General features: G+C 65.8%; 99 protein-coding genes, 2 tRNA genes and 5 pseudogenes (1 of these 106 running past the window's edge). 56 read left to right on the top strand and 50 right to left on the bottom strand.

The genetic code is table 11. The features are described from left to right. From H7K34_RS19035 to H7K34_RS19070, 8 genes and pseudogenes are all read left to right on the top strand, one after another. A pseudogene (locus H7K34_RS19035) lies at window positions 1-141 on the top strand (type VII secretion protein EsxI); the annotation flags it as partial. Between the two features lie 245 nt (window positions 142-386). Then, window positions 387-1,160 carry a response regulator transcription factor gene (locus H7K34_RS19040; RefSeq protein ID WP_264063627.1) on the top strand — a complete coding sequence of 258 codons (774 nt, stop codon included), beginning with the start codon at window positions 387-389 and terminating at the stop codon, window positions 1,158-1,160. Further along, window positions 1,157-2,665 carry a sensor histidine kinase gene (locus tag H7K34_RS19045; RefSeq protein WP_264063628.1) on the top strand — a complete coding sequence of 503 codons (1,509 nt, stop codon included), beginning with the start codon at window positions 1,157-1,159 and terminating at the stop codon, window positions 2,663-2,665. The genes H7K34_RS19040 and H7K34_RS19045 overlap by 4 nt, the downstream gene beginning before the upstream one ends. A gap of 383 nt (window positions 2,666-3,048) precedes the next feature. Then, on the top strand, window positions 3,049-4,719 hold the full coding sequence (gene kdpA / locus H7K34_RS19050; RefSeq protein ID WP_108924425.1) for a potassium-transporting ATPase subunit KdpA: 1,671 nt from the start codon (window positions 3,049-3,051) through the stop codon (window positions 4,717-4,719). Between the two features lie 14 nt (window positions 4,720-4,733). Continuing rightward, complete coding sequence (kdpB, locus tag H7K34_RS19055; protein ID WP_276059865.1) at window positions 4,734-6,866, top strand: potassium-transporting ATPase subunit KdpB; 2,133 nt, start codon at window positions 4,734-4,736, stop codon at window positions 6,864-6,866. A gap of 1 nt (window position 6,867) precedes the next feature. Then, window positions 6,868-7,794, top strand: a complete 927-nt coding sequence (locus tag H7K34_RS19060; RefSeq protein WP_264063629.1) for a potassium-transporting ATPase subunit C — start codon at window positions 6,868-6,870, stop codon at window positions 7,792-7,794. A gap of 12 nt (window positions 7,795-7,806) precedes the next feature. Further along, window positions 7,807-10,386 (top strand): sensor histidine kinase, encoded by a 2,580-nt coding sequence (locus H7K34_RS19065; RefSeq protein ID WP_264063630.1) that lies wholly within the window; start codon window positions 7,807-7,809, stop codon window positions 10,384-10,386. Continuing rightward, entirely contained in the window at window positions 10,383-11,063 is a 681-nt protein-coding gene (locus tag H7K34_RS19070) for a response regulator (RefSeq protein ID WP_264063632.1), read from the top strand. Before H7K34_RS19065 ends, H7K34_RS19070 begins: the two co-directional genes overlap by 4 nt. Before the next feature lie 101 nt (window positions 11,064-11,164). On the opposite strand, the gene H7K34_RS19075 is transcribed toward H7K34_RS19070, so the two are convergent. The 7 genes from H7K34_RS19075 to mfd all read right to left on the bottom strand — a co-directional run bounded on the left by H7K34_RS19075 (window position 11,165) and on the right by mfd (window position 20,524). Then, window positions 11,165-12,109: a Ppx/GppA phosphatase family protein gene (locus tag H7K34_RS19075; RefSeq protein WP_264063633.1), complete on the bottom strand. Its 945-nt coding sequence runs from the start codon at window positions 12,107-12,109 to the stop codon at window positions 11,165-11,167. Next, window positions 12,100-12,591 carry a DUF501 domain-containing protein gene (locus tag H7K34_RS19080; RefSeq protein ID WP_264063634.1) on the bottom strand — a complete coding sequence of 164 codons (492 nt, stop codon included), beginning with the start codon at window positions 12,589-12,591 and terminating at the stop codon, window positions 12,100-12,102. The genes H7K34_RS19075 and H7K34_RS19080 overlap by 10 nt, the downstream gene beginning before the upstream one ends. After that, on the bottom strand, window positions 12,584-13,288 hold the full coding sequence (locus H7K34_RS19085) for an FtsB family cell division protein (protein ID WP_264063635.1): 705 nt from the start codon (window positions 13,286-13,288) through the stop codon (window positions 12,584-12,586). Before H7K34_RS19085 ends, H7K34_RS19080 begins: the two co-directional genes overlap by 8 nt. A gap of 35 nt (window positions 13,289-13,323) precedes the next feature. Beyond that, window positions 13,324-14,613 carry a phosphopyruvate hydratase gene (gene eno, locus H7K34_RS19090; RefSeq protein ID WP_264063636.1) on the bottom strand — a complete coding sequence of 430 codons (1,290 nt, stop codon included), beginning with the start codon at window positions 14,611-14,613 and terminating at the stop codon, window positions 13,324-13,326. A 78-nt stretch (window positions 14,614-14,691) separates the two neighbouring features. Beyond that, window positions 14,692-15,423, bottom strand: a complete 732-nt coding sequence (locus H7K34_RS19095; RefSeq protein WP_108924578.1) for a lytic transglycosylase domain-containing protein — start codon at window positions 15,421-15,423, stop codon at window positions 14,692-14,694. A 269-nt stretch (window positions 15,424-15,692) separates the two neighbouring features. After that, window positions 15,693-16,829: a nucleoside triphosphate pyrophosphohydrolase gene (locus H7K34_RS19100; RefSeq protein WP_264063794.1), complete on the bottom strand. Its 1,137-nt coding sequence runs from the start codon at window positions 16,827-16,829 to the stop codon at window positions 15,693-15,695. A 38-nt stretch (window positions 16,830-16,867) separates the two neighbouring features. Next, on the bottom strand, window positions 16,868-20,524 hold the full coding sequence (mfd, locus tag H7K34_RS19105) for a transcription-repair coupling factor (RefSeq protein ID WP_264063795.1): 3,657 nt from the start codon (window positions 20,522-20,524) through the stop codon (window positions 16,868-16,870). 107 nt (window positions 20,525-20,631) lie between these two features. On the opposite strand from mfd, the gene lysA reads away from it, so the two are divergent. Further along, window positions 20,632-21,972 carry a diaminopimelate decarboxylase gene (lysA, locus tag H7K34_RS19110; RefSeq protein WP_264063639.1) on the top strand — a complete coding sequence of 447 codons (1,341 nt, stop codon included), beginning with the start codon at window positions 20,632-20,634 and terminating at the stop codon, window positions 21,970-21,972. A gap of 64 nt (window positions 21,973-22,036) precedes the next feature. Here the strand turns inward: lysA and H7K34_RS19115 are convergent, their stop codons facing one another. Continuing rightward, window positions 22,037-22,630: a TetR/AcrR family transcriptional regulator gene (locus H7K34_RS19115; RefSeq protein ID WP_133251027.1), complete on the bottom strand. Its 594-nt coding sequence runs from the start codon at window positions 22,628-22,630 to the stop codon at window positions 22,037-22,039. Between the two features lie 170 nt (window positions 22,631-22,800). On the opposite strand from H7K34_RS19115, the gene H7K34_RS19120 reads away from it, so the two are divergent. From H7K34_RS19120 to pth, 8 genes are all read left to right on the top strand, one after another. Next, window positions 22,801-22,872 (top strand) — tRNA-Gln (locus H7K34_RS19120). 107 nt (window positions 22,873-22,979) lie between these two features. Continuing rightward, window positions 22,980-24,455 (top strand): bifunctional UDP-N-acetylglucosamine diphosphorylase/glucosamine-1-phosphate N-acetyltransferase GlmU, encoded by a 1,476-nt coding sequence (glmU, locus tag H7K34_RS19125; RefSeq protein WP_264063640.1) that lies wholly within the window; start codon window positions 22,980-22,982, stop codon window positions 24,453-24,455. 100 nt (window positions 24,456-24,555) lie between these two features. After that, window positions 24,556-25,536 carry a ribose-phosphate diphosphokinase gene (locus H7K34_RS19130; protein ID WP_108924413.1) on the top strand — a complete coding sequence of 327 codons (981 nt, stop codon included), beginning with the start codon at window positions 24,556-24,558 and terminating at the stop codon, window positions 25,534-25,536. Next, on the top strand, window positions 25,537-25,902 hold the full coding sequence (gene arsC, locus H7K34_RS19135; protein WP_264063641.1) for an arsenate reductase (glutaredoxin): 366 nt from the start codon (window positions 25,537-25,539) through the stop codon (window positions 25,900-25,902). It abuts the gene before it with no gap. After that, window positions 25,899-26,552 (top strand): LpqN/LpqT family lipoprotein, encoded by a 654-nt coding sequence (locus tag H7K34_RS19140; RefSeq protein WP_264063642.1) that lies wholly within the window; start codon window positions 25,899-25,901, stop codon window positions 26,550-26,552. Before arsC ends, H7K34_RS19140 begins: the two co-directional genes overlap by 4 nt. A 43-nt stretch (window positions 26,553-26,595) precedes the next feature. Next, the gene (locus H7K34_RS19145) at window positions 26,596-27,465 is read left to right on the top strand and encodes an oxidoreductase (RefSeq protein ID WP_264063643.1); all 870 of its coding nucleotides are present in this window, start codon (window positions 26,596-26,598) and stop codon (window positions 27,463-27,465) included. Between the two features lie 142 nt (window positions 27,466-27,607). Beyond that, on the top strand, window positions 27,608-28,273 hold the full coding sequence (locus tag H7K34_RS19150; protein ID WP_264063644.1) for a 50S ribosomal protein L25/general stress protein Ctc: 666 nt from the start codon (window positions 27,608-27,610) through the stop codon (window positions 28,271-28,273). Between the two features lie 12 nt (window positions 28,274-28,285). Then, a complete protein-coding gene (pth, locus tag H7K34_RS19155) occupies window positions 28,286-28,861 on the top strand; it encodes an aminoacyl-tRNA hydrolase (RefSeq protein WP_264063645.1) in 576 nt (191 codons plus the stop codon). Between the two features lie 113 nt (window positions 28,862-28,974). On the opposite strand, the gene H7K34_RS19160 is transcribed toward pth, so the two are convergent. The 5 genes from H7K34_RS19160 to H7K34_RS19180 form a co-directional block, all read right to left on the bottom strand. Next, window positions 28,975-30,612 carry a fatty acyl-AMP ligase gene (locus H7K34_RS19160; RefSeq protein WP_264063646.1) on the bottom strand — a complete coding sequence of 546 codons (1,638 nt, stop codon included), beginning with the start codon at window positions 30,610-30,612 and terminating at the stop codon, window positions 28,975-28,977. Between the two features lie 321 nt (window positions 30,613-30,933). Next, a complete protein-coding gene (locus tag H7K34_RS19165; RefSeq protein ID WP_264063647.1) occupies window positions 30,934-31,887 on the bottom strand; it encodes a 4-(cytidine 5'-diphospho)-2-C-methyl-D-erythritol kinase in 954 nt (317 codons plus the stop codon). A 98-nt stretch (window positions 31,888-31,985) separates the two neighbouring features. Beyond that, entirely contained in the window at window positions 31,986-32,906 is a 921-nt protein-coding gene (gene rsmA / locus H7K34_RS19170) for a 16S rRNA (adenine(1518)-N(6)/adenine(1519)-N(6))-dimethyltransferase RsmA (protein ID WP_264063648.1), read from the bottom strand. Beyond that, window positions 32,870-33,997 carry a resuscitation-promoting factor gene (locus tag H7K34_RS19175; RefSeq protein WP_264063649.1) on the bottom strand — a complete coding sequence of 376 codons (1,128 nt, stop codon included), beginning with the start codon at window positions 33,995-33,997 and terminating at the stop codon, window positions 32,870-32,872. The genes rsmA and H7K34_RS19175 overlap by 37 nt, the downstream gene beginning before the upstream one ends. 144 nt (window positions 33,998-34,141) lie before the next feature. Further along, window positions 34,142-35,002 carry a TatD family hydrolase gene (locus tag H7K34_RS19180; RefSeq protein ID WP_264063650.1) on the bottom strand — a complete coding sequence of 287 codons (861 nt, stop codon included), beginning with the start codon at window positions 35,000-35,002 and terminating at the stop codon, window positions 34,142-34,144. 18 nt (window positions 35,003-35,020) lie between these two features. Between H7K34_RS19180 and metG the strand changes: the two genes are divergently transcribed. Together metG and H7K34_RS19190 are read left to right on the top strand one after the other, a co-directional pair. Next, the gene (metG, locus tag H7K34_RS19185) at window positions 35,021-36,577 is read left to right on the top strand and encodes a methionine--tRNA ligase (RefSeq protein WP_264063651.1); all 1,557 of its coding nucleotides are present in this window, start codon (window positions 35,021-35,023) and stop codon (window positions 36,575-36,577) included. 133 nt (window positions 36,578-36,710) lie between these two features. Then, entirely contained in the window at window positions 36,711-37,073 is a 363-nt protein-coding gene (locus tag H7K34_RS19190; protein WP_264063652.1) for a PAS domain-containing protein, read from the top strand. A 31-nt stretch (window positions 37,074-37,104) separates the two neighbouring features. Here the strand turns inward: H7K34_RS19190 and H7K34_RS19195 are convergent, their stop codons facing one another. The 3 genes from H7K34_RS19195 to H7K34_RS19205 all read right to left on the bottom strand — a co-directional run bounded on the left by H7K34_RS19195 (window position 37,105) and on the right by H7K34_RS19205 (window position 40,660). After that, window positions 37,105-39,084, bottom strand: a complete 1,980-nt coding sequence (locus H7K34_RS19195) for a hypothetical protein (RefSeq protein WP_264063653.1) — start codon at window positions 39,082-39,084, stop codon at window positions 37,105-37,107. Between the two features lie 74 nt (window positions 39,085-39,158). Continuing rightward, window positions 39,159-39,869, bottom strand: coding sequence for a TetR/AcrR family transcriptional regulator (locus H7K34_RS19200; protein WP_264063654.1), 711 nt, complete (start codon window positions 39,867-39,869; stop codon window positions 39,159-39,161). 113 nt (window positions 39,870-39,982) lie between these two features. Next, window positions 39,983-40,660, bottom strand: a complete 678-nt coding sequence (locus H7K34_RS19205) for a TetR/AcrR family transcriptional regulator (protein WP_264063655.1) — start codon at window positions 40,658-40,660, stop codon at window positions 39,983-39,985. Window positions 40,661-41,141: 481 nt separating this feature from the next. Between H7K34_RS19205 and H7K34_RS19210 the strand changes: the two are divergent. From H7K34_RS19210 to H7K34_RS19230, 5 genes and pseudogenes are all read left to right on the top strand, one after another. Beyond that, window positions 41,142-41,681 (top strand): annotated as a pseudogene (locus H7K34_RS19210) (PPE family protein); the annotation flags it as partial. A gap of 52 nt (window positions 41,682-41,733) precedes the next feature. Continuing rightward, entirely contained in the window at window positions 41,734-42,297 is a 564-nt protein-coding gene (locus H7K34_RS19215; RefSeq protein WP_308205454.1) for a dTDP-4-dehydrorhamnose 3,5-epimerase family protein, read from the top strand. 149 nt (window positions 42,298-42,446) lie between these two features. After that, complete coding sequence (locus tag H7K34_RS19220; RefSeq protein WP_264063796.1) at window positions 42,447-43,949, top strand: sugar transferase; 1,503 nt, start codon at window positions 42,447-42,449, stop codon at window positions 43,947-43,949. Window positions 43,950-43,955: 6 nt separating this feature from the next. Continuing rightward, on the top strand, window positions 43,956-45,419 hold the full coding sequence (locus tag H7K34_RS19225; protein ID WP_264063658.1) for a flippase: 1,464 nt from the start codon (window positions 43,956-43,958) through the stop codon (window positions 45,417-45,419). Then, window positions 45,416-47,359 (top strand): glycosyltransferase, encoded by a 1,944-nt coding sequence (locus H7K34_RS19230; RefSeq protein WP_264063661.1) that lies wholly within the window; start codon window positions 45,416-45,418, stop codon window positions 47,357-47,359. The genes H7K34_RS19225 and H7K34_RS19230 overlap by 4 nt, the downstream gene beginning before the upstream one ends. A gap of 36 nt (window positions 47,360-47,395) precedes the next feature. Here H7K34_RS19230 and H7K34_RS19235 read toward each other — a convergent pair whose 3' ends face one another. Beyond that, window positions 47,396-48,250, bottom strand: a complete 855-nt coding sequence (locus tag H7K34_RS19235) for a hypothetical protein (RefSeq protein WP_108925624.1) — start codon at window positions 48,248-48,250, stop codon at window positions 47,396-47,398. A 231-nt stretch (window positions 48,251-48,481) separates the two neighbouring features. Between H7K34_RS19235 and H7K34_RS19240 the strand changes: the two genes are divergently transcribed. Continuing rightward, on the top strand, window positions 48,482-49,303 hold the full coding sequence (locus tag H7K34_RS19240) for a class I SAM-dependent methyltransferase (protein ID WP_264063663.1): 822 nt from the start codon (window positions 48,482-48,484) through the stop codon (window positions 49,301-49,303). A gap of 11 nt (window positions 49,304-49,314) precedes the next feature. Then, entirely contained in the window at window positions 49,315-50,358 is a 1,044-nt protein-coding gene (locus H7K34_RS19245; RefSeq protein ID WP_264063797.1) for a glycosyltransferase family 4 protein, read from the top strand. A 13-nt stretch (window positions 50,359-50,371) separates the two neighbouring features. Here H7K34_RS19245 and H7K34_RS19250 read toward each other — a convergent pair whose 3' ends face one another. The 8 genes from H7K34_RS19250 to H7K34_RS19285 form a co-directional block, all read right to left on the bottom strand. After that, complete coding sequence (locus H7K34_RS19250) at window positions 50,372-52,075, bottom strand: GMC family oxidoreductase (RefSeq protein WP_264063666.1); 1,704 nt, start codon at window positions 52,073-52,075, stop codon at window positions 50,372-50,374. After that, window positions 52,072-53,028 (bottom strand): aldo/keto reductase, encoded by a 957-nt coding sequence (locus tag H7K34_RS19255; RefSeq protein WP_264063668.1) that lies wholly within the window; start codon window positions 53,026-53,028, stop codon window positions 52,072-52,074. The genes H7K34_RS19250 and H7K34_RS19255 overlap by 4 nt, the downstream gene beginning before the upstream one ends. Beyond that, window positions 53,025-54,029 (bottom strand): glycosyltransferase family 4 protein, encoded by a 1,005-nt coding sequence (locus H7K34_RS19260; RefSeq protein ID WP_264063670.1) that lies wholly within the window; start codon window positions 54,027-54,029, stop codon window positions 53,025-53,027. Before H7K34_RS19260 ends, H7K34_RS19255 begins: the two co-directional genes overlap by 4 nt. Window positions 54,030-54,109: 80 nt before the next feature. Beyond that, window positions 54,110-55,585 carry an O-antigen ligase family protein gene (locus H7K34_RS19265; protein WP_264063672.1) on the bottom strand — a complete coding sequence of 492 codons (1,476 nt, stop codon included), beginning with the start codon at window positions 55,583-55,585 and terminating at the stop codon, window positions 54,110-54,112. Beyond that, window positions 55,582-57,027, bottom strand: coding sequence for a tyrosine-protein kinase domain-containing protein (locus H7K34_RS19270; RefSeq protein WP_264063674.1), 1,446 nt, complete (start codon window positions 57,025-57,027; stop codon window positions 55,582-55,584). The genes H7K34_RS19265 and H7K34_RS19270 overlap by 4 nt, the downstream gene beginning before the upstream one ends. 164 nt (window positions 57,028-57,191) lie before the next feature. Next, entirely contained in the window at window positions 57,192-58,865 is a 1,674-nt protein-coding gene (locus H7K34_RS19275) for a hypothetical protein (RefSeq protein ID WP_372510813.1), read from the bottom strand. Between the two features lie 9 nt (window positions 58,866-58,874). Then, complete coding sequence (locus H7K34_RS19280; RefSeq protein WP_264063799.1) at window positions 58,875-60,746, bottom strand: putative bifunctional diguanylate cyclase/phosphodiesterase; 1,872 nt, start codon at window positions 60,744-60,746, stop codon at window positions 58,875-58,877. Between the two features lie 146 nt (window positions 60,747-60,892). Continuing rightward, on the bottom strand, window positions 60,893-62,449 hold the full coding sequence (locus H7K34_RS19285; RefSeq protein ID WP_264063676.1) for a copper resistance CopC family protein: 1,557 nt from the start codon (window positions 62,447-62,449) through the stop codon (window positions 60,893-60,895). Between the two features lie 159 nt (window positions 62,450-62,608). On the opposite strand from H7K34_RS19285, the gene H7K34_RS19290 reads away from it, so the two are divergent. From H7K34_RS19290 to H7K34_RS19300, 3 genes are read left to right on the top strand one after another with little or no spacing between them, the layout of a single operon-like run. Further along, a complete protein-coding gene (locus H7K34_RS19290) occupies window positions 62,609-63,790 on the top strand; it encodes an NAD(P)/FAD-dependent oxidoreductase (RefSeq protein WP_264063677.1) in 1,182 nt (393 codons plus the stop codon). Then, entirely contained in the window at window positions 63,787-64,683 is an 897-nt protein-coding gene (locus H7K34_RS19295; protein ID WP_264063678.1) for an RNA polymerase sigma-70 factor, read from the top strand. Before H7K34_RS19290 ends, H7K34_RS19295 begins: the two co-directional genes overlap by 4 nt. Before the next feature lie 27 nt (window positions 64,684-64,710). Further along, window positions 64,711-65,964, top strand: a complete 1,254-nt coding sequence (locus H7K34_RS19300; RefSeq protein ID WP_264063680.1) for an aminodeoxychorismate synthase component I — start codon at window positions 64,711-64,713, stop codon at window positions 65,962-65,964. On the opposite strand, the gene rsmI is transcribed toward H7K34_RS19300, so the two are convergent. Next, window positions 65,961-66,800: a 16S rRNA (cytidine(1402)-2'-O)-methyltransferase gene (rsmI, locus tag H7K34_RS19305; protein WP_264063682.1), complete on the bottom strand. Its 840-nt coding sequence runs from the start codon at window positions 66,798-66,800 to the stop codon at window positions 65,961-65,963. The two genes, H7K34_RS19300 and rsmI, sit on opposite strands and share 4 nt — an antisense overlap. A gap of 25 nt (window positions 66,801-66,825) precedes the next feature. Between rsmI and H7K34_RS19310 the strand changes: the two genes are divergently transcribed. Together H7K34_RS19310 and H7K34_RS19315 are read left to right on the top strand one after the other, a co-directional pair. Further along, entirely contained in the window at window positions 66,826-68,394 is a 1,569-nt protein-coding gene (locus H7K34_RS19310) for a dolichyl-phosphate-mannose--protein mannosyltransferase (protein WP_264063684.1), read from the top strand. A gap of 108 nt (window positions 68,395-68,502) precedes the next feature. After that, window positions 68,503-69,350, top strand: a pseudogene (locus H7K34_RS19315) (DUF559 domain-containing protein). Between the two features lie 51 nt (window positions 69,351-69,401). On the opposite strand, the gene arcA reads toward H7K34_RS19315, so the two are convergent. After that, window positions 69,402-70,613 (bottom strand): arginine deiminase, encoded by a 1,212-nt coding sequence (arcA, locus tag H7K34_RS19320; RefSeq protein WP_264063685.1) that lies wholly within the window; start codon window positions 70,611-70,613, stop codon window positions 69,402-69,404. A 109-nt stretch (window positions 70,614-70,722) separates the two neighbouring features. Here arcA and H7K34_RS19325 point away from each other — a divergent pair, with 109 nt between their 5' ends. Beyond that, complete coding sequence (locus H7K34_RS19325) at window positions 70,723-71,307, top strand: alpha-ketoglutarate-dependent dioxygenase AlkB (protein WP_264063687.1); 585 nt, start codon at window positions 70,723-70,725, stop codon at window positions 71,305-71,307. A gap of 27 nt (window positions 71,308-71,334) precedes the next feature. Here the strand turns inward: H7K34_RS19325 and H7K34_RS19330 are convergent, their stop codons facing one another. Further along, a complete protein-coding gene (locus H7K34_RS19330) occupies window positions 71,335-71,988 on the bottom strand; it encodes a DUF5642 family protein (protein WP_264063688.1) in 654 nt (217 codons plus the stop codon). Between the two features lie 28 nt (window positions 71,989-72,016). After that, window positions 72,017-72,691, bottom strand: a complete 675-nt coding sequence (locus H7K34_RS19335) for a DUF5642 family protein (protein WP_264063690.1) — start codon at window positions 72,689-72,691, stop codon at window positions 72,017-72,019. Between the two features lie 128 nt (window positions 72,692-72,819). On the opposite strand from H7K34_RS19335, the gene H7K34_RS19340 reads away from it, so the two are divergent. Together H7K34_RS19340 and H7K34_RS19345 are read left to right on the top strand one after the other, a co-directional pair. Further along, window positions 72,820-73,428: a linear amide C-N hydrolase gene (locus tag H7K34_RS19340; protein WP_264063692.1), complete on the top strand. Its 609-nt coding sequence runs from the start codon at window positions 72,820-72,822 to the stop codon at window positions 73,426-73,428. After that, the gene (locus H7K34_RS19345; protein ID WP_264063694.1) at window positions 73,329-73,700 is read left to right on the top strand and encodes a linear amide C-N hydrolase; all 372 of its coding nucleotides are present in this window, start codon (window positions 73,329-73,331) and stop codon (window positions 73,698-73,700) included. The genes H7K34_RS19340 and H7K34_RS19345 overlap by 100 nt, the downstream gene beginning before the upstream one ends. A gap of 10 nt (window positions 73,701-73,710) precedes the next feature. Here H7K34_RS19345 and H7K34_RS19350 read toward each other — a convergent pair whose 3' ends face one another. Next, entirely contained in the window at window positions 73,711-74,661 is a 951-nt protein-coding gene (locus tag H7K34_RS19350) for a GNAT family N-acetyltransferase (protein WP_264063800.1), read from the bottom strand. Window positions 74,662-74,829: 168 nt separating this feature from the next. On the opposite strand from H7K34_RS19350, the gene H7K34_RS19355 reads away from it, so the two are divergent. After that, window positions 74,830-75,597, top strand: a complete 768-nt coding sequence (locus H7K34_RS19355) for a WecB/TagA/CpsF family glycosyltransferase (RefSeq protein WP_264063696.1) — start codon at window positions 74,830-74,832, stop codon at window positions 75,595-75,597. Here H7K34_RS19355 and H7K34_RS19360 read toward each other — a convergent pair. The 5 genes from H7K34_RS19360 to H7K34_RS19380 all read right to left on the bottom strand — a co-directional run bounded on the left by H7K34_RS19360 (window position 75,584) and on the right by H7K34_RS19380 (window position 79,521). After that, window positions 75,584-76,108 carry a D-glycero-alpha-D-manno-heptose-1,7-bisphosphate 7-phosphatase gene (locus tag H7K34_RS19360; protein ID WP_264063698.1) on the bottom strand — a complete coding sequence of 175 codons (525 nt, stop codon included), beginning with the start codon at window positions 76,106-76,108 and terminating at the stop codon, window positions 75,584-75,586. The two genes, H7K34_RS19355 and H7K34_RS19360, sit on opposite strands and share 14 nt — an antisense overlap. Before the next feature lie 2 nt (window positions 76,109-76,110). After that, window positions 76,111-76,728: a D-sedoheptulose-7-phosphate isomerase gene (locus tag H7K34_RS19365; RefSeq protein WP_264063700.1), complete on the bottom strand. Its 618-nt coding sequence runs from the start codon at window positions 76,726-76,728 to the stop codon at window positions 76,111-76,113. Continuing rightward, window positions 76,716-77,732, bottom strand: a complete 1,017-nt coding sequence (locus H7K34_RS19370; protein WP_264063702.1) for a GHMP family kinase ATP-binding protein — start codon at window positions 77,730-77,732, stop codon at window positions 76,716-76,718. The genes H7K34_RS19365 and H7K34_RS19370 overlap by 13 nt, the downstream gene beginning before the upstream one ends. An 83-nt stretch (window positions 77,733-77,815) precedes the next feature. Continuing rightward, entirely contained in the window at window positions 77,816-78,529 is a 714-nt protein-coding gene (locus H7K34_RS19375) for a TIGR03943 family putative permease subunit (protein WP_264063704.1), read from the bottom strand. Further along, window positions 78,526-79,521 carry a permease gene (locus H7K34_RS19380; protein ID WP_108925601.1) on the bottom strand — a complete coding sequence of 332 codons (996 nt, stop codon included), beginning with the start codon at window positions 79,519-79,521 and terminating at the stop codon, window positions 78,526-78,528. The genes H7K34_RS19375 and H7K34_RS19380 overlap by 4 nt, the downstream gene beginning before the upstream one ends. A 118-nt stretch (window positions 79,522-79,639) precedes the next feature. On the opposite strand from H7K34_RS19380, the gene H7K34_RS19385 reads away from it, so the two are divergent. Further along, window positions 79,640-80,389 carry a class I SAM-dependent methyltransferase gene (locus tag H7K34_RS19385; protein ID WP_264063706.1) on the top strand — a complete coding sequence of 250 codons (750 nt, stop codon included), beginning with the start codon at window positions 79,640-79,642 and terminating at the stop codon, window positions 80,387-80,389. Here the strand turns inward: H7K34_RS19385 and H7K34_RS19390 are convergent. Then, window positions 80,386-80,638 (bottom strand): annotated as a pseudogene (locus H7K34_RS19390) (hypothetical protein). The gene H7K34_RS19385 and the pseudogene H7K34_RS19390 sit on opposite strands and share 4 nt — an antisense overlap. A gap of 180 nt (window positions 80,639-80,818) precedes the next feature. Here H7K34_RS19390 and H7K34_RS19395 point away from each other — a divergent pair. Next, the gene (locus tag H7K34_RS19395) at window positions 80,819-81,961 is read left to right on the top strand and encodes a GTP-binding protein (protein ID WP_264063708.1); all 1,143 of its coding nucleotides are present in this window, start codon (window positions 80,819-80,821) and stop codon (window positions 81,959-81,961) included. Between the two features lie 103 nt (window positions 81,962-82,064). Here H7K34_RS19395 and H7K34_RS19400 read toward each other — a convergent pair whose 3' ends face one another. Together H7K34_RS19400 and H7K34_RS19405 are read right to left on the bottom strand one after the other, a co-directional pair. Then, window positions 82,065-82,322, bottom strand: a complete 258-nt coding sequence (locus H7K34_RS19400; RefSeq protein WP_264063709.1) for a type B 50S ribosomal protein L31 — start codon at window positions 82,320-82,322, stop codon at window positions 82,065-82,067. A gap of 178 nt (window positions 82,323-82,500) precedes the next feature. Next, window positions 82,501-82,854: an ArsR/SmtB family transcription factor gene (locus tag H7K34_RS19405; protein ID WP_264063711.1), complete on the bottom strand. Its 354-nt coding sequence runs from the start codon at window positions 82,852-82,854 to the stop codon at window positions 82,501-82,503. A 104-nt stretch (window positions 82,855-82,958) separates the two neighbouring features. Here H7K34_RS19405 and H7K34_RS19410 point away from each other — a divergent pair, with 104 nt between their 5' ends. From H7K34_RS19410 to H7K34_RS19430, 5 genes are all read left to right on the top strand, one after another. Then, window positions 82,959-84,890, top strand: a complete 1,932-nt coding sequence (locus tag H7K34_RS19410; RefSeq protein WP_264063713.1) for a heavy metal translocating P-type ATPase — start codon at window positions 82,959-82,961, stop codon at window positions 84,888-84,890. A 5-nt stretch (window positions 84,891-84,895) separates the two neighbouring features. Then, window positions 84,896-85,735, top strand: coding sequence for a mycofactocin-coupled SDR family oxidoreductase (locus tag H7K34_RS19415; RefSeq protein WP_264063801.1), 840 nt, complete (start codon window positions 84,896-84,898; stop codon window positions 85,733-85,735). Between the two features lie 87 nt (window positions 85,736-85,822). Beyond that, a complete protein-coding gene (locus tag H7K34_RS19420) occupies window positions 85,823-86,221 on the top strand; it encodes an ArsR/SmtB family transcription factor (RefSeq protein WP_264063715.1) in 399 nt (132 codons plus the stop codon). Beyond that, a complete protein-coding gene (locus H7K34_RS19425) occupies window positions 86,218-87,255 on the top strand; it encodes a cation diffusion facilitator family transporter (protein ID WP_264063717.1) in 1,038 nt (345 codons plus the stop codon). Before H7K34_RS19420 ends, H7K34_RS19425 begins: the two co-directional genes overlap by 4 nt. Window positions 87,256-87,283: 28 nt before the next feature. Continuing rightward, complete coding sequence (locus H7K34_RS19430; RefSeq protein ID WP_264063718.1) at window positions 87,284-88,522, top strand: thiolase family protein; 1,239 nt, start codon at window positions 87,284-87,286, stop codon at window positions 88,520-88,522. Between the two features lie 40 nt (window positions 88,523-88,562). On the opposite strand, the gene H7K34_RS19435 is transcribed toward H7K34_RS19430, so the two are convergent. Next, on the bottom strand, window positions 88,563-90,374 hold the full coding sequence (locus tag H7K34_RS19435; RefSeq protein ID WP_264063720.1) for a molybdopterin-dependent oxidoreductase: 1,812 nt from the start codon (window positions 90,372-90,374) through the stop codon (window positions 88,563-88,565). A gap of 414 nt (window positions 90,375-90,788) precedes the next feature. Next, the gene (locus H7K34_RS19440; protein ID WP_264063721.1) at window positions 90,789-91,517 is read right to left on the bottom strand and encodes a VC0807 family protein; all 729 of its coding nucleotides are present in this window, start codon (window positions 91,515-91,517) and stop codon (window positions 90,789-90,791) included. 128 nt (window positions 91,518-91,645) lie between these two features. Between H7K34_RS19440 and H7K34_RS19445 the strand changes: the two genes are divergently transcribed. Beyond that, complete coding sequence (locus H7K34_RS19445) at window positions 91,646-93,121, top strand: cytochrome P450 (RefSeq protein ID WP_264063723.1); 1,476 nt, start codon at window positions 91,646-91,648, stop codon at window positions 93,119-93,121. 125 nt (window positions 93,122-93,246) lie between these two features. After that, complete coding sequence (locus H7K34_RS19450) at window positions 93,247-94,782, top strand: molybdopterin-dependent oxidoreductase (protein ID WP_264063724.1); 1,536 nt, start codon at window positions 93,247-93,249, stop codon at window positions 94,780-94,782. Window positions 94,783-94,786: 4 nt separating this feature from the next. Here the strand turns inward: H7K34_RS19450 and H7K34_RS19455 are convergent, their stop codons facing one another. Further along, window positions 94,787-94,987, bottom strand: coding sequence for a hypothetical protein (locus tag H7K34_RS19455; RefSeq protein WP_108925646.1), 201 nt, complete (start codon window positions 94,985-94,987; stop codon window positions 94,787-94,789). A 139-nt stretch (window positions 94,988-95,126) separates the two neighbouring features. On the opposite strand from H7K34_RS19455, the gene H7K34_RS19460 reads away from it, so the two are divergent. The 8 genes and pseudogenes from H7K34_RS19460 (at window position 95,127) to H7K34_RS19495 (ending at window position 104,197) form a co-directional block, all read left to right on the top strand. Beyond that, window positions 95,127-96,011, top strand: coding sequence for a PaaX family transcriptional regulator (locus H7K34_RS19460; RefSeq protein WP_264063725.1), 885 nt, complete (start codon window positions 95,127-95,129; stop codon window positions 96,009-96,011). A 94-nt stretch (window positions 96,012-96,105) separates the two neighbouring features. Then, the gene (gene boxC, locus H7K34_RS19465; RefSeq protein ID WP_264063726.1) at window positions 96,106-97,824 is read left to right on the top strand and encodes a 2,3-epoxybenzoyl-CoA dihydrolase; all 1,719 of its coding nucleotides are present in this window, start codon (window positions 96,106-96,108) and stop codon (window positions 97,822-97,824) included. 4 nt (window positions 97,825-97,828) lie between these two features. Beyond that, window positions 97,829-99,250, top strand: a complete 1,422-nt coding sequence (boxB, locus tag H7K34_RS19470) for a benzoyl-CoA 2,3-epoxidase subunit BoxB (protein WP_264063727.1) — start codon at window positions 97,829-97,831, stop codon at window positions 99,248-99,250. Further along, window positions 99,234-99,713: an AMP-binding protein gene (locus H7K34_RS19475; protein ID WP_264063728.1), complete on the top strand. Its 480-nt coding sequence runs from the start codon at window positions 99,234-99,236 to the stop codon at window positions 99,711-99,713. The genes boxB and H7K34_RS19475 overlap by 17 nt, the downstream gene beginning before the upstream one ends. Continuing rightward, on the top strand, window positions 99,623-100,831 hold the full coding sequence (locus H7K34_RS19480) for a benzoate-CoA ligase family protein (protein ID WP_264063729.1): 1,209 nt from the start codon (window positions 99,623-99,625) through the stop codon (window positions 100,829-100,831). The genes H7K34_RS19475 and H7K34_RS19480 overlap by 91 nt, the downstream gene beginning before the upstream one ends. A gap of 138 nt (window positions 100,832-100,969) precedes the next feature. Further along, complete coding sequence (locus H7K34_RS19485; RefSeq protein ID WP_264063730.1) at window positions 100,970-101,452, top strand: ester cyclase; 483 nt, start codon at window positions 100,970-100,972, stop codon at window positions 101,450-101,452. Between the two features lie 6 nt (window positions 101,453-101,458). Further along, window positions 101,459-102,982 (top strand): AMP-binding protein, encoded by a 1,524-nt coding sequence (locus H7K34_RS19490; protein ID WP_264063731.1) that lies wholly within the window; start codon window positions 101,459-101,461, stop codon window positions 102,980-102,982. Between the two features lie 187 nt (window positions 102,983-103,169). Next, a pseudogene (locus H7K34_RS19495) lies at window positions 103,170-104,197 on the top strand (dihydrodipicolinate reductase). Between the two features lie 15 nt (window positions 104,198-104,212). Here H7K34_RS19495 and H7K34_RS19500 read toward each other — a convergent pair. The 5 genes from H7K34_RS19500 to H7K34_RS19520 form a co-directional block, all read right to left on the bottom strand. Continuing rightward, window positions 104,213-104,285, bottom strand: a tRNA-Ala gene (locus tag H7K34_RS19500). A 50-nt stretch (window positions 104,286-104,335) separates the two neighbouring features. Then, window positions 104,336-105,391: a divisome protein SepX/GlpR gene (sepX, locus tag H7K34_RS19505; RefSeq protein WP_264063732.1), complete on the bottom strand. Its 1,056-nt coding sequence runs from the start codon at window positions 105,389-105,391 to the stop codon at window positions 104,336-104,338. 246 nt (window positions 105,392-105,637) lie between these two features. Next, complete coding sequence (locus H7K34_RS19510; RefSeq protein ID WP_201263579.1) at window positions 105,638-106,291, bottom strand: GNAT family N-acetyltransferase; 654 nt, start codon at window positions 106,289-106,291, stop codon at window positions 105,638-105,640. 21 nt (window positions 106,292-106,312) lie between these two features. After that, window positions 106,313-107,605: a molybdotransferase-like divisome protein Glp gene (glp, locus tag H7K34_RS19515; RefSeq protein WP_108925644.1), complete on the bottom strand. Its 1,293-nt coding sequence runs from the start codon at window positions 107,603-107,605 to the stop codon at window positions 106,313-106,315. A 105-nt stretch (window positions 107,606-107,710) separates the two neighbouring features. Further along, a complete protein-coding gene (locus tag H7K34_RS19520; protein WP_264063733.1) occupies window positions 107,711-108,622 on the bottom strand; it encodes a UTP--glucose-1-phosphate uridylyltransferase in 912 nt (303 codons plus the stop codon). 76 nt (window positions 108,623-108,698) lie between these two features. On the opposite strand from H7K34_RS19520, the gene H7K34_RS19525 reads away from it, so the two are divergent. From H7K34_RS19525 to mscL, 4 genes are all read left to right on the top strand, one after another. Beyond that, the gene (locus tag H7K34_RS19525; RefSeq protein WP_264063734.1) at window positions 108,699-109,280 is read left to right on the top strand and encodes a 5-formyltetrahydrofolate cyclo-ligase; all 582 of its coding nucleotides are present in this window, start codon (window positions 108,699-108,701) and stop codon (window positions 109,278-109,280) included. Window positions 109,281-109,378: 98 nt separating this feature from the next. Then, entirely contained in the window at window positions 109,379-109,735 is a 357-nt protein-coding gene (locus tag H7K34_RS19530; protein ID WP_264063735.1) for an FmdB family zinc ribbon protein, read from the top strand. Window positions 109,736-109,925: 190 nt separating this feature from the next. After that, the gene (locus H7K34_RS19535; RefSeq protein WP_264063736.1) at window positions 109,926-110,606 is read left to right on the top strand and encodes an SAF domain-containing protein; all 681 of its coding nucleotides are present in this window, start codon (window positions 109,926-109,928) and stop codon (window positions 110,604-110,606) included. 65 nt (window positions 110,607-110,671) lie between these two features. After that, complete coding sequence (mscL, locus tag H7K34_RS19540; RefSeq protein WP_264063737.1) at window positions 110,672-111,133, top strand: large-conductance mechanosensitive channel protein MscL; 462 nt, start codon at window positions 110,672-110,674, stop codon at window positions 111,131-111,133. Between the two features lie 43 nt (window positions 111,134-111,176). Here the strand turns inward: mscL and H7K34_RS19545 are convergent, their stop codons facing one another. The 4 genes from H7K34_RS19545 to H7K34_RS19560 all read right to left on the bottom strand — a co-directional run. Further along, complete coding sequence (locus H7K34_RS19545) at window positions 111,177-111,725, bottom strand: MogA/MoaB family molybdenum cofactor biosynthesis protein (RefSeq protein WP_108925577.1); 549 nt, start codon at window positions 111,723-111,725, stop codon at window positions 111,177-111,179. Then, window positions 111,725-113,257, bottom strand: coding sequence for a S1C family serine protease (locus H7K34_RS19550; RefSeq protein ID WP_264063738.1), 1,533 nt, complete (start codon window positions 113,255-113,257; stop codon window positions 111,725-111,727). Before H7K34_RS19550 ends, H7K34_RS19545 begins: the two co-directional genes overlap by 1 nt. 75 nt (window positions 113,258-113,332) lie before the next feature. Continuing rightward, window positions 113,333-114,892: a HAMP domain-containing sensor histidine kinase gene (locus H7K34_RS19555; RefSeq protein ID WP_264063739.1), complete on the bottom strand. Its 1,560-nt coding sequence runs from the start codon at window positions 114,890-114,892 to the stop codon at window positions 113,333-113,335. Beyond that, on the bottom strand, window positions 114,892-115,343 hold the 3' portion of the coding sequence (locus tag H7K34_RS19560) for a response regulator transcription factor (protein WP_108925643.1). Its footprint extends 235 nt past the window's final position; only the last 452 of its 687 coding nucleotides appear in the window; the start codon falls outside the window, past its right edge; the stop codon is at window positions 114,892-114,894. Before H7K34_RS19560 ends, H7K34_RS19555 begins: the two co-directional genes overlap by 1 nt.

Genomic DNA, 115,343 nt, shown 5'->3' on the forward strand with positions numbered 1-115,343 from the left:
TCTTGCCAGGAGTTCATCACCCAGTTGGGTCGTAACTTCCAGGTGATCTACGAGCAGGCCAACCAGCACGGCCAGAAGGTGCAGTCCGCGGGCAACAACATGGCCAGCACCGACAGCGCCGTTGGGTCCAGCTGGGCCTAGCACCTCGTCTCTAACCGGGGCCGCGCACCGACAGGTGTGCGGCCCCGTTTTTTGTGGCACGAGGGTGGTAGTGATTTGAACTAAAGGTCGTTCATTTCAGTGCTTTTCGCGAATCGCCACGTCCCAATGCGGCGGACGCGACACAGAGAACTCCGCGCAGCCGGGCCCGATCCGATCACCTAAACATTTGAGAAATCTATGAACGAGGTGACAAGCGCATATGTGCTTTGCGAGAATTCAAGAACATGACCGTAATGTCGGGTTACGCAGGAAGCCAGCGTCCACGCCAAGCCATTCTTGGGCAGCTACCCAGGATCTATCGTGCTGACGGATCACCGATCCGAGTATTGCTGGTGGACGATGAGCCAGCGCTGACCAACCTGGTCAAGATGGCACTGCATTACGAGGGCTGGGTGGTGGAGATCGCCCACAACGGCCGCGAAGCACTGGCCAGATTCGAGCGGGCGGCCCCCGATGTGCTGGTCCTCGACATCATGCTTCCCGACATGGATGGCCTGCGCATTCTGCAGCGAATCCGCGAATCCGAGGTTTACACCCCCACGCTGTTTTTGACCGCACGCGATTCGGTCATGGACCGTGTCACCGGTCTCACCGCGGGCGCCGACGACTACATGACCAAACCGTTCAGCCTCGAAGAATTGGTCGCCCGGCTTCGCGGGCTGCTGCGGCGCTCCAGCCAGCAGTCCCCACCGGCGGCCGAAGCGCTCAAGGTCGGCGATCTCCGGCTCGACACCGCCAGCCGCGAAGTCAGCCGCGACGGCACGCCGATATCGCTGTCGTCGACCGAATTTGAATTACTGCGCTTCCTGATGCGCAATCCGCGCCGTGCATTGAGCCGCACCGAGATCCTCGATCGGGTCTGGAACTACGACTTCGCCGGGCGTACCAGCATCGTCGATCTGTACATCTCATACTTGAGAAAGAAGATCGACTCCGGCCGGGAGCCGATGATCCACACCGTCCGTGGTGTTGGATACATGCTGCGACCAGCGGAATGACCCGGCAACGCAACACCCCTTCGTGGCTACCACGGTCTCTGCGCCGCCAACTGCTTATTGGCGTATTAGCAGTCGTCACAGTGGTATTGGTAACCGTCGGCATAGTCTCAGTGCTCAGCCTGCGCGGCTACGTCACCGCGATAGCCGACGCCGATGTCTCCGAATCCCTTGATGCATTCAGTAACTCGTACATCCGGTACCAGAACGGCGAACACACCTCGGCACACCGGCGCACTCCGCCGATAGCAGAGGCGCTGCTGGAGTTCACCGGGCAAACGCCGGGAAACCTGATTGCCGTGGTACACCACGGCAATGTCGTCGGCTCGGCGGTTTTCTCGGAGGACCAGCCAAAACCCGCCCCACCCGATGTCATCCGTGCGATCGAGGCGGAGTCCTGGGCCGACGCGCCGCCGCGCACCATACGGCTTGGCAGCCTCGGCGCCTATCGCGTCGACAGCCGCGTCGATGGATCCGACCTCCTGATCGTCGGGATGTCGGTGAAGCTCGCCGACGAGATCATGGCCCGCAAATACATCACCACCAGCCTGCTGGTCGCGGCCGCCCTGGTAGTCACCGCGGGACTCACCGTGTGGGTGGTGGGCTACACACTTCGCCCGCTGCGCCGGGTCGCCGCGACCGCCGCGGAAGTTGCGGTGATGCCGCTCACCGGCGACGAACACCGGATCGGCGTCAGGGTCCAGCAGGAAGACACCGACCCGGACAACGAAGTCGGGATCGTCGGGCACACGCTGAATCGCTTGCTGGACAACGTGGATAGCGCGCTGGCGCATCGCGTCGATTCCGACTTGCGGATGCGCCAATTCCTCACCGACGCCAGCCACGAGCTGAGAACCCCGTTGGCGGCGATTCAGGGCTACGCCGAGCTGACCCGCCAAGACAGTTCGGCCCTGCCGCCGACCACCGAGTACGCACTGGCGCGCATCGAGTCCGAAGCACGCCGCATGGCTCTGCTCGTCGAGGAGCTGCTGTTGTTGTCCCGCCTGGGCGAGGGTGAGGACCTGCAGAACGAAGACGTCGACCTGGCCGATCTGGTCAACAACGCGGTGAACGATGCCGCGGTCGCGGCGCCGACGCACCAGTGGGTCAAAGACCTTCCCGAGGAACCGGTCTGGGTCCGCGGGGATCATGCCCGGCTACATCAGCTGGTCAGCAATCTGCTCAGCAACGCCGCGTTGCACACACCGCCCGACGTCACGGTGACCACCGCGATCGCCTGCCACCGCGGCGACCCCGACGCGCCGCATGCCCAGCTCACCGTCACCGACGACGGGCCCGGCATCGACGCCGACCTGCTCCCCCGGTTGTTCGAGCGGTTCGTCCGCACAAACACCTCCCGGTCCGACGGTTCGGGCATCGGCCTGGGCCTGGCCATCGTCAGTTCGATCGTCAAAGCCCACCACGGCTCGGTCAGCGCCGAATCCAGCAAGGGCCGAACGGTCTTCCGGGTGAAGCTGCCGTTGATCGACAGTCCGGGCGCCAACTAGCGCGCCCACCGCGCGCGAGGTCAGTGAGACGCGCGGGACAAACGAGGCGGCAAAGGTCAGGAAGACCGCAAAAGTGGCGGTCAAGACGTAAAGAAAGCGTTAAGGGCAACGGTTTGCCCCGCGGGCGAGCCTAGATTCGATCGTGACCTCCTCACCGAGGTCAGGTCACTGTTGCCCGAAAACAATCTGGCATTAATCGGTCATTGAACGAAAGACAAACATGTCTGTGGTGATTTACCTGGTGCTGACTGTGGTGGTGTTCGCCGCACTCGGCTTGACGCTGAGGCTCGGATCGTGAGCACCGCCAATACGGTGGGCCTGATTCTGTCTGTCCTGATCGCACTGTTACTGGGGGCTGCCTTGATGTTTCCGGAGCGGTTCTAGTGAGCGGCACCGCCGCGGGTGTGGTCTTCCTCGCGCTGATGATTGTCGCGTTGGCGGTGGTCCACGTGCCGCTGGGCGACTACATGTATCGGGTGTACAGCGCTCAAAAACATTCGCGCACCGAGAAATTCATTTACCGATTGATTGGCGCCAACCCCGACTCTGAGCAGACGTGGAAAACGTATGCCCGTAGCGTGCTGGCGTTTTCGGCGGTCAGCGTCGTGTTCCTATTCGTCCTGCAACTAGTGCAGGGAAAGCTGCCGCTGCATCTGCACGATCCGGGAACGCCGATGACAGCGGCGCTGGCCTGGAACACCGCGATCAGCTTCGTCACAAACACCAACTGGCAGGCCTATTCCGGTGAGTCGACCATGGGCCATCTGGTCCAGATGTCCGGTCTGGCGGTACAGAACTTCGTATCCGCCGCGGTCGGGATGGCGGTCGCGGTCGCGCTGGTCCGCGGCTTCATCCGACACCGCACCAATGAACTGGGAAACTTCTGGGTGGACCTGACCCGCGGCACGCTGCGCATCCTGTTGCCGATCTCAATCATCGGCGCGCTCACCCTGCTGGCCGGCGGTGTCATCCAGAACTTCCACCTCAATGACCAGGTGGTGAACACCCTGGCCGGCTCCCCGCAGACCCTTCCCGGTGGTCCGGTTGCCAGCCAAGAGGCAATTAAGTTGTTGGGCACCAACGGCGGTGGCTTCTACAACGCCAACTCGGCGCATCCGTTCGAGAACGCGACCGCGTGGACCAACTGGGTCGAGATCTTCCTGATCCTGGTCATCGGCTTCTCGCTGCCGCGCACGTTTGGCCGCATGGTTAACAGCAAGAAGCAGGGCTACGCCATCGCCGCGATCGTCAGCGTCCTGGCCCTGCTCAGCGTCACCTTCATGATGCTGTTCCAGCTGCAGCACCACGGCACCGTCCCCTCGGCGGTGGGCGCCTCATCCGAAGGAGTCGAACAGCGCTTCGGCGTCGCCGACTCTGCGGTCTTCGCCGATGCGACCACGCTGACCTCAACGGGCGCAGTCGATTCCACCCATGACTCCTATACCAGCCTGGGCGGCATGATGACGATGTTCAACATGCAGCTCGGTGAGGTCGCGCCCGGTGGCACTGGCTCGGGGCTGTACGGCATCCTGATCCTCGCGGTCATCACGGTGTTCGTCGCGGGGTTGATGGTCGGCCGGACACCGGAGTACCTGGGCAAGAAGATCAATCCGCGCGAGATGAAGCTGGCCGCAGGGTATTTCCTGATCACCCCGCTGCTCGTGCTGCTCGGCACCTCGATCGCGATGGCGCTGCCGGGTGAGCGCGCCGCCATGGCCAACGGCGGGCCGCACGGCCTGTCCGAGGTGCTGTACGCCTTCACCTCGGCAGCCAACAACAACGGTTCGGCTTTCGCGGGTCTGTCGGCCAACACGGTCTGGTGGAACACCGCCTTGGGTCTGGCCATGGTCTTCGGCCGCTTCCTGCCGATGATTCTGGTTCTCGCGCTTGCCGGTTCACTGGCAAGCCAGGGCATGACGCCCGAGTCCAGTGGCACCCTGCCCACGCATAAGCCGCAGTTCGTGGGACTTGTGGTGGGCGTGACAGTCATCCTGGTTGCCCTCACCTTCCTGCCCGCGCTGGCGCTCGGGCCGCTTGCCGAAGGGATTCACTGAAAGTGACCACCACATTGAATTCAGGCACCCGCCGACGCACCGCGCAGGCGCCCGGCGAAAAGCTTCAGGGCGGCTCGCTGGACCCGGCCCTGCTGCTGAAGTCGCTGCCGGACGCACTGCGCAAACTCGATCCCCGCACGCTGTGGCGCAACCCGGTGATGTTCATCGTGGAGATCGGCGCCGTCTGGTCGACGGTGCTCGCGGTCGGCGACGGCACCTGGTTCAGCTGGCTAACAGTGTTCTGGCTATGGCTGACAGTGCTTTTCGCGAACCTGGCCGAGGCAGTCGCCGAGGGGCGCGGCAAGGCGCAGGCCGACTCGCTGCGCAAGACGAAGGCCGACACCATCGCGCACCGGCTCAAGGATTGGAAGCCCGGCGCGGCTGGCAACCCCGAAGAGATTGCGGCGCCGCTGCTGCAGCAAGGCGACTTCGTGGTGATCACCGCGGGCGAAGTCATTCCCGGCGACGGCGATGTCGTGGAAGGCATTGCCTCGGTTGACGAGTCGGCCATTACCGGCGAATCGGCACCGGTGATCCGGGAATCCGGCGGTGACCGCTCGGCGGTGACCGGCGGGACAACCGTGCTGTCGGACCGCATCGTCGTCAAGATCACCCAGAAGCCGGGCGAGAGCTTTGTGGACCGGATGATCGCGCTCGTCGAGGGCGCGAACCGGCAGAAGACGCCCAACGAGATCGCGCTGAACATCCTGCTGGCGGCACTGACCATCATCTTCGTGTTCGCGGTCGCCACACTGCAACCGCTGGCGATCTACTCCAAGGTGAACAACCCTGGAGTGCCTGATACCTCGGCGCTGAGCTCCGACGGCATCAGTGGCATCGTCCTGGTGGCACTGCTGGTGTGTTTGATTCCGACCACCATCGGTGCGCTGCTTTCCGCGATCGGTATCGCGGGTATGGACCGGCTGGTGCAACGCAACGTGCTGGCCATGTCGGGCCGCGCGGTCGAAGCGGCCGGTGACGTCAACACCTTGCTGTTGGACAAGACCGGAACGATCACGCTCGGCAATCGTCAAGCGTCGGAATTCATTCCGGTGACCGGCGTGACCAACGCCGACTTGGCGGACGCCGCACAGCTGTCGAGTCTCGCCGACGAGACTCCAGAAGGACGCTCCATCGTGGTGTACGCCAAAGAGGCCTACGGCCTGCGCGCGCGAACACCTGGCGAATTGACGAACGCTAACTGGGTGGAATTCACTGCGACCACCCGGATGTCGGGCGTCGACCTCGACGGCCGGCAGCTACGCAAGGGCGCGGCGAGCTCGGTCTCGGAATGGGTCCGCGGCCACGGCGGCAACGTCCCGACCGAACTCGGCGAGATCGTCGACGGCATCTCGGCGGCCGGCGGAACCCCGCTGGTCGTCGGGCAGGTCGATGACGGCAAGGCCGAAGTGCTCGGCGTCATCCACCTCAAGGACGTGGTGAAGCAGGGCATGCGCGAACGATTCGACGCGATGCGCCTGATGGGCATCCGTACGGTGATGATCACCGGTGATAATCCGTTGACCGCCAAGGCAATCGCCGACGAGGCCGGAGTGGACGACTTTCTCGCCGAGGCCACACCCGAAGACAAGATGATGCTGATCAAAAAGGAGCAGCAGGGTGGTCGCCTGGTGGCGATGACCGGCGACGGCACCAACGACGCGCCGGCGCTGGCTCAGGCCGACGTCGGAGTGGCGATGAACACCGGCACATCGGCCGCCAAAGAGGCCGGCAACATGGTGGACCTGGACTCCGATCCGACCAAACTCATCGAGATCGTGGAAATCGGTAAGCAACTGCTGATCACCCGCGGTGCGTTGACGACCTTCTCGATCGCCAACGACATCGCCAAATATTTCGCGATCATCCCGGCGATGTTCGTGGCGATCTTCCCCGGCCTGGACCTGATCAACGTGATGCGGCTACACAGCCCGCAATCGGCGATCCTGTCCGCGGTCATCTTCAACGCGGTCGTCATCGTCGCCCTGATTCCGTTGGCGTTGCGCGGTGTTCGGTACACGCCCAGCCGTGCATCGAAACTGCTCAGCCGAAACCTTTACGTCTACGGATTGGGCGGCATCGTCGCCCCATTCGTGGGGATCAAGCTCATCGACCTGCTGGTTCAACTGCTCCCTGGGATGGCCTGAGATGAACATCGCCAACACGATTCGCCAACACGTCGCCGCGCTGCGCGCGCTGCTCGTCCTCACGGTGATCCTCGGTTTTGGCTACCCGCTGCTGATTTGGCTGATTGCCTTCATCCCGGGACTGCACGACAAGGCGGAGGGCTCGATCATCACCATCGGCGGCAAGCCGGTGGGCAGTCGACTGATCGGCCAGTCGTTCACCGACGCTAGCGGCAACCCACTGCCGAAGTACTTCCAGAGCCGGCCTTCGGCGGCGGGCAGCAATGGATATGACCCGACGTCGAGTGGCGGCAGCAACCTTGGGCCCGAGAGCATTGTCGACACCCCGGGCGATCCGGCCAAGCTGGCGTCGGGCGCCAGTGCGTCCGACGCCGGGTTCAAGCCGAGCCTGCTGACGCAGGTGTGCACGCGAAGCGTATCGATCGGACAACTCGAAGGTGTCAATGGCGCAAGGCCGTTCTGCACCGGCGGCGGTGTCGGAGCGGTGCTGTCGGTGATTGGCCCCCGCGATTCGCGCGGTTACGTCGTCCACCCGACTCGGGTGGCCAGCGTCAACGAGCCGTGCGCGACGACGAAGCAACCCTTCCTGGACTTCTACGAAGGTGTTCGGGTCGAGTGCGCAAAGTTCGGCGACGACTACTCGATCGGCCAGATCGTGCCGATTGTCGGAGCCGCCGCGGGTAGCCCGCAGGTGCCCGCCGACGCCGTCACCGCCAGCGGCAGCGGCCTGGATCCGAACATCTCACCGGCCTACGCCGCTATTCAGGTCACCCGGGTGGCCAACGCCCGCCACGTCAGCCCGGACCAGATACGCGCGGTCCTCGCGCAGTTCAGCGACGGCCGTGCCCTGGGATTCTTCGGCGAACCGACGGTCAATGTGCTGCAGCTGAACGCCGAACTCGACCACCGGTTCCCGGCCACGAGCTAGGGACGCGGGTGGATGATGGTTGACGTGAGCGACGTCAGCCTCGGGGACCACCATCCCAAGCGCGGGGAGCTACGCATCTACCTCGGTGCGGCCCCGGGTGTCGGCAAGACGTTCGCGATGCTCGGGGAGGCTCACCGGCGCTTGGAACGCGGCACCGATCTGGTGGCCGCCGTGGTGGAGACGCATGGCCGCCGCAAAACCGCGGAGATGCTGGAAGGCATCGAAATCATCGCGCCGCGTTTCATCGAGTACCGCGGCGGTAGCTTCGCCGAACTCGACGTGCCGGCCGTGCTGGAGCGGCATCCGCAGGTGGTTCTGGTCGACGAACTGGCCCACACCAATACACCGGGAAGCAAGAACCAGAAACGGTGGCAGGACGTCGAAGAGTTGCTCGACGCCGGGATCACCGTGATCACCACCGTCAACATCCAGCACCTGGAAAGCCTCAACGACGTCGTCGCCCAGATCACCGGGATCGAACAGAAGGAGACGATGCCGGACTCGATCGTGCGGGAAGCCGCGCAGGTTGAGCTGATCGACATCACACCGGAAGCGCTGCGGCGCAGGCTGTCTCACGGCAACGTCTACGCCCCGGCCCGAATCGATGCCGCACTGTCGAACTACTTCCGCCGCGGAAATCTCACCGCCCTACGGGAATTGGCGTTGCTGTGGCTGGCCGATCAGGTGGATACCGCGCTGGCCAAGTACCGCGCGGAGAACAAGATCACCGACATGTGGGAGGCGCGCGAGCGCGTCGTGGTGGCGGTCACCGGCGGCCCAGAATCGGAAACGTTAGTACGACGGGCATCCCGGATCGCGTCGAAGTCCAGCGCCGAGCTGATGGTCGTGCACGTGCTACGGGGCGACGGGCTGGCCGGCTTGTCGGAAACCCGGATGATCAAGATCCGCGGGCTGGCCGGCAGTCTGGACGCGTCGGTGCACACCGTCGTCGGCGACGACGTGCCCACAGCGCTACTGGATTTCGCGCGTGAGATCAACGGCACCCAGTTAGTGATCGGCAGCTCGCGCCGGTCGCGGTGGTCGCGGATTTTCGAGGAGGGCATCGGCCCGACCATTGTGCAGCGATCCGGCAAGATCGATGTGCACATCGTCACGCACGAAGAATCCAGGCGCGGCTTCCACATCGCGTCGCTGGCGCCCCGCGAGCGACGCATCGCCTCCTGGCTGGCGGCCTGCATCGTCCCGTCCGCGATCTGCGCGGTCACGGTGGGCGTGCTCGACCCATATCTGGACACCGGCGGGGAGAGCGCCCTGTTCTTTGTCGGGGTTCTGCTGGTGGGCCTGCTGGGAGGTGTTGCCCCGGCAGCTCTTTCGGCGGTGCTGTCCGGGCTGCTACTGAACTACTACCTGATCGCGCCGCGACACAGCTTCACGATCGCCGAACCCAACAGCGCCATTACCGAATTGGTGCTGCTGCTGATCGCGGTGGCGGTCGCGGTGCTGGTCGACTTCGCGGCGAAACTAGCCCGGGAAGCCCGGCTGGCTTCCCAAGAGGCCGAACTGCTGACGCTGTTCGCGGGATCGGTGCTGCGCGGCGCCGACCTCGACACACTGCTCGAACGCGTGCGCGAGACCTACTCGCAGCAGGCGGTCAGCGTGCTGCGAGAGCCCAGCGACGAGGACCGCGCCGTCGGCAAGAAGAGCTACATCGTGGCCTGTGTGGGCAAAGATCCTTGTGTCACGGTTGATTCCGCGGACACCGCGATCGAGGTCGGTGACGACGAGTTCTGGATGCTGTTGGCCGGCCGCAAGCTGTCCGCGCGCGATCGCCGGGTGCTGAGCGCGGTGGCCAGACAGGCCGCGGGTCTGATCAGGCAGCGTGAGCTGGTCGACGAAGCAAGTCGGACCGAGGCGATTGTGCGGGCCGACGAGCTGCGGCGCTCGCTGCTCTCGGCGGTCAGCCATGATCTACGCACACCGCTGGCCGCGGCCAAGGTCGCGGTATCCAGTTTGCGCGCCGAAGATGTTGCTTTCTCCGCGCAAGACACCGCGGAATTGCTGGCCACTATTGAGGAGTCGATCGATCAGTTGACCGCGTTGGTTGGAAACCTGCTTGATTCTTCGCGTCTGGCCGCCGGCGTGGTTCGCCCGGATCTGCGCTGGGTGTACCTGGAGGAAACGGTGCAACGCGCGCTGGTCAGTATCGGCAAGGGCGCCAACGGGTTCTACCGATCAGCGATCGATCGCGTCAAAGTCGACGTGGGTGACGCGGTGGCCATGGCCGACGCCGGGCTGCTCGAACGCGTGCTGGCCAACCTGATCGACAATGCGCTGCGCTACGCGCCCAACTCCGTGGTCCGGGTCAACGCGGGGCGCGTGGGCGATCGGGTCCTGATCAACGTCATCGACGAAGGACCGGGAGTCCCACCCGGGAACGAAGATCAGCTCTTCGAACCATTTCAGCGGCTCGGCGATCACGACAACACCACCGGTGTGGGGCTGGGGATGTCGGTGGCGCGTGGCTTTGTGGAAGCCATGGGCGGAACCATCCAGGCCAGCGACACGCCCGGGGGCGGACTCACCGTCGTCGTAGACTTGGCGGCACCGCCGCAACCGATTGGTGTCCGATGACCCGGGTATTGGTGATCGATGACGAGCCGCATATTCTGCGTGCGCTGCGCATCAACCTCTCGGTGCGCGGCTACGAAGTCGTCACGGCGGCGACCGGTGCCTGCGCCCTGCGCGCCGCTGCCGAACACAAACCCGACGTGGTGGTCCTCGACCTCGGCTTGCCCGACATCTCGGGTATCGAAGTGCTTGCCGGTCTGCGCGGGTGGCTGACGGCACCGGTGATCGTGTTGTCGGCGCGCACCGATTCGTCCGACAAGGTCGAAGCGCTGGACGCCGGGGCCGACGACTACGTCACGAAACCGTTTGGGATGGACGAGTTTCTAGCCCGGCTGCGGGCCGCGGTCCGCCGCAACGCCGCGGCATCGGAAACCGACGAGCCGGTGATCGAAACCGATGCTTTCACCGTCGACCTGGCCGCCAAGAAAGTGACGAAGAACGGCGCCGAGGTGCACCTCACCCCGACCGAGTGGGGCATGCTCGAGGTACTGGTGCGCAATCGCGGCAAGCTGGTCGGCCGCGAGGAGTTGCTCAAAGAGGTGTGGGGCCCGGCGTATGCCACCGAAACCCATTACCTGCGTGTGTATCTCGCACAGTTACGGCGCAAACTCGAAGACGACCCGTCGCATCCCAAACACCTGCTGACCGAATCCGGTATGGGCTACCGCTTCGAGGCATGAGCTTTCCGGCGCCCAGTGTGCGTCCACGGCGCCGGGTGTGCGCCCACGGCGACGACACGCCGGGAAAGGCCGCCGTCACCGCACACCGAAAGCCATGCTTGTTACCGCGCGATCGACAGCACGATGCCGTCGAGAATGTCGTGCTCGCTGACGGTGAGCTCGTCGATGCCGGCCCGGGCGCGTAGCTCGCGCACCAACTCCTGCACCACGATCGCGCCGCCGCCGATCACATCGGCCCGGCCCTCGTGCATCGGCGGCAGTGCCGCACGCTGGGACAGCGTCATGCCGACCAGCCCCTCACACACCGACCACAGTTCATCGCCGGCAACCCGCGAAAGATGAATGGCCGCAGCGTCATACGTCGTCATGCGGTGCGCCAACGCCGACAGGGTGGTCATCGTGCCGGCCAGCCCGACCCAGGTCCGGGCTCCCTCGACGGGCACGGCCCGCAGTGCGGACTCGAGCCGATCGCGCACAAACTGACGCGCCGCGTGCACTTCCGCACGCGTCGGCGGGTCGGAGTGCAAGCAGCGCTCGGTTAACCGGACGCAGCCGATGTCGGCCGAGTAGCTCGCCAACACCTGGTCTGTGCCCAGCACGATTTCGGTTGAGCCGCCACCGAGGTCGACGACGACGAAAGGTCCACGGGCGACGTCTAATTCGCCGACCGCTCCGCGGAATGACAACTCGGCCTCTTCGGCTCCGGTGATCACCTCGGCGACCGCACCGGGTAGCACACCGGCCAGCACGTCGGCGGTCATCGCAAAGAAGTCATCGCGGTTGGTGACGTCGCGAGCGGCCGAGGTGGCAACCATTCGGACCCGCTCGACGCCGTGGGCTCGCATCAGATCCGCATAGTCGACCAGCGCCGCTTTGGTCCGCTGGATCGCCTGCGGCGCAAACTGACCGGTGGCGTCGACACCCTGGCCCAGGCGCACGATCCGCGTCTCGCGATGCACGTCGCACAGCTGCCCGCCCGATACGTCGGCGATCAGCAACCGAATCGAGTTAGTGCCGCAATCGACGCCGGCCGCTCTCAACGCCACAGCTCACCATCCAGCACCGCGGCCATCGCCGGCTCGGCGGCAAGCAGCGCCAACGCGTGGTCTCCGAGCGGATTAACCCCGGGACCCTTGGCCAGCGAATGCGCGATCAGCACGTGCAGGCACTTGACCCGGTCCGGCATGCCGCCCCCCGAGAACGTCGTCCCGAGCGGCTCGATCGCGTCGCGCTCGGCCAGATAGGACTCGTGGGCGCGCCGGTAGGCGGCGGCCAAATCGGAGTCCGTCTGCAATCGCTCGGTCATCTCCCGCATCAGCCCCGTCGTCTCGAGCCTGCTCGCGGCCGCAGTGAGCGCCGGGTGCGTCAGGTAGTACAACGTCGGAAACGGAGTTCCGTCAGGAAGTTTCGGCGCGGTCTTCACCACGCCGGGCTCGCCACTGGGACACCGGTAGGCGATCTCCAGCACACCACGCGGCTCGCGACCGAGCTGGCGTGCCACCGCTTCCAGGTCGGCACGATCAACCACCGGGAGTCGTGGGCTTCGGTAATTCCGGCGGCGCGGGCGCCGAGGGGTCGGCCGGCGCGAGCGCCGGGGCGTTGGCCGGTGGGGCCGGTGGCAGGTGCGGGGCGTCGGCGATGGTGTGCCACAGCGACGAGTACCACGGGGCGTTGCTCGCCGGCTTGGCCGTCTCGCCGCCCGGCTGCGGGGAAGCCGCCGCACCCGCCGGAAGCTGGACTTGGAACGGCGTGTCGCCGGGCATCACAAACCCCAGGCGCTCCCGGGCCTGCGCCGCGATGTAGGCCGGATCGCCAAGCTTGACCTTCTTCTGCTCGAGGTCGGCGATCTGACGGCGCAGCGCGGCCTCACTGGCGGTCAACTGAGACATCTCGGTGCGCTGCGCGAAATAGGTACGCACCGGACCCGCGATGGTGAGCGTCAGCACGCATACGACCGCAGCCAGTACCGCCGCACGCCGGGCGGTGAAGCCCATCCGCTGCTCAGACCGCTGCTCGACGGACTCCGCGATCTGCCGCTTGATCGGTTCGACGATGTGCTCAGCCGTCGTCCGGGCATCGGCGGCGTTCTGCGCAAGTTTCGACGCGCGTGACGACGGCTTGGACGACGGTTTGGCGGCGCGACCGCGGCGAACCGAATCACCCGCTTTCCCCGGGCGCGATGCCGGGGAGCGCCGCTTCGGATCTGGCCGCTTCGCGTCGGGCATCTCAGATCTAGTCGCGTTTCTCGTTGGCTGTCAAGCTATTTCACATCCAATGCGAAGCGCGGGAAGGCCAGATCGCCAGCGTAGCGGGCCGCGTCGCCCAGCGCTTCCTCGATGCGCAACAGCTGGTTGTATTTAGCAACCCGCTCGCTGCGGGCGGGCGCGCCCGTTTTGATCTGCCCACTGCCGACGGCCACCGCCAGATCGGCGATCGTGGTGTCTTCGGTCTCGCCGCTGCGGTGGCTCATCATCGTGCGGTATCCGCTGTGGTGAGCCAGGGCGACCGCGTCGAGTGTCTCGGTGAGCGTGCCGATCTGGTTCACCTTGACGAGCAGCGCGTTGGCCACGCCCTTTTCGATGCCCTCCTCGAGCCGCTCGGGATTGGTGACGAAGATGTCGTCACCCACGATCTGCACCCGGTCGCCGATCGACGACGTCAGGTCCGCCCAGCCCTGCCAATCGTCTTCGGACAGCGGGTCTTCGATGGACACCAGCGGGTAGGAGTCGAGCAGCTTGGCGTAGAACTCCGTCATCTGCTCGGCGGTGCGGGTGGCGCCCTCGAAGCTGTAGCCGCTGCCGACGGTGTGGAACTCGGTGGCCGCGGCGTCGAGGGCCAACGCCACATCGGTGCCCAGCTTCAAACCGGTCGCCTCGATGGCCGAGCTGATCAGGTCCAGCGCCGCGGTGGTTCCGGCCACATCGGGGGCGAAGCCACCCTCGTCGCCCAGACCGGTGGAAAGCCCTTGCTTCTTCAAAACCGACTTCAGCGAGTGATACACCTCGGCACCCCAGCGCAGCGCCTCGACGAAGCTGGGCGCACCGATCGGCGCCACCATGAACTCCTGGACGTCCACCCCGGTGTCGGCGTGGGCGCCGCCGTTGACGATGTTCATCATCGGCACCGGCAGGATGTGCGCGTTCGGCCCGCCGAGGTAGCGGAACAGCGGCAGCTCGGCCGAATCGGCAGCCGCCTTGGCGACGGCCAGCGAGACGCCCAGGATCGCGTTGCCACCGAGCCGCGACTTGTCGGGGGTGCCGTCGAGGTCCACCAGCGCCTGGTCGACCAGCCGCTGATCGTCGGCATTGAGTCCGATCACAGCGGGGCCGATCTCGTCGAGCACGGCCTGCACAGCCTTTTGCACGCCCTTGCCGCCGTAGCGCTCGCCGCCGTCACGCAGCTCGACCGCCTCGTGCTCGCCGGTCGACGCGCCGGACGGCACCGCCGCGCGGGCGAAGGTTCCGTCGATCAGGGCAATCTCGACCTCGACAGTCGGGTTACCTCGGGAATCGAGGATCTCGCGGGCCCCGACCTGCTCGATAATCGGCACTAGGATCTCCTTGCGTCGTAGCTGATGCTGTCCCCGGGCCGGCCTTCAGCCTAAAGCCTGGGTCAGCGATTCATCCTTCTACAGCGGGTGACCCGCCGCGTAGGCGGTCGCCCAGTCCCGGACCGCGCGCGCATAGACGCCGGAGTTGTTGTAGGCCCGCAGCGCGGTAATCCATCCCCTGGCCGTCCCGAGATCCTTTCCCCGCCAACACAAGTAACCCGCCGCCGCAAGCGCCGAGTCGTCGATGTTGTCCGGGCTGAGGCGACCGTCGTTGTGGGCGTCGACGCCGTACAACCGCCATGTCTCCGGAATGAACTGCATGGGCCCCATCGCGCGCGCTACCGCGGGCTCGCTATCAGTGCTGTTCTGTTGGGCGTCGACAATGCGCAGGTTGCCGCCGCTACCGTCCAGCTGAACACCCCGGATGGGTGGACTGACATCACCGTTCGGCGACAGCGTCGCGCCCTTGTAGGTGCCGTGGTGGCTCTCGACCTGCCCGATGCCGGCCAGCGTGGTCCAGGCGATATGACACTTCGGGTTTTCGACCTCGGCGACCCGGGCCGCGTAGGCATAGGCCTCCAAAGCGATCAGCGGAATCTCCAATGCCGCCGAGCGTGGCAGCGCCCAGGCCCGCAACTGGTCGGCGGGCCGGCCGCTGGCATGAGTGTTCACCGCCGGCACCGGGTCTCCGAACGGCGGCGGAACGCCGGCGGGGATAAAGAGGCTGAGTTGCCAGGTACAGCTCGAGGCCAGCAGCATCGCAGTCGCGCCGATCACGGCGGCCGCCCGCAACCAACGCCTCGGCGACACCACGTACTCCTTAGCTTCCCCTATACCAACGTCACCCACTGATTATCGTCCCATGACCTTTCGCCGGAGCCGGTCGTCGCAAGCCGGCAACCCCGCCGTCAGCTAATTTTTCGATTAGCCGCCTGCTACCGTGGCCGGCAACGTGAGAACGATGCCGACCACCGGGATTCACCAACTCGCGAGCTACATTACCCGTCGGCACCACGAAAAATGGCAAACACCGCGGCGGTCGCTGATCGGTAAACCTGCGCGCCCGATCCAAACCGGCGTCAGCCTCGGTCCCGGCTCCGCTTGGAGCCCTTGCCGGATCTCTTCGACGCCTTGCCGGACTCCCCATCGGCGTCGCCGGCATCGTCGCGCTCGTCGTCGGCTGATGCTTCGTCGTCGGGCTCGGCGGTGTCCTCGTCGGCATCCTCGGCCGCCTCGTCAACCGCGCCCGTCTGGCCGGACTCGTCGGGCTCGACATCGTCGGCCGGGTCGGAGGGCCAGTGCTGGCGCCACTCCTCCTCGCTAACCTCGCCCATCGGGGCCACGTCGAATTCTTCCGGCACGCTGTCCCCGCGGCGCGTGGCGGCGATCGACCGCTCGACCGCTCGGACAGTGTCCACGAACTCCAAAACCGCTGCACGCAGGACGCTTTCCGCATCGACGTCGGCCAGCACCGAGATCGAGGTGATCTCGGCGGGAACCAGGTCGGCAGGCAGACCGGCCGCATGCGCGCGTTGAACCACCTTCTGCGCCAGCGCCAAGGCCGGCTGACCGGTATGGACGTCATCCATCACCGAATTGCGGGGTTTCTCGGCCGCTTTACGCTCTTCCCATTGAGCCAGTTGCTCTTCGAGCGAAATCGGTTGGCCCGCAAGCACTCCTGGCACCCGGTTAGCCAGTTTGCGCATCAGCGTGGCGGCGACTTCGTCGATGTCGAAGGGGGACTGGCGCGCTTCCTCAGCGATGCGGGCGTGAAAGAGCACCTGCAGCAACACGTCACCGAGTTCCTCGCGCAGCTGGTCGGCATTGCCGCTGCGGACCGCGTCCAACAGCTCGTAGGTCTCCTCGAGCAAGAATCTGCGCAGCGAATCGTGGGTCTGCTCGCTTTCCCACGGCCCGGCGGTGCGCAGTTTGTCCATCATCGCGACGGCATCGACAAGTCGTTCACCGCGCGGCGTGTCCGGCGCCGAGATCAGCCGGGCGCCCGCGGCCAATCGGGCGATCACGGCGGGGTGATCGCGGTCCGAGGACAGCAACACCGGCGCGTCGTCCCCGGTGTCGACCGGCCGCGCCGACGACAGCGTCCAGGGCACCGCGACGGGCATCTCCTCGGTGTACTGGATCTCACCGCTGAGGTGCTCGATCGCATCGAGGGGCACCAGCGACGGCCGGCGGGGGTCGAACAAGACGACGATCATGTTCGCTTGTTGCTCCTCCCTCGTCATCGCTGAAGCTGCTAGCCGGCCGATTTGCGGCCTTCATCTTCGTCGTGCGCCGTTGCCGAACTGGTTATACCAATTTCTTGCTGCGGTTTCCCCTGCAGGGCCGTCACCAAGTTCGCCACCATCTGCACCAACTCGACGTCGCGGAGCCGCGGTGCACCCACGCCGCCGGCCCGCGGGATCGGCACCTGCACCGTGGACGTCGTGGCGCGATAGTTGGCGGCCGAATACATCCGCTTGAGCCGCACCTGGGCAGAATCTAGCAGCGCAATCGGCGACAGCCGCACCGTCGCCCCAGATGGGGCCGACACTTCGGTGATGCCGGAGGCCCGGCACAGCAGCCGCAGCCGCGCCACGGCCACCAGCCGCAGGGCAGGTTCGGGCAGTGCGCCGTAGCGGTCGGTGAGCTCCTCGACGACGGCGTCGACGGCCGCGTCGTCGGGCGCGGCCGCCAGGCGCCGATAGCCCTCCAGCCGCAGGCGATCGCTGGCGATGTAATCCGGCGGCAGGTGCGCGTCCACCGGAAGGTCGATGCGCACATCCTTGGGCTCTTCGGGGGTGGTGACGGTTTGGCCGTCGGCGGCCGCCCGGTAGGCCTCCACGGCCTCGCCCACCAACCGCACATATAGGTCGAAGCCGACCCCGGCGACGTGCCCGGACTGTTCGACGCCCAGCACGTTGCCCGCGCCGCGAATCTCGAGGTCCTTCAGCGCGACCGCCATCCCCGCGCCCAGCTCGTTGTTCTGTGCGATGGTCGCCAACCGGTCGTAGGCCGTCTCGGTCAGCGGCACCTGCGGCGGATAGAGGAAGTAGGCATAGCCGCGTTCTCGACTGCGGCCGACCCGGCCCCGCAGCTGGTGCAACTGGGACAGCCCGAAGGTGTCGGAGCGCTCGACGATCAGCGTGTTCGCGTTGGAGATGTCCAGGCCGGTTTCCACGATCGTGGTGCACACCAAGATGTCGTATTCGCGGTTCCAGAAGCCCTGCACGGTGCGCTCCAGCAGGTCCTCGTTCATCTGCCCGTGCGCGACGACGACGCGGGCCTCGGGCACCAGACCCCGCACCCGGGCGGCAGCCGAGTCGATGGAGCTCACCCGGTTGTGCACGTAGAAGGCCTGCCCGTCGCGCAGCAGCTCGCGGCGCAACGCGGCGCCGACCTGCTTGTCGTCGTGCGGCCCGACGTAGGTCAGCACCGGGTAGCGCTCTTCGGGCGGCGTCAGGATCGTCGACATCTCGCGGATCCCGGCCAGGCTCATCTCCAGCGTGCGCGGGATCGGGGTAGCGCTCATGGTCAGCACGTCGACGTGGGTACGCAGCGACTTGATGTGTTCCTTGTGCTCGACGCCGAATCGCTGCTCCTCGTCGACCACGACCAGGCCCAGGTCCTTCCAGCGCACCCCGGTCTGCAGCAGCCGGTGGGTGCCGATCACGACGTCCACCGACCCGTCGGCCAGGCCGTCGACCACGGTGCGAGACTCGGTGGAATCGGTGAACCGGGACAACCCCTTGACGGTCACCGGGAAGCCGGTCATCCGGTCGGTAAAGGTCTGCAAATGCTGGTCGGCCAGCAGCGTGGTGGGCACCAGCACCGCGACCTGTTTGCCGTCCTGCACCGCCTTGAACGCCGCGCGCACCGCGATCTCGGTCTTGCCATAGCCGACGTCGCCGCAGATCACCCGATCCATCGGGACAGGCTTCTCCATATCCGACTTGACCTCGGTGATCGCGGTCAGCTGGTCGACGGTCTCGGTGAAACCGAACGCGTCTTCCATCTCGGCCTGCCAGGGCGTGTCCGGCGCGAACGCGTGTCCGGCGCTGGCCTGCCGCTTGGCGTACAACGCCACCAGCTCACCGGCGATCTCGCGCACCGCGCGGCGGGCCTTCGTCTTGGTGTTGGCCCAGTCGCTGCCGCCGAGCTTGCTCAGCGCCGGCGCCTGCCCACCGACATACCGCGAGAGCTGGTCCAGCGAGTCCATCGGGACGAACAGCTTGTCGGAACCCCCGCCCCTCTTGCTCGACGAATACTCGAGGACCAGGTACTCGCGCCGTGCGCCACCCACGGTCCGTTCGGTCATCTCCACGAACCGCCCGATGCCGTGCTGGTCGTGCACCACCAGGTCGCCAGCCGTCAGCGCCAGCGGGTCGACCGTGTTGCGCCGCTTGGCGGCCAGCCGCTTACCTTCGGGCGACGTCGCGCGGTTTCCGGTCAGGTCGGTCTCGGTGATCACCACCAGATTGGCGCCGGGTATCACGACGCCGTCGTGCAGCGGGCCCTTGAGCACCCCGACCACGCCCGCCTTCGGAACCCCGCCGCAATCCAGCATCGCGGCGGGGGTATCGGACTCTGCCAGCCGCTCCACCACGCGGTGGGCGGTACCGGTGCCGGGGGCGACGATCACGGCGTAGCCGCCAGTCGAGACGTGCGCCCGCAGCATCGCGAAGACGCTCTCGATGTCGTGTTGATGCCCGCGCGCCGACGGCGCCGCCCGGATGTCCAGTTCGATGGCCGACTCGTCGGACAGCTGACTCAGCGTCCACCACGGATGACCGGCTCGGGAAGCAGCGGCCCGCACGTCGTCCAGTTCGGCGAAGCCCGACCCACCCAGCTGTTCGACGTCGACGGGCGCATCCGTGCCCATGGCCGCGACCGACCAGGACGCCTCCAGGAATTCGCGGCCGGTCTTGATCAGGTCGGCGGCGCGGCTGCGCACCTTCTCCGGGTCGCACAGTAAGACCGGTGTGCCGGCGGCCAGCTGATCGGTCAGCAGCGCGTGGTCGTCGGGGCGAAGGACGGGGAGCAGCGCCTCCATTCCGTCGACCGGGATGCCTTCGGCCAGCTTGGCCAGCATGTCGGAGACGCTGCCGGTGATCGAGCCCTCGGCCGCGGGATGGCGTGCGGCCAAGTCGGCGGCCCGCGCCCGCACGTCGTCGGTCAGCAGCAGTTCGCGGCACGCGACCGCGACGAGCGTGTCGACCTCGATCTCCGGCAGGGATCGCTGATCGGCGACCGCGAACATCCGCATCTCGCTGACCTCGTCACCCCAGAACTCGATGCGCACCGGATGCTCGGCGGTGGGCGCGAAGATGTCGAGAATGCCACCGCGCACGGCGAATTCGCCGCGCTTGCCGACCATGTCGACGCGGGTGTAAGCCAACTCGACCAGCCGGGAGATCACACCCTCGAATTCGACTTCCAGACCGACGCTCAACGTCAGCGGTTCCACCAGGCCCAGCTGCGGCGTCATCGGCTGCAACAGCGAGCGTGCCGCGGTCACCACCACCTGTAGCGGCGGACCCAGCCTCCCGTCGGCGGGATGCGCCAGCCGGCGCAGCACCATCAACCGGGTACCGACGGTGTCAACGCCCGGTGACAGGCGTTCATGCGGCAGCGTTTCCCAGGACGGAAACACCGCGACGGCGTCGCCGAATACGCCGCGCAGTTCGGCGCTCAGGTCGTCGGCTTCGCGCCCGGTGGCGGTGACGACGAGCAGCGGACCCCGCCGCGCCAGCGCGCTGGCCACGAACAAGCGCGCGCTGGCCGGGCCGACCAGGTGCAATTCGGCCGCCGCAGCGGCATCCGCGGCGATCTGGGCGAAGGTGGGCGCTGTCAGCGCTAATTCAACAAGCCCCGCGATCGGGGTTTCTGGGCGAGCAAGCCCCGGTGCGGTGATGATGCACCCATTCTAGGTGCGCCGAACATCGTCAATATTGCCCCTGGGTGCGTCAAAGGATCGTAAGGATCTCGCCATCGACCCCGGGCCGGGCGCACTTTGAAGTCATGACATTGCTTGACATGCTGCCCTCCATTGGTCGGGCAGCGCCCCGACGGCTAGATCCCGCGATCTGGCCTGTCACTACACATTCCGACGAGGAGGGCCGCCTTTGCATCGGCGACCTACCCCTTTCGGACATCGCCGACGAGTTCCACACCCCCACCTACGTCATCGACGAAACCGACTTCCGTTTCCGCGCCCGTCGCTACCGCAAGGCGCTGCGCGGCGTCGAGGTGGTCTACGCCGGAAAGTCACTACTGACCACGGCGGTGGCACGCTGGGCACGCGAAGAAGGCCTGGGCGTTGACGTCTGCTCGGCCGGTGAGCTCGCCGTCGCCCTGGCTGGCGGCATGGACCCGGCCCGGATCATCATGCACGGCAACGCGAAATCACCCGACGAGTTGCAGGAGGCGGTGCGCGCCGGAGTGGGGCGCATCGTGCTGGACTCCTGCATCGAGATCGCCTACTTGGCGGGATGCGCCCGCAAGCGCCAGCCGGTGCTCATCCGGGTGAGCCCGGACATCGACATCCACGGGCACCGCGCGGTCACCACCGGTATCAGCGACCAGAAATTCGGATTCACCCTCGCCCACGACCAAGCCGCCGACGCGGTGAAGCGGGTGCTGGCGCACCCGATCCTCGACCTGGTCGGGCTGCACTGCCACATCGGCTCGCAGGTCACCGACCCTGCCCTGTACGGCGAGGCCATCCACCGAATGATCGCCGCGATGGCTGACATCCGCGCGCAGCATGGCGTCATCCTCACCGAGCTGAACATCGGCGGCGGCCACGCGATCCCCTACGTCTCGGGCGATCGCGAGTTCGAGATCGACGACCTGGCCGTCGTGATCGAAGACGCCCTGGACGAGGCCTGCGCGGCCGAACATTTCCCGCGGCCGACCATCGTGGTGGAACCCGGTCGCGCCATCAGCGGCCGTGCCGGCGTGACGCTGTACCGCGTGTGCTCGGTCAAGACGCAGCCAGGCGGACGCACCTTCGTCGCGGTCGACGGCGGCATGAGCGACAACCCGCGGGTGTCGTTGTACGGCGCCCAGTACACGGTCACGCTGGCCAATCGCCATTCGATGGGGCCCAAGCAGCGGGTCACGGTCGCCGGGCGGCACTGCGAGGCGGGCGACGAGATCGCCCGCGATATCGAGCTACCGGTAGACCTGCACCCCGGCGACCTGCTGGCCGTGGCCTGCACCGGCTCCTACCACCACAGCATGGCGTCGAACTACAACATGGTCTGCCGGCCGCCGCTGGTGGCCGTACGGGACGGTCGGACGCATCAGCTGATTCGCCGGGAGACGGTCGCCGACCTGATGTCACGCGACTGCGGTTGAATGTGGCCCCGCGAGCCGGGGCCAATGCTTCGCCGAGGGTACGGGTGGGGTCGCCCGGCGCAACTTACTCGTCTTGCAGGCGGGGATCGGATTCCAGATGCGTCAAGCCGTTCCACATCAGGTTGACCAGGTGCGCGGCGACGACTTCCTTCTTGGGTTCGCGGGTGTCGAGCCACCATTGCGCGGTCATCGACACCGAGCCGACCAACGCCTGGGCGTACAGCGGCGCCAGATCCGGATCCAGGCCGCGGCGGGCGAAGTCGCCGGCCAGGATGGAACTGACCTGACTGACAGCGTCGTTGAGCAGGCTGGAATAGGTGCCGGCGCTGATCGACGCGGGCGAGTCGCGGATCATGATCCGGAAGCCGTCGGTGCGTTCTTCGACATAGGTGAGCAATGCCAGCGCCACCCGCTCGACCCGCACCCGGGACCGGTTGTTGGTCAGCGACGAGGTGATCATGTCCAGCAGCGCCGACATCTCCCGGTCGACGACCACCGCATACAGGCCCTCCTTGCCGCCGAAATGCTCGTAGACGACCGGTTTGGAGACGTTGGCGCGCTGCGCGATCTCCTCGATCGAGGTGCCTTCATAACCGCGTTCGGCGAAAAGCGAGCGCGCGATGCCGATGAGTTGGTGTCGGCGCTCAGTACCGGTCATCCGCGCGCGGGGGGCGCGCACTTCTTTATCCGGGGCTGCCACGGCAACCAGCGTATCGGTTTGCCCAGGTGAAATTGCCGGAGTTTCCCTGGGGACCGCAAATGGCCCGGCACCGTCTAAAGTCTTGGTGGCGCAATCGGTGGTTCACCGCCGCCGGCCGTGATCTACAGTCCGTCGTGGTGTAATCGGCAGCACCTCTGATTTTGGTTCAGATAGTTCAGGTTCGAGTCCTGGCGACGGAGCTTCGGCTGCTTGTCTTAGAGGTCGCATCAGGGGTGAAATAACAGTCTTGACGGCGTGGCGGGGCTTCGGCTTCCCGCCTCGCGTGAGACAAGCCCGAGGAGAGTCGATGTCGTTTCGCGGTGACACTGCGGTCCTGGTTTTAGCGGCCGGGCCCGGCACCCGGATGCGCTCCGACACTCCGAAGGTGCTGCACACCATCGCCGGCCGCAGCATGCTGTCGCATTCACTGCACGCGATCACCAAGGTGGCGCCGCAACGACTGGTCGTGGTCCTGGGGCATGAGCACCAGCGCATCGCGCCGATCGTCGCCGAACTCGCCGATGTGCTCGGGCGTCCCATCGACGTCGCGCTGCAGGACAGTCCCCGCGGCACCGGCCACGCCGCACTCTGCGGCCTGTCCGCGCTGCCGGCGGACTACGCCGGCGTCGTCGTGATCACCTCCGGCGACACCCCGCTGCTGGACTCCGACACCCTGGCCGATCTGATCGCGAACCACAACGCGGTCTCGGCCGCCGCGACGGTGCTGACCACCACGCTGCGCGATCCGTTCGGCTACGGCCGCATCCTGCGCACCCAGGACGACGAAGTGATGGCGATCGTGGAGGAAGCCGACGCGACTGCCTCGCAGCGCAAGATCGGCGAGGTCAACGCCGGCGTCTACGCCTTCGACGCCGCGGCTTTGCGCTCGGCGCTGGGCCGGCTGAGTTCCAACAACGCCCAGCAAGAGCTCTACCTGACCGACGTCATCGCCATCCTGCGCGGCGACGGCCAGCCCGTGCGTGCCAGGCACGTGGACGACAGCGCAATGGTGGCCGGAGTGAACAACCGCGTCCAGCTGGCCCAGCTGGGAGCCGAGCTCAACCGCCGCATCGTCGCCGCACACCAAATGGCGGGCGTCACGGTGATCGATCCCGCCACCACCTGGATCGACGTCGACGTGGCGATCGGCCGCGACACCGTGGTGCACCCCGGAACCCAGCTGCTCGGCCGAACCCAGATCGGCGGCGGCTGTGTGGTCGGCCCGGACACCACGCTGACCGACGTGACCGTCGCCGATGGAGCCGCGGTGATCCGGACGCATGGCGAGTCGGCGGCGATCGGTCGCGATGCCACGGTCGGCCCGTATACCTACCTGCGGCCCGGCACCGTGCTGGGAGCCGACGGCAAGCTTGGCGCGTTCGTCGAGGTCAAGAACTCCAATATCGGGACCGCCACCAAGGTGCCGCACCTGACCTACGTCGGCGACGCCGACATCGGCGAGCACAGCAATATCGGCGCGTCCAGCGTGTTCGTCAATTACGACGGCACGACCAAGCGGCGCACCACCGTCGGCTCACACGTCCGCACCGGTTCGGACACCATGTTCGTGGCGCCGGTAACCGTCGGCGACGGCGCCTACACCGGCGCGGGCACGGTGTTGCGCGACGATGTGCCGCCGGGAGCACTGGCGGTTTCGGCTGGCCCGCAGCGCAATATCGAGAACTGGGTGCAACGGAAACGTCCAGGCAGCGCCGCCGCGGAAGCCGCGGACAAGGCCGCCCAGCAAGCGCCGACGGCGACTGCGCCGGCCGAAGCCGAATAGACACCATGAATTTGATGGCTGGCAACCCGGCGAACCTTCCGTACGATTCGCTACGTACGATGGGCACTTCCATTTCGATCCGAACGGCGAGGGCAGCACGGTGAGCCACGACTGGACCGATAACCGCAAAAATTTGATGCTGTTCTCCGGCCGGGCACACCCCGAGCTGGCGGAGCAGGTCGCCAAGGAACTCGACGTTCACGTCACCGCGCAGACGGCGCGCGAGTTCGCCAATGGCGAGATCTTCGTCCGCTTCGACGAGTCAGTACGCGGGTGCGACGCGTTCGTCCTGCAGTCCTGTCCAGATCCGGTGAACAACTGGCTGATGGAAGCACTGATCATGATCGACGCCCTCAAACGAGGCAGCGCCAAGCGGATCACCGCCGTCATGCCGTTCTATCCCTACGCGCGGCAGGACAAGAAACATCGCGGCCGCGAGCCGATCTCGGCGCGGCTGGTCGCCGACCTGCTCAAGACCGCGGGCGCCGACCGGATCGTGACCGTCGACCTGCACACCGATCAGATTCAGGGCTTCTTCGACGGACCGGTCGACCACATGCGCGGACAGACCCTGCTGACCACCTACATCAAGGAGAACTACCCCGACGGCAACATGGTCGTCGTCTCCCCCGACTCGGGCCGGGTGCGCATCGCCGAGAAGTGGGCCGACTCGCTGGGCGGCGTCCCGCTGGCCTTCATTCACAAGACCCGTGACCCGCGGGTACCCAATCAGGTGGTTTCCAACCGCGTGGTCGGTGAGGTCGACGGCCGCACCTGTGTGCTGATCGACGACATGATCGACACCGGTGGCACCATTGCCGGCGCCGTCAATCTTCTGCGCGAAGACGGCGCCAGTGACGTGATCGTCGCGGCGACCCACGGTGTGCTGTCGGAGCCCGCCGCGCAGCGGCTGGCCGCATGCGGTGCCCGCGAGGTCATCGTCACGAACACGCTGCCGATCGGCGACGACAAGCGCTTCGCGGCGCTCACGGTGTTGTCGATCGCGCCGCTGCTGGCCAGCACCATTCGCGCCGTATTCGAAAATGGCTCTGTCACAGGGTTATTCGATGGAGATGCCTAGATGGCTTCGGCCTTTGGGGGCTCCGACTCCACTGTCATCTACCACAACCCGAAGTGCAGTACCTCCCGCAAGACGCTGGATTTGTTGCGGGACAACGGTTTAGAACCAACCATTGTCCAATACCTGAAGACGCCGCCGTCTCGGAACGAGCTCGTCAAGCTGATCCGCGACGCCGGCATCGACGTGCGGACCGCGGTGCGTAAGCGTGAATCGTTGTATGCCGAACTCGGATTAGACGACGCGACGGACGATCAGCTGCTCGACGCGATGGCCGAACACCCGATTCTGATCGAGCGCCCGTTCGTCGTGACCGCGAAGGGCACTCGGCTGGCCCGTCCGATCGACGCGGTCCGCGAGATTCTGTGAGACGGCTCGTCGCCGCTGCCGCAATTGCGGCGCTGACGGTGCCCGCGGCGGCGTGTGGACCGAAAGCGCCTGACTACTCCTCGGTCTGGACGACGAGTTCAGCGACCGCGACGACCACCACCACGACGGACAAGCCGGTCCCCCTATCGCTGTACCTGGACAGCATCGGCGTGACCGGGCAGCAGGTGGCACCGAGTTCCCTGACCGACCTGAAGGTGTCGATTCCGACACCTTCAGGCTGGGCGCCGTTTACCAATCCGCACATCGCGCCTCAAACGCTGATCCTGGCTAAGGGCGGCAAGTATCCGACGGCGCGGCTCGTGGTGTTCAAGCTGATCGGGGACTTCGACCCGGCGCAGGTGATCAAGCACGGCAATGACGATGCCCAATTGTTCCAGAACTTCAAGCAATTGGACTCCTCGATGACACCCTTCAATGGGTTCCCGTCGTCGATGATCCAGGGCAGCTACAACAGTGATGACGGCACCCGGCTGCACAGCTGGAACCGGATCGTGCTGCCGACCGGGTCGCCCCCGGCCAAGCAGCGCTACTTCGTTCAGCTCACCATCACCGGTCTGGCCGACCAGGCCGCCGCGCAGTCGACAGACATCGACGCGATCATCCACGGGTTCGTCGTCGCCGCTAAATAGCTGTGCGGCGGGCCGCACCCCTCGAACACTAGGGTTGTCAGGCATGACTGACTGGACCGCGGCTGATCTGCCGTCATTCGCCGGACGCACCGTGATCGTCACCGGCGCCAACAGTGGACTGGGCGCGATCACGGCGCGCGAGTTGACCCGAACCGGCGCCAAAGTGATCCTGGCCGTGCGCACCCCGAGCAAGGGCGAGGCCGCCGCGACGCAGATGACCGGAGACGTCGAGGTGCGTCAACTGGATCTACAGGACCTGGCGTCGATACGCCGGTTCGCCGACGGGATCGACAAGGCCGACCTGCTGATCAACAACGCCGGCATCATGGCGGCCCCGTTCGGATTGACCGTCGACAGCTTCGAGAGCCAGATCGGCACCAACCACTTCGGCCATTTCGCGCTGACCAACCAGTTGCTCCCCAAGCTCACCGACCGGGTGGTAACGCTGACGTCGCTGGCGCACTGGCCGGGCCGCATCGACTTCGACGACATCAACTGGAAGAGCCGCCGCTATTCGGCCTGGCTGGCCTACAGCCAGTCGAAGCTGGCCAACCTGCTGTTCACCAGCGAGCTGCAGAGGCGCCTCAAATTGGCCGGTTCGCCGCTGCGCTCAGTGGCGGCCCATCCCGGCTACTCGCACACCAACCTGCAGGGCGCCTCGGGCCGCAAACTGGGCGACGCAGTGATATCGGCTGCCACCCGGGTGGTTGCCACCAGCGCCGATTTTGGCGCACAGCAAACGCTGTACGCCGCATCGCAGGACCTGCCGGGCGACACCTTCATCGGCCCCAAATTCGGCTGGATCGGCCGAACCCAACCCGTCAGCCGCAGCCGACGGGCACAAGACCCGACCACCGCCACCGCGCTCTGGGACCTGTCCGAGCAGCTCACCGGCGTCAAATTTCCGCTCTGAGGCGCCGATGCGCTACCCTGGCCGGGCGTCACGGCGAGGGTGGCAGGCGTCTAGCCAGCACCGTTATCGACGGAGACCGACATATGTCGCGACCCTAGCCGTGCCTTGACACTCAGGTACGTCAGCACACAGGAGCGACACGATGGCTAAGAAATCCGCAGTCAACCAACTCAGCGTCACGGTGCGAACCGAGACCGGTAAGGGCGCGTCCCGGCGGGCCCGCCGCGACGGCCGGATTCCCGCCGTCCTCTATGGCCACGGCAGCGACCCGCAGCACCTGGAATTGCCCGGGCATGAGTTCGCGGCGGTGCTGCGCCACTCGGGCACCAACGCGGTACTGACCCTGGACATCGCCGGCAAGGAACAGCTGGCGCTGACCAAGGCGCTCGACATCCACCCGATCCGCCGCAACATCCAGCACGCGGACCTGTTGGTCGTGCGCCGCGGCGAGAAGGTCGTCGTCGAGGTCAGGGTCCTCATCGAGGGCGAGGCCGCGTCCGGCACCCTGGTCACCCAGGACACCAACACCATCGAAATCGAGGCCGACGCCCTGTCGATCCCCGAGCAGCTGACGGTGTCCGTCGAGGAGGCCGAACCGGGCACCCAGTTCACCGCCGGACAAATCGCGCTGCCATCGGGCGTCAACCTGATTTCCGACCCGGAAATGCTGGTGGTAAACGTGGTGACCGCGCCGACCGCCGAGGACCTCGAGGAAGAGGGCGCGGGCGAGGCCGAGGGCGCCGAAGGTGTCGAAGCCGCGGAGGAGCCGGGCGACGAAGCCGAAGCCTCCGAAGAAGAGTCCGAGTAGGCGGCCGGCAACATGGCCGAACCGCTCCTGGTGGTCGGCCTGGGCAATCCCGGAGACAACTACGCCCGCACCCGGCACAACGTCGGGTTCATGGTTGCCGACGTGCTCGCTACACGACTGGGCTCAAAGTTCAAGGTGCACAAGCGCTCCGGCGCCGAAGTGGTCAGCGGCAGGCTCGCCGGACACTCGGTGCTGGTGGCCAAGCCGCGTTGCTACATGAACGAGTCCGGGCGACAGGTCGGCCCGCTGGCCAAGTTCTACTCAGTGGCGCCCGCCGACATCATCGTCATCCACGACGACCTTGACCTCGACTTCGGTCGCATCCGGCTCAAGATCGGCGGCGGCGAGGGCGGCCATAATGGGCTCCGTTCGGTCGCTTCGGCGTTGAGCACCAAAGACTTTCAGCGGGTGCGTATCGGGATCGGGCGTCCGCCCGGACGCAAAGACCCCGCGGCATTCGTGCTGGAGAATTTCACCGCCACCGAACGGCCCGAGATTCCTACCATCTGCGAGCAGGCCGCCGACGCCACCGAGACACTGATCGAATTGGGGCTAGAGCCCGCGCAAAACCGCGTCCACGCCTGGTAATTCGCGCCGAGCGTGCATCCAGGGCACCGAGTGTGCGTCCAGGGCTGCGCCGCGCGGCGTGTCGCCGCCGTCAGCGCACACTCGGTGGAAAAGACCGCCGGTGGAAAAGACCGCTACCCGGTGACCAGGGTGACGGAGTTGGACCGACGCAGCTTGCCCGACGGCGTCTTCGGGATGGTCCCGGGACCGAGGACCACGACGTTACGGGGCCGCATGTCGACCTCTTTGAGGACCTCGCGGGCGACCTCGTGTTCCATCCGGCGCACCTCGACCGGGTCCTGGAAGGCGTTGGACTCGACCGCGACGGCGAACGTCTCGCGGGAGTGGCCGGCGTCCAGGCGGACCGCCACGGCGCAGCCCGGCCGGACACCGTCGACGCGGCCGGCGGCCCGCTCGATGTCGGTCGGGTAGATGTTGCGGCCGGCCATGATGATGACGTCCTTGACACGGCCGCAGACCACGATGTGGCCGTCTTCGTTGATGTAGCCGAGGTCGCCGGTGTCGTACCAGCCGTGCTCGTCCTGGGCCGAGATGAAGCCGCCCATGGTCAGGTAGCCGGGTGTCAGCGATTCGCCGCGCAGCTCGATGACGCCGACGCCGCGCGGGGCCATCACGTTGCCCTGCTCGTCGATGATGCGGGCTTCGAGATCCTTGAGCAGCGGGCCCAGCGTGGCCAGCCGGCGGGTGTTGCCCTTGGTGGCGGGCACGGCCCGGCGCAGGGCGGCCAGCAGGTCGGTGTCCACCTCGTCGACGACCAGACCCGAGTTGCACTTGGAGAACGACACGGCCAGCGTCGTCTCGGCCATGCCGTAGGCCGGCAGGATCGCCGAGGACCGCAGGCCGAACGGCTTACCGGCGTCCAGTAGGTCCTCAACGTCGGCGGGCTCGACGGGCTCCGCGCCGGACAGCGCAAAGCGCAGGGTCGACAGATCGAAGTCACCGGGCTTGGCGTTGCGGCGCAGTCGCTTGGCCAGCAGCGCGTAGGCGAAGTTGGGCGCCGCGGTCATGGTGCCCTTGTACTTGTCGATCAGCTTGGCCCACAGCAGCGCGTCGCGCAGGAAGTCCATCGGCGTGACCTTGACGAGCTCCGCGCCGAAGTACATCGGAATGGTGAGGAAGCCGACCATGCCCATGTCGTGGAAGCAGGGCAGCCAGCTGACCATCACGTCTTTTTCGATGTCGTACTCGGCGCCGATGAACATCGCCTCGGCGTTGGAGTAGATGTTGCGATGGGTGATCTGGACGGCCTTCGGCGAGCCGGTCGAGCCGGACGTCAGCTGCATCAGCGCCAGATCATCCTCGCCCACCTCGACGGCGTCGATCGGCTCCGACGCCAGCAGGTCGGTGACGGTGAGGACCTTGATGCCCTTTTCCTCCAGCACCGGGATCGCGACCAGGAAGGGCTCGGAGACGATGACGACCTTGGCCTCGATCATGCCGATGACGTTCATGGTGTCCTCGGCCCACACAGCCAGGTCCGTGCGTGGGGTGGGCTGGTGCAGCATCGTGAGGCTGGCTCCGCGCATCCATAGACCTTGGGCGGTGGGGGCGATCTCTACCGGGAAGCCGGCGAGCACACCCACAGCGTCGCCGAGGCCGATGCCCGCGGCGGCCAGGCCGCCGGCGATGCAGCGAGCGCGCTCGTGGACCTCACCCCAGGTGTGGCGGACAGGTGCGTGAGGATCACCGGTGACCATGCCCTTCTTCGAAATCCGGGCATTGTGGATCATCTTCTCGGTAAACCTGCTCACGCAAACCTCCTTGGTTCCGGTGCTATCCCCAAGACCCGGGTTTTCATGTTCCGCTCGCCGGGCAACACTTTGTAGCAGCCACGCGAGCACAGTTGGGAAGCAGTTACGTCTCGGAATAGTGATGAGCCAGCAACCCCGTGTCTGGTTGCCCGATCAGCCGCAACCCTGCCCTGCAGGCGGAGAGCAATTGGCCGTCCACCGTGTCCCCCGGCGGGCGGCCAAGTCGAATGCTGATCGATAGTCGTCACCGCGAGTTATCTTAAACTCCTCTTAAGTAACAACCCACCATTTCAGCAATTTGAGTCGGATTTCACAGTGTGTTCAGGCGTCGGTCATCGGGGTCGGCACGACCCGGGCACCCGGCACCGGACCGCTCGCGACCCGCACCGTACGGCAGACACCGGCCCCCGACAGAGCAGTGCCGACATCGACCGCCGAGGGCGCTGACGTGCACAAAAACGCACAAGTCGGGCCCGATCCGGACACGATGCCGGCCAACGCACCCGCTTCCTCGCCGGCCCGCAGCGCACGTCGCAGCGTCGGATTCAGGCTGACCGCCGCGGCTTCCAATTCGTTACCCAAAAGTGGCGCCAGCGCTTCCGGGTCGCCCGCGGCCAGCGCGGCCAGCACCGGCCCGGCCTCGTCCAGCCGGTCGGGGTCCCCGGCTTCCCTGAGCCGGTCGAGCTCGCTGAATACCGCCGGGGTCAGCAATTCACCGTCAGCGAAGGCCAGCACCCAGTGGAAGGTGTTACGGGACAGCACCGTGGCCAGCTCCTCGCCGCGCCCGGTGCCCAGCGCGGTGCCACCGTGCAGCGCGAAGGGCACGTCGCTGCCCAGTCGCGCCGCGAGCATGCGCAGATCGCGGCGTGGCACGTTGAGCTCCCACAGCGCGTTGATCGCGACCAACACCGCCGCCGCGTCCGCGCTGCCACCCGCCATACCGCCGGCCACCGGGATGGATTTGTCGATCATGATCGAGACGTCGGGCGCCCGGCCGACGTGCTCGGCCATCAGCTCGGCGGCCTGCCAGGCCAGGTTGCGTTCGTCGGTAGGCAGCTTGTCGGACCCCTCGCCGACAACTTCGAGCGACAAAACGTCGGCATTGCGCACCGTCAGCTCGTCGAGCAGCGAGACGGCCTGAAACACCGTCGTCAGCTCGTGATAGCCGTCGTCGCGACGATCGCCGACGGCGAGGTACAGGTTGACCTTTCCGGGCACGCGAACGGTGACTGACCCGGTGGGCACCCACTGCGCAGCGGTGTTGCCGTCAGACATTCGCCCTCACCCAGCAAGCCACCGCCACCGCAGCAGACTATCGCTGCTACAAGCGAACTACACGCAACGACGCCGTGCGACGCTGCGAAAGGCCGGGGTCAGCTGCCGGAAGCCTGCGGCTGGGCGGGGTGGCCCGAGCGTCGCAGCAGCCGGACAAAGTCGTCGATGGACAGCGTCTCGCCGCGGCGGGCGGGATCAATGCTGGCCGCCAGCAAGCGATTTGCCGATTCATTGCCCGAGCCCGCCCACTGCAGGAATGCATTGCGGGACGTCTTGCGTCGTTGCGCGAAGGCGATATCGACCAGTTCGAAGACTTGCCGCCGAAACGCGTCGTCGGGCGGCCACGGCGCCGTGTCGTACCGGTCGATGCGGACCAGGCCGGAATAGACGCGCGGCACCGGCCAGAAGACGGTCGGCGAGACCATGCCGCACCGACGCACCCGTCCGAAGAATCGCGCCTTGACGCTGGGCACGCCGTACTCCTTGCCGCCCGGCTCGGCGGCAAGCCGCTCGGCGACTTCGGCCTGCACCATCACCGTGACAGTCGCAATGGTCGGAAACTCGGCGAGCAGATGCAGCAACGCCGGCACCGCGACGTTGTAGGGCAGATTGGCGACGACCGCGCTGGGCTGGGCGGCCAGCTCATTCCGTCTTAGGGTCAAGACGTCACGGTTGACCACCGTCAGTCGTTGGATCTCGCTATGCGAATGCTCGCTGACGGTCTGCGGCAGCCGCTCGGCCAGCATCGGGTCGATTTCGACGGCGGTGACCGTGGCACCGCGGTCGAGCAGCGCCAGGGTCAGCGAGCCGAGGCCGGGGCCGACCTCAAGCACGTGGTCAGCCCGGCCAATGCCGGAGGTCGAAACAATTCGCCGAACGGTGTTGGCGTCGTGGACGAAATTCTGGCCCAACGATTTTCGTGGCCGCAACTCAAGTTCTTTGGCCAGCCGCCTGATATCGGAACGCCCGAGCAGCTGAATCGTCAGCGGGCACCAGCTCTTCCGCTGCACACTGGCCATGCGCCCCATCCCTGGCGCTCCCTGGTTACCTCGGCGACGGTGATCTGCTCGTCCCGGCTGGCCAGGTCGGCACGGGCTGCAAATCGCAAGCCGCCGTTGCGCTCCCAGGTGCTTTGGTCGAATTGCACGCCACCGTAGTAGCCGTTACCGGTGTTGATCGCCCAGTTTCCGCCGGCCTCGCAGCTCGCGATGGCATCCCAGATGGAGCCGTCGGTCACCGGGGGCACCTCGGTCCCTGGCTTGGTGCCCACCCGCACCACGGAATCGCGGGCCGGTGCAATCACGATGTTGGCGATCGGCAGCCGACCGGTCTCGACGCCGTTGACCGTGGCCACCGCGTAGGTCACGTCCTGCGTGCCGGCGGTACCCGGGTCTTCGACAACCTGGCGGCTCATGTTCATGTCGGGGTCTTCGACCTTGCGAGCGTTGGGCGCCAACGGGATTCGCTCGGTGACCTTCTCGATGCGGTTACGCGTCACCTGGATCTGCATGCCGTCGACAATCGGCGTGGTCGCGGCGGGCGCCACCTGGTCGCTGTCTTGCAGCGGTACGCCGGCGGCACTGAGCAGCCCCGCGACGTTGGGGGCGGGTAGGTGCACCATGCGGATCGTGCCGCCGTCGTTGATCTGGACGGTCTTAGCGCTGACGACCGGCAGGGCCATTCCGGCCAGCGGAACCCGGCTGGCACGCGAGGCGGCGGCGGGGGCGGTGTCGGTCATCGCGAGCTGGGCCAGTGCTTCGTCGACGGTGGATGCCGTCGTCCACACCTGCTTGGCGTCACGGCCGTCCAGCGAGATCTCCAACGGCCGGCTGCGCCGCAGCACGATCTTGTCGGCGTTGTGAATCTGGACGTCGCCGGCGGGGTACAAGTCGTCACGCTGATCGACGATGTACCCGTTCTCTTCGACGATGTCGATCACTCGCGACTTCATGGTCGTCACCCGCATAGCGATGCCGTCCACGGTCAACGTCACCGTCTTGGACACCGAAACGGCGAAGCCACCGGCGAACGCCAGTACTACCAGCAGCCCCCCGACTACCAGCCGCAACATCGCTGATGGGGTCTGATGAAGCCTTCTCAATACAGTCAACGTGCGTCTACCCCGACCTCAGCAACCACTTAACGACCTATCCAGCGGCAATTTGACAGCAGTGCAATAAACCAACGATTCGATCACAAGACGGTAACGAACTGGTCAACCTGGAGCAACTCCGGCACGAATGTGTTGCGCAAATCACCGGTCCGATGTGGCGAGTCCGTAGACCCGCCCGGCGTTGCTCGTGGTGATTCGGGCCAGTTCTGCTGCCGGGCGATCGAGCAGTTCTGCGATCGCTCGAACAGTATAAGGAAGGCAATATGGCTCGTTGGGCGCGCCACGGTAAGGATGCGGTGTTAAAAAGGGCGCGTCCGTCTCCACCAGCAGCTGCTCGGCCGGTATCAACGGCACGGCTTCCCGCAGCGCGCGGGCATTGCGGAAGCTGACCGTCCCGGACAGGCTGACAAACCATCCGGCGTCGACGCAGCTGCGTGCCATGGCGCTGTCGGACGAAAAGCAGTGGAAGATCACCACATCGGGGGCACCCTCGGCCCTCAACACGTCGAGCACCTCGGCGTCGGCCTCCCGGTTGTGAATCATCAGCGGTTTACCGCACCGCTTGGCCAGGTCGATATGCCAGGCGAAGGCCTCGCGTTGGGTGTCGGGCGCGGCGCAGCCGTCCAGACGGCCGGGCCAGTACATGTCCACGCCGGTCTCGCCGACGGCCACCACGCGGGGATGGGCGACCAGCCGCTCGATCTCGGCTCGAGCCGCGTCGTCGAGGGCGTCCGCGCGGGTCGGGTGCAGTGCCACGGCGGCGTACACCCGCGGGTCCCAATCGGCGGCTTGAGTCACCCAGCGCGCCGAGTCCAGATCGTCGGCGATGGTGACGACCGTGCCCACTCCGACCGCCGCGGCACGGTCCACGATGGCCGCCACCCCGTCGGCGTCGTGGGCGCCGCATGCGTCGAGGTGAGTGTGGGCGTCGACCAGCGGCGCCAACGGCTCGGGTGCGGGCGGCGCTTCTCGTTTACCGGGTCGGCTGGAGCTCACGCGCACACAATAGGGTGAATCTCGATGAGGCCCTATTACGTCACCACTGCGATCGCGTATCCAAACGGTGCGCCGCACGTGGGTCACGCCTACGAATACATCGCCACCGACGCGATCGCCCGCTTCAAGCGGCTCGACGGTTTCGACGTGCGCTTCCTGACCGGAACCGACGAGCACGGCCAGAAGGTCGCCGAGACCGCGGCCGCCGCCGGGGTGCCGACCGCCGAGCTGGCCCGGCGCAACTCAGATGTGTTCCAGCGCATGCAGGAAGCGCTGAACATCTCCTTCGACCGTTTCATCCGGACCACCGATGCCGACCACCACGAGGCGTCCAAGGAGATCTGGCGGCGCATGGAAGCGGCCGGAGACATCTATCTGGCCAGCTATTCCGGGTGGTATTCGGTGCGCGACGAGCGCTACTTCTCCGACTCGGAGACCGAGGTGGTGGACGGCACCCGCATCGCCACCGAGACCGGCGCGCCGGTGACTTGGACCGAGAAGGAGCAGACCTACTTCTTCCGGCTCTCGGCGTACACCGACAAGCTGCTCGCCCACTACGAGGCCAACCCGGACTTCATCGGACCCGAGGTGCGCCGCAACGAAGTGGTCAGCTTCGTCTCCGGCGGGCTCACCGATTTCTCGATCTCGCGAACCACGTTCGACTGGGGCGTGCAGGTGCCCGGTCATCCGGAGCATGTGATGTACGTCTGGGTCGACGCGCTGACCAATTACCTGACCGGCGCGGGTTTCCCCGACACGGACTCGGAGTTGTTCCGCCGCTACTGGCCGGCCGATTTGCACATGATCGGCAAGGACATCATCCGATTCCACGCGGTCTACTGGCCGGCGTTCTTGATGTCGGCCGGAATCGAGCTGCCGCGAAGGGTTTTCGCGCACGGGTTCCTGCACAACCGCGGCGAGAAGATGAGCAAGTCGGTGGGCAACACCATCGACCCGGCGGCCCTGGCGGACGCGTTCGGCGTCGACCAGCTCCGCTACTTCCTGCTGCGCGAGGTGCCGTTCGGCCAGGACGGCAGCTACAGCGAAGAGGCCATCATCAATCGGATCAACACCGACCTGGCCAACGAGCTGGGGAACCTGGCGCAACGGTCGCTGTCGATGATCGCCAAGAACCTCGACGGGGTGATGCCCGAACCCGGCGAGCTCACCGCGGCCGACGCGGAGCTGCTCAAGACGGCCGACGCCCTGCTGGACCGGGTGCGGGCCAGTTTCGACGACCAGGCGATGCACTTGGCGCTCGAGGCGATCTGGCTGATGCTGGGCGAGGCGAACAAGTACTTCTCGGCCCAGCAGCCGTGGGTGCTGCGCAAGAGCGAGTCCGAGGCGGATCAGGTGCGGTTCCGCACCGTCCTGTACACGACGTGCGAGGCGGTCCGTATCGCGGCGCTGTTGGTCGCGCCCGTCATGCCGGAGTCAGCCGGCAAGCTACTGGATTTGCTTGGGCAAGCCGAGGAGCAAAGGACGTTTGACGCGATCGCTACCCGGCTAGTCCCCGGTTCGGTATTACCGCCGCCCGCCGGTGTCTTCCCCCGATACCAGCCAGCGGCGGAAAACCAGTGAGCGGAACCCGAAACGAGATGCGGCAAAATGCCGTCACCGCCTGCGTTAGGAAAAGTCCGACATGACCTCTGGCATAGACCATAATCGGCCTGTGGAGCGACGACAGAATCGGCATCAGCACGGCCAGTCACCGATGACCACCTTGAAGCAGTTACCCGCCCTTGTCGTGCTGGAGCGGATCCCGGTTCCGGTGCTGGCAATCGGAGATGACGGCACGATCTTGTTCACCAACACGGCATTTGCGGACATGGTGGGCTACGAGCCGGAAGAAGTTTTGGCACTGCGATTCCGCGAGATTTTCTACCAGGCCCCGGATTCGGACTCCCTGTTGTCGGTCGTACATGCCCTGGCGAACATGGTCGTCGAATTGGGACATAAGGACGGCTCGGTCGTGCGCGCGCTGATGAGCAAGTCGGTAGGAATGCGGGCCGACGACCAATTCGCCCTCGCGACATTCCAGGATCTGACCGAACAGTTGTGGGACGACGAGCACTAGCTTGCGCCCGCCGCTTCAGTGAGCCCGGCGATCAGCGCCGGCTGCGCAGCACGATCACGCCGGCGCCGACGATGGTCACCGCGAGCCATCCGCCGCCCAGCCACCAGAGCCACCCCAGGTCCGAGTGATCGTGTGGCGCGGCGACCGGTCCGGCCGTCGGCGAGTGGTCGACGGTCACCGGGTCTTGTCCGGCAACTGCCACCACCGCGACACCCTTGAGCCGCTGCCAGCGCTTGTTGTTGTCGCCGCCGAGCCATCTGATCAGCTCATCGAGCTGGGCCGAGGTGCCGTTGGATGTCGCGACCAGCAGTGACCGGCCATGGTTGAAAACCGTTTGCAGAGAGGCGAATTTCATCACCGGGTCCAGCGCGAGCGTGGTCGGCTTGCCGTCGGACGTGTTGGCGTTGACGGCGATCGGCCCGCTGGGCCCCGCCGACACCGGCAGCACGACATTGGAGTGGCTCCATCCGTCGGCGGCGATCAATATCGCGGGGTTCGACGAATCGATAGCCTGCTGCACGCTGGTCACGTGGGTGTAGATCGGCGTCGAGCTGATTCGCTGCAGTCCCACCACCAGGTTGATGGCGCGCACCGTGTCGGGCAGCGAGTGGGCCTCGATGCCGACCTGGAAACGCGGCATCAGAGCCTGCGGCATGGACTGGAAGCCGTCGGGCACCGGGGGTGCGGCGGGGCTGCTCTCGACGGTGGTGTCGCCGTTGACGTTCAAATTCAGCAGCTGGTTTCCGGGTCCGGCGGTGTAGAAGTCACCGCAGTGTCCGACGTTGCTCGCAACGTCGAGCACCAAATCAAGGCTGGTGTATCGCTGCAGCAGCCGGTCGGGCACGTCGACCCAGCGGTCGATGGTGCCATGGCCGTCGGTCGGGAAGTGATCGATGGTCTCCGGGCCGACCGTGACGGCAATCTGGCCGCCGATATTGGAAGGCGTCGGAGTACAGGAACCCTGCAGATGCACGCGGACGCCGCGGATGGACCTGCCGAATCGGGTCTGGTCCAGCGCCAGGGACACCCGCGGTTGCAGCGAGGTGGCGTTAGCGACGGGCTGTCCGAGGTCGCGCAGCGTGGTGGTGTTGCCCGGTTGTTGCAGGTTCGGTTTCAGTTGATCCACGACGGCCTTGGACGAAACCGCCAGCTGGGACAGGTCGCTGAAGAGCACGGCGGTGTCTGATTCGTCGTTTTCTCCGAGCGGTCCCGACATCAGCAGCCACGTCGCCGCGCCGGAGCCTTGCAAGGCGAGCCCGTTGTCCGATCCCTCTTTGACGACGATCTGGCGTTCCAGCGGTTGCGGCGGGGTCGGCGGCGCGAGCTGTCCTTCGGTCAATGGGACGACGGCGATCTCGGGGTTCTGCCTGCCGTAGCGCGACGCGGCGGAGGCGGCCAGTTGAATCGCCGTGTCGGATTCGGACGCCGACGGCGATTGCGGCATAAATATGCTCAGTTTCTTCAGCACCGGCGGCAGGAAGTGCGCCACCGTAGTGGGCGGCTGCTCGATCCCGGTGTAGCTGATCGACGGGCTGGAAAGGCGCAGCGGGCTTTCCGGGTACAGGCAGACGCCATCTTGCGGCAGCAGGTAGCTCCGCAGCGTCACCGTGAGCCAGTTGTCGACCACTTCCGCTCCGGCCAGCGGGATGACGATCGGCGTCTGGTCCGCGGTGGGCAGGTTCATCCGCGTGAGGGTGCGCTGGTCCTGTGAGACGGTGAGCGTCCCCGACCGCAGATTGATCGGCAGTTCAACGGTGGCGTTCATCGCGTTCGGTGTCAGTCCCCGTAGCACCGGCACGGTCAGCACCTGCGTGCTGGTCAAGCCCCAGAACTCCAGGTTGGGGGCAGACCCGAGGTCACCGAGCGACACGGTCAGCGTGTCTGTCGCGGTACCCGTATCCGGGGGTGCGGCCACCGAGGGCGGGGCGCTGATAACCAGGAACCCGATCACACCCGCCAAAGCGACAAGTCTGCCTACATACTTCTGGTACACCACCGGAACAGTATGCATTCTTTCGGTACGTTGTCGAAACGGCGCGCAGTTGAAGTGGCGGACCCTGGCCCACTTAGGCATGCTGCCCACGATTAGCCGAGTTCAGAGACCGCGGCGGGCTCGCCGCGCGTCACAGCAGGCCGGGCGTAACGCATGACTTCGCGAGCAAGAAACTGGCGGAAATAGGGCAGCGACGCTTCCGAGACGATGCCGGGAAGCAGCAGCTCCCATACCCGGGTCAAGCGTTCGAGGTCACCGGTGGCGCTCCCGCTCGCCTCCCCGAGGGCGGACATCGCGTCCGACAGTGCCCGCATTCCGAACATGGCGCCGACGATCGACTCGCTGACCGCTTCCGGATCGAGGCCCGGCCGCAGGTCGCCTTCCGCGATCGCTCGCCGGGCCTCGGCGGCCAGCAACTCGACCATGTCCTTGCAGAAGCGACCGGCCGCCTCGTTGAACCCGCGCAACGTGCAGGTCAGCTGTTCGGCTGCGCGGGCGGTTTCATCCGAGCTCAGCATCCCGACGATCGTGAACGTGCCGTGCAGCAGATTCTCGAGACCCGGCGACGCGGCCCCACACACATTCCGGAAACCATTGAGCAGTGTCTCGGCGCCCTCCTCGATGATGGCCGACGCCAGCGACTCTTTGGAATCAAAGTGGTGGTAGAGGGCGCCTTTGGTCATCCCGGTGCGCTCGATGATGGTGCCCCAGCCGGCGGCCGAATACCCGACACCGCCGAACACATCGATCGCGGCGTTGAGAATCTTCCGCCGGGTGACCTCAGACCGAACCTGGCGCGCCATTACCCCTGTTCCTCCGGAGTTTCATCGAGCGCGCAGATTCGGTGATCTCGTCTCACATTGCGCTGCAACAGAATCAAGATTAACAGCCGTGCCATTCCAGGCGTTCGACCTGGTTACGGGGAGTCGGCGGTCGCCGAGGCGGTGTTGACCGCCAGTGCCGCGCGTCGCCTCAGGAACTGGCGGAAGTAGTCATCGCGGTCCGGTTGCAAGATCCCGCCCAACAGCAGGCCCCAGCACCTTTCGAGGTCGAGCAGGAACCGTTCGGGTTCGTCCAGATTGCTGGTCTTGCGCAGCCCCATGTGCACGGAGACCATCATACGCCCCACATCTTGGGGGTTGCACCGTTCATGGATGTCGCCCTCGGCTACGGCCTGCTCAACCACGACACCGAGGGCCTTCACCCATCCGTCCAGCAGTTTCTCCTGCAACCCTTCCGAACGGCCGACGGACTCGATCAGGTTCAGTCCCGCCCTGACCTGGTCCGTCTTGATGTCCTGGATGGCGATCAGATATGAGAAATCGATCAGGGTCTCCAGACCCGAAAGGCCCCGCGTCACCAGCTCCTGCACGGCCACGGTGCCGGCGGCGGTCTGCCTGTCGATGATCGCGACCGCCAGGGCGTGCTTCGACCGGAAGTGGAAGTACATCGCGCCCTTGGTCAGTTCGGCTTCGGCGAGTATGTCGTCGAGGCCGACCTCGTGGTAAGCGCGCCGCGCGAACTGATGTGAGGCGGCGCGCAAGATGTGTCGGCGTGTCGCGTCGGCACGCCCATCGGTCGAGTGGCTCGTCATCGAAGCAGACAACTCGGCTCGCCGGCGACAACAGATCGTCGATCAACGCTGGTCGGCAGTGGCAACCAGGCGCGAGTGCGGAGTCCGTCGATACCGGTCGGGACCCCCATATCGAACGCAGCGCCCTGACCTGGGTTGATCGCCTTCACGTCGATGATGCCTTCCTCGAGCAGGGCGCACACCTCGGCTCATCAGCGGTTTCGCGCAAACACGCACCGCGTTTCTCGGGACGACATTGAACTGACTATGAGGTTAGCAGCAAGGTCTCCAAATTAACGCCCGCGTCGGGACACCTGCCGATACTTGTCGACAGGCGCGTCGCCAAATATGTTAACCATTAGTATGTTTTTTGGGCTATTATGAACTTGTCAGTTTGTAGCGTCGGCGTCCACGGGGATGGGAATCACATGTCGTTCGTCACCACGCAGCCAAGTGCCCGGGCCGCATCGGCCTGCGCGCTTCGCTGACCTCGGGGTTTCACGTGATCGACTTTGGCGCTCTGCCCCCGGAGGTCAACTCCGCACGGATGTACGCCGGCCCTGGGCCGGTTTCGCTGGCCATGGCTGCGGTCGCCTGGGACAACCTGGCCAGCGAGCTGCACTCAGCTGCGAGCGCTTACCGATCGCTGATCGCGGGATTGACCACCGGACGCTGGCTCGGTCCCTCGTCGCTGACGATGGCGTCCGCGTTCGGTCCTTATGTGGCGTGGATGTCGGGTGCAGCCGCGCGGGCCGCCGAGGCGTCCAGCCACGCCACGCTCGCCGTTGAGATCTATGAAGCCGCGTTCGCGATGACCGTTCCGCCGCCGGTGGTGACCGCCAACCGAGTCCAACTCGCGACGCTGACGTCCACCAACTTCTTCGGCCAGAACTCGGCCGCGATCGCCGCCAACGAGGCCGAATACGGCGAGATGTGGGCGCAGGACGCCGCGGCGATGTACCAATACGCCGGAAACTCGGTGCCCGTCTGCGATGTCACACCCTTCAACATTCCGCCGAAGGTCACCGAAGACAGTGGATTGACTGCTCGAAATCCGACCCGTCTATGCATGTCCTGTACAGAAGGAGCGGTGCGTGAAGTACACGCCAACGAAGGTTGCCGGCGTGACGATCGTCGACCTGGAACCGCGACGGGACCACCGCGGCTTCTCGTCACGTTCGTTCTGCGCCAATGAATTCGATCGCTACGGCCTGACTTTTCGGGTCACGCAGACCGATGTCTTCTTCAACTACACCCGGGGGACCGTGCGGGGTCTGCATCATCAGCGCCCGCCCGACGTCGAGTCCAGGCTGGTGCGCTGCACCCGCGGGGCCATTGCCGCCGCTGTCGTCGACATCCGGCCCGAGGCACAGACTTTCGGCGACCACGTGATGGTGGAGCTGAACGCCGACAACCACCGGGCGCTGTTCTTGCCGCCGTTCGTCGCTTACGGCTTTCAGACCCTGACCGCCAACACCGAGGTGAACTACCAGATCAGCGGTCAGCACGAGGTGGCCGAGGAGCACGGATTGCGCTGGAACGAAACGGAATTCGGAATCGAATGGCCGCTGCCGGTCACTGTCATCTCCGAGGATGACGCCAGCTGGCCCGCATATGCGCCCCAGGCCGTACCGATTGTGAGCGCAGCATCATGCTGAGGGGTGCCGCCACAGCGCCGGCTTTGCAGATGATCTACCAGTCATGTGCTACCTAAGGACGCCGCGCAATGATCATGCCGATGTCGCCGGCGCCGTCCGCGACGGCGTTCCGCCCCAACCAGTCGCCGTATAAGCGAAAGCCGGCTGGAATGATCTCGTTGCCTGGCAACCGGACTCCGGGTTCGGCAATCACGCAACAGGTGGCCGCCTCGGGCGCCAATGCCGCGCGGCGCTGGCAGAACCTGTACGCGGGGCGGCTGCGCATCAGCGACTCCGCAATCGTCTTCGGCTCGGTCATGCTCGCGCAGTACGTCCGATTCGGAGAGATCGCGAACACCTCGGGTTACTCGGATCCGACGATGACCCTGTTCTCGTTTCTGTTCGCGGCGCTGTGGCTCTCGTCGCTCGCGGTGTTTCAGACGAGATCTCCGCGGGTCATCGGGGCCAGTATCGACGAGTACCGCCGGATCGGCACCGCGTCATTCTGGACGTTCGGAATCATCGCGATGGCCACCCTGCTCGCCAAGGTGGACCTGGCCCGCGGCTATCTGGCGATCGCGCTTCCCGCCGGCACCCTTGGGCTGTTGGCCAGCCGCAGCCTGTGGCGCCGCCACATCGGCACCCTGCGGGCACGCGGCCAGTGCCAGACCAAGGTGTTGGCAATCGGAGACCGACAGGCGGTTTCACACCTGGCGCATGAGCTGGCCCGCAACCCCAGGGCCGGCTGCGTCGTGGTCGGGGTCTGCATTCCCGGATACGGGCCGTCGCGGGGTAACACCTTGTTGGTCGACGGCCGCGAGATACCGATCCTGGGTGACGAAAGCCATGCGGTGGGCGCGATCGGCAGCTGCGGTGCGGACACTGTGGCGGTGACCCGTACCGAGCATTTCGGTGTGCGCGGGATCAGAGAGCTGATGTGGCAGTTGGAGACCAAGGACGTCGATCTGGTGGTCTCGCCCGGGGTGATGGACGTCGCCGAGGCACGGCTGACTCTGCAGTTGACCGCCGGGTTGCCGCTGCTGCACGTCGAAAAGCCGCAATACGAAGGGACACAGCGCTTTCAGAAGCAGGCCTTCGACGTCTGCTTCTCCCTGGCGGCCCTGATCGCCACCGCACCGGTGCTGATCGCGGCGGCGATCGCTATCAAGCTGACCAGCAGGGGGTCCGTCTTCTACCCGTCCGAACGCATCGGCATCGATGGAAATCCCTTCACGATGCTGAAGTTTCGCACCATGACCGACGGTGCCGACAAGCAGATCGACCACCTGATGCCGCACAACGAAAGCACCGGCGGGATTCTCTTCAAGATGCGCCAGGACCCCCGGGTCACGCCCGTCGGCAGAATCCTGCGCCGATTCAGCATTGACGAGCTGCCCCAGTTCATCAACGTGATCAAGGGCGATATGAGTGTCGTCGGGCCGCGGCCTCCGCTGCGCCGGGAAGTCGAGGCATACGACGGTGACGTCAAGCGCCGGCTCCTGGTCAAGCCGGGCGTCAGCGGGCTGTGGCAAGTTAGCGGCCGTTCAGACCTTTCGTGGGAACAGTCGGTCCGATTGGATCTGTCCTACGTCGACAACTGGTCGATGGCGGGTGATCTCATGATCATTGCTAAGACGGTGAAGGCCGTCCTCACGAGCCACGGCGCATACTAGTCAGTCATGACGGAGCCGACGGCACCTAGTGCGGTCGTAGGATCGGTGCCGCTGGGCCGGGTGGCTCACGCATTCTCGATCCAATTGATCTGCCGAGCGCTGGGAATGCTGGCGTCGGTGGTGTCGGTTGCGATGACCGCCCGCTATCTTGGTCCCGGGCGTTACGGCCTGCTTTCCATCGCGATGCTCTTCATCGCCATGTGGACCAGCCTGGCCGATCTCGGTATCGCCACCGTGATTGTGCGCCGCGTGACCTCCGGCCGCGGCGGCCTGGAGCGCCTGGTGCGCATCAACAGCGGCTTGGCGCTGGTTTACTGCGTTCCACTGGCATTGCTGGCGGCCGGGTCCGGCTTGCTGGTCTACCACGACCGCGATGTGCAAGTCATGCTCCTGGTGCTGTCTGGCGCGCTGCTGATGCAGACCATGGTGACGCGGTTCGAGCCGGTGTTTCTTGCTACCGTGCGGTTCTCCGCGGTGGCCATCTCCGATGTCGTCGGCCGGCTGGGCGCACTGGGCATGGTCGCCTTCCTGGTGACGCAGCGAGCCGACGTCATCTGGTTCGCCGTCGCGCAACTCATCCCACCCGCCCTGGCCCTGCTGATTCAGGGCACGGCCGCGATGCGGCACATCTCGGTGCGCCCGATTTTCGCGCCACGCGAGGCAGCCGATCTGTTGCGGGAGAGCTTGCCGCTCATCGGATTTCTCGTCGTCGGACTGCTGTACTGCCGCGCCGACGGCGTGATCCTGTCCCTGTTGAGCACCCATTCCGAGGTGGGCGTGTACGGGTTGGCCTTCACGATCGCCTTCAACACGATCGTGGTGTCGCTGATCTTCCTCAAGTCGACGCTGTCGACGGGCACCGAGCTGTTCGCCCGTGACGTCGCCGCGTTCGCCGGCTTTCTGCGCCGCAGCGTCGAGCTGATGTGCTTCGTCGCGATCCCGGTCGCCGTCGTTGGCGCGCTGCTGGCCGGGCCGCTGATCGGACTCTTCGGAGACCAGGCATTCGTCGCCCGAGGGACACCGACGCTGGCGCTGTTGTTCGTCGCGGCGGCACTGCGTTTCGTCAGCGGCACGCTCGGCCAAGGGTTGGTCGCCAGCCACCATCAGCGGATCCTGTTCTGGCTGACGATCGCCACTCTGGTGCTTAACGTCGGGCTCAACCTCTGCCTGGCCGGGCGGTACGGCGCCGTCGGCCCCGGCATCGCGCTGGTCTGCACCGAGTTCTTCAACCTGGTGATCAGCAGCTGGTGGTTGCACCGGCACTGTGGTTACCGCACACCGGTGGCCTTCTTATTGCGGGTCCTGGTGCCGACGGGAGCGAGTATCGTTGTGACACTTCTATTCTCGGGCCATCACGTGGTCTTGACTTTAGCGGTTGCGGCTGCCGTTTACCTGGCCACCAGTGCGGCCGTCGGCCCGCTGCGCTGGTCGGACGTAACCTCGCTGCGCCGGAGTCAGCTCGCGGCATGAACCGGGAATTGGATCGGTCATACCTGAAGCGCCCGGTCGGCGACACCGCCGCGCTGCCGTCGACGCGGTCGCTCGCGGTGCTGATCGTGGCCGACGATGTTCGCGAGCCGCTGCAGGCGTGCCTGGCCAGCGTCGCCGAGCAGTTGCCTGAGCTGGCGGTCTATCTGTACGGCAGCGGCGAAGCGGAATCGGCCACACGATACCCGGCAGTGCACTGGGTGCCCGGGCCGGCGCATGTCGGCCTCGCGGCGGCGTTCAACACGCTGGTGGCACACGTGCCGAGCGACGTCGACCTGCTGTTGCTACATGCCAATGCCCGCGTGTTGGGACCGTTGACACGCACCCGAGAGCTGCTTCGTTCGCCGCGCGTCGCGGCGGTCTCGCCGATGGCGCGTGACGGCGCGGCGCCGTGGGACATCACGACACGCCGCCAGACACTGACCCGGGCGCTGACGGCCGACATCGGCTACTCCGACTCGCTGCGCGGGACGCCGATGTCAGACCGCTATGCGCATCAACCTTCCGAATCACGAAGCATCGACGGCGATTTGGGTGGCCACTGCCTGGCGATCAGCCGCGCGGCCTGGAACACGATCGGCGGCTTCGACGAAGAGTTCTTCGGCTACGGCGAGGCAGCGGACTGGCAGGCCCGGGCCCGCGCGGCGGGCTGGCGTGTGCTGCTGGCCGAGGAGCTCGGCGTCGACCGGGGTAACCCCGCGGCCGACAAGGGTGCCGAACGCCGCCGCGATCTGGATTTGGCGCGCACCAACACCGCGCTGCTGCTCGAACACCAGCGCAGCGTTCACCATGCGGACTTGTATCTGGCCGGTACCACGCTGCTGCAAAGGTGGTCGAAGCGCACCGCGCCAAGGGTCGCCGGCGTTGGCCGGCGCACCAACCTGCCGGCGATAGTGATCTCAACCAATCGCCTGGTCTACGGCGGCGCTGAGCGGCAAAAAGCTTTATTGGCAACGGAATTAGACCGCCGAGGCTACTCTGTAACGATCGTCTGCATGCAGCGGTTCGGCCCCTTGATCGCCGAAATCCCGCCCACCGTACGCGTGGTGCGCCAACCCTGGTGGGCGCCGATCATCGACGTTCCCGAGGGCCCGACGGTGCTCATTACCGCCGACACCAACACCGAGGCCGGATTTGCCACGTTGTGGCGCGCGGCCGGCAAGGGCCGACGCTGGCTGGTGGCACCGCATGTCCCTCCGGAGCAGGACCGGCCCATCTACTCCCGGCCGCTGGTCGCCGCGATGCGTCAGGCTGACGGATTTATCGTTCTGGCGCAACGGCATTGGGAGATGATGGCCGCGCAGCATCGGCTATGGGGACGGCGATTCGTCGCCCCCAACGGGGTCAGCGGGATCGGCGACTCCGCGCCCCCGAGCCGGACCCGGACTGCCGGCGAGCCGTTGCACCTGGCGATGCTGTCTCGCATCCTCGAACACAAGAACCCACATCTGCTGGTCGAGGCGCTCGCCGAGTTGGCCGATATGCCTTGGCAGTTATCAATTTACGGCGACGGCCCGGATCGGGAGAGATTACAGGCGCGTACCCCCGCGCAACTGCGCGATCGGGTGCATTGGCGCGGATGGGTAGCCGGCCCCGGACCCGCCCTGGCCGACGCGGATCTGCTGTGTGTACCCAGCCGCTCCGAGGCGTTCCCGCTGGTGATCCTCGAGGCGATGGCCCGGGCGGTTCCGGTTGCGGCATCGGCGATTTGCGCCGTCCCGGAGATGCTGGACTTCGGCAAGGCGGGATTCCTCGTCGACGACGTATCGGTGTCTGGGTGGCGCGAGTGCTTGGCGCAAATACTGGCGGAGCCCGACGAACTGCCATCGATCGGACAACGCGGCTTCGAGCGCATGCGCAAGCACTACACGGTGGCCGCAATGACCGACGCCTACATCGAAGCGATCGACGCGGTACTGTGAATTCTGTTCTGCCGCTTAGTCATTCGTGGAGTAAGGCTAGCGATCGCCGCGCGGTCCCAGGATTTTCGCAATCGTGCGGGGCGACGTCTTGTGCTGCGCATACCGCCCCGAATAGAGAAAATACCGCGGCTCCACGTAGATCTCACTGATATCCGTCGGCACATCCGCAAAGTGCTGCGACAGCGTGCCGTCGACGAAAAAGGCATTGGTCCCGGAGTGGGAATTGCAGCACACCAGGCGGTAGTCAAAGCGTGCGAACATCGCGGCGAAACTGCTCAAAGACGCCCCGAAGTAGTCGTCGGACTCCCAGACATGGTTGGGGTCGTAGCTGATCTGAAACTTCACCGGCGGTGGAAACTTGGCGTTGTATTCGACGATGAAAAGCTTCGGGCGCATCCCGTCTGCCAACAGGTTTTCGATCAGATAGATGTCATTGCCGTCCAGGTCCACCGACACCATGTCGACCTGCGTGGCACCGATTCTCTGCAGGCATGAGCGGCTCAGCGAACCGATGTTCTCCGCCGTGATCCACGCCTTCTCGTAGGTGAAGTGCGTGTCGTCGGCGTATTCGACGGCCAGATCCTGTCCCCCGACCCAGAAGCCCTTCCAGCCCAGGGCGGCAAGAATCAGTGTGTTGTTCTCCGTCCCATCCCCGACGCCGAATTCGGCGAACACTCCGTCGTCGAGTTGACCGATCCGGCGCAGGATCTCCAGCGTTATGCCGTCCTCGTCGGTGGAGGAAAAACACTTCTTGCCCGCACGATTCAGCGGATTGGAATGGTTCGCCTTGAGCGACTGGGAATGGTCGAACAGGATCAGATCCTTGAGCTGATCCCGGGTTTCGGTGCCGAGGATCCGCCGGATCTTCCCCTTGAGCGTCTCTTTGGGCATTTGGTCACTAAAGCTACCATCCCGAGGGCGCAGAATTTGCGTACCGAGGCGGGCAATGCGAAACGTGGGAGTTCTTGTAGCCCCGGCGATTTCCCACGCACGCCCGGCGCGGGACCGCGTTCCGTCCCACACCGGCCACGGGGTTGCCCAGCGCGCCGAATGTGCCGTAGGTTCTGCACAGTCCTCAAAGTTTGCTGATGTCGCGAGGATGCTCAGGAGGGTTTTGAGACCGTGCGGTGCCGCATCTGCAGTTCGGCCACCACGCCGGCATTCAGTCACCAGGTGCTCTGCAAATACGACTGCAAGTACTACTTCTGCGATAAGTGCGGTGGTCTGCAGACCGAAGAGCCATATTGGCTGGACGAGGCGTATGCCAGCCCCCTGGCAGCGGCGGACACCACCCTGCTCTGGCGCAACCAATACCTCGCGCGCGTGATGTCAGTGCTGCTGTACATCCTGTTCGACCCGGGTGGCCGGTTTCTCGACGCGGCCGGCGGGTACGGCGTTTTTACCCGCCTGATGCGCGACATCGGCTTCGACTATTACTGGACCGACAGGTACTCCCCTAACCTGACCGCCCGCGGTTTCGAGGCGGACGCGGGTCCGGGCAAGCCGTACACGGTCGTCACCGCGTTCGAGGTGATGGAGCATCTCGCCAACCCCGTCGAATTCGTGGCCGAACTGCTCGAAAGCACCGGCACCGACACGATCGTCTTCACGACGGAGCTCTTCGACGGCGGGCCCCCTGCGCCGGAGGAATGGATGTACTACGCCTTTGCCACCGGACAGCACATCACCTTCTATCAGAAGCCGACTCTGGAGCTGATCGGACAGCGCTTCGGCATGCAGTTCCATACCTCCAAAACCCGTTGGTGGTTCCTCGGCGGCATGGGTCTGCACATCTGGACGCGGGCGAAGATCAACCCACTGGCCTGGCGGCTGCTCGCCTCACCGCGGGTGACGAACCTGCTTGCGGGATTGCCCCGACGTTCGCTGCAGACACGAATGTGGACCGACGCCGACATCTTCCTGCAGGCTGACCCAGGACAGTGAATTCGCCTCGGGTGCTTTGGCTTTCGCCGTGGACACGGCCTGCGGTACGCGTACAGTCCGAGGCGCTGATCCGGCACGGGGCCGACGTGCTGTTGGTGACGTCGGACCGACACCCGGAGTCCGATGCCGCCCGCGATTACGAGTTGGTGCTCGATCCGCGGTTCAAGACCGCTGCCACCTGGGTCCCGACCCTGAAGGCCTGGCGCCGCATCCGCAAGTTCTCCCCCGACGTGGTGATCGCCGAGATCGTCCGCGACCCACGCTGGATCGCGCTGGCCGGGCTGGCCCCCCGAATCCAGGTGGTGCACGACGACCAACCGCACGACCCCGACGAGCAGACCCCGGCCTACGAACGTGCGGTATTCGATCGCTGGGGCGCCCGATCCGCCGCCACCATCACCTACAGCGACTACATCGCGACCGGTGTCGCCACGCGCCGCGACGTCGCCGGCACGCCAATCCGTGTCGTCCCGCTTGCCAGCGACGTCGACCTGCCCCGGATCCCGCCCTTCGTGGGCGCCGCGGGACGTCGTGACTTCGTCCTGTTCGGCCGGCTCAATCCCTACAAGAACGTCGACGTCGTGCTGGAGGCCTGGCAGCGACATGTCGGAGGTCAACGCTGGCGCGGCGACAACCTGGTGCTGATCGGCAACGGGCCGCTCGACGCGGGCGCCCTGCCCAAGCACACGCTCTGGCGCAACGGCAGCTACCGCTACGCCGATGTCATCCCGACGTTGGCAGGCGCGAAGGGGTCGATCTCGCACTACCGGCGCGCGTCCCAAAGCGGCGTGCAGGTGCTCTCGATGCAGCTCGGTGTCATGCCGATCGTGTCCACCGCCGGTGCCCTGCCCGAATACCAGCCACCGGGCTGCCCGCCGATCGGCGTCGACGACGTTGCCGGGCTGACCGCCGCTTTCGATCTGCTGGCCGACGCGTCAGTCGCCGCGGAACTCGGGGCACAGGCGGCGCGTCACTACGCGCAGCATTGCGCCGTCGACATCGTCGCGGATCGCTTCCTCGACGTCATCGCCGAGGTGATGGCCCGGCGGCGATGAGGCGCTGAAGCGCTCAGGCGCTCCGGAAATCCGGGGGCTGAAACGCCGCCCGCGCGTTCGCGACGTGCTCGGCAAGCCGGACACCCAGCGCGATCCCGAGCAGCGTCGGGTTGGCCTGGCTCGACGTCGGAAGAACCGACGTGCTCGCGATGTACAACCCGCGCACCCCGTGCACCTGAAGGTTGGCGTCCACAACGCCGTCCTTGGCAGCCGCGGACATCCGGGTGGTGCCCACCTGGTGGAAACCGCCCATCTCCGCCAGGTACTTGTGCACCAAGCCCTCGACATCGTCGCTCACCCACTCGACGTGTCCGACGCCGTGGCGGCGCAGGTGTTCATCGATCAGGCCGATCGCCTTGCGCACACTGTCGTAGTCGGCGTCGGAGAAATACATATGAGTGCGAATCTTTCGCATTCCCAACGCATCCCGCTCCTCGGACAGCTCAACGCGGCTCTCCCAATGCGGAAGATGCTCGCCGTGGTAGTGCAGCGAATATCGGTTGTCGGCGCTCTTCACGAAAAAGCCCGGCGCCTTGCGGCCCCTGCGCAGGAACCGGGCGTAGGAGAACGTGACCGCGAACCGGATCGACGGAAACAAGTCGCGGACGATGTTGCGCAGATGCGCGAGAACCTGTCGGGAATCGCCCCGCTTGGTGTGTGCCTCCCGAATCGCCTCAGCGAGCAGGAAACGACCGACCGGCGAGATCAGCGTGAGGTAGACGCCGGACAGAATCCCGCTGCCGTGACTGGGGTCGCTGATCGGCGGGTTCACCAACCAGACCGCCGCGTTCGGCATCCCGGAGTCGCGTAGTAGCTGCGGGTCGAAGGTAAAACGCCGGCGAACGTACACGCCGTCGTTGTCGCGCTCGTAGGCATGCAGCACCTTGTCGGTGTTGAAATGCACCCACGCCACCCGGGCCTCGACGTGGGACATGTACCAGCGCCCCAGGTGCCCGCCGGTATTTCCCAGACCCGCCGGATGATGGCGATCCGATACCAGCAGCAGCCGCGTCGCCTCTAGGCCGCCGGTGGCGATGATGTAGTCCGACGCGACGATCCTGCCCGCGCGGCCGTCGAGCGCCTTGACGACCAGGTGCTCGACGGCGTCGCCGGCCTCGGTGGTGACGATCTCGGTACAAGTGAGGCCGGTCCACAGCGTCAGAGTGGGGGCGTCTTGCAACGCCGCGCGATACTGGCGGCCGAACCGCGTCGGCAGCGCCCAGCGCTCGAGATCGGTCGTGCGCACAGCGCCGTCGGGCAACCCGGCGACCAGGTCCTGATTCGCGATCTCGGGGATTTCGCGCGCATTGAACAGTGCCTGTCCGCACGCCGCCCAATCGCAGGCTTTCTGCCGGTAGGGGTCAATGTCTTCATTCCCGATCGGCCAGGGTGCCTGCGCGGTGATCGGCCGGTCCTCGAAATCGATTGCGTCGAACTTGACGCAGCGCCCACCCCACAGCGCCGTGGTCCCGCCCACCTGTCGGCGGACCGTGAGTTCACTGCGGGCATGGAAATAGTCGTCCTGTTGCGAATCAAGGGTCGCCAAGTCCTGGGCCGCGTCGTCGGGACGCTCCAGGCCACTTTCGATCAGGGCCACCCGCACGCCGGCCGCGGCAAGCTCCAGCGCCGTGGCAATGCCGACCGCGCCGGCTCCGACGACCACGACGTCGGTTTCGATCGTCGCGTTCGTGGCGAAGTCTTGGGGGCCACGGATCACGCGACTGCGCCTTCCCTGAACTCGGCGACGAGAGCGAGGAATCGCGTCAGGGTCTCGGCGTCCAGCGGCGACGAGGCAGCGCTCGCCGCTTCGGCGACCCGATGCGGCTTGGTGGTGCTGTAGAGAATCGCGCGCGATCCCGTCGCAACCGCGGACGACCCGATGATCAGCTTCGCGAGCACACCGGGGGCCAGCGGATCGAGCTGCAGAGCCGCGCGCCACTGTCCAGCCAGCCGCTCGTTGGCCGACAACGCCCCGGACAGCATCGTGTGCGACCTGTTCAGCACGCCGAACGCGAGATCGGCTGGGCGCGGCGCCGGGTTGAGCAGGTCGCTACGAAATTGGCTGACGCCCTGGGGCGCGAACGCCTCGGCGAAATCCACCTCTAGCCCCTCGTCTTGAGAGACACCCCAGGCGCGAATCTTGCCCTGCTGCTTGGCGCGCTCGAAGAATTCGCGGAGTTCGCCATCTTCGACGGTGTCGCCGGGCTTCGGCGCGTGGACGAACAGGATGTCGACGTAGTCGACGCTCAGCGCGGTGAGGCTCTCGTCGAGGCTGCGCGCCGCGACGGCCGCGTCGTACACCCGAGTGGTCGTGTCGGGCCGTTGGTGCCGCTTGATGGCGCGCCGCAGCGCCGGCGCCTTGCGCAGCAGCGCCCGCGCCGGAGCCTGGAACCGGCTAAGACGCCGGGCCACACCGCCGACATCGATGCCGAACTTGGTGGCGATGGTGACGGCGTCGCGTCCGACGGTTCGCACGAACACCCCGAGCTCCGCCTCGGCCATCCCCAGGCCGTACATCCGCGCGGTGTCGAAATGGGTGATCCCGCTATCCACGGCGCTACCGAGGACGGCCATCCGCTCCTTGCGGGACGACGCTTGCAGCAAACCGCCGCATCCGAAACCGACCGCGCTCACCGCGAGCCGCGATCCCACCAGTTCGACTTGCTTCAAATCCCGCAGCCCCCATAGATCCGGCGAAGTTCCGCGTCAATCACTTTGGGGCTACGTGTTGCCGCAATGTGCGCCTGGCCGCGCAGCCCGTCACGCTCGGCCAAGCCCGGGTCGCGCAGATACCGGCCGATCGCCGCTGCCAGCGCGGGCACATCACCAACGGGCACGAGCATACCGGGGTCGGACGCTATTGCCGCAGTTCCGCCGACCGGAGTCGCCACAAACGGCCGTGCGCCGGCCAGGGCTTCGGTGAGAATCATCGGCATGCCCTCCGCGTAGGACGGGAGTGCGATCACACGGACCGTCCGGAGCAGATCGCGGACGTCGTCGGGGTGCACCGGGCCCTCCACGGACATCCGCTCGGTCGGCGGTGGGGTGTAGTCGTCGATGCGCCCGACGATCCGGCACTCCCCTTCGATGCCCTCGTCCAGGAGTAGCCGCCACGCATCGACAAGGCACTCAACACCCTTGCGGCGACCGATGGTGCCGGCGAACAGCACCACGGGCGGCGTCGAGGCAGCTGCGGGCGCATCGAGATCGATCGGGATCGGGTTGGCCACCACGGAGGTCGCCACCGAGGGCACCACCCCGAGAACGGCGGCGCGCGCTTCCTCCGACAGCACGATCACATGGTCGGCACGCTTTAACGTGTTGCCCACGAAGCGCGGGCGCGCCGCGGCGAACTCGTGAAAGTCGGAGCCGTGGATGGTGACGATGATTCGGAAGCCGCGAGCCTTGGCCAGCCGGATCAGCGATCCCTCGCGCAGCCAGGCGCCACCGTTGGAGATGTGGAAATGCACGATGGCGGGGCGCCGGATCCGGGCCAGCGCCAGGCCCGCGCGTGCGGTGAGCAGGAAGCTCTTCGCGTGGTTGCGCCCGTCCCAGGTAGAGAGCACCCGGATCTGGTCCGCGCCGATCTTGTTGTCGCGGATGACCCGGATCACGGATTGCGTCCCGCCGAAGCTGTACATGTCGGGCCCGACATGGGTAACGGCTAACACCGAGCTAGGTCCCCCAGCAAACTGGCCACACGGTCAAGATAATCGAGGCCAGCGCCGCCTCGGGTAACGCTTTGAAAAATTCAGCTGGGCGTGGCAGCCAGCTCGGGAACGCGGTCGACGGTGTCGTGGCTTCGTTCATGGTCGCGGCGCCCCAGCCCGGCAAATCCCATCGTCGCTCCCAGGACCAGGCCCAACGCCAGGGCATCCATCGGCATCTCCGGGAGCGGCCAGACCGCGGATATCGCCAGCAGGCTGGCACTGACCGCCGCACTGATTTTCGCTGGCGCCGACGCACATCGCACCGCCTTGACTATCGGTGTGGCCGCGAACCACGCAAATATCGCCACGCCAACGACGCCGGCTTTGGCCAACCACCACTGGTAGAAGAGGTGCGAGTAAGTGGGCCCCAGCTTCCAGGAGAAGGCATCCGGGTCGTTCCCGGTCGGCAGTTGGTAGGCGTAGCCCAGGCCGTGGCCGAAGATCGGCGCCTCCGCGATCGCGGTATTGAGTCGGGCGTTTTCTTGCAGCCGGTCCAGCGTCGACTGGTCCACCGCCAGCGCGCTCGTCGAAATCCCGCCCAGCACCCGCTGGCCGAACGCGGTGAACTGATCGCTGAGCCACGCCCCGGCCTGCGAATGCTGCAGCAAGAACAGCGACCCGGGCACCGTGAGCGCCAGCGCCGCCACGCTGACCACGATGACCGTGGCCGTCCGGCGCAGAGCCGGCAATCCGAAGCAGGATAGGAACGCGACGAAGGCGGCGACCACCATGGCGATCAGCGTGTTCCGGGAGAAGGAGAGCAGCGAGATGATCAACGCGGGCGGACCCAGCGCGTAAAACATCATCGGCTTCACCCGGCCGACGATCGCGGCGGCGACCAGCGCGGACAGCACAGCGGTCGCCGGCGTCTGGGTGGACAGCACGATGCGCAGTGCCTGGCCGGCGCCCGTCGCCTCTTCCAGGCTTTCCGCCCGGCCGGCCAGCCGGACGGCATGCAGCGAACTGACGATCGCCATGCCCGCCGAAAACCAGAGGATCACAATCATCACGCGGACCAGCCATGCGGCGTAACCGCCCCAGACGACCAGCATTCCCAGCACGAACCCGACGACCATTTCGAGCAGCGTCGTCGATTCACGCGCCACCATCAGGGCGTCATGCCCAGCCCCGAATCCGTACAGGGTGTAGAGCACCACTGTCATCGCGAACACCCCTGGCAGGAGGTAGTCGGAGAACCGCGGTCGCACGATCGGGAGCAGATACAAAATCGCCAGCACGGCGGCGATTTGGTAGGCATAGATCGCGACCGGACCGATCACCTTGCCGACGTGCAAGCCTTCCGGCAGCGCCGCGAACGCCCCGAACAGGGTGACCGCAACCATCCCTTCTGGTTTCACCCAATACACCACCAGGCAGAACAGGGCGGCGATCAGCATGGCGCCCTCGGTGGTTCGGCGAACCGAGAACACACCGAACAGGAAGCATCCCAACAGGAACATAGCCAGCACAGCAGCGGCCACTACCAGGCGATCGCGACTCCGCAGGTAGAAAATCACGCCGACCCGCTGAGCTTTCCCCGGTAGGCGCGGGCCGCGGCCCTGCTGTGCACGGACGGCTTGGCGTCGGTCAGCACGGTTCCGACGACCTGCGCGCCGGCCGTACGCAGCGCTGCCAGCGCGTCGGTGAGTTCATCGATGGTGGTGCGGTTCGCGCGCACCACCAGCACCGTGGCCGCCACCGCACCGGCCAGCAGGCCGGAGTCGGCCGTGGCCAGCACCGGCGGGCCGTCGACGACGGTGTGGCCGAACCGCGACGACAGGTTCGCCAGCACGCTGTCGATCACGTCCGGGGTAAATGCGCTGGCGGGCACGCCCTCGCCGCGGCGGCCGGACCGGGCCGCCAGCAGGAACAGCCGCGAAATCGCGGTCGGCCGCACGGCTTGCACGGCGATGCTGGGGTCGGCCAGCGCATGAGCCAAGCCCTCTCCCGATTCGACGCTCAGCAGGCCGGCGATCACGGGCCGCCTGGAGTCGCCCTCGACGAGCAGGACGTCTTGGCCGAGTTCGGTGAATGCCCGCGACAGGTTCAGCGCCGTCGTCGTGGTTCCCTCACCGCCGAAGGGCGCCGCCACCAACACCCGGCGTTCATTGGGGCCCATCGCCCTGCTCAGCCGGGCGCGCAGGCCGCGGACCGCGTCGTCGAATGCGATGTCGGTGCCGAATTTCGGTGCGGTGCCCCGCTTTCCGGGTAGCTCGCCCAACGTCGGCAAGCCCGAGAGTTCTTCCAGTTTCTCGCGGGTGCGCACGGTGCGATCGGTGGCCTCACGGGTCAACGCCACCCCGATACCGAGCAGCAGGCCGGCGACCAGCCCCATCGCCACGTTGCGCACCGGCGACGGGGCGATCGCGTGGTCGGGTACCCGGGGCGACTCCACCACTCGCGCCCTGGCGACCGGCAACGGTTTGGGAGTGGGCTGCCCGGGCACCTCCGGCGGCAGGGGCACCTCACCGGTGTCGGGTCGCGGCGTGGTGCTCGTCGGCGCGCCGGTGTTCGAGTGCGCAGTCACGCCGAGCGTCGGGACCATGACGGCGAACTGGTCAGCCATCGCTCCCGCCAGCGCCGCGGCACGCACCGGATCGGTGTCTTTCACCGAGATCGTGAAGAGCATCGACTTCGCGGTGTATTTCACCTGCGTTTGGGTCACCAGCGCATCGGGGCTCATCGGAACCTGGAGCTGGCTGATCGCGCGCTCGGCCACCGTGCGTCCGCCGGCGATCTGGGCGTACGACGACAGCCGTTCTTGCGCGGTCAGCGTGCCGTTGTACAGCTCGGTGAGGTCAGTCGCACCGGAGAAGGAGATCAGGATCGTGGCCGACGACTGGTAATGCTTCGTCTGCAACGCCGTGACGACCACGGCACCGACGAGACAAGCCAGGAACGCCCCCGCGGCGAGCTTCCAGTGCGCGCCGATTATCCGGACAAAGGTACGGAAATCCATCCAATTATTACCCTTCTAACATCCCCAGCCCGTGAAGAGCATACACTTAGTCGCTTTCATGGCCGCAGAGCAAACTCTTCGTTCATTATGCAGCATCGTCAACTCGAGATTCCCCTGTCTGCCCAGGCAGTAGCGGACTTTTGCCGAGGCACCCTACGCGCCATTCATTGGCTCGGCGTGGAGGTGACCACCTCGCGCGGTACGTCGAGTGTCGCGACCGGATACCAGCCGGTTCCGTCGCGCCCGTCGCGGGCCAACTGCATGGGCGGATAGTTCACCACGTGGGAAGCCGCGGGTTTGTGCTGTTGCCAGGTGGCCGCGGCCTGCAAGGTGTAATTCCCGGGCGGCAAGCTCCCGATATCGAGGGTCACGGTTTCGGTGGTCGACGCCGGGGCCGGCTCGGTACCGGAGTTGTCCGGGTGCACCAGTGTCTTGAGGTTCACGGTCGAGGGCATCTCGCGGATCACCGCTCCGGAGAAATCCACCAGCCGATAGCCGGGGACCCATTTCTCGGTGGCGCCTGCCGAGCCGTAGTTGGTCCAGGTGACGGCGATCGACGCTTGCCCGTCGTGCACCGATTGCGAGCCCTGCCGCGCCTCGGCCGAATACCGGTAGCCGGCCGAGACGTTGGCTTTCGACCACAGCAGGTACAGCGCCGGGTCCATCGCCGTGGTCGCGTTCACGGCGGGGAAGTTGAAACTCGACGTCATCGATACGTGATATTTGACGACGTCGCGCACGCCCTTCTCGTAATAGCTCTTCGGGTCGGTTCCGTCGGGCAGCTGGCACCATTCGGTGATCACCAGTCCCGACGCGAGCCGGTCTTTCACCTGTTTGATGAGCGGATCTTTCAGCTGCACGTAGTGTGAGCCCTCCGACTCGGCCCACACCGGCAGCGGCGCGTACACGCCGAGGCAATCCGACCGGATACCCACCGGCGCCGACAACGATTTGGTGACCCAGTCGGCAAACAATTGTCGCGTGATGTCTGCGTTCAGCGGGGTGACCACCAATTGCGTGTGCGGAAAGGCGTTGACGTTCGCGGTGACCAACCGCGAGATCGACGCGCTGGTGATGTTCTGATCACGAAACTGGCTGTAATAGCCTAGTTTCGCGACGCTCTCCTCCGGCGACGGACCAGGCGCACCCAGCTTGTCGCGCAAGTACGCGATGTGGTTCTCGCTGAAATCTCCATACCCGGAGAACTCGAAAACGCTCAGTCGCTCGTCGCCGTCATAGCGACGCCCCAGCGCCGCCAGCAGCTGGCCGAACGCATCCAGGTAGCGCTGGTCGTTCCAATTCGGCACCACCTGCGTCACCCCCGGCGTCCACCAATACTTGGGCGGCGAGGGATAGTCGGTGGCCACCGGACGCATCCAGTCGGGAATGGCGATGCTCAAGTTGGACGGATAGGTGATGTCGCAGCAGGAGCTGTAGGCGACCACGCGCATCGTCAGCCGCATGTTGCGGCTGGCGAGCTTCGTCAACTCGTCGTCGATCGCGCTGAAGTCGAACTTGAGATCGTCGGGTGCATCGGGGGGCAGCGTGGCCGGATCGGTGGGCTGCAACTGCCGCCACGTGATACGCATGCTGGCGTCATGCGGCGCCGGCCACGCCGGGTACCGCCGCTGCGTGGGATTGGCCTGCGGGAAAAGCGGCATCATCAGGTCCTCGTACTGCCCGCGCAGCGGATTTGCCACCTCTTGCACGGTCAGCGGTATGGCCGGACTGGCAACCGCGCTCAGCGGCTCGGGGCCACTCGGGTTGCTACAGCCGCTGGCGACCAGTGCCGCGCACACCAGCACGGCCGCCGTAATCTTGCTCGCGTTTCGGACCACGTTGCGATGCTAGATGGCGCCCTGCGACAAGGCCTCACGATCGGCGAGGAAAGGCATCGGCATCCAGCGCGCCGACAGTAAAGCCTCCATCGCATCGCCGGGGACTGGCCTCGACAACAGGAAACCCTGGGCGCGGTGACACCCGTGCTGCATCAAAGTCAGTGCAGCAGTAGGTGTCTCGACTCCCTCGGCGACGACTTGCAAGCCGAATGCCTCGGCGAGCCCGATGATGGCGCGGACGATGGCCAGGTCGCCGGCGTTGGTCCCGAGGTCGCGCACGAATCCGGCGTCGATCTTCAGCATGTCGACCGGCAGCGACTTCAGGTGTGACAGCACCGCATAACCGGTGCCGAAGTCGTCGATGGCCAGCTGCACGCCGATCTCTTTGAGCTCCGCGAGGGTGTTGCAAGTGGTTTCGATGTCGTGCACGACGGCGCGCTCGGTGATTTCCAGACACACCGACGCGGCATCGATGCCGAACTCCTCGATCGTGTCGGCGACGCTGCGAACGAAGCCGCGGGTGATCAGCTGCACGGGTGAGACGTTGATGCGCAGGATGGCGCCGTGCCCCACGCCGTTGGCACGCCAGCGGCTGAATTCGGCGCAGGCGGTACGCATTACCCAGCGGCCCAGCTCGCCGGCCAGGTTGGTCGATTCGGCCACGCCGATGAACGCGTCCGGCAGCAGCAATCCCCAGATCGGGTGCCGCCAGCGGACCAGCGCCTCGGCCGCCACGACCGCGCCGGTCCACAGGTCGACCTCGGGCAGATAGTGCAGCAGCAGCGCCTCGCTGCCGATATCGCCCTGCAGATGCAGCTCAATGTCGTTGCGGAACGCGCTCTTCAGCGACATGTCGTCGGTGAACACCGCGACCTGGTTGCCGCCGGCGCGCTTTGCGGTCAGCACGGCCTCGTCGGCACGGCGCAGCAGGGCGGTGCAGTTGTCGCGATCCGGCATGCCGATCGCTAGCCCGATGCTGACGGTACGGCTGATCATGTGGCCGCCGATGGCCAGCCGCTCGCACAGCATCCTCGACAGGCGGTGGCCGAACGACTCCGCGGTCTCCGGTGACATCGACTGCTCGGGCACGACGACGAACTCGTCGCCGCCCAGCCGGGCGATCATGGCTTGGCTTCCGGCGCAGACCTGAATGCGTTGCGCGAAGACCCGGATGAACCAGTCACCGGCGGTATGACCCAGGTAGTCGTTGATCGGCTTCAACCGGTCGAGGTCGAGATACAGCACCGCGACGGGCCCCGGCTGTCCGGCGGCGAGCCGTTCGGACAAGTGCGCGACCAGCGCCCGGCGGTTGTACAGCCCGGTCAGATCGTCGTGCTCGGCCAGATAGCGAAGCTTCTCCTCGGCCGCGAGACGGGCTTGAAGCTGCGCGAAGAGGGCGGCGACGACCTCGAGCGTGTTGATCTCCGCTCGCTTCCACTTACGGGCGCCGAACCTGACGAACCCGAGCAAGCCGGTCGTGACCTCGCCCGAGATCAGCGGCGCGGCCGCCACGGAAGGCGTGGCGGGCTGAGGTGACCCCAGTAGCCGGCGCCACCAGGAACGGCGCGGCTGACCCGGCGATATCACCATCGGTTTGCGGCCCTGCTCGCATTCGGCGAGCAGCGGCTCCGCGCCGGCGACGGGGACAACGGCTGTGGGATCCGGATCGCGATCCGGAGCCTCGATTCGCAGTGGCCACTCCGCGACCAGCACCGAGTCGCGGGACAGCTCATCGCGGTGACGCAAGAAGCTGCCATCCAGATCGAGCTGCTCGACTAGCTGCGCGAGCACCTGCTGGCTCACCGCGGCGGCCGTGGACGCCGTAGCTTCCATCAGCTGAGTGGCGACGGAGGTTACGACCAGATCCAGGCTGCGCGGCATGAAGTCCTCCGGGGTGGGGCGCATGTCCCGGCCGGGCGGCCAGATTGGAGCAGGTCACGGGTCATATTAGTGAGAGAACCGTACCATGGGCGGACCGTTTCCTCTGGGCTTATCAGCAGCGGTTGACGCGCGTTGACCGGGTCGTGTCAACCGCTGGTTGAGATCTGGTTGTCGCGCGGGATGTCAAGGGTTGCAATCGGGTACAGCCCGGAGCCGTCGCGCCCGTCGCGGGCCAGTGCCATCGGGCCGTAGTTCACCACATGCGATGCGCCCGGCTTGTGCTGTTGCCATTCCACCGAGGCGCGCAGCGTGTAGTGCCCCGGCGCCAATCCGGACAGGTCGACATGAACGGTGTCGGTGGACGTCGCGGGGACCGCCTCCTCGCGCGACGGGCTGGAATCGTCGTGGACCAATGTCTTCAGATTGACCGTTGCCGGCAGCGTGCGGACCACCGCACCGGTGTAATCCACCAGCTTGTAGTTGGGCGCCCAACCCTCGGTGGCCGCCGCCGCTCCGTAGTTGGTCCACTCCACCGAGATGGCTGCGACCTTGCCTTGAATCGACTGCGATCCCGGCCGCGCCTGCACCGAATACCGGTATCCGGCAGCCGCATTGGCCTGAGCCCACAACGCGTACAGCTTGGGGTCCATCGCCGATGTCGAATCCCGGTCCGGGAAGTTCGCACTCGACGTCATCGACACGTGGTACTTGACGACGTCGTGCAGGCCCTTTTCGTAGTAGCCCTTCGGATCGGCCCCACCGGGCACTGAACACCATTCGGTGATCACCGGCGCCGAGCGCAGTCGCTGCTTGATCGCGTTGACGACCGCATCGTTGTTCCGGACGTACTGGGAGTCACCGGATTCCGCCCAGCCCGGCAGCGGCGAGGCAACACCGAGGCAATCCGAGCGGATGCCCACCGGGCCGGACAGCTTCTTCGTGACGTCGTCGGCGAGCAACTGCCGCACGATCTCCGGGTTCTGCGGGTTCACCACCAATTGCGTGTGCGGGAAGGCATCGACGTTCGCGGCCACCAGCTGCCGGATCGACGCGACGCTGACGCTCTGATCACGAAACTGGCTGTATCCGGAGAACTCGAAGACGGCCAGGCGCTCGTCGCCGTCATAGCGGCGGCCCAGCGCGGCCAGCAGCCGGCCGAACGCATCCAGGTAGTGCGGGTCGTCCCAGTTCGGCACGACCTGCGTCGCCCCGGGGCTGTTCGGCGGCGCGGGATAGCTGGTGGTCGCCGGCCGCATCCACTCGGGAACGGCGATACCCGGGTCGTGCGGGTCGGAGCCGTAGGCGTAAATGCGGAGGCTAAGCCGCATGTTTCGGCTGGCCAGCTTGGTCAGCGTGTCGTCGATCGCGCTGAAGTCGAATTTGCGATCATCCGGCGCATCGCCAGGCAGCGTGGCCGGGTCGGTGGGCTGCAGTTGCCGCCACGAGATACGCATGCTGGCGTCATAGGACGCCGGCCACGCCTGGTATCGCTGCTGCGCGGGATTGCCTTGCGGGAAAAGCGGATTCAGCAGGTCTTCATACTGGCCACGCAGCGGGTTGGGGATGTCGGCAACGCTGGGCGGGATCGCCGGACTGGCCATAGCGGACAGCGGCCCGGGGCTGGGGTGGCCACCGCAGCCGCTGAGCAGGAGTGCCGCACCCGCGGCAACAGCCGCCGCGCATCTCCTCAGTGTCGCGACCATCGTTGCGATGCTAGAGGGCTGCGCGGCTCAAGGTGTGGGGCGGCTCCGCCCCACCGGCCCGGTTTCAGTGATCCGGCTCACAATTGCGGTCCGAATTGTCACGCCTGGCCGTCTCGCGGTGTCTCAAGGGCACAAGTCCCGCGAGAATAGGAGACAGAAATGACCGAGAGCACCCATGTCGTTATCGTCGGTGGTGGATATGCCGGCACCCTGGCGGCCAATCGCCTGCAGCAGCGGCCGGACATCGAGATCACCCTGGTGAATCCGCGTCCGGTCTTCGTCGAACGAATCCGCTTGCACCAGCTGGTCGCCGACACCGGCTCCGCGACCACCGACTACGGCACGCTGCTGGGCGACCGCGTCCAGCTGGTTGTCGACGCGGTCGAGCGAATCGACGCCGCATCCCGGCGCCTCGTGCTGACATCTGGCACCGCGCTGGATTACGACTACCTGATCTATGCGGTCGGCAGCACGGGCGCGGTGCCCTCGGTAGCCGGTGCCGCCGAATTCGCGCACTCGATCTCCGACCTGGAAAGCGCGCAGCGGCTGCGCTACGCGCTGGCCGACCTGCCGCTGGGCGCACCGGTCACCGTCGTCGGTGGCGGATTGACGGGCATCGAGACGGCCTCCGAGCTCGCCGAGCAGGGCCGGCCGGTGAGCCTGGTGTGCGGCGGCACGCTCGGGACGACGCTGAGCAAGCGCGGCCGGCGTTCAGTGGCCAAGCAACTGCGCCAACTCGACGTCAACATCCTGGAGTCGGCCGCCGTAAGCGAGGTCCGCTGGGACACCGTGGTGCTCAGCGACGGCGCGGTGCTGCCCAGCGCGGCGACCGTGTGGACGGCCGGGTTCACCGTGCCGGATCTGGCCGCCCGCAGCGGTCTGCGCACCGACGAGCAGGGCCGGCTGCTCACCGACGAGACGTTGATCAGCGTCGGCGACGATCGCATCGTCGCCGCGGGTGATGCCGCCGCGCCATCGGGCCAGCCGTTGCGGATGAGCTGCCAGGCCGCCGAGCCGTTGGGCGCCCAGGCTGCCGAAACCGTGCTCGCCCGGATCGCCGGCGACGCCCCCGCGGCACTGAACCAGGCGTTCGTCGGCCAGTGCATCAGCATCGGCCGCACCCACGGCACGCTGCAGTTCGCGCGCACCGACGACACCCCGGTGAACATGGCCCTCGGCGGTCGGACCACCGCCGCCATCAAGGAGAAGATCTGCCGGGGCACGCTGTGGGCCATCCGGCGCGAGGCCGCCAAACCCGGCTCGTACTTCTGGCTCAAAGGCGGCAGCCGGCCTTCTCACCAGACCGGGCAACCGGCCGACCAGCAGGTCGCGATCAAATGATCGCGACTGGCGAACACGCGGAGCGGTTCACGCTGCTGCGCCCGTTGCTGTTCACCATCGCCTACGAAATCCTCGGCTCGGCCACCGAGTCCGACGACGTGTTGCAGGACAGCTATCTGCGGTGGGCCGACGTCGACCTGTCGACGGTGCACGACACCAAGTCGTATCTGGCCCAGCTGGTGACCCGCCAGGCGCTCAACGCCTTGCGGGCCGGGGCCCGGCGCCGCGAGGAGTACGTCGGGCCGTGGCTGCCCGAGCCGTTGCTGCTCGACGACCAAGACCCGTCAACCGATGTCGTTCTGGCGGAATCGGTTTCGATGGCGATGCTGGTGCTGCTGGAAACGCTGAGCCCGGACGAGCGGGCGGTCTTCGTGCTGCGCGAGGTGTTCGGTTTCGACTACGGCGAGATCGCCGACGCGGTGGGCAAACCGGCGCCGACCGTGCGCCAAGTCGCACACCGGGCCCGCGAACACGTCCGGGCGCGGCGCAAGCGGTTCGACAATGTGGACCCGGCGCGCAATGCGCAGATCACCGCGCAGTTCCTGGCCACCGCGGCCAGCGGCGACGTGGAGGCGCTGATGGCAATGCTGGCGCCGGATGCCACCTGGATGGCCGACAGCGGCGGCAAGGTGTCCGCGGCGCGCCGGCCGGTGGTCGGGGCCGACAAGGTCGCCCGCGCGATCGCCGGGCTGGTGCGCAGGACCCAGGAGGAACTGCACATCGAGATGGTGAACTGCAACGGCGCGCCGGCGGTCTTGCTCTACTTCCGCGAACGGCTCGAGGGGGTGATCACGGTGGAGATCGCCGGTGACAAGATCACCAACTTCTACGTGATGCGCAACCCGGACAAGCTGGCCGCCCTGACCACCGCCCGCGACATCAGCCGCGGCTGATCGACCGCGGTCTGTCAAGCTAGGGCGGTGCGAATCGACCGGCTCGGCGACCTCGGCGAGGCACCTCGGGTGCTGCGCGCAATCGGTGATGCCACTGGCCGGCTCGGTCTGCCCCCGCCCGCCGCCCTGACCGGCGAATGGTTCGGCGCGCTGGCGGTGATCGCGCCCAGTCTGGCGGTGCGCCCGGTGGACGTTGCGGACGCTTTCGCGGTCCCGCTGGACTCGCAGACCCCCCAGTCCCCCGCGGTGGGCGGTGGCTGGTTCGGCTACCTGTCGTATCCGGACGCCGCCGCCGATGGGCTGCCGCACCGGATCCCGGAAGCCGCCGGCGGCTGGACCGACTGCGTGCTGCGCCGCGACCGGGACGGGCAGTGGTGGTACGAAAGCCTCTGCGGGGCGCCGATGCCGCAGTGGCTGTCCGCCGCACTGACCGCGGCAGCGGGGCCATCGCGAGTCTGCCGCATCGACTGGGATGTGGCGGACCGGGAGGCGCACCGCGGTGCGGTGCTGGCCTGCCTCGAGGCGATTCGTGCGGGCGAGGTCTACCAGGCGTGCGTGTGCACCCGGTTCACCGGGACAGTCGCCGGGAACTCGCTGGACTTCTTCACCGACGGCATCGCGCGCACGTCACCGGCCCGCGCGGCCTATCTCGCCGGCCCGTGCGGCGCGGTCGCGTCGCTGTCCCCCGAACTGTTCCTGCGCCGCCACGGCGAGGTCGTGATGTCGAGCCCGATCAAGGGGACGCTGCCGCTGGACGCCTGGCCGTCGGCGTTGCGCGCCTCGCCAAAAGAGGTGGCCGAGAACATCATGATCGTGGACCTGGTTCGCAATGACCTCGGCCGGGTGGCGATCACCGGCACCGTCAAAGTGCCCGAGCTGCTGGTCGTGCGGCGCGCGCCCGGCGTGTGGCATTTGGTGTCGACGGTGTCGGCGCAGGTTCCCGTCGAGCTGCCCACCTCGGCACTGCTGGACGCCGCCTTCCCGCCGGCATCCGTCACCGGAACCCCTAAACACCGTGCCCGCCAATTGATTTCGCAATGGGAATCGCACCATCGCGGAATATATTGCGGCACAGTCGGGTTGGCGTCACCTATCGCGGGATGCGAGCTCAATGTCGCGATCCGCACCGTGGAGTTCGACGCCGCCGGCAGCGCCGTGCTGGGCGTCGGCGGCGGGATCACCGCCGATTCCGATCCCGACGCCGAATGGGCGGAATGCCTGCACAAGGCCGCTCCCGTCGTCGGGCTGCCGTGTGCGGCGCCCGCCGCTTCGGTTGGTTAGTCCGCGCGTCGGGACCGCAGCACCTCGTCGTACAGCTGGCGCGAGCGCACGGCGGGGTTCGCCACAGCCACCTGGGTGCAGGCGTCCTTGACGCGAACCCCCTCGGCGACGAGCTCCTGGACCCGGGCCACCAGCGACGGCACGTCGGCGGGCGGGCTCGCGCCGGCCAGCACAACCGTGATTTCGCCCAGCACGCCGTCGGCCGCCCACGCCGCGAGTTCCTGCAGCGATCCACGCACCACTTCCTCGTGCACCTTGGTCAGCTCCCGGCAGATCGCCGCCGGGCGGGAACCGCCGAGCTGATCGACGGCATCGAGCAGGCACGCCGCCAGCCGGCGCGGTGACTCGAAGAACACGCAGGTGCGCCGCTCGTCGGCCAGCGAGGCCAGCCAGGTTTTGCGCGCGCCACTCTTGCGGGGGGCGAAACCCTCGAAGCAGAACTTCTCCGATGGCAGACCGGACACGGCCAGCGCGGTGGTCACCGCGGACGGTCCGGGCAGGCACGTCACCAGCACGCCGGCCTCGACGCATGCCGCCACCATCCGGTAGCCGGGGTCGCTGATCAACGGCATTCCGGCGTCGCTGACCACCAGCACCGTCGCACCGGCTCTGATCTCGTCGACCAGTGCGGGCACCCGCGCGGCTTCGACCTGATCGAACATGCTGACCACCCGGCCGGCGATCCGGATATCGAGCGCTTTGGCCAGCGTCCGCACTCGCCGGGTGTCCTCTGCCGCGACCACATCGGCTTCGCCCAGCGCCCTGATCAGCCGCGGGGACGCGTCCGACGGTTGACCCAACGGGGTCGCACCGAGCAGTAGGCGACCGTGGGACATGACGGACAGCCTACGATCGACACCGATGTCCGCCCCGCCCAGCGAAGCCTCCTTGAACGTTCGCAGTGCCGTCGACGAGCGCGTCGTGCCCGTCGTCAGCCCGGGGCCGTTGGTTCCGACCGCGGACTTCGGGCCGCTCGACGATATCCGCGGCTGGGTGGTCACCGGCATCATCACGCTGCTGGCCGCAATCACCCGGTTCGTCAACCTGGGCTCGCCGACCGATGCGGGCACCCCCATCTTCGACGAGAAGCACTACGCGCCGCAGGCCTGGCAAGCGCTGAACAACCACGGAGTGGAGGACAACCCCGGGTTCGGTTTGGTGGTCCACCCGCCGGTCGGCAAGCAACTGATCGCGATCGGCGAGGCGATCTTCGGCTACGACGGCGTCGGCTGGCGGTTCACCGGGGCGCTACTGGGCACGGTGATGGTGCTGCTGGTGATGCGGATCGTGCGCCGCATCAGCCGCTCGACGCTGGTGGGTGCGATCGCCGGCGTGCTGTGCATCTGCGACGGCGTGAACTTCGTCGCCTCGCGCACCGCGCTGCTCGACGGCTTGCTCACCTTCTTTGTGGTGGCGGCGTTCGGCGCGCTGATCGTCGACCGCGACGAGGTTCGGCGGCGAATGCACGTCGCACTGCGCGAAGGCCGCAACGCCGACACGGTGTGGGGTCCGCGGCTGGGTGTGCGCTGGTGGCGCTTTTTGGCGGGCGTCCTGCTCGGATTGGCTTGCGGGACAAAGTGGTCCGGCCTCTACTTCGTGGTGTTCTTCGGTTTGATGTCGCTCGCGTTCGATGTAGCCGCGCGCCGGCAGTATCAGGTCAGTCGGCCGTGGCTGGGAACGTTGCGACGTGACCTGTTCCCCACCGGCTACGCGCTGGGTCTGATCCCAATCGCGGTGTACCTGGCCAGCTATGCGCCGTGGTTCGCGTCGGAGACCGCGATCGAACGGCACGAGGTGGGCCAGACGATCGGCCCGCACAGTGACTTTCCGTTTCCGGATGCCCTTCGCTCGCTGTGGCATTACAGCGCCAAGGCACTGCAATTCCATGCGGGACTGACGAATGCGGCGGGCAACTACCACCCGTGGGAATCCAAGCCGTGGAGCTGGCCGATGTCGTTGCGGCCGGTGCTGTACGCGATCGATCAGCAGAACGTCAGCGGGTGCGGCGCGCAGTCCTGCGTCAAGGCGGAGATGCTGGTCGGCACGCCCGCGATGTGGTGGCTGGCGGTACCGGTGCTGCTGTACGCCCTGTGGCGATCGGTTATCCGCCGGGACTGGCGCTACGCGGTGGTGCTGGTCGGCTACTGCGCCGGGTGGCTGCCGTGGTTCGCCGACATCGACCGGCAGATGTACTTCTTCTATGCCGCGACGATGGCGCCGTTCCTGGCGATGGGGATCGCACTGATCTGCGGCGACATTCTGTATCGCCCAGGCCAAACCACCGAACGGCGGACGCTGGGACTGATCGTCGTGAGCGCTTACGTCGCTTTAGTGGTGACCAACTTCGCGTGGCTGTTCCCGGTGCTCACCGGCATGCCCATCTCACAGCAGACCTGGGACATGGAGATCTGGCTGCCCAGCTGGCGGTAACTTTGCATTTCCGCGTCGAGATTGCCGTGAGGGTTGTGAAATCGATGCCAACCACAGCCCTGGCGGCAATCTCGCTGAGCTGTCGGCCAGGGCCAGCATGATGAGCGCGTGGCGGGGGTCTTTCTCGGAAGCGAAGCAATAGCGCGCGGCACGCTGACCGCGGCCAATTGCGTTGGAACTACCGGCAAATCCATCACGACGTGTACCTGAAAAAGGATGCGGCGAGATCGCTGTGGGACAACATCTACGCGGCCTGGTTGTGGTCTGGCCGTAAGGGGATCATCGCCGGCCGTGCTGCCGCCGCGCTGCACGGAGCCAAATGGGTCGACGATTTCGCGCCCGTTGAACTCCTCGGGCCGTTCAACCATCCACCACCGGGAATCATCGTTCGCCGCGAACGAATCGCGCTGGACGAAATCGTAGAAGTGAGCGGCCTGCGGGTAACTGGTGTTGCCCGCACGGCGTTCGATCTGGCACGCAACCTGCCGCGCGGTGCCGCAGTTGCCAACCTCGACGCGCTTTGCGCCGCGACGGGGATCGTCGCCCCTGACACAGCGGCGCTGATCACTGGCCACCCGGGAGCACGCGGTGTTCGCCAATGCAGAGACGCCCTCGCCCTGATGGACGGCGGAGCGCAATCGCCCAAAGAGAGCTGGCTGCGCCTGGTCCTCATCGACGCTGGCCTACCGAAGCCCGCCACCCAGATCAAAGTCACCGATGGCCATCTCGTCGCCTACCTTGACCTGGGCTGGGAAAAGCCAATGGTGGCAGTCGAATACGACGGCGACCAACATCGCAGTGATCGATCGCAGTACGTAAAGGACATTCGAAGAGCGGAGATGCTCGATCGTCTTGGCTGGCGGGTGATCAGGGTGATCAACGAGGACCGGCCGCACGTCATCGTCCAGCGGACACGCGACGCATTGGCGTACCGATCCGCGTCGAGATTGCGGTGAGGGTCATGAATTAACGCCGACCACGACCATGGCGGCAATCTCGACGAAAAACTAGAGCGCGTCGCGGGCGACCGGGCACGACATGCACCGCGGGCCGCCACGGCCGGTGCCTAATTCCGACCCCGCGATCGTCAGCACCTCGATGCCCGCGTCCTGCAGGCGAGCGTTGGTCTGCACGTTGCGCTCGTAGGCGACGACGACGCCGGGCGCCAGCGCCAACGTGTTGTTGCCGTCGTCCCACTGTTCGCGTTCAGCGACGACGGGGTCCAGACCGGTGTCGATGACGCGTAGCTTGTCGATCCCCATCGCCTTGGCTGCCGCTTCCAGAAACGGCGTTTCGTCGCTGATGTTCACACCGTCGGATGTGGGCTGAATCGTGAACGCCGAAAGGTCGTCGACGACGTTGGCGTACATCACGACCGTGTCGGCGTCGACCATCGTGCACACCGTGTCCAGGTGCATCTGCGCACGCTGCTGCGCGATCGGAACGGCCAGTACCGTGGTCGCGAGGTCGTCCTCAAAGAGGCTGCGCGCCAACGCTTCCGCACCGGCAGGCGTGGTGCGCTCCCCCACTCCGACCGCGACGACCCCGGGGGAAAGCAACAGCACGTCGCCGCCCTCGACCGGAGCGGACCGTGATTCGTAAGCCTTGCGCACACCGGTGAACCGCGGGTGGTAGGCATAGATGAGATCGGTCAGCGACGCCTCGCGCGCCCGGGCTCGCAACGCCAGCGACGTGATCGCCACCCGCGGGCCGATCCAGATCGACGAGTCCCGGGTGAACACCAGATTCGGCAACGGATCAATGACGAAATCCCCACCGTGGTGCATGCGCAGCACCAACGACACGTCGGTCCGGGTATCCGGTGGCAGCTCGTTGAACGCCATGCCGGCCATCAGGACATGCGCCAGCTTTGCCGGGTCCAGGCCACGCAGGTATGCCGAAAGCTCTTGCGCCAGTGGCACTCCCAGCCGGCGCGCATCGACAGCGGCGGCCACCCCCTGCATCCGGGCGGCCCCGCTGTGGTTGAGTGCCTCGGCCAGCAGGTCGGACAGCAGCAGGACTTCCACCCCGCGAGACCGCAGCAGCTCGGAGAACTGGTCGTGCTCTTCCTGCGCACGAGCAACCCACGGCAGCCCGTCGAAGAGCAGCTGGTCGTTGTTGCGCGGATTGAGTCGGCGCAGCTCGGGACCGGGGCGATGCAGAATCGCCACCCGCAGCGCGCCTACCTCGGAATTGGTGCCCAGTTCGATAACACCCACGCCCTAAACCGTAGCCGCGGAAATCATGGCCGTCGCGTCACACCCCGAGGCACGCTGGTGGCCCGGCGAGTCCCAATCAATCGAACGAATGTGCGATAGGCTGAGCGTCGTGGGGACCGCGGTACAGGGCTCGCTGTTCGAGCACACCGAGCGACGACACCTGGGCAACGGTGCCTTCGTCGAGATCCGCGCCGGCTGGCTCAGCGACGACCCTTACGGTGCGCACGACCTGCTCGACGCGCTGTTGTCCACGGTCCCGTGGCGTTCCGAACGCCGCCAGATGTACGACCGGGTGGTCGAGGTGCCGCGGCTGGTGAGCTTTCACGACCTGACCGTCGAGGAGGCGCCCCACCCGCTGCTGGCGCGCCTGCGCCGCCGGCTCAACGACATTTACGCGGGCGAGCTCGGTGAGCCCTTCACCACGATCGGATTGTGCTGTTACCGCGACGGCTCCGACAGTGTCGCCTGGCACGGCGACACGATTGGCCGCAGCAGCTCCGAGGACACCATGGTGGCGATCATCAGTCTCGGCGCCACCCGCACCTTCGCGATGAGGCCGCGCGGTGGCGGGCCGTCGTTGCGGCTGCCGCAGGCGCACGGCGACCTGTTGGTGATGGGCGGATCCTGCCAGCGCACCTGGGAGCACGCCGTTCCGAAGACCTCGTTGCGCAAGGGCCCGCGCGTCAGCATCTAGTTCCGGCCACGCGACGTGCGCTGAGCGTCAGGTGCGGATCGCGGCCACCCCTTTGACGAGCAGGTCGCGAGCACGCTGCGTGTCGACCTTGGCGACCGGCTGGTCCGCGGTGACCAGCGGATTGGCGATCACGATCACCTGGAAGTCGCCGAACTGCGCGGAGTAGTCGTATAGCTCACCGGTGCGGGTACCGCCGGTCAGCACTGCCTGCAGGACGCGGTGCACGCCGAACGTGTGCGTCCCGTCGATGTGCGGCGCGTCGATGACCTCGAGGCCGCCGCGTACCTGGCCGCCGGAGAACGCGACCTTGTCGCAGTCCTTGCTCGGGTCATTGGGCGGCAGTGGCTTGGAGGTCTCGACCGCGATGACGACATACCGGTTGCCATTGCCCTCGGCGGACACCGCTGCCATGTTGCCCTTGACGTCCGGCGGCATGTCGGGCCCCGACGCCAGCTTCGCGCAGTTGGCGGGGTCGAACTTCAGGCCCTCGGGCAGCTTGCGGGCGGACAGCAGTTTGGGATCGATCGCGCGTTCCGAGACGTCGGTGACTTTGAACTCGGGTCCAAAGTCCAACTTGACCTGGGCGATCTTGGCGATGTCGGCGTTCATCGCGGTGGTGGTATTTGATGAGCAGCCGGCGAGCACGCACACGGCTGCGATGACGCATACCAGCTTGGACACCGTGGCTAATCTACCCAAAGGCATACGTTCAGCTGCGCAACGTGGATACCGTTTTGGCAAGTAGATCGGCGGCGAATTGCGGCGGTAGTGCCGGCAGCGCGGAACCCGGATCGGTGGTCAGGGTGGTGAATGCGTAGTAGCCGCCCAGGTAGGCGATGAATGTATATGCCCGCGAATCGATTTCGGTGCCGGCCTCGACGGCGGATTTGGTATCGACGACCATGCCGAGGGTTTCGGCACCGTCGATGTGCGGCGGGTCGGTGAGCCGGACGGTGGCCGTGGTGTGCGCGTCGGTCATCGTGAACTGGCCGCAGGCGTCGGCGACGTTACGGTCCAGGTCGACGGGGCCCGGCAAAGCCACCACCACGGCGTTGACGATGCCGCCCTGACCCGAGGCGGACAGGCCCTGAGCGGATTGATCGGGCGCCTTGCCGGGATCGGCGAGCGTGGCGCATACCGCGGGCTTGGACGTCGCATCGGCGTCGAGACCCCAGATCACCCGGGGCGAGGCCGCGCTGGGGATGCCGCTGGTGACCTCGTAGTTGGGTGGCAGGTCGCGAACGACTCGCTTGATGTTGGCGGGGTTGACGACGGTGCCATGCGCCGACGGCGACGGTGGCGCCGACGGTCGGTGCGCGGGCGAATGCGCACCGCAGGCAGCCACCGACGCCGTAAGTACCGCGCCAAACCAGAACGGCCGCATGCTCGTTCATCTTACGAGACGTGTAGGTTGGCGCGTGTGTGCACACGAGTTCTCTGGAACACCAACGACCTCGCCGTTCTGACCGGGCGCAGCATGGACTGGGGCCGGAATCCACCGAACCGTTAATCGTGGCATTCCCACGAGGACTCGACCGTGACGGCGGCATCGCGGCCGGCATCACCGTTGTCGCGGACAATCCACTGCGCTGGACCAGCCGGTACGGCAGCCTGGTCACCACCGTCTACGGCGTCGGCGCTTTCGACGGCATCAACGAACGCGGCTTGGCCGTGCACGGGCTGTACCTGGAGGCAACAGATCTGGACCCGCGCGATGCATCCAAGCCGGGACTGCACGTCGGGCTGTGGACCCAGTACCTGCTCGACCAAGCCGCCACCGTCTCCGAGGCGCTGACCTTGATGGACGGCATTCAGCTGGTGATGATCAACGCCCGCGGGCACGACGCCACCATCCACCTCGCGATCGAGGATGCGTCCGGCGACTCGGCCGTCGTCGAGTTCGACCATGGCCGCATCGTCGTGCATCACGGCCGCGAGTACACCCTGATGACCAACGACCCGACTTACGAACAGCAGTTGGAACTGCTTTCACGGCAAGACTTTCGAACCCAGGCTGCGATATGCCGTTGCCGGGCAACGTCAACCCGATCGATCGTTTCCAGCGCGCCGCGTACTTTGTCGCACTGCTGCCCGAGCCGCGTGACATCCGTCAGGCGGTAGCCGGCGTGATGGCGATCATGCGCAATGTGTCGGTGCCCTTCGGGGCGCCTTACCAGGATTTCGGGATCTACAACACCGAATACCGCACCGTCACCGATCTGACGAACCGTACCTATTTCTTCGAGCTGACCACCAGCCCGAACACGGTGTGGATTGAGCTCGACGGCCTCGATTTCACAGCGGGATCCGAGCCGAAGGCGATCAACCCGTACGACGAAGACCTCGTCGGCGACGTCACCTCGAAGTTCACCCCGTACCAGCCCTCGTGCTGAACACGCCGGTTCAGCCGAGCGCCTCGATCACCTGACGTGCGACACGTCTGATCTCGTCGGCCATCTCACGCTTGATGCCCAGGTCGCGCGGGCGCGGAACATCGATGACAGTGGTGATCACCCCGATGTCTTCGCGCTGCCAGATCGCGCCGTAACGGTCCATCATCGTGCGCATCGGCAGATTATCGGAAAGCATTCGCGCAGAGAATCTTTCGACTCCGTCGACCTCGGCGGCGATCGACAGCGCACCGATCAGAAAGCTCCCGATCCCCCGGCCCTGATAAGCGTCGGCGACGGTGAACGCGATCTCGGCGACCGTGGGATCTTTCTCGTCGCGGACAAATCGCGCGTCGGCCACCGGGTCTGTGCCGTCGGTCACCACCCACACGAAGTGGTCGACATAGTCGACTTCGGACAGGTAGTGCATCAATTCCGCCGACGGCAGCGGGGCCGTCATGAACCGGCGATACAAGGTCTCGCCGGAGAACTGGATATGACCGTGCACGGTCCGCTCGTCGTCGCCGGGCAGCACCGGGCGCAGCAGCAGTAGGGTGCTGTCGCGCACCCGTATCGGGATGGGCGTGACGAAGGCGGCCAGACGCTGGCGCACGGTCCGCAACAGTCGGGGCGTGATGCCCGGGATGTGCACCAACCGGGTGAACGCATCGTTGTCGCCGATCCAGCCGGTCAGCGGCTCGGTGGTAGTGACGGTCGCGATCCTGGGGCTGTTGCGCAGTAGGGCGATCTCTCCGATCAGAGCGCCGGCACCGGTCTCGCCGATGGCCACCTCGCCGTCGGCGCCTTCGTGTCTGATCTCGGCGGTGCCCGAGGAGATGAGCAGGAACGAGACGGCTTGCTCCCCCTGGGCCATCAGAACCTGGCCGGCCGCGGCGCGCAGCGGTTGCAGGCTGGCCGCCAACGGCTCTAAGTCTTCGATGGCGCATCCCTCGAAGATGTCCATCGCGGCGAGTTCTTCCGTCCGCGCGCCGATCAGCTCGGCCACGGCGGCCCATCTTGCGATCCGATCCGCTCAGGTTATGGCGTTGGCGGCCGGTGCAGCAACAACCGGATCAATCGATGTCGCGAGTTCCATGGAACTTCCGCGGCGATGCGGTGAGAATCACAAGTCATGCGGCCAACCAGGATCCAGGTGGGCGATCTTCGGTTCGATGCCCTCACCCAACACGAGGTCGTCGAAGTCGTGCGCAAAGCCTGGGCCGACGGCAGGGGCGGCTCGATCATCCCGGTCAACATCGATGTGGCCCGCGCAGCCAGTCGCGACGCCGTGCTCGCCGAACTGATAGCCAGGGGATCGCTCGTCGTCGCCGACGGGATGCCGCTGGTGTGGGCGGCGCGGCTGCGAGGTGAGACGTTGCCGGAGCGGGTGGCGGGCTCGTCGCTGATCCAGCCGTTGAGCGCGGCGGCGGCGGCCGACGGGAAGTCGATCTATTTCTTCGGCGGCGCCGAAGGGATACCGGACCGAGCGGCCGCGGCGCTCGCCACGCAATTCCCCAGCCTGCGCATCGCCGGCGCCCAGTCGCCCGCGTTCGGCTTCGACAACACCGAGGATGGCGCGCGGCGTGCGGTCGCCGCCGTGATCGCCGCCAAACCCGATCTGGTCTTCGTCGGTCTGGGTTTCCCCCGTCAGGAACGCCTGATGGAGCAGCTGACCCAGCAGCTGCCCAACGTCTGGTGCCTGGCCTGCGGCGGCGGGATCGGCATGACGGCCGGCGTGGTTCGTCGGGCGTCGCCGCTGCTGCAACGGCTCGGACTTGAGTGGGTGCACCGGCTGATGCTCGAACCGCGGCGGCTTTACCGCCGGTATCTGCGCGACGATCTGCCGTTTGCGCTCGCGCTGGTCGCCCAATCGATAGTTCAGCGTTTCAGACGAGGATGAGCCGTACGGCGGCGGCAAGGTCGTCGACGACTAAGTCGGCGTTGTCTGCGCCCCCGGCGCGCAGCAGCACGGTCATCGCGCCGGCCGCCCGGCCCGCCTGCACGTCGGCGTCGCTGTCGCCGATCATGACCGACTCGGCCACGTCGAAGCCGTGCTCTGCTGCCGCGCGAATCAGCATGCCGCCCAAGGGTTTGCGGCAGTCGCAGCTGTTTGCCGCGTGTGGGCAGTGATAGGCCGCGTCCAGGTGCGCGCCCTGCGCGGCGAGAAGTTGCGACAGCCGGTCCTGGATGACGGCGAAATGCGTTGGGTCCGCGGATGGTTCGGACAGCCAGCGCTGATTGGTCACCAAGACCGTGCGCAGGCCGGCCGCATTCAGCGCGGCTATCGCCGCGGCGGCGCCGGGTAGCAGAACCAGCTGTTCGGGCGATCGAATGTACTCGCCCTCAGCGGCTTTGACGTTGATGGTTCCGTCGCGGTCCAGAAATACGGTGCGGACGTTCCGCAGGTCCATCGTCAAGAGGGTCTGGGAAACAGTGCGGCTTCCACCATTTCGCAAATGGTGTGGCCGAGGTGCAGGCACGCCTCCTGAATTCGCCCGGTGTCCACACTGGGCACCCGGATGCAGATCTCGGCGACGTCGGCGACCTTGCCGCCACGGGCGCCGGTGAGCGTCACCGTGGTCATCCCGGCCTGGCCCGCCGCCTCGAGTGCACGCACCACGTTGGGTGAATTGCCCGACGTGGTCAAGCCGACCACCACGTCCCCCGGCCGGCCGGCGGCAAGTACCAGGCGGGCGAAGACCTCGTCGTAGGAGTAGTCGTTACCGATCGCCGTGATCGCGGCGGTGGCGTCCGGGAGGCTGATCGCGGCCAGGCCCGGACGGTCAAAAGCGAAGCGGCCCATCAGCTCGGCGGCCAGATGACCCGCGTCTTGTGCGGAACCGCCGTTGCCGAAGAAGATCACCTTCCCGCCGGCCCGCAGCGCGTCGATCAGCACGCGCGCCACCTCGACGGTCTGCGCGGCGAAAGCCCCCGACTGCATCTGCTGCTTGACGGCGATCGTGTCCGCCAGCCGCGCCTGGACCGTCTGGACACTCGGCGTGACGACATCTGACGTGCTCATGCCTGCCATGTGGTCAATCCCTTACCCTCAAAAGCGAATTCGGTGATCGCAGCCCCGGCGCCCTCGAGGGCTTCAATGAGACGGTGCTTCTTGGTGAAGTCGCAGAACAGCAGGATGTAGCCACCACCGCCGGCGCCGGTGATCTTGCCGCCGAGCGCGCCGTTATGCAACGCGAGGTCGTAGAGCTCGTCGATGCGCGCATTGGTGATGTAGGGCGACATGCGTTTCTTCTGCATCCACGCCTCGCCGAGCAGGGCACCGAAATCGTTCAGCTTGCCTGTCAGCAGTGCGGCCTTCATGGCCACCGCCAGTTCCTTCTGGGCGCGTAGTCCGGCGAGTGTGTCGTCGGCACCCGTGGCGGCGCGCCGGGTTTGGTCCTCGATCACCCGTGCGGAGTCCCGGGTGATGCCGGTGTAGCAGAGCAGCAGGCTGAGCTCGAGCTCGAAGGCGGTCGCGTCACGGATGCGCAGTGGATTGACGATCACCCGGTCGGTGAACTCGATGAAGTTGAATCCGCCGAAGGTAGCCGCGTACATGTCCTGCATACCGCCGGCGATGCCGAGGTCCTCGCGCTCGATGGCGCACGCCAGCTGCGCCGTCTCGTACTCGCCCATCGGCGCCCGGTAGTGCTCGGCGAGCAGGCCGGTGAGCGCGACCATCATCGTCGATGACGAGCCCAGTCCCGAGCCGGGCGGGGCGCTGGATCGCAACACCAGGTCGTAGCCGTCCGTGCCGTCGCGGCCGAACCGCCGCACGGCAGCTTTGATCAGATCCAGGCTGCCGTCGTAGAGAATCTCGCTGTCGAGCGTCATCTCGTGAGTGGTCTTGAAGTCCACCGACTCGATACTCACCTTGCGATCAGTACGCGGAGTCAGCGATCCGTAGGCGTAGCGGTCGATGGTCGCCGACAGCACACAGCCGCCTTCGAGCGTCGGGAAGGGTGGTACGTCGGTGCCGCCTCCGGCGAACGAGATCCGCAGCGGCGCCCGAGCGCGGATTCGTGGGCGTGTCATCCAGAGCCTCTTCCGACGTGATTCGCTGCGCGGGCCGACGCGAGCCTAACAGGCTAACCTGCAGTTATGTCGTTCTTTTGGGCTTACGAGTATGGATTCGCCGGCGCCGAGACGGGCGTGACCGAGACGGCCCGAAGCGTCGGGATCGGCGGTGTGTGAGGTTGCCGCTCGGCGGGAGTCACCACACCCTCCACTCGCAACCAGGTGTTGTCCGGGAACCCGAAAGTGCTGGCGCCGTCACGGTCGCGCAGATGCACGTGAGCCAGTTGGGCGTCGGCGGCGCAACAAATGATGACGACGCGGGCCAGGTCGATGCCGCCGGGTTCGTTCAGGGTGAAGCCGGTGACCGTGATCAGCCGGTTGTTCAGCGATCCCGTGCTGTCGTTGGCGGCCCGCATCATCACTTCCGCCAGCGAGATCTCCGGGGCCCGCCCCGGCGGCAACGGCGGAAATGCCTGGCGCAGAACGTCGTTGGAGACGTTTGTGACCGATCCGGTGGCAGCCTGAGGTCGCAGCGCCGGGGGCGTCACAAAGCACAGCACCACGATAGGCACGGTGAGCAGCCACACCACGCCGCCGCGGTGCGCATGCCCATCTTCGGGACCATGGTCCGAGCCGCCCCGGCGGACATCTCCGACGATTGCCACCAGCGCCAGCCCGATCAGTAGCGCGGCGGTGAGTACCAGCCACGGCAACAGCGAGGGCTTGACGTAGCGGGTGAACACACCGGTCCCCACGATCAGCGCGACGCTGAGCCCGACCAGCAGCAGGATCGTGTTCTCGGTTTCGCGCTTCATCGGGCACCGCCCAACAGCAGCACGCCGACCAGCGTGGCCGCCGCGGTGGCGACAACGAATGTGGCCGGGGCGAAGCGGGTGGCGAACGCCCGGCCGAACATGCCGGATTGCATCGCCAGCAGCTTGACGTCGATGGCGGGTCCGACGACCAGGAACACCAGCCGCGGGATCAGCGGAACCATCGTCAGACTGGATGCCACGAAAGCGTCCGCTTCCGAGCACACGGCCAGAATCACGGCCAGCGCCGCCATCACGAAGACGCCGAGAATCAGGTGCGCGCCAACGTGTTCGAATATCCACGGTGGCACCAGAACGTGCAACGCCGCCGCCGCGGCGGCGCCCACCACCAGGTAGGCCGCCGCCTGCAAAAAGTCGTGCCGGGCCACTTCGCAGAAGAGCAGCAACTTCGACTGCGTCCCTGGACTGTGCGAATCGTGCGACGGCAGCCGACGGGTGATCCACTCGGTACGGCCCCACCGAGACCACCCCCAGCCCATCACCACCGCGGTCAGCAGCGACGCAACGACTCTGGCGATGACCATCTTCGGCTGACCCGGGAAGGCGACGGCCGTCGCAACCACCACGACCGGGTTGATGGCGGGCGCGGCGAGCATGAAGGTCAAGGCCGCCGCAGCGGCCGCTCCGCCGTCGCCGAACAGCCGGCGCGCCACCGGAACCGAGCCGCACTCGCATCCGGGCAGCGCGGCGCCGGCCACACCGGCGGCAAGGACGGCCGCCGCTGGCCGCCGCGGCAGCCAGCGGACCAGCCGCTCGGGCGGCAGAAAGACCGCGATCAATCCGCTGACCACCACGCCCAGGCCCAGGAAGGGCAGGGCCTGGACGAAGACTCCGCAGAATACGGTGCCGGCAGTGGCCAACCCGTCGCTGTTGACGACGACGGCGCGCAGCCACGATCCGAAAATCGCGAAGCACACCAACCCGAAGACCAGGACTTCCATGGACCCGAAACGCGGTCGACGCTCGGCCCTCATCTAACCCACCCAGCCTGGGATCTCATGACAGTTGATGAAAACGATTATCACTGCGGCGAGCCCGGCGCCAGCACCCGGGCCACCGGCGCGGCGGAGCGATCCATTAGCGTGCAACGCAATGAGCCAGGATCCGGTCGAGTCGACCCGCGGCCTGATGAGCCAGACCGCCGAGCTGCGACACGGTTTTCTCGACGTGTTGGGCGAATCGACGAGCGCGCCGGTTCCGACGGTCGCACAGCGTGCCATGAACAGCCCCTTCGTCGCGACGGTCTATGAACGGTTGTGGCGGCCGACCGCCTTCTACGCCGCCAGCGGCCTCACTCATCGTGCCGAACAGCAGCGTGCGGCGTCGGCACTGAAGCTGTCGACCGCCGGACAGTTGCTCGATGTTGCTTGCGGCCCAGGCAATTTCACCGCCCCGCTGGCCGCAGAACTGCCCGACGGCGGCCTGGCGGTGGGGTTCGACATCTCCGAGTCGATGCTGACGCGGGCCGTCGCCGACAACAGCGGGCCGCGCACCTGTTATGTCCGCGGCGATGCCCGCATGTTGCCGTTCGACGACCAAACATTCGACGCTGTCTGCTGTTTTGGTGCGCTGTACCTGATGCCCGAGCCGTTCCGGGTCGCGGACGAGATGGTCCGGGTGCTCAAGCCCGGGGGCCGGATCGCAATCCTGACCAGCTATGCCCGCGAGGCGCCGCTGCTGCGGCAGCTGGTGACCGCAACTGCAAGCACGATCGGGCTCACGATGTTCGGCAGACACGACTTCGTCGACCTCTTTGCGTCGGCCGGACTTATCGACATCGAGCAACAGCGGCAGCGTGCGGTGCAGTTCGTCATCGCCACAAAGCCGGGCGCGACGGGCTAGGACGCCGCCTTAGCCACGCCGAGAATCCGGACGACCGGCGTGCCCTCTTCACACTCGAGGATCCAGGGGGGCGCCGCCGTTGACGGGTTCGGAGGTGAGCTTGAGCATGATGGGCAATCCGGTCCGCTGCGACATCTGCGTGCAGTCGACCTGGAACAGCCGGTAGTCGCCGTCTTCGTGAATGGCCAGCGAAAAGCCCGGCTGAATCGATTCGACCGGGACCTTCTGCAGGTAGTAGTTGGTACTCATCCCGATCACGTTAGAGCCGACGCCGTATCTAATCCGAGGCCGAAACGCCCTCTTATCGAATGTTCAGCTAAATTTTGGGACCTCATCAGACTCGGGGCGTGACGCCAACCACGCGACGCGGCGACTCGCTGTGCGCGCGCCATCAGTTGCCTGCTTATTGAAAATCATTATCATTAAGCGATGGCATCACAGCGCTCCGATCTGCTTCCGGTGACGGTCTTGTCCGGCTTCCTCGGAGCCGGCAAAACGACCCTGCTCAACCATGTGCTGGCAAACCGGGAGGGCCGGCGCGTCGCGGTGATCGTCAACGACATGAGCGAGGTGAACATCGACGCCGCGCTGGTCGCCGGAACGGGCTACCTGGACCGCACGGAAGAGAAGCTGGTCGAACTGACCAACGGGTGCATTTGCTGTACGTTGCGCGAGGATCTCATCGAGTCCGTGGCCCAACTGGCCGCGACGGGCCGTTTCGACTACCTCCTGATCGAGTCGACGGGGATCTCCGAGCCGATGCCCGTCGCCGCGAGCTTCAGTTGGGAGTTCGAGAACGGATTCAGTCTCAGCAGCGTCGCGAGGCTCGACACCATGGTCACGGTGGTCGACGCATCGACGTTTCTGAGTGAGCTCGCGCGCGGCGATGCGCTCGTGGCTCGCGACCTCGCCGTCAGCGACGCCGACATCCGCACCATCGCCGATCTGCTGGTTGACCAAGTGGAATTCGCCGACGTCTTACTGCTCAACAAAACCGACCTGGTCAGCGAGGAGGCCCGCGCCAGGGTGACGGCGGTGCTCCGGCGTTTGAATCCGTCGGCGCGCATGGTAGCCATCGACCACGGCCGGGTGCCGCTCGCGCAGGTACTGGGCACCGGCCTGTTCGACCCGGATCTGGCCGCCGAGTCACCGGGCTGGGATCAGGAGATCAGCGGCGGCCACACACCCGAAACCGAGGAATACGGCATCAGCAGTGTGACGTTTCGTGCGCGGCGCCCGTTCCACCCCCAGCGCCTGCATGCCGCACTCGAAGAGGTGCAGGGTTTGTTGCGCAGCAAGGGGTTCTGCTGGATCGCCAGCCGACCCGAGGTCGCGGCGGTCTGGTCGCAGGCCGGGCCCAACTTGATGATCGAGCCGGCGCAGTATTGGGTCACCGCCGACTTCCGTCCCGGGCAAGAAATCGTGTTCATCGGGGTCAAGCTGGACCGCGACCGGATTTTGGGCCTGATGACGTCGGCGCTGCTGACCGACACCGAACTGGCCGCCGGCCCGAGGCGCTGGATCACCTATCCCGACCCGCTCCCGCCGTGGAGTGCCGTTCACGCCCACTAGCCCAGTGCCGCAGACGGTGATGGCTCACAGGCATAGCTACCGGCCCGCCAATGCGCGCCGCTCAGGCTCCCCGCACCCGAGGGCAACCGCTAGGTTCTGTCAATCAACTTCGTTTGCCGTAGCGGCGGTGGAATTTCTCCACTTGCCCGGCGGTGTCGAGGATTCGGCGCCCGCCGGTCCAAAACGGGTGTGAGTCCGAGGTGACCTCAACAACGACAAGTGGATAGGTCTGCACGCCCTGCGGCGTCTGCCACTCGATGGTGCGCGAACTCGTCATCGTCGATCGGGTGAGAAACGTCGCGCCCGTAGTCGCGTCCTGAAAAACCACCGGGTGGTAATCCGGGTGGATGTCGGGCTTCATCCGCAGTCCGCTCCTGGTACTTGTTGATAATCATTTTCATTAAAGCTACCCAGTACGGTACCCGCCGCCAAGGGTGTTGTCGAAAATCATTTTCAATAATGGGTATGCGCTACCCGCTACGCAGCGAATCATGTTGCGCCTCAGGCTATTACGTCGACAGAAGAAATGGCCGCCGAGTTCAGGCGGAGGTATCGCTGGCGCCGAGACGCAGATGATCGATGTGATAGACGGCCTCGTCGAGCAGTTGAGCGACGTGAGTGTCGTAGAGGCGGTAGACGATGTTGCGGCCGCTGCGGTCACCGGTAACCAGGCCGAGCGCCCGCAGCAGCCGCAACTGGTTAGACACCGCCGGCTGCTCCATCCCGACCGCAGTCGAGAGGTCGCCGACCGAGCACGGGGATTGCCGCAGCCGGGTCAGGATCATCAGCCGGTTGGGTGACGCCAAGGCTTGCAGTGTCTCGGCGATCCTGCTTGCCGACGCGGGATCCAGGGCGGCCGGTGGAGGTACCCGCCCGTCGACTCCGTGTCCCATTTCTCAATTGAAGCATGCGTCCACAAAACAATACGATACGTGTAGAGCTTTACATGTATACATGTAGAGACGTTTCGCTCGGCGATGGGGATGGAGCCGCTTCGATGAGTAGCACCACCGTGCAGCCGACGCGCAGGCCGTTGCCAGGGCAGCCACGCGTCTCGGGTCTGTGGTCAATCGCCTCGATCCGGTGGGCCACGGTGGCCCTGGTGCTGTTCACGGCCGGACTCACGGCTCAGCTATTTGACGCCCCCTGGTGGAGTTGGTGGGTCTTCTACCTAGCGTGCTACGCCACCGGCGGCTGGACACCGGCATGGGAAGGCTTGCAAACGTTACGTTCGCGCACGCTCGACGTCGACCTGCTCATGGTGGTCGCCGCCATTGGCGCGGCGAGCATCGGCCAGATCTTCGACGGCGCGCTGTTGATCGTCATTTTCGCCACGTCCGGCGCATTGGAAGACGCGGCGACCAAACGCACCGAAGATTCGATCAAGGGGTTGCTCGACCTCGCACCCGATCGCGCTGTCCGCATCGACCCTGACGGGATCGAAGTATCGGTCAACGGCGAAGACCTTTGCATCGGCGACCTCGTCAGCGTGCGCCCCGGTGAGCGTGTATCGGCGGACGGCGTCGTCGTCGACGGGGCATCCGATGTCGATCAATCGTCGGTGACCGGGGAGCACATGCCCGTCGGCAAGTCCATCGATGACGAAGTATTCGCGGGCACGCTCAATGGCGCTGGGGCACTGCGTATTCGCGTGATCAAAAACCCGTCCGACACCGTCGTCGCCCGAATTGTGGCTCTTGTCGCCGAAGCGTCAGCCACCAAAGCCAAGACGCAACTGTTCATCGAGAAGGTCGAGCAACGCTATTCCGTGGGCGTTGTGGTGGCGACCCTGGCGCTGTTCGCGGTCCCCCTGGTTTCCGGGGCCGGCCTGCAGTCCACGTTGCTGCGGGCGATGACGTTCATGATCGTGGCGTCGCCGTGCGCGGTGGTGTTGGCGACCATGCCGCCGCTGCTTTCGGCGATCGCCAACGCCGGACGTCAGGGCGTCCTGGTCAAGTCGGCGGTGGCGATGGAACACCTCGCGGACACCACCCAGGTGACCATCGACAAGACCGGAACCCTGACGACGGGAACGCCGCAACTCACCAGCATCGCCTCGATCGACGACCGATACTGCGACAACGATGTGCTGCGGATCGCGGCCAGCGCAGAGCAATTCAGCGAGCACCCACTCGGCCGCGCGGTGGTGGCTGCCGCCCGCGCACGCGCACTCCGAATTTCGGAAGCAACGGAGTTTCGAGCGCTTCCCGGTCGCGGCGTGCGCGCGCGTGTCGCGGGCCAGACGGTCGAAGTACTGAGCCCGCGGGCCTTTCACAGCAATCCGCCCGCCGCAAGCCGTCTCGAAAGCCGAGGCACCACCGCAGTTCTCGTCATCGTCGACGCAGTACCGGTGGGCGTGCTGGGACTGGACGATACCGTGCGCGAGGGAGCCGACGCGGTGGTCGCCGCGATCACCGCGACCACGTCCAGGCCGCCGGCCCTGCTGACCGGGGATACCCGGCCGGCAGCAGAACATCTGGCCGCACAGGTCGGGATCGCAGATGTCCGGGCCGACCTGCTGCCCAATGACAAGGTCGCCGCCGTGCGGCAGCTACAGGCCGACGGTCAGCGGGTGTTGTTCGTCGGTGACGGCATCAACGACGCACCCGCCATGGCCGCCGCGCACTCGTCAATCGCGATGGGCCGCAACGGGTCCGATCTGACCTTGGAAACGGCCGACGCCGTCACGGTCCGAGACGAACTCAGCACGATCCCGGCCATCGTTGCCCTGTCGCGTCGCGCCCGCCGCGCCGTCATCGTGAATTTGGCCATCGCGGCCACGTTCATCACCGGACTCGTCATCTGGGACCTGGTTGGCCACCTGCCACTGCCGCTCGGCGTCGCAGGGCACGAAGGGTCCACGATCGTCGTCGCGCTTAACGGATTGCGACTCCTGAGCGGGCGCGCGTGGCGGTCAGCGATATTGTGATCGCCATGACAAGCGGCAGAGTGGCAGGCAAAGTCGCATTCATCACGGGTGCTGCGCGCGGCCAGGGCCGCGAACACGCCGTCCGCCTCGCCGAGGAAGGCGCGGACATCATTGCCGTAGACATGTGTGGCGACATCGAAGGTGTCAACTATCCGGAAGCGACGGAGGCCGATCTCGACGAAACCGCGGCGCTGGTTGAGAAGTTGGATCGGCGCATCGTGACCGCCAAGGCCGATGTCAGAGACCTCGCAAGTCTTCGCGATGCGTTGCAGCACGGGATCGACGAGTTGGGCCGGCCCGATGTGGTGGTTGCCAATGCCGGCATCAGCGGCAGTCCGGCGCCCGCGGCGCTGATTGAAGAAGCAGCCTGGCAGACCATGCTCGATATCAACCTCACCGGGGTCTGGCACACCATCAAGGTTGCGGTGCCGCATATGTCCGACGGCCGCGGCGGATCCATTATCTTAGTGAGCTCCATGTTGGGACTGCGCGGAGGCGGATACATGGCGCATTACGCCTCGGCAAAGCACGGCGTGGTCGGCTTGATGAACTCGCTTGCGAATGAACTTGCACCGCAGTTGATTCGAGTCAACTCGATCCACCCTGGCAACGTGTTGACGCCAATGATTGACAACGAACAGTTCCACCGCACCCTGCGGCCGGACCTCCCCGATCCAACCATGGCCGACACGGCCGCGGTGATCGGCCACTTCCACATGCTGCCCGTGCCGGTGATCGAGGCGCGTGCGGTCAGTAATGCCGTGCTGTTTCTCGCGTCCGACGAGGCGCAGTACATCACCGGAGCGGCATTGCCGGTCGACGCGGGGGCTGTCGCGAAGTTCTGAGGGGACCCCGATTCACCACCAGGCATACGAGTAACGGCGCGCAGACCGTCAGACGCGAGGCACCGCCCCATAAGCTACTATCTGCGTATGTATGCAGATAATGCTGCAGAATCCCTCACGGAGGATCGGGTCAGCCTGATCGTCGATGTCTTCCGAATGTTGGCCGACCCCACCCGCATTCGGGTGCTGTGGGCGCTAACCGAAGGCGAGTTGTCGGTCAACGACCTCGCCGAAAAGGTGGACAAGCCCGCACCGTCGGTGTCTCAGCACCTGTCCAAGCTGCGAATGGCGCGGCTCGTCCGCACCCGCCGCGCCGGCACCACGATCTTCTACGCGCTGGAAAACGACCACGTCCGCCAGTTGGTGATCGATGCGGTTTTCAATGCCGAACACGCCGGCCCCGGAGTGCCGCCCCATCACCGAGGCGACGCGCAAGCACGGGGCATCGCGACCGACCGTCGGCCTCGAAAGGTGAACGCGCGATGAGCGATCACACCCACGAACATGGACACGATCACCACCATCGGAAGGGATTGTGGGCCGGGATCAAAGGGGCTTTTGCGCCGCATTCCCACGACGCGGCCGACAGCTTTGACACTGAGCTGGAATCCAGCGCCGACGGCATCCGCGTGGTCAAGGTCAGCCTGCTGGTCCTGGGCGCGACCGCTATCGCGCAGATCGTCGTCGTGGTCCTCTCCGGCTCCATCGCGCTGGCCGCCGACACCATCCACAACTTCTCCGACGCACTGACCGCAGTGCCGCTTTGGATCGCATTTTCGTTGAGCACCAAGGCCGCAACCCGCCGCTACACCTACGGGTTCGGCCGGGTGGAAGACCTGGCCGGTCTGTTCGTGGTCGCGATGATCACGCTGTCGGCCATGGTCGCCGGATATGAGGCTGTCGAGCGGCTGATCAATCCCCGGCCCATCGACCACGTCGGCTGGGTCGCGGTAGCCGGTCTGCTCGGGTTCCTCGGTAACGAATGGGTTGCCATCTACCGCATCCGAGTTGGACGACGCATCGGTTCAGCCGCACTGACCGCCGACGGCCTGCACGCCCGCACCGACGGCTTTACCTCCTTGGCGGTGCTTATCGGTGCCGGCGGTGTGGCGCTGGGCTTTCCGCTTGCCGACCCGATCGTCGGCCTGGTGATCACGGTGGCCATCTTGGCCGTGCTTGGCACGGCGGTGCGAGATGTGTTCCGCCGTCTGATGGACGGCGTCGATCCGAAACTCATCGACGCTGCCGAAGCCGCGCTCGCCGCCAGGCCGGGCGTACGTTCGGTGCGCAACGTACGAATGCGCTGGATCGGACACCGGCTGCACGCCGATGCCGAGCTCGACATTGACCCCGCACTGAGCCTGGCGGCCGCGCATCGCATTGCCCACGAATCAGAACACGATCTGATTCACGCCGTGCCCAAGCTGACCACCGCCATGATCCACGCCTATCCCGCCGGAGGCACCAACGCGGCCCAGCAACATCGCGATAGCACCGAGTCTCGCTCCCACCACCACTGACCACACCGAGATACTTGAAAGGTTAACCATGACTGAGGCTTACGTCTTAGGTGGCGTGCGCACGCCGTTCACCCGCTACGGCGGCACGCTGTCCGGCATCCGCACCGACGAGCTGCTGGGCATGACCATGAAAGGTGCGTGCGAACGCGTCGGAGTACCCCTGGATGCCGTGGAAGACATCATCGCCGGCTGCGTGAATCCCGCGCACGAGGGAATGGGTGACATTGCCCGCTGGGCCGCACTCGCGGTCGGATTCCCCGACAGCGTCGCGGGGGCAACCCTTAATCGATACTGCGGGTCGTCGCTCAGCGCCTTGGTCAGCGTCAGCCATGCCATCAAAGCCGGCGACCTGGGTGTCGGCATCGCGTGCGGGGTCGAATCGATGTCACGGTCGGGGTGGGCGCTGATGAAGGGCGCAGCACCGTTTAGCCCACGCGGGCCGGTGCTCATGCTCGACACCATGTGGTCCGGCGCGGGCGGTCCACCCAACCCCGTGCTGCTCGCCCGCAACGCCTACATCGGCATGATCGAGACCGCGCAGAATGTCGCCGACCGGTACTCGCTGAGCCGCGAGGAGATCGACGCGTTCGCGCTACGGTCCCAGCAGCACGCCAAGGCCGCACGCGACCGCGGCCGGTTCGCCAAGGAGATCATGAGCGTGCCAATCCCGGCGACGAAGAAAACCCCGGCGCGGCTGGCCGAGCATGACGAATTCATCCGCGATGACACCACTTCCGAGACACTGGCCGCCCTGCCGGTCCAGCCGGGCACCACGCAGATGACCGCGGCCAACTCCACTCCGCTCACCGACGGCGCGAGCGCGGTCGTCGTCGCCTCGGGTGAGAAGGCGGCCGAACTCGGGATAGAGCCACTGGCCCGGGTGGTGTCTGGCGCCGTATACGGCATCGACCCACTCATCATGGGACTGGCGCCCGCGTGGGCTATCCCGATGGCGATCCGCCGGGCGGGTCTGACTCCCGAGCAGATCGACGTGTGGGAAGTCCATGAGGCTTTCAGCGCCCAAGCACTCGGTGTGTTGCGCGAACTTCCCAACCAGCTCGGCGGTTTCGTGATTCCCGACGACAAGCTGACACCCAACGGCGGCGCTGTCGCGATAGGACATCCGTTCGGCGCCACCGGAACTCGCTACGTGCTCACCTTGGCCACCGAGCTGCATGAGCGCGGCGCCCGCTACGGCGTCATCGGAGTATGCATCGGGTCGGGCCAAGGGGTCGCCGTCGTGCTGGAGAATCCCCGCGCCGCCTAGATGATTCGCCAAATCTGTTCGTAATTAACCGGACTCGATGTCAGATCGGCATTCGGTAACCGTAGAACTCGTGGTCTTCGTTGTAGCCGCCTTGCCCGAACCCGAGATGGTCGAAGCTTTCCACAAACTCGATCGCCTCGATCCACTTGACCTGCTTGAAACCGATCTCGCGCTCATTGCGCAGCCGCAGCGGCGCACCATGGGCTTCGTTGAGTGGCTGGCCATTCATTTCGTAGGCGAGCAGACACGTCGGTTCGTGCATGTGCTCGATCTTGTGGCAGTCGTAGTACCGGCCTTCGGCTGGCCCGCCCGCTCCTTCGGCGAACGAGTAGAACACCACCCAGCGAGCCGACGGTTGGGGGTGCACAAGATCGAGAATGTCCGACATGCGGGCACCACCCCATCTAGCGACTCCGGACCATCCTTGAATGCAGTAGTGCTGGGTGATCTTTTCGTGCTTGGGCAGTGCGCGTAGCTGGTCGTAGGACAGCGTGACCGAATTCCCGACGAGCCCCTCGATGCGCAGTGAATAGTCTTTCCAGTCGCCGGCTTGCAGACGCCGATAGTTATCGGAGGTCGGCAGCGTCCCGTTTGGCCACAGGTACGGCGAAATATCGCTTTCAGAATAGGTGGCGTTGGGACGGAGCCGTTCCATCGCGTCCTTCAACCATCCCACGGTCCAGCGACCGACAACCTGAACCACACCGGGATAGCGCAGCGTGACCGGAGACGCACTCAACCACATGCCGGCGATGACGACCATCGCCACGATGTAGACCAACAATGGCCAATACGATTTGGTATCGGTGCCCAAGACGATGTGGTTCAAGTTCCCGACGAGCCCGGTGGTGAACACCATCAGCGTGTGGACAAAGATGAAGAACACCATCCACACAAGCACTGCGAAATGGGCGGTCCGTGCGACCTGCCGGTTAAGAACACCCCGGCCGAAACCGAACCGCGCCGCAATCGCCGGCGCCTGTAATAGTCCGGTGCCGAAAGCCAATGGCGCAGCGACGAACACTGTGCTGAAGTAGGCGATAATCTGCATCCCGTTGTAATTCGTGAAACCTGCGTTTGGCGGGAAATCAAGCGACGCATACTGAACGGCCGTGGAGAGCGCGTTGGGGAAAACATCCCACGATCGTGGAACGATCCGGCGCCACTGGCCGGTGGCGAACAGCAGTACGTAAAAGACAAGGCCGTTCACCAGCCACAGCAGATCGAAGCTGAAGTGCCACCACCGCGCCAGCCCAATCGTGTGGCGTATGCCAGGTATGCCCAACCATTTCGGAAGCGCGACGGCGTCATCCTTGGCCGTCCACATCCGCGCCGCGTCCTCTTGGTCCATGCGGTCCGGTGGAACCGGGTCGCGCATTCTGAACCATTCAGTTCCCGGGCGGCAGCCCGAATTGAGATACAGCCGTGGATGATCGGCGAGAATCTGTAGTCCCGCCCGGATGATGAACATCATGAAAACGATGTTGAACAGGTGCTGCCAACGCAGCCAGGCCGGAAATCCGGAGGTGACGGCCGGTGCATACGCGCTAGATGTTCCCGGATAGGTCTCGATGAAGCTCTGCATCCAGCCGTACTGACGTAACTGCTGCGCCAGCGCAATCGAGACAACGAGGCCGGCCACGCCGATGGGGATCAGCCACAGTGTGTTGATCCAGCGTCGTCTGATCCGAATCGCGGGCACCCGTGCCTGCTCCTGCGCTATCCCCCCGGCCCAGTCCTCGAGATTGACGGAGCGTTTCAGCACTGGCGGGCGCCCACGCTGATCGAGCAGTAACTCAAGCGGGGCGTGGGCAGCCGTGCCGCCACCATCGGGCTGCGGATTGCCAGTCATACGTGTCCCCTCTGGTTCTCGCGCTGAGACGATGTCGATCAGACGGATGGCACTCCTACCGAACAACTTACGGCTCAGCTCGGCTTTGCGCAGGGTTTTCTTCAACCACACCGCCAACGAGCAGCGTTGTTTGCTGGGGTGTTGAGGCGCTGGTTCGCTTGCCCAGCAAGGTTTTTGCCGGGCTTTAAGTGGACACGGGTGGGCGGCGATTCAGACCCTGGGCCCGCTGACAGAAATCTTGTCGGCCCTCGCCATCCCCTGACCCAGCGCATGGCGCATGTGAGCCGTAGTGGCGAACCGCAAATAACCTTGATACAGAACGCAATTCGCGCATACCTGGCGCGGCAGCCAACACTTGGAATTTCCGGACGTGTCCAATACGTCCATGCTCAAATGTCTATTTTGAGCGCGCTCTTAACGAGATTGCTCTGGACTGGCGTCCGCGGATGGGTCGGCGCGCTCGGCAGCCACTTGGTCACGTTGCTGAACGAATCTGCGGAGCAAAGCGATGGCACCCGCGATAGACAGGATGAGCAGCGTCGGGCCGATCGCCACAATGAGGATCTGGGAGACGTCCACCGGAAAGGTGAAAATCCAGACGATCGCTACCAACGGAAACAGGCCGCAGAGCAGGCCAAGACCGGCGCACAGCCGGGCGTGCAGGCCATGCCAGTCCTGAATGTCTTGCGGTGTCCACCCCCGTTGGGGCAGCGCGGTGGCTGCGAGGCTGGGGACGATCGCGCTGGCGATTTTGACCGAGGTCGGCCTGCGCAGCAGGCCGCTCGCGGCGAGCGACCACACCAGCAGGGACACGGGTATGAGTTCGATGACCTGCACGATGCGCGGGTTCTTTGTGATGAACGCGATGGTCAACGAGCAGGCGGCACCGAGTATCACCAGGCCGTTGATGGGCTCGAACTTTCGTTTGCGCACCATGGTGAGCAACCCCTGCGCCGCAGCGACCACGATCGCGCCGACCAGAGCCAAATATGGTGTTATATCCAGCAATCGCAGCCCGTAATAGCCCACCAGTGGCGGCGCGGTGTTGATCACCGTGTTCTTGATGTACTCCCGCAGGCTTCTCGGAGTGTCGATGTGCGTTTCCACGGATGCGGCGCCGACAGCGGGCATCGGTCGTGGCATGACGGCAGCTCCCTTCTTTGATCGCGGTGCACCGTGCGCTGCGCGTCTTCGCCGGATCCCTTAGCCAGTCCCCCGAATTGTTCGACCGGCCTAACTATATAGATAGTTAGGATACCCTAAACATGTCAGTGAGGCAGGAGGAGAAGCACGCGATGGGTCACCCGCCTGACGGCACTTCCCGCCCTCCGTTAACCCACCCGCTGCGCTCGCGGAGCGATCTGCGCAGGATCGCTCGCGGGTGGCCGCAGTTCATTGCGGGACTCACGCGGTTCGGCGACGCGGTCGAATGGTCGATCGGTCCCATGCGTGAGACGTTGTTTTTCCACCCAGAACAGATCGGTGAAGTTCTTGCCGCGGCGGGTGCCAATGGCCCGCTGGGCCGAACGCTGGTGGGCGGCTTTCAAGAGCACGCGCACGTCATCGGGAACAAGGGCCTGGTCATGAGTGAAGGGGCTCTCTGGAAGAAGCAGCGGCGGATCTTGCAGCCAGGCATGCACAGGCAAAAAATCTCCGAATACACCAACACCATGGTCGATTTGGCCGAAGACATGTGCGATCAGTGGTCCAGCGGCGAAGTCCTCAGCATACGGGCCGAGATCGAACGGCCTACCAGAGGGATCATGACAAGGACCTTGTTCGGTGCGGATCTGACCAAGTCGGAAAGCGACGAGATCAAACGCATCATGGATCGGCAGCTGTTTTTGAATAGCATGGAGTTTGTCCTCGGGAACTGGTTACCCCCACGGGTTCCGACACCCTTGAGGACCGGCCTGCGCGCCGCATCGAATCGGTTGAAAGTGCTCTTTCGAGCTGTCGTTGAGCGGCGCCTCAACGAGAGCCACGAGCTGAGGTTAGATCGCGATACCGATTTGCTTGACATGCTCTTGGAGGCGCGAGACGACAACGGCACGCCGATGCCGGAAGCGCAACTGCTCGACGAGATGCACAACATGTTCCTCGGCGGCTACGAGACCTCGGCTAATTCTCTGGGCTTCATCGGCGCCATCCTGGCACGGCGGCCGGAGCTGCAAGATCGGATCGCGATAGAGGTCGAACAAGCGGTCGGCTGCGGCAAGCCGACATTCGAACACATCAAGGGCCTACCCGTGATTGAGGCGGTGGTCAAAGAGGCACTGCGCCTGTACCCGCCCGTTTTTGCGCTGCCGGGGCATGTGGTGAAGACACCGACTACGCTGTGCGGCTACGACTTTCAACCTCGACAGCGAATTATCGTGTGCCCATATGTGACACAGCGAGATCCACGTTGGTTCGCAGACCCGCATGAATTCCGACCCGAACGCTGGCTGGATGGGTCCACTCAAACCATGCCCAGATTCGCCTGGATTCCCTTCGGCGGCGGTCCTCGTGTGTGCTATGGCCAGAACTTCGCGATGGCGGAGATGATCCTCGTCCTGGCCACAGTGACGCGCCGATTCAAATTCTCGCTACCCGCTGGATCCTCGAACGATGTCAAGACGGGGGTGAGCCCAACGTTCATGCTCAAAGTGAAAAACGATGAGGTGGCCGTCACTGCGCGTACCGCTACGACCCGCGAAGGCAACAACGCAATATTCGATTCTCTGACGGAAACCTTCCGGTCCTGAACCGTCAAACCAGTGCGCACGTAGGTCGTGAATCTTGGCCGACATTTCGACGACGTCACCGGTGGGGGTTCGCTTGCCCGGCAAGGTTTTACTGTGTTCTAGATGGACGCGAGTAGAGTAATCCGATGGCTGTCGCCCCGTCGAATGAGCGGATGATCGCCGGGGTCACCGCCGCGGCCGTCTCGCTCGGGGTAGCCGAGCTGGCGGGCATCTCGTTCGGCGCGCGGGCCGATGCGCGTACCGCAGTCGGCTCGGTGGTCGTCGACCTGACACCGGGACCCATCAAAGAGTGGGCGATTCAAACCCTGGGCTCGCTGGACAAAATCTTCTTGGCCATCGTCGTGCTCGTGGTGATCGCCACCATCGCGGCGCTGGCCGGGAGCTTCGAAACTCAGCGCCGCCCGGTCGGCAGCGCTGTGATCGCCGCGGCGGGCGTCCTCGGATGCACCGCAGTGCTGTCACGGCCGGGCGCGACGTTGCTCGACACGATCCCCACGGTCGCGGGCACCGTCTGCGGCGTGGCGATCCTGCGCTTTCTCACCCGCCGGTTCTGGCCCGACGCGAAAGACCCGGCCGACGACGAGCCGGACGCGCGCAGGCGTTCGCTAGTGGTGTTCGGCTTGCTCGGATTCGGCGTAGTCAGTGGTGTGCTGGGTGCGGCCATCACACGATTGGTGCATTCGGTGGCCGCCGACCGCAACGCGGTCACGCTTCCCACACCGCGCATCCCGGCTCCAGCTATACCTGCCGACGTGCAGCCGAACGGCGTCGCGCTACCGAGTTTTATCACCGCCAACACCGACTTTTACCGGGTGGACACCGCACTCAGCGTTCCCCAACTCAGCCACGGCGACTGGCGGCTGCGTATCCACGGCATGGTGAACCGCGAAGTCACCTACAACTTCGGCGACCTCGCCCACTTCGACGTGGTCGAGATGGTGACGACATTGACCTGCGTTTCGAATCCCGTTGGGGGAAAACTGATTTCGACAGGCGTATGGCGGGGCTACCGGATGTCCGACCTGCTGGCGTCAGCCGGTGTGCACGCGAACGCCGACATGGTGCTCTCTACGTCGATCGACGGATTCACCGCAGGCACGCCAGTGCAGGCCCTCACCGACGGCCGCGAGGCGCTGCTGGCGGTGGGCCTCAACGGTCAGCCGCTGCCGATCGAGCATGGCTACCCGGCCCGGCTGGTGGTGCCGGGGCTCTACGGGTATGTGTCCGCCACCAAGTGGGTCGTCGACGTGGAGCTGACTCGTTTCGACAGGGCAAAGGCGTACTGGACGCGGTTCGGCTGGGCGGCGCAGGCGCCGATCAAGACCGAGTCGCGCATCGACGTGCCGAAAGACGGTCAGAAATTGGCGACGGGATCCGTAGTGTTCGGCGGTGTCGCGTGGGCACAGAATCGTGGGGTACGGGCTGTGGAGGTCCGCATCGACGACGACGGGTGGCAGCCCGCCGAACTGGGAGCGAGTTATTCCACCGCGACCTGGCGATTGTGGAGCTTCGGATGGCAGGCGAAAACCCCTGGGAGGCACACCATCACGGTGCGCGCCACCGACAACACCGGGGCTACTCAAACTTCGGATCAGGTCGGTAGCGTCCCCGACGGCGCCACCGGCTGGCACACGGTAGCCTTCACCGTGGCGGAGACCTGACGGACTATTTCGACGAGATCTTCCGCCAGCTGAATACCGCGATCACGATGCCGATCACCACCGTGATCGGACCAATGATGGACCAGGTTGTGGTGTTGCTCATCGGGCTCCCACCAAGCACTCCGAATCCCTGCAGCGCCCAGATCAGACCGAATGCTGCGACGAGCAACCCGACCGCGAATGTGACGACGAATGCCCTACTCATACAGGGGATCTTAGGCGCCGCAGCGTTGTTGTCCCATGCCGCCAGGACGCGAAGTGCCGCCGGCTCGACAACTAAGCCGGCGGCGGCCGCCACGACAATGAGAAGCTTGAGGTTCGCGTGCTTGGCGAAGGAGGGCGACGTGGCGGGAGTGTCGCGGCGAGGCGATGCGGGCGACGAACGCCCTGAAGTCGTCCCATCCATGAGTCGGCGGCATCAAGCCGGTGATTCGAGCACCCGCTCACTGCTCATGACGATCCTGGGTGAGTTCGTGCTACCGACCGACCAACAGGTCTGGACCGGCACTTTGGTGCGGGCAATGACCACGCTGGGTGTCGACGAGGGGTCCGCGCGTCAGGCGCTGGCACGTACGGCCGCGCAGGGATGGCTATCGTCAAATCGGGTGGGCCGTCGGGCGCGCTGGTTCCTCACCGATGCGGGGCGGCAGCTACTCGCCGAAGGTGCCCAGCGCATCTACACCTTCGGATCCGACGAATCGTCGTGGGATGGCCGCTGGCTGGTGGTGCTGGTCTCGATACCCGAATCGATGCGCGTTCTACGGCACAAGCTGCGCGCGCAATTGAGCTGGGCCGGATTCGGCTCGCCGTCACCGGGCGTATGGATCTCGCCGAGGACGGCCGTAGCCGCAGCAGCCAAAGACATCCTGGACAACCTGGAGTTGTCGAGCAAGGCGCTGTCGTTTGTCGCCGAGTACGGTGCGCTCGGCAGCGAGCGAGACATGGTCAACGACGCGTGGGACCTGACCGAAATCGACTGCCGCTACCAGGAATTCATCACCGAGTTCAGCGGACTCGCACCGGAGGCGCCCGACGACGTGTTCGACGCCCAGATCAGGCTGGTACACGAGTGGCGCCGATTCCCGTTCCTCGATCCACAGCTTCCACCCGTATTGCTGCCACCGCACTGGACCGGGACACCTGCGGCCCGGCTCTTCAAGGATCAGCGCCAGCGCTGGCATGACGGCGCCCAGCGCCGGTGGCGCGAGTTCGCCGCCGAGGCCGAATAGATCCATCGCGGCATTATTCTACAGATTCTTTGCGATCCGCAGTAATAGTGTCATATATTGAAGCGGCATGCGGCTCCCACCCCTAGGAGGACCGATGGCAGTCGGCATCGATGTCGGACACGTGACTGACCTCGGCGCACCCCCGGGACCCGATGTCTGCTTCGACACCGATCCCAGCCGGTACCGGCATTGGAACCTGCGCCTCGACGGCGAGGTGGCGTGGCTGGTGCTCGACGTATCCGAGGACGGCGGATTGATACCCGGCTACGAGCTGAAGCTCAACTCGTATGACCTCGGTGTCGATATCGAGCTCTACGACGCAACGCAGCGACTGCGATTCGAACACCCAGAGGTCAAGACCGTCATACTCACCAGCGGCAAGGAGAAGGTGTTCTGCGCGGGTGCCAACATCGGGATGCTGGCGGCCTCGACGCACGAATGGAAAGTGAACTTCTGCAAGTTCACCAACGAAACCCGCAACGGCATCGAAGACGCCACCGAGAACTCGGGGCAGACATATCTGGCCGCGGTCAACGGCTCCTGTGCGGGCGGCGGCTACGAACTTGCGCTGGCCTGCGACCACATCCTGCTGGTGGACGACAACTCGTCGGCGGTATCGCTACCCGAAGTGCCGCTACTGGGCGTGCTGCCCGGCACCGGCGGACTCATCCGCGTCGTCGACAAACGTTGGGTGCGAAAGGATCTAGCGGACGTATTCGCCACCCGTTCCGACGGCGTACGCGGCAAGACCGCTGCGCAGTGGGGGCTGGTCGACGAGCTGGCCACGCCGCGCCAGTTCGACGACGCGGTCCGCCGCCGCGCCACCGAACTCGCCGCGCGCTCCCAACGCCCCTCAGACGTCCACGGCGTCGAACTCGTTGCGCTGAACCGACAGGTCGGTTCCGACAGCATCAGCTACGACTACGTCAGCGCCACCATTGATCGGAAGAATTCGACCGCCACCATCACGCTCCATGCCCCGGCTCGGCCCGCACCCGCCGACTTCGACGAAGCCGCCGCGCAGGGAGCCGCGTTCTGGCCGCTGGCGCTGACACGTCAGCTCGACGACCTCATCCTGCGGCTGCGGACTAACGAAACGGAGATCGGCATCTGGCTATTGCAGACCCAGGGCGACATGGCCACCGTCGATGGCTACGAACGTCTGCTACTGGAAAATACTGAAAGCCATTGGCTTGCCAACGAAATCGTGCTGTATTACAAGCGGGTGTGCAAGCGGCTGGACGTGACCAGCCGCAGCCTCATCGCCCTGATTGAGCCGGGCAGTGCCTACACCGGGATGCTGACCGAGCTGGCCCTGGCCTGCGACCGCCAGTACATTCTCGATGGCCCGCCGCTCGACGACGAGAACAGCGAGTTGCGTGCGAGCCTGCGGCTAACGGCCGCCAACTTCGGCGCCTTTCCGATGGGCAACGGCCTGAGCCGGCTGGAGTCGCGCTTCTTCGGCCACAGCGATCACTTAACTCTGTTGCGGGACAAGGAAATGGGCATTGAATTGAGCGCGGCCCGCGCCGCCGATCTGGGGCTGGTTACCGTCGCCCCCGACGACATCGACTGGCAGGACGAAATTCGGGTCGTCGTCGAGGGTCGCGCGGCGCTGTCACCGGACGCCTGCACCGGCATGGAGGCCAATCACCGCTTCGTCGGCCCCGAAACAGTCGAGACCAAGATTTTCGGCCGGCTTTCGGCCTGGCAGAACTGGATCTTCCTGCGGCCCAACGCTTCCGGCCCCGAAGGGGCGCTACGCCGATACGGCACCGGAAAATCGGCCAACTTCGACACAAAGCGGGTATAGCCTCGTGACCACATCGATCAACTACGAAGACAAGATCCCCAACAACGTCGACCTGTCCTGCGACCGCAGACTGCAACGCGCCCTGGAGGGATGGCAGCCCAAGTTCCTCAATTGGTGGAGCGAGATGGGGCCGGCAGTCCAGACCCACGGTGTGTACCTGCGCACCGCAGTCGCCGTGGGTCGCGATGGCTGGGCTCACTTCGATCACGTCAGTCTCCCCGACTACCGGTGGGGCATCTTTCTTGCCGAACCCAAGCCCGATCGTCGCATCGCCTTCGGGGAGCACAAAGGTGAGCCGGTGTGGCAGCAGGTGCCCGGCGAACATCGCGCCGACCTACAGCGACTGATCGTGGTGCAGGGCGACACCGAGCCGGCCTCGGTGGAGCAGCAGCGGCTACTGGGCATGACCGCACCGTCGCTGTACGACCTGCGAAACCTGTTCCAGGTCAACGTCGAAGAGGGCCGGCATCTGTGGGCGATGGTGTACCTCCTGCACGCCTACTTCGGCAGGGAGGGCCGCGAGGAAGCCGAGGCGTTGCTCTGCCGAAATTCCGGCAGTCCCGACTCACCGCGCATCCTGGGCGCGTTCAACGAGACCACCGCCGACTGGCTGGCGTTCTACATGTTCACCTACTTCACCGACCGGGACGGCAAATATCAGCTCGGCACGCTGAAAGAAAGTGCCTTCGATCCGCTGTCACGCACCTGTGAGTTCATGCTCAAAGAAGAGGCGCACCACATGTTCGTCGGCACGACGGGGGTGGATCGGGTGGTGGCTCGCAGCGCCCAGTTGGTGCGTGAGCACGACACCGGCGACATCGGACCGTTCGGCGGCATCCCGCTGGAGATCATCCAGAAGTACATCAACTTTCACTACAGCGTCTCGCTGGACCTGTTCGGCAGCGAAACCTCCACCAACGCAGCCAATTACTTCACCGTGGGGTTGAAGGGTCGCTGGCAAGAAGAGCGACGAACCGACGATCATCTGCTCGTCAACGCCAACACTGAGCTCAACAGGCCCACCGTCGACGGAACATGGGACACCGACGAGCTACCGGCGCTGCTGGCCTTGAATCTGGACCTGCGCACCGAGTACATCAGCGATTGTCATAGCGGCGTCAAGCGGTGGAACAAGATCCTCGCCGACAACGGGATCGACTATCGATTCCAACTACCCCATGTCGGTTTCAACCGCACCATCGGCGCCTACGCCGACCACCACATCACCCCGACTGGCACCATCATGGACAGCTCCTCGTGGGAGGAAGCGAAGCCAAACTGGTTGCCCACCAACGACGACCTAACCTTCGTACGCTCCCTGATGCAGCCCGTGTACGAGCCGGGCAAGATCGCCAGCTGGGTCGCGCCACCTACCCAGGGCATCAATGACAAGCCGTTCGATTTCGAATATGTCTACCTCGCCTGAACATTCGGCGACGGTGTTCAATGCCGCCGACTATCTCGTCGATCGGCATCTGCGGGAAGGGCGAGGCACGCGCACCGCGGTCGTCAGTTCGACCCGCACGCTCAACTACCAAGGCCTGGCCCTTGAGGTGCATCGCGTCGCCGGCGGGCTGCAGAAGCTGGGCGTGCGGCGCGAGGACCGGGTCATGCTGTGCATGGTTGACGACGTCGAACTGCTGACCGGCATCCTGGCAACGATATACCTGGGCGCCATAGCTATCCCGGTTTCTACCATGCTGTCCGGACCGGAGCTGGGCAAGCTAGTCGCCGATGCGCATGTTCGAATAGTATGCGCTTCAACGGAGTTCGTCGCTGCGATTGCCATCGCGCCACGATGGCCCCCGATGTCGCCGACGTGGTGTTCGACGGCAAGCCCGAAATCGGCGGCTTCGCCCGCGCCACCGTGCACCACTGGGACTCTTTGACATCGGCCGATCCGGTCGTCACGGCGTGCGACACCTACGACGACACGTCCGCACAGTGGCTCTACACATCGGGTACCACCGGCATGCCCAAGGCCGCGATACACCGTCACGGCAGTATCCGTAGCGTCGCCGAGAGCTACGGCGCCCAGCTGCTGGGCATCGCGCCCCAGGACCGGTGCCTGTCGGTTGCAAAGCTGTTCTTCGCCTATGGCCTTGGCAATTCCTGCTTTTTCCCGCTATCCGTCGGGGCCGCCACCGTCTTGCAGCGAGTTCGTCCGACACCGGCCGTCATCGCGCAATGCATCCAAGCCGAGCGCCCAACACTGTTCTTCGCCGTTCCCACGTTCTTCTCGTCGCTGCTGGCCAGCGATTTGCCGAATGACACCTTCGCGTCAGTGCGACCAGCAGTTTCGGCGGGTGAAGCGCTAACTCCAGTGCTGTTCAACAGGTTTCGGGACAGGTTCGGAGTCGAGGTGCTGGACGGCGTCGGCTCGACGGAGGCGCTGCATATCTTTCTCTCCAACCGGCCGGGCGAGGCGCGAGCGGGATCAGCGGGCGTTCCGGTGCCCGGCTACCAAGTGCAGCTGCGTGATGAGGCCGGCGCCGTCATCGACGCTGTGGGGGCGCCCGGAATCCTGCATGTCAAAGGCGCCTCGATCGCCTCGGGCTACCGGAACCGGGCCGATGCCACCCGACAGGTGTTTTCCGATGGCTGGCTGCGCACCGGCGATGCCGTCGCGCGCAACGCCGATGGCACGTACAGCTGGCTTGGCCGTTCCGGCGACATGCTCAAAGCCGGCGGCATCTGGGTGTCGCCGGCAGAAGTCGAGGAGCGGCTGCTGGCGCATCCCGGCGTCGTCGAGGCGGCCGTCGTCGCTGCCGCCGACGAATCCGGTTTGGAAAAACCCGTCGCGTGCGTCGTACCGCGGCCGGGGTACACCGTCGACGCCGAGTCACTTAACGCCTGGTGCCGCGAGGAATTGGCCGCCTTCAAACGACCTCGCGCCTTCGTGATGATGACCGAGCTGCCCAAAACCGCGACTGCCAAACTTCGGCGCGATCTGCTTCGCGAGCAGGTTGCCGATGTGCTCACCCAGCCGTCTCCGGCACGGAGATGAATGAGTTATCCAGGTAAACAACACGTTTCGATGTTGAAAGTGTGACCAGCAAACGCACAAGCGGCTTTGATTATTCCAATCATCGCGTGTGATGCACGACTTGGTTGCCAACACCGCTCAGGGACTATGTTCGATCGGGTGAGTACCAGCGCCCTTCCTGTCGATCCCTTGGTGGCACAGCGGTTCTACGACCGCTGGCTGGACGCATGGAATCAAGACGACATTGATCGCGTTCGGGCGATCGTCACTGAAGATTTCGTCTTGTCCAGCCCGACGACCAGGCTGACCGGCATGCGGGTCGACAGTGCCACGGCGATCCGTGATTACATCGGCTACATCCGGCGCGCCTACCCAGACCTGATCTTCGAGCAGGTTGGCTTTGGGATGTTCGACCTGGAACATCCCGTTGTCGCTTTCCCTTGGTCCGGGACAGGGACATTCACGGGCCGGATGGATCCGCCCGGAATCCCGGGAACCGGAAGGTCTTTCGACTTTTCCGGTATCGAGGTATTTACGTTCCGCGGAGATCGTGTAAGCCACCTCTACGCCTCCTACGACTTGCTGAGAATGCTGCGACAGAGCGGCGTTCTCGGCGGGTCATGGGCTGACGAACAGGAGTGAGTCACTATGCCGAACAGCCTGCGACAGTTGCTGACCGAGCGGGAACAGCGAACACCTGACGCCGTCGCCATCACCGTCGAACAGACCAACATCACCTGGCGCGAGCTGGGGCACCGTTCGCGGCGGGTCGCCGCGGCGCTTGCCCGCGACGGCGCCGCGGACCAGAGTCGCGTCGGCTACCTCGGCAAGAACGGTCTGCCTTACTTCGAGATGCTTTTCGGCTGCGGTCTCGCCAACGCAGTATTCGCACCACTGAATTGGCGTTTGGCGACTACAGAGCTGGCGGCGATCCTGTCCGATAGCGACGCTCGTCTGCTCGTTGTCGACCCGGGGGTGACGGTTCCGGCGGACCTCGACACGGCCGCGCGGATAGTCGAACTAGGCAGCGACTACCAAGCGTGGCTTGGACCCGCTACCGATCCACTGCTCACAGCGGAGCCTGAGCACATCGCCTTCCAGCTCTACACCAGCGGTACCACCGGGGTTCCCAAGGGCGCGATGTTCGCCAACGGCACGAACTTCCGGATCTTGACCGAGGAGATCGCGGGTACCTACCCGCTTGCCCCAGGTGACGCCAGCCTCGTCATGATGCCGCTGTTCCACATGGGCGGGTTGGCTTGGGCGTTGGCGGGTTTGGCATCGGGAGCACGCAACGTCATCGTTCGGGACTTCAACGCCGACGTCGTGCTCGACACGATCCGGGACGAATCCATCGCGGCGGCGTTCTGCGTTCTCGCCATGCTCGCTGCCCTATGCCAGAGCCTCGAAGCGCATCCGCGCCGCCTGCCCCTCAAGCGGATGGTTTATGCAGGGGCACCGATCAGCCCGAGCGCACTGCGTCAGGCGATGCGGTTGTTGGACTGCGATTTCATTCAGATCTACGGCCTCACCGAGGCCACCGGCTCGTTTGCGGAGTTGCCCGCCGAGGAGCACCACGCCACCGGCGAACGGGCACACTTACTGCGATCTGCAGGCCGTCCCTACCCTTGGGTGGAGGTACGGGTGGTCTCGCCGAGAAGCGGAGCGGACGTCGCCGACGGCGACATCGGCGAGATTTGGACACGTTCCGACCAAAATTTCGTGGGCTACTGGAAGCGGCCCGAGGAAACCGAGAAGACACTGACTGCCGAAGGTTGGCTGCGCACAGGAGATCTCGGGTACCAAGACGCCGAGGGCCGGCTGTTCCTCGTCGACCGGGCAAACGATCTCATCATCGCCGGCGGCGAGAATATCTATCCGGGCGAGGTCGAGAACGTCCTTTCAGAATTCGACGGAATCGAGGCCGTCGCGGTGATCGGGGTACCTAGCCAGCGGTGGGGTGAAACGGTGAAGGCGATCATCACGGTCCGGCCGGGTCGCCTGGTCGAGGCGAGCGATCTGATCGCATTCGCCCACACGCGCCTGGCCGGCTTCAAGTGCCCCACCAGCGTCGAAGTGATCGACGCGATGCCCTTGACGGCTACCGGCAAGATCCAGAAAGCGCGCCTGCGCGAGCCGTTTTGGGTCGGCCACGACAGGCGCATCAGCTAGCAAGTGCCTCTTTGGCTTTGGCGCGGACCCGACGATCCGATGTGTTCACGCGACCGCCCTTATCACGGCGATGGGTCACAATGTAGGACGACTCAGCAGTCCGCGTCAGGAGGAAGCCGTGACGAAAGATGGCGATCTGCCACCGTTGCGCGTCATCGCGTGGGGTACCGGCACGGTAGGTAGCGAGATGCTCACGTCCATCATCGACCACCGGACCGACCTCGAGATCGTCGGCGCTCGGGTGTATTCCGACACGAAGAATGGCGTCGACGTCGGCACCCTGGTTGGTCGCCACCCGATCGGCGTCACCTCGACCACCGACGTCGACAAGATCATGGAGCTCGACGCGGACTGCGTGCTCTACACCCCGCGCAACACAGACCTCGACGAGGTCTGCACCCTGCTTGCCAGCGGGAAAAACGTCGCGACAACGGCATTCCTGTTCCATCCACGTCGCATCGCACCCGCGGATCGCCATCGGGTGCTGGAGGCTTGTCGCACCGGAGGTACCACGGTCCATGGCAGTGGCTTGAATCCCGGGAACCTCTCCGGTGCACTGCCACTGGCGCTTTCGGGAATGAGCCGCACCATCGACAAAATCACTCTGCAGGAACGCGCCGACTGGTCGGTCTACGAAAGCACGTCGATCACGTTCGACAACATGCGATTTGGCCAACCTATCGAGGACATCAACCCGGAAGCCAGCGGCTTCTTGGCCTTCAACAGCGGGATCTTCACCGAACAGGTCTGGTTTCTCGCGGACGCGCTCCACGCCGACATCGACGAGGTCACCGCAACCGTGGAGGCCGTTCCCGCGCGAGACGATCATCAGATCTTCGACCATCTGCTGCGCGCGGGAACGACTGCGGGGCAGCGGTGGAAGTGGTCGGGACGGCGCAACGGCGAGGTGCTTGTCGAGATCGAGACGCTGTGGACCGTCGGTGGCGAGTACCCGGACCATTGGCCCAAACCCCAGGACGGTTGGACGCTGACGATCGAGGGCGACCCGTCGACGCGGACCCATTTCTTCTGTCTCTGGCGAGCTTCACTCGCGCTGCGACCATGGAAGAACACGTTCGCTCGGCGAGTGTGGCCACCGCCATGCAGGTGCTCAATGCCGTACCCGCGATCTGTGCGGCGCCGGCCGGTTTCGCCACCGCGGCAACGCTCCCGCTGATCCGCAGCCACGTCGGGTTCGGCAATACGGTCGTCTGACCAGTTCAAACTCTGTGGAGCTAAGGGGAATCGAACCCCTGACCTTCTCGATGCGAACGAGACGCGCTACCAACTGCGCTATAGCCCCTGACCGCTAGCAGGCTACCAGTTCTGCGACGGCCCCAGCGCCGTCAGGCGCTACTGGCCGGCGGCGCGGGGCAGGTCCCGGGACCAGCCGTAGTGGTGCTGGGGCATGCCGTAGTCGAGGTGCTCGAAGATCGGGTCCTCGTCGTCGATCTCCAGCACCACCGCGCCGGGGCGGCGCAGCCGCGACGGGACCACGTCGTAGTCACGGTCGCGGGTGTTCTCGACGCCAAAGCGCGCGCGTGCCATCCGCTGCGTGCGGCGGCGGCGGACCTTCTCCTCGATTTTGGTCTGGCGGCGCAGATAGCCCAGGTAGAGCATCGTGAATGCGGTGGCGACCCCGCACACCCACCAGGCGGTCGGGGTGATCTCGAACGCCGCGGTCGCCGTGCCGACGAGGACGACCGCCATCACCATCAGCACCTTCCTGCGGAAGGCGTACTTGCGGGCGGTGACCGCAGCCGCGGTCTTGGTGTCGAAGCGGCGCTGGCGCCGTGCGCTCGCGGGCGTCATCCTCTCCCGAACCCGGGGGTCCTCGTCGTCTGCCTCGGGTTCCAAACCAGACGAGTCCTCGACGTATTCGTACTCGTCGTCGAGGTGATCGTCGTCGGCCACGGCCACGGCCTCGTCTTCGTCGTGCTCGTCTTCGTCGACCGGGGCGAGTTGGGGCTCGGTGGCCTCGGCGCTGGCTCCGACCGGCAGGGCGCCGGAGTCCTCGATCACATCGACGTCCAGGTAGTCGGGCTCGGCCGACTCGGCGACCGGCATCCGCATCACAACCGGGCGCGCGGGGCGCAGCTCCTCGGTCTCGGCGTCGTGATCGTCGTCGAGGTCGTCGCGGTCGTCGCGGCGCTCGTGATCGGTGTCGTCGAACTCGTCATCGCCCGAGTTCTCCTCGGGCTTCCAGTCCGGATCGCTGCGATGACCCGAGGCGGGACCGCTGCGCCGCAGCAGACGTGAACCTGCGCCACCGTTGAGCACCCGGGTGGCCAGCGCCACGTCGCTGGTGCGTCGCACAGCGTCGCGTTTGCTTATCAGCATCGGTACCAGCACGAACAGCCAGAGCACCACGAGCGAAATCCACAACAACGACTGCGGGATGCTTGGCATGATGACCTACTCCTTCTGGTCGGGATCCCCCACGAGTGACCTGCGCGGCCGAGACCTGTGACCAGCGCAATTACACACCTGTAATTTGCCTCAATCAAGCATCACACGCCACATATGTCACGTTAGCCACAGATTTATTGCGATTTCCCTACAGCGGAGGGTTGTGGCGCGTCGGGATTACCGCTTGGTCGTGCTCACGGCGGAGGTGACACCAGTGCTGGCAGCCTCGGCGCACCGGCCGCTAAATCAGGCCCAGCGCGCGTAGCCGGCGCGGACCAGCGTCGATGCCACCGATCCGTAGACCTCTTCGGCCGTGATGGCCATCAGCAGATGGTCACGCCACGCCCGGTCGACCTCGAGGTAGCGGCGCAGCAGGCCCTCCTCGCGGAACCCGACCTTCGCCAACACGGCTCGGCTCGCGACGTTCTCCGGACGCACGGTGGCCTCCACCCGGTGCAGCATGACCGGCCCGAAGCAATGGTCGAGTCCCAGCGCCAATGCCCCGGTGGCCACCCCACCCCCGGTTGCCGAGCTCGGGACCCAGTAGCCGATCCACGCCGACCGCAACGCGCCGTGCGTGACGTTGCCGATGGTCAGCTGCCCGCAGAACTGCCCGTCCAGCTCGATCACATACGGCAGCATCCGGCCATTGCGAGCCTCGGTACGCAGTCCCGAACACAACGCCGGCCAGGCCGCGACGGTGTGCCGGATGGCCCAGTCGCCGTCGGCGGTCGGCTCCCACGGCTCGAGATGCGCACGGTCGGCCAGCCGGTGACGGCTCCACTGGGCACCGTCGCGCATCCGTACCGCCCGCAACCGGACCACGCCCGCCGCGACCCGCAGCGGACCCACATCCGCGGGCCAACCGGGATGGCGGGCGCCGGAGCGCAAAAAGTTCACCAGGGTGCGCAGTCGTTTATCTCAGCCGCGCTGAGCCAGGAACGCGACGTCGACGATCTCACCGGTGCGAATCTGCTCGGCCCCGCTGGGAACCACCACCAGACAGTTGGCTTCGGCCAGTGTCGCGAGCAGATGCGATGACGCCCCCGGGGCTCCGCCCAGCGCCTGTACCAAATACTCACCGCTGTCCTGGTCGCGCATCAGCTGACCGCGCAGATAGCCCTTGCGCCCGGCCACCGATGTGATCGGCGACAGCGTGCGGGCCTGCACAATCCGGCGCATCGGCTGGCGCTTGCCCAGCGACAGCCGGATCAGCGGCCGGACCATCACCTCGAAGACCACCAATGCGCTGACGGGGTTGGCCGGCAGCAGGAATACCGGCACGCCCTCGCGCCCCAGCTGCCCGAAGCCCTGCACCGATCCCGGATGCATGGCGACCCGGACAACCTCCATCTCGCCGAGTTCGGACAGCACCAATCGCACCGCTTCGGCCGCCGCTCCTCCGACCCCGCCGGCAATCACCACCAGCTCGGCACGATTGATCTGGCCCTGGACGATTTCGCCCAGCTCCTTCGGGTTGTTGGAGACGATGCCGATCCGGTTGACCTCCGCGCCGGCATCCCGGGCCGCGGCCGCCAGCGCATAGGAGTTGACGTCGTAGACCTGCCCGTTGCTCGGGCTTCGCGAGATGTCGACCAGTTCGCCGCCGACCGCCATGATCGACACCCGGGGACGCGGGTGCACCAGCACTCGTTCCCGGCCGACAGCCGCGAGCAAGCCGACCTGAGCAGCACCGATGATCGTGCCGGAACGCACCGCGACATCCCCGGGTTGGACGTCGTCGCCGGCGCGCCGCACATAGGCGCCCGAGGGCGCCCCGCGCAGAATCCGCACCTTCGACGTGCCGCCGTCGGTCCAGCGCAACGGCAGCACCGCGTCGGCCAGCGTGGGCAGCGGCGCCCCGGTGTGCACCCGGACGGCCTGCCGCGGCTGCAGCCGGCTGGGCGTGCGCGCACCGGCCTCAATGGTCCCCATCACCGGCAGGACCAGCCCGCCAGGGGTGTCGTCGTCGGCCATCGGCTCGCCGGCCTCGTCGAGTGAAAGATCGCCGCCCACTTCCCCGACACCGAGCACGTCGACGCTGCGGACCGCGTAGCCGTCGATCGCGGCCTGGTCAAAGCCGGGCAGCGGCCGTTCGGTCACGACTTCTTCGGCGCACATCAATCCCTGCGCCTCCGCGATGGCGACACGCATCGGGCGCGGTGCTACCGCGGCCGCCGTTATCCGGGCCTGCTGCTCCTCCACCGAACGCACTAGCCGCGCCTCCCTGCCGTCAACCCTGACGGGCGCCGTATCGGGCCCGGTGAACGGACCGAGCCCGATCGCCCGGTTGCTCGCCGGGCCCGGCATGCCGGCCGGCTATTGCTCGTTCAGGCCCAATCGCGCCACCAACCACCGCCGCAATTCCGGTCCGTAGTCGTCACGATCCAATGCAAAGTCAACCGCAGCCTTGAGGTAGCCGCCGGGATTTCCCAAGTCGTGTCGAGATCCGCGGTGCACGACGACGTGAACCGGGTGGCCTTCTTTGATCAGCAACGCAATCGCATCGGTGAGCTGTAGTTCGCCACCGGTCCCGTGGTCGATGCGGCGCAGCGCATCGAAGATGGCACGGTCAAGCACATACCGGCCCGCCGCCGCATACATTGACGGGGCGTCGGAGACCTTGGGCTTTTCGACCATTCCCTTGACTTTGAGCACGTCCGAATTGACGTCGGCGATGGGCTCGACATCGAAAACACCGTAGGCACTGATCTCTTCCGGCGTGACCTCGATGGCGCACAACACCGTGCCGCCGTACTGGGCACGCACACTGGCCATCGCCTCGAGCACTCCGGTCGGCAGCACCAGGTCGTCGGGCAGCAACACCATCACAGCGTCTTCATCGGGCGCCATCACCGGCTCCACGCAGCTGATCGCGTGTCCCAAACCGAGCGGCTCGGCCTGCACCACCGACTCGACCTTGATCAGCGCAGGTGCGCGACGCACCTTGGCCAGCATGGCTTTCTTGCCGCGAGCTTCCAGCGTGCCCTCGAGCACCAGGTCCTCGACGAAGTGCGCGACGACGCCGTCCTTGCCCTCGGAGGTGATGATCACCAGCCGTTCAGCACCGGCGGCAGCCGCTTCTTCGGCGACCAGCTCGATACCGGGCGTATCGACCACGGGCAGCAGCTCTTTGGGCACCGTCTTGGTCGCCGGGAGAAAACGGGTGCCCAGACCGGCTGCGGGGACGATCGCCGTATACGGGATCTGCACTTGAACTGGCCGTGACATCGTTCACACCATAGCGCTCATCGGGTTTGCCGCCGCTGCATGGCAGGCCGAATACCCGTGCTGTCATCGTTGATGCATGACCATGTCGAGCAAGGCCGCATTGCGCGAGCGGGTGCTGGCGGCTCGACGTTGCATTGCCGACGACGTTCACGCCGCTGAGGCGCGGATGCTCAACGAACAGCTGGCGCTCGCGGTGATCAGCGGCAGCACCGTCTGCGCCTATGTTCCAGTGGGCACCGAGCCGGGATCCGTCGAGATGCTGGACATGTTGCTGGAGCGGTCCCGGCGGGTGCTGTTGCCGGTTGCGCGCACCGCCGGCGACGGCACCCCGATGCGGCTGCAGTGGGGCGAATACCGGCCGGGCGAGCTCGTCCGGGCGCACTGGGGTCTGCTCGAGCCGCCCGCGCCGTGGCTGCCGGAGTCGGTTTTGGCCGAGGCCGAAATGGTGGTGGTTCCGGCGTTGGCAGTCGACCGTCGGGGCACGCGGCTGGGTCGGGGCCGCGGCTTCTACGACCGGTCGCTGGACGGCAGAAATCCGCAAGCACGCCTGATCGCGATGGTGCGCGACCCGGAGTTCGTCGACGAATTACCGGCCGATCCACACGACGTGCCGATGACCCACGTGATCACCCCGCAGCGCGGGGTTTTGGCGCTGTGAGCCGACGATGGGGCCCGGGAATGAGACGGATTTCATGGCTGTTTTAGCACTCGGGTACTGTAGAGTGCTAACGAGACTTATCTGACGGAGGATTTTTAGTGCCGACCTATAGCTACGCGTGCACGGAGTGCGGCGACCGCTTTGACGTTGTGCAGGCCTTCACCGACGACACGCTGACTACCTGCGAGAAGTGCTCGGGCCGGCTGCACAAGCTGTTCAACTCCGTCGGCGTCGTGTTCAAAGGCAGCGGCTTCTACCGCACCGACAGCCGCGAGTCGGGCAAGAAATCGTCGAGTTCGACCAACGGCTCGGCCACCAACGGCTCGGGATCGGGCGAGACCTCCGGTGCCAGCGACAAGTCCAGCTCCACCGAGAAATCCGGCTCCAGCGACAAGTCCACGTCCAGCGAGAAGTCGACGAGTTCGGCATCCTCGGCCGCGGCCGCTTCCGGCTAGCGGCGCGAATCTTCCTCGAGATCGACGCTGGCGCGAAGAAACGCCAGCGAACTGCACGCTAACGTCGATCTCGGGATCTTCGGACGCCCAATGCGCTGGTGTCATTGCGGCCGCTTCCAGCTAGCGGGTTATCCACAGCACGCTTGTATGACGGGAACTATCCGAGGCCCGCTGCGCTTACCGTGGCGGCGTGGGGGAACCGTCACTGAATCCAGCACTGTTGCAGCGGATATCGGCAACGCTGCGCCCGGACTGGACCCGCACCGTGCTGGCCCGCCGGGTGGCCGCGGGCGGGCTCGTCGTGCTGGCCGGCATCGCGGCGGTGCGCTCAAATCCCGGCGGTGATCGCGTCGACGTCGTGGTGGCCACACACGACATCCCTCCCGGCACAGCCCTGACGCCCGACGACCTTCGAGTCGAAAAACGTTTAGCGACAACAGTTCCCGACGGGTCACAAGCCGACCCGGGTGCCGTGATCGGTTCGATGCTGGCCGGCCCGACGCGCCGCGGCGAGGTGCTTACCGACGTCCGGCTGCTGGGCAGCCGACTGGCCGAGGCCGCAATCGCATCGAAGGCCGGGGCCGGCGCCCGCATCGTGCCGCTACGTCTGGCCGACAGCGCGCTGATCGATCTCGTTCGCGCCGGCGATGTCGTCGACGTGCTGGCCGCCCCAACCGCGGATTCGCACCCGGGCACCCAGCCGGCCAGCTCGGTGGTGGCAACCGATGCCGTCGTCGTGCTCGTGTCGCCCAAGCAGAAAGTCCAGGCCGCGGACGCTGACCGCGTAGTGTTAGTTGCGCTGCCGGCTCGCGTGGCGAACATGGTGGCAGGCTCGGTCCTGGGGCAGGCCGTGACCCTCACCCTGCACTGAGTGCCTGGCCGCCGCTCGCCACACAACCCGCAGCAAACTGTGTCCAGCCCAGAAAGGACGTCCGAATGCTCAAGGGGTTCAAAGAGTTTCTCGCGCGAGGCAATATCGTCGACCTGTCCGTCGCGGTGGTCATCGGTACGGCGTTCACCGCGCTGGTCACCAAGTTCACCGACAGCATCATCACGCCGTTGATCAATCGGATCGGCGTCAACCAGCAGTCCGACGTCGGCGCCCTGAAGATCGGCATCGGAGGCGGACAGACCATCGACCTGAACGTGCTGCTGTCGGCCGCTATCAACTTCGTCCTGGTCGCCGCGGTGGTGTACTTCCTGGTCGTGCTGCCTTACAACACACTGCGCAAGCGCGGCGAGGTCGAGCAGGCCGATGACGCCCAGATCGTGTTGCTGACCGAGATCCGCGACCTGCTCGGCAAGACCAATGGAGAGCTCTCGTCGGGCAAGCACGGCGGGGTCAGCACGACGCCGCCGCCCGAGCACGGGCCCCGCGCGGACACCGAATCGCAGTGAAATTCCGCGGCTGAAGCGGGGCGGGAACTCCCGCCGAGCGACTCTAGATCTCAAGGCTAGATAACTGCCCGATGATCTGTGCGGCGAGTGGATTCAGCGTCGCCATACCGTCGCGCACCGCGTAACGGGAACCGGCGAGATTGACCACCAACGTACTTCCGGACACGCCCGCCAGACCGCGGGACAAGCCGGCGTCGATGATGCCCGCGGACAGCGCAGACCCGCGCACGGCTTCGGCGATGCCAAGGATTTCCCGGTCAAGAATCTCGCGGGTCGCCTCCGGGGTGACGTCGCGCGGGGTCACTCCGGTCCCACCGACGGAGACCACCAGATCGACCCCACCGATCACCGCGGTGTTCAGCGCGTTGCGGATCTCGACCTCGTCGGCCGAAACGGCCACCACACCGTCAACCACGAATCCCGCCTCGGTCAGCAGCTCGGTGACCAGCGGCCCACTGTGATCTTCTTCATCCCCGTGCGCGGTGCGATCGTCGACGACCACAACCAGAGCCCGGCCGACTACCAACTCAGCACCCGTTTCCATGGGTGCAACCGTATATCCGAGCTCGGAGATCGGCTCATCGACTCTCATCACTGATCCGCCTTGCCCAGGGTGACCTGCACCGTTCGGCTGCCGCCGCCGGGATCTTGGAAGGTCAGCGACACCTTGTCGCCTGGCGCCTTGGACCGCACCGCGGCAACCAGGGCGTCGGCACTGCTGATCGGACGATCGTCGACCTTGGTGACGACCACGTTCTTGGGCACTCCCGCGTTTGCGGCCGCACCCCCGGTCACGACGTCGACGACCTTGGCGCCTGGCGTGCCCTTGTCACTGGTCACCTGTACACCCAGCGACGCATGCGACGCCTTACCGGTGCTGATCAACTCGTCCGCGATGCGCTTGGCCTGGTCGACCGGGATCGCGAAGCCAAGCCCGATCGAACCGCTCTGGGCGTCGGGCGAATCGCCACCCAGAGTGGCGATCGCGGAATTGATGCCGACCAGCTGGCCATTCATGTTGACCAACGCCCCGCCGGAGTTACCCGGGTTGATCGCGGCATCGGTCTGAATCGCGTCCAGCACCGTGTTCTGGTTACCGGACTCACCGGTCGTCGACACCGGCCGGTTCAAGGCGCTGATGATTCCTGTGGTGACCGTGCCGGACAAGCCCAGCGGCGAACCGATTGCCAGCACCGGCTGGCCGACCCGCACATCCGACGAGGAGCCCAAGGCGATGGGCGTCAGTCCCGAAACACCCGACGCGCGGATCACGGCTATGTCACTCGTGGGATCGGCACCGACCACCGTGAATGGTGCGGTGCGACCGTCGGAGAATGTCACGGTCGTCTTCGGTGTCGGACTACCCGGGCCACCAGGCGGCGGCGGCGCGCCGGGCGTCGGTCCGTTTGCTCCTCCGGGTCCACTCGGTGCCTTCGGAGGGGTCGCGGCCGCCGCGATGACGTGGTTGTTGGTCAGAATCAGCCCGTCGGACGACAAGATGACGCCGGAGCCCTCCTCTGACGCACGCCCGATATCGGTCTCGAGCATCACGACGCTTGGCACCACCTTCGCGGCGATTTGCTCGACGCTGCCGGGCGGCATGTTGGCCGCCGGAACGCCTGGCGTGGCTCCCGAGGGGCCACCACCGCCGCCGGTGACCGTGGAGTGCGTACCCAGTTCGACGACTGTTGCCGCGGCGCCACCGATACCGGCCGACACCACCGCGATCGCCAGCGCGCCTGCCGTCAGCAGACCGGCACGGGAACGCTTCTCCGGCCGGCGCGGGGGCCCCATCGGCGGCAACATGCCGGGCATCGGACCCGTCCCGGTTCCTCCCGGAATCGGCCCCACTCCGGTGCCGCCCGGTATCGGACCCGCGCCGGTACCGCCGGGGATCCGGCCCGGTCCGGTACTGCCGGGAATCGAACCCGACCCGGTGTCGCCGAACGGCTCGTAGGGCCGGCGGTATTGCGACGGCGGCGGCTGCTGGCTCTGTTGGTACCGCCAGTCGAACGGCTGGCCGTACGGTTGCTGCCCTTGGGCATACGCGGGCGGTACGGGCTGGTTAGGCGCGCGGTATCCCGGCTGCTGCGGCGGTGGCGAATACCTCGGGTCATTCGTCATGTCGCTAAGTCGCTCTTCCTCTAATTCGGGGTGCTATCGAGCTCGACTTGGCTCGATTTCCAACACTAACTGCATCTACCTTGCGCGCGCGGACTGAGAGTCCACTGAGATAACGCTCGTCGTACCCCGAGAGTTGCGTGCATCGCCATCCGTGGGTACGGCGGGGTCGGTCTTGGCGGCGCCGTTCGCGCCAACCTCACAGTCGGTCCCGGCCGTCGGATACGCCGAAACCGGCAATGGCCGGCCAGGTAGCAGCACGTAAATCGACGTTCCCGGAGGATGACCGTCCGAAACAGTGTCCTCGACGCGCAGCAGTCCGCCGTGGTTGAGCACCACCTGCTTGACGATGGCCAACCCCAGTCCCGAACCCGGCAGGGCCCGCGCCGTCGTCGACCGGTAGAAGCGTTCGAACACCAGCCGCCGCTCGTGCGGTGGGATCCCGGGGCCGAAGTCGGAGACCACCAGCTCGGCATGCGACGGGTCGAGCTGGCGCATCCGGACACCGACGTGGGCGCCCGGCGGGCTCCACTTGGCCGCGTTGTCCATCAGGTTCAGCGCCGCGCGCGACAGGCCGGCGTTATCGCCGTAGACCTGCCAGGGAATCACGTCGACATCGAAGTGAATGTCGTTGCGGCGCCGCCTGACTCGCTCCAGACTCCGATCGATGACCTCGGACATGTCGACCGGCTCGTGTACCACCTGGCCGGCATCGTCTCGGGTGAGGTCCACCAGATCGCCTACCAGAGTGGACAATTCTTCGATCTGCGCCAGCACGTCGGTGCGCAGGTCGACCATCTCCTGTTCGGGTAGCCGCGGGGCGCCGGGTTCCATCGACGCCATCAGCAGTTCGACGTTGGTCCGCAGCGACGTCAGCGGGGTACGCAATTCGTGGCCAGCGTCGGTGACCAGCCGTGTCTGCCGTTCCCGGGACTCGGCCAGCGCCCGCAGCATCAGGTTGAATGCCTCAGTGAGCCTTGCTAATTCGTCGCTGCCGAAGACCGGAATGGGCCGCAGGTCGTCGGTACGAGCCACCCGCTCGGCCGCTTCGGTCAGGCGGGCGACCGGACGCAACCCGGCCCGAGTGACCATCCCGCCGGCCACGGCGGCAACCGCGACACCGATGCCGCCGACGATCAGCAGCACCCAGCGCAGTTTGGTCATCACCGCTTCGGTGGGCTTGAGGCTCTTGGAGATCAGCAGCGAACAGCCGTTGGGCATGTGGATGGCCAGGATTCGCTGGTCGGAAGCAGTGCGACGGGACATGAACAAGTCGCCTCGAATGACCGCCTTCTCCGGGGAATCGACCGGCAACGTCTGCCCGGGCTGTTGCGCGGTGTAGATCGAGTGGCCGGGGTTCACCAGCATCGCGTTGACGTCTGAGTACGCCGTGCCCTCGATGGCCTTTGCCGGGTCGGCGGCCAGCGAACCACTGGCGATCAGCAGCTGTGCTCGACTGTCCAGCTGGTTGTCGATGTCGCTGTAGAGCGCAGCCGCGACAACCGCGTACACGGCGAACGCCATCAGCACCACGACCATGGCCACCATCGACATCGCCAGCAACATCACCCGCCACCGCAGCGACAACGAACTGGGGGCTCGCAGCGGTGCGCGCCGACGTCGTTGGTACCGAATCATCAGGGCGGTGTCTCCCGAAGGACGTAGCCCACGCCGCGCACCGTGTGGATCAGCCGCGGCTCACCGTCAGCTTCGGTTTTGCGGCGCAGGTAACCGACGTAGACCTCCAGCGCATTGCCCGAGGTGGGAAAGTCGAAGCCCCACACCTCCTCGAGGATGCGGCTGCGGGTGAGCACCCGGCGCGGATTGGCGATCAACATCTCCAGCAGCGCGAACTCGGTGCGGGTCAGGCTGATCCGGCGCTGTCCACGGGTGACTTCACGGGTCATCGGGTCCAGGGCCAGATCGGAGAACGTCATCGTGACCGACTCGGCGTCGTCGTCGGGCTTGGTGCGGCGCAGCAGCGCCCGCATCCGGGCCAGCAGTTCCTCCAGAGCGAACGGCTTGGGCAGGTAGTCGTCCGCGCCGGCGTCCAGGCCGGCGACCCGCTCGGACACCGAATCGCGGGCGG

It is taken from the genome of Mycobacterium montefiorense (assembly GCF_025823255.1).
Classification (GTDB): domain Bacteria; phylum Actinomycetota; class Actinomycetes; order Mycobacteriales; family Mycobacteriaceae; genus Mycobacterium; species Mycobacterium montefiorense.

Bases quoted from the DNA above. Each gene is read 5' to 3' on its own strand.
- H7K34_RS19040 (WP_264063627.1), top strand. From the start codon at position 387: ATGACCGTAATGTCGGGTTACGCAGGAAGCCAGCGTCCACGCCAAGCC.
- H7K34_RS19045 (WP_264063628.1), top strand. From the start codon at position 1,157: ATGACCCGGCAACGCAACACCCCTTCGTGGCTACCACGGTCTCTGCGC.
- H7K34_RS19060 (WP_264063629.1), top strand. From the start codon at position 6,868: ATGAACATCGCCAACACGATTCGCCAACACGTCGCCGCGCTGCGCGCG.
- H7K34_RS19065 (WP_264063630.1), top strand. From the start codon at position 7,807: ATGATGGTTGACGTGAGCGACGTCAGCCTCGGGGACCACCATCCCAAG.
- H7K34_RS19070 (WP_264063632.1), top strand. From the start codon at position 10,383: ATGACCCGGGTATTGGTGATCGATGACGAGCCGCATATTCTGCGTGCG.
- H7K34_RS19085 (WP_264063635.1), bottom strand. From the start codon at position 13,288: ATGCCCGACGCGAAGCGGCCAGATCCGAAGCGGCGCTCCCCGGCATCG.
- H7K34_RS19100 (WP_264063794.1), bottom strand. From the start codon at position 16,829: ATGATCGTCGTCTTGTTCGACCCCCGCCGGCCGTCGCTGGTGCCCCTC.
- lysA (WP_264063639.1), top strand. From the start codon at position 20,632: ATGACATTGCTTGACATGCTGCCCTCCATTGGTCGGGCAGCGCCCCGA.
- H7K34_RS19115 (WP_133251027.1), bottom strand. From the start codon at position 22,630: ATGACCGGTACTGAGCGCCGACACCAACTCATCGGCATCGCGCGCTCG.
- glmU (WP_264063640.1), top strand. From the start codon at position 22,980: ATGTCGTTTCGCGGTGACACTGCGGTCCTGGTTTTAGCGGCCGGGCCC.
- arsC (WP_264063641.1), top strand. From the start codon at position 25,537: ATGGCTTCGGCCTTTGGGGGCTCCGACTCCACTGTCATCTACCACAAC.
- H7K34_RS19145 (WP_264063643.1), top strand. From the start codon at position 26,596: ATGACTGACTGGACCGCGGCTGATCTGCCGTCATTCGCCGGACGCACC.
- H7K34_RS19150 (WP_264063644.1), top strand. From the start codon at position 27,608: ATGGCTAAGAAATCCGCAGTCAACCAACTCAGCGTCACGGTGCGAACC.
- pth (WP_264063645.1), top strand. From the start codon at position 28,286: ATGGCCGAACCGCTCCTGGTGGTCGGCCTGGGCAATCCCGGAGACAAC.
- H7K34_RS19165 (WP_264063647.1), bottom strand. From the start codon at position 31,887: ATGTCTGACGGCAACACCGCTGCGCAGTGGGTGCCCACCGGGTCAGTC.
- rsmA (WP_264063648.1), bottom strand. From the start codon at position 32,906: ATGGCCAGTGTGCAGCGGAAGAGCTGGTGCCCGCTGACGATTCAGCTG.
- metG (WP_264063651.1), top strand. From the start codon at position 35,021: ATGAGGCCCTATTACGTCACCACTGCGATCGCGTATCCAAACGGTGCG.
- H7K34_RS19190 (WP_264063652.1), top strand. From the start codon at position 36,711: ATGACCACCTTGAAGCAGTTACCCGCCCTTGTCGTGCTGGAGCGGATC.
- H7K34_RS19195 (WP_264063653.1), bottom strand. From the start codon at position 39,084: ATGCATACTGTTCCGGTGGTGTACCAGAAGTATGTAGGCAGACTTGTC.
- H7K34_RS19200 (WP_264063654.1), bottom strand. From the start codon at position 39,869: ATGGCGCGCCAGGTTCGGTCTGAGGTCACCCGGCGGAAGATTCTCAAC.
- H7K34_RS19205 (WP_264063655.1), bottom strand. From the start codon at position 40,660: ATGACGAGCCACTCGACCGATGGGCGTGCCGACGCGACACGCCGACAC.
- H7K34_RS19220 (WP_264063796.1), top strand. From the start codon at position 42,447: ATGATCTCGTTGCCTGGCAACCGGACTCCGGGTTCGGCAATCACGCAA.
- H7K34_RS19225 (WP_264063658.1), top strand. From the start codon at position 43,956: ATGACGGAGCCGACGGCACCTAGTGCGGTCGTAGGATCGGTGCCGCTG.
- H7K34_RS19230 (WP_264063661.1), top strand. From the start codon at position 45,416: ATGAACCGGGAATTGGATCGGTCATACCTGAAGCGCCCGGTCGGCGAC.
- H7K34_RS19235 (WP_108925624.1), bottom strand. From the start codon at position 48,250: ATGCCCAAAGAGACGCTCAAGGGGAAGATCCGGCGGATCCTCGGCACC.
- H7K34_RS19270 (WP_264063674.1), bottom strand. From the start codon at position 57,027: ATGGATTTCCGTACCTTTGTCCGGATAATCGGCGCGCACTGGAAGCTC.
- H7K34_RS19280 (WP_264063799.1), bottom strand. From the start codon at position 60,746: ATGCCGCGCAGCCTGGATCTGGTCGTAACCTCCGTCGCCACTCAGCTG.
- H7K34_RS19285 (WP_264063676.1), bottom strand. From the start codon at position 62,449: ATGGTCGCGACACTGAGGAGATGCGCGGCGGCTGTTGCCGCGGGTGCG.
- H7K34_RS19290 (WP_264063677.1), top strand. From the start codon at position 62,609: ATGACCGAGAGCACCCATGTCGTTATCGTCGGTGGTGGATATGCCGGC.
- H7K34_RS19295 (WP_264063678.1), top strand. From the start codon at position 63,787: ATGATCGCGACTGGCGAACACGCGGAGCGGTTCACGCTGCTGCGCCCG.
- rsmI (WP_264063682.1), bottom strand. From the start codon at position 66,800: ATGTCCCACGGTCGCCTACTGCTCGGTGCGACCCCGTTGGGTCAACCG.
- H7K34_RS19310 (WP_264063684.1), top strand. From the start codon at position 66,826: ATGTCCGCCCCGCCCAGCGAAGCCTCCTTGAACGTTCGCAGTGCCGTC.
- H7K34_RS19335 (WP_264063690.1), bottom strand. From the start codon at position 72,691: ATGCGGCCGTTCTGGTTTGGCGCGGTACTTACGGCGTCGGTGGCTGCC.
- H7K34_RS19345 (WP_264063694.1), top strand. From the start codon at position 73,329: ATGCCGTTGCCGGGCAACGTCAACCCGATCGATCGTTTCCAGCGCGCC.
- H7K34_RS19350 (WP_264063800.1), bottom strand. From the start codon at position 74,661: ATGGACATCTTCGAGGGATGCGCCATCGAAGACTTAGAGCCGTTGGCG.
- H7K34_RS19355 (WP_264063696.1), top strand. From the start codon at position 74,830: ATGCGGCCAACCAGGATCCAGGTGGGCGATCTTCGGTTCGATGCCCTC.
- H7K34_RS19360 (WP_264063698.1), bottom strand. From the start codon at position 76,108: ATGGACCTGCGGAACGTCCGCACCGTATTTCTGGACCGCGACGGAACC.
- H7K34_RS19365 (WP_264063700.1), bottom strand. From the start codon at position 76,728: ATGGCAGGCATGAGCACGTCAGATGTCGTCACGCCGAGTGTCCAGACG.
- H7K34_RS19370 (WP_264063702.1), bottom strand. From the start codon at position 77,732: ATGACACGCCCACGAATCCGCGCTCGGGCGCCGCTGCGGATCTCGTTC.
- H7K34_RS19375 (WP_264063704.1), bottom strand. From the start codon at position 78,529: ATGAAGCGCGAAACCGAGAACACGATCCTGCTGCTGGTCGGGCTCAGC.
- H7K34_RS19380 (WP_108925601.1), bottom strand. From the start codon at position 79,521: ATGAGGGCCGAGCGTCGACCGCGTTTCGGGTCCATGGAAGTCCTGGTC.
- H7K34_RS19385 (WP_264063706.1), top strand. From the start codon at position 79,640: ATGAGCCAGGATCCGGTCGAGTCGACCCGCGGCCTGATGAGCCAGACC.
- H7K34_RS19395 (WP_264063708.1), top strand. From the start codon at position 80,819: ATGGCATCACAGCGCTCCGATCTGCTTCCGGTGACGGTCTTGTCCGGC.
- H7K34_RS19400 (WP_264063709.1), bottom strand. From the start codon at position 82,322: ATGAAGCCCGACATCCACCCGGATTACCACCCGGTGGTTTTTCAGGAC.
- H7K34_RS19405 (WP_264063711.1), bottom strand. From the start codon at position 82,854: ATGGGACACGGAGTCGACGGGCGGGTACCTCCACCGGCCGCCCTGGAT.
- H7K34_RS19410 (WP_264063713.1), top strand. From the start codon at position 82,959: ATGAGTAGCACCACCGTGCAGCCGACGCGCAGGCCGTTGCCAGGGCAG.
- H7K34_RS19415 (WP_264063801.1), top strand. From the start codon at position 84,896: ATGACAAGCGGCAGAGTGGCAGGCAAAGTCGCATTCATCACGGGTGCT.
- H7K34_RS19420 (WP_264063715.1), top strand. From the start codon at position 85,823: ATGTATGCAGATAATGCTGCAGAATCCCTCACGGAGGATCGGGTCAGC.
- H7K34_RS19425 (WP_264063717.1), top strand. From the start codon at position 86,218: ATGAGCGATCACACCCACGAACATGGACACGATCACCACCATCGGAAG.
- H7K34_RS19430 (WP_264063718.1), top strand. From the start codon at position 87,284: ATGACTGAGGCTTACGTCTTAGGTGGCGTGCGCACGCCGTTCACCCGC.
- H7K34_RS19435 (WP_264063720.1), bottom strand. From the start codon at position 90,374: ATGACTGGCAATCCGCAGCCCGATGGTGGCGGCACGGCTGCCCACGCC.
- H7K34_RS19440 (WP_264063721.1), bottom strand. From the start codon at position 91,517: ATGCCACGACCGATGCCCGCTGTCGGCGCCGCATCCGTGGAAACGCAC.
- H7K34_RS19450 (WP_264063724.1), top strand. From the start codon at position 93,247: ATGGCTGTCGCCCCGTCGAATGAGCGGATGATCGCCGGGGTCACCGCC.
- H7K34_RS19455 (WP_108925646.1), bottom strand. From the start codon at position 94,987: ATGAGTAGGGCATTCGTCGTCACATTCGCGGTCGGGTTGCTCGTCGCA.
- boxC (WP_264063726.1), top strand. From the start codon at position 96,106: ATGGCAGTCGGCATCGATGTCGGACACGTGACTGACCTCGGCGCACCC.
- H7K34_RS19475 (WP_264063728.1), top strand. From the start codon at position 99,234: ATGTCTACCTCGCCTGAACATTCGGCGACGGTGTTCAATGCCGCCGAC.
- H7K34_RS19480 (WP_264063729.1), top strand. From the start codon at position 99,623: ATGGCCCCCGATGTCGCCGACGTGGTGTTCGACGGCAAGCCCGAAATC.
- H7K34_RS19490 (WP_264063731.1), top strand. From the start codon at position 101,459: ATGCCGAACAGCCTGCGACAGTTGCTGACCGAGCGGGAACAGCGAACA.
- sepX (WP_264063732.1), bottom strand. From the start codon at position 105,391: ATGCCAAGCATCCCGCAGTCGTTGTTGTGGATTTCGCTCGTGGTGCTC.
- H7K34_RS19520 (WP_264063733.1), bottom strand. From the start codon at position 108,622: ATGTCACGGCCAGTTCAAGTGCAGATCCCGTATACGGCGATCGTCCCC.
- H7K34_RS19525 (WP_264063734.1), top strand. From the start codon at position 108,699: ATGACCATGTCGAGCAAGGCCGCATTGCGCGAGCGGGTGCTGGCGGCT.
- mscL (WP_264063737.1), top strand. From the start codon at position 110,672: ATGCTCAAGGGGTTCAAAGAGTTTCTCGCGCGAGGCAATATCGTCGAC.
- H7K34_RS19545 (WP_108925577.1), bottom strand. From the start codon at position 111,725: ATGAGAGTCGATGAGCCGATCTCCGAGCTCGGATATACGGTTGCACCC.
- H7K34_RS19550 (WP_264063738.1), bottom strand. From the start codon at position 113,257: ATGACGAATGACCCGAGGTATTCGCCACCGCCGCAGCAGCCGGGATAC.
- H7K34_RS19555 (WP_264063739.1), bottom strand. From the start codon at position 114,892: ATGATTCGGTACCAACGACGTCGGCGCGCACCGCTGCGAGCCCCCAGT.